Annotated in this window: 122 protein-coding genes, 2 pseudogenes and 1 riboswitch (1 of these 125 running past the window's edge); of the genes and pseudogenes, 91 read left to right on the top strand and 33 right to left on the bottom strand. The window is 37.0% G+C overall.

Annotated features, from left to right (window positions below; all coding sequences use genetic code 11):
- Nucleotides 1-930: 930 nt before the first annotated feature.
- Complete coding sequence (locus tag P2Q73_RS16245; protein ID WP_053592195.1) at nucleotides 931-1,650, top strand: glycerophosphodiester phosphodiesterase; 720 nt, start codon at nucleotides 931-933, stop codon at nucleotides 1,648-1,650.
- Nucleotides 1,651-1,707: 57 nt separating this feature from the next.
- Here P2Q73_RS16245 and P2Q73_RS16250 read toward each other — a convergent pair whose 3' ends face one another.
- Both P2Q73_RS16250 and P2Q73_RS16255 read right to left on the bottom strand, forming a co-directional pair.
- Nucleotides 1,708-2,319 (bottom strand): alpha/beta fold hydrolase, encoded by a 612-nt coding sequence (locus P2Q73_RS16250; protein WP_345798858.1) that lies wholly within the window; start codon nucleotides 2,317-2,319, stop codon nucleotides 1,708-1,710.
- Nucleotides 2,265-2,534 carry an alpha/beta fold hydrolase gene (locus P2Q73_RS16255; protein WP_275789111.1) on the bottom strand — a complete coding sequence of 90 codons (270 nt, stop codon included), beginning with the start codon at nucleotides 2,532-2,534 and terminating at the stop codon, nucleotides 2,265-2,267. The genes P2Q73_RS16250 and P2Q73_RS16255 overlap by 55 nt, the downstream gene beginning before the upstream one ends.
- Before the next feature lie 176 nt (nucleotides 2,535-2,710).
- Here P2Q73_RS16255 and P2Q73_RS16260 point away from each other — a divergent pair, with 176 nt between their 5' ends.
- Nucleotides 2,711-3,307, top strand: a complete 597-nt coding sequence (locus P2Q73_RS16260; protein WP_056828203.1) for a TetR/AcrR family transcriptional regulator — start codon at nucleotides 2,711-2,713, stop codon at nucleotides 3,305-3,307.
- Nucleotides 3,308-3,367: 60 nt separating this feature from the next.
- On the opposite strand, the gene P2Q73_RS16265 is transcribed toward P2Q73_RS16260, so the two are convergent.
- The 4 genes from P2Q73_RS16265 to P2Q73_RS16280 are packed head-to-tail and all read right to left on the bottom strand — an operon-like array spanning nucleotide 3,368 to nucleotide 7,146.
- A complete protein-coding gene (locus tag P2Q73_RS16265; protein WP_056828201.1) occupies nucleotides 3,368-4,375 on the bottom strand; it encodes a FecCD family ABC transporter permease in 1,008 nt (335 codons plus the stop codon).
- Nucleotides 4,372-5,370: a FecCD family ABC transporter permease gene (locus tag P2Q73_RS16270; RefSeq protein ID WP_056828199.1), complete on the bottom strand. Its 999-nt coding sequence runs from the start codon at nucleotides 5,368-5,370 to the stop codon at nucleotides 4,372-4,374. The genes P2Q73_RS16265 and P2Q73_RS16270 overlap by 4 nt, the downstream gene beginning before the upstream one ends.
- 59 nt (nucleotides 5,371-5,429) lie before the next feature.
- Nucleotides 5,430-6,350 (bottom strand): iron-hydroxamate ABC transporter substrate-binding protein, encoded by a 921-nt coding sequence (locus P2Q73_RS16275; RefSeq protein WP_056828197.1) that lies wholly within the window; start codon nucleotides 6,348-6,350, stop codon nucleotides 5,430-5,432.
- Nucleotides 6,351-6,354: 4 nt separating this feature from the next.
- Entirely contained in the window at nucleotides 6,355-7,146 is a 792-nt protein-coding gene (locus P2Q73_RS16280; RefSeq protein ID WP_053590625.1) for an ABC transporter ATP-binding protein, read from the bottom strand.
- A 122-nt stretch (nucleotides 7,147-7,268) separates the two neighbouring features.
- Between P2Q73_RS16280 and P2Q73_RS16285 the strand changes: the two genes are divergently transcribed.
- Nucleotides 7,269-8,309, top strand: a complete 1,041-nt coding sequence (locus P2Q73_RS16285; protein WP_056828194.1) for an NAD(P)/FAD-dependent oxidoreductase — start codon at nucleotides 7,269-7,271, stop codon at nucleotides 8,307-8,309.
- Nucleotides 8,310-8,410: 101 nt separating this feature from the next.
- Here the strand turns inward: P2Q73_RS16285 and P2Q73_RS16290 are convergent, their stop codons facing one another.
- Complete coding sequence (locus tag P2Q73_RS16290; protein ID WP_056828192.1) at nucleotides 8,411-9,433, bottom strand: DUF2804 domain-containing protein; 1,023 nt, start codon at nucleotides 9,431-9,433, stop codon at nucleotides 8,411-8,413.
- Between the two features lie 145 nt (nucleotides 9,434-9,578).
- Between P2Q73_RS16290 and P2Q73_RS16295 the strand changes: the two genes are divergently transcribed.
- Nucleotides 9,579-10,067, top strand: a complete 489-nt coding sequence (locus P2Q73_RS16295) for an amidase domain-containing protein (protein WP_053590622.1) — start codon at nucleotides 9,579-9,581, stop codon at nucleotides 10,065-10,067.
- Nucleotides 10,068-10,115: 48 nt separating this feature from the next.
- Here the strand turns inward: P2Q73_RS16295 and P2Q73_RS16300 are convergent, their stop codons facing one another.
- Both P2Q73_RS16300 and P2Q73_RS16305 read right to left on the bottom strand, forming a co-directional pair.
- Complete coding sequence (locus tag P2Q73_RS16300) at nucleotides 10,116-10,967, bottom strand: DegV family protein (protein ID WP_053590621.1); 852 nt, start codon at nucleotides 10,965-10,967, stop codon at nucleotides 10,116-10,118.
- Nucleotides 10,968-11,071: 104 nt separating this feature from the next.
- Nucleotides 11,072-11,644: a glycerol-3-phosphate acyltransferase gene (locus P2Q73_RS16305; RefSeq protein ID WP_275789118.1), complete on the bottom strand. Its 573-nt coding sequence runs from the start codon at nucleotides 11,642-11,644 to the stop codon at nucleotides 11,072-11,074.
- Nucleotides 11,645-11,693: 49 nt separating this feature from the next.
- On the opposite strand from P2Q73_RS16305, the gene P2Q73_RS16310 reads away from it, so the two are divergent.
- On the top strand, nucleotides 11,694-13,511 hold the full coding sequence (locus P2Q73_RS16310; RefSeq protein ID WP_056828188.1) for a sensor domain-containing diguanylate cyclase: 1,818 nt from the start codon (nucleotides 11,694-11,696) through the stop codon (nucleotides 13,509-13,511).
- Between the two features lie 84 nt (nucleotides 13,512-13,595).
- Nucleotides 13,596-14,174 (top strand): nitroreductase family protein, encoded by a 579-nt coding sequence (locus P2Q73_RS16315; RefSeq protein ID WP_056828186.1) that lies wholly within the window; start codon nucleotides 13,596-13,598, stop codon nucleotides 14,172-14,174.
- 444 nt (nucleotides 14,175-14,618) lie between these two features.
- Here P2Q73_RS16315 and P2Q73_RS16320 read toward each other — a convergent pair whose 3' ends face one another.
- Nucleotides 14,619-16,016, bottom strand: coding sequence for a dipeptidase (locus tag P2Q73_RS16320; protein WP_275789121.1), 1,398 nt, complete (start codon nucleotides 16,014-16,016; stop codon nucleotides 14,619-14,621).
- 137 nt (nucleotides 16,017-16,153) lie between these two features.
- Here P2Q73_RS16320 and P2Q73_RS16325 point away from each other — a divergent pair, with 137 nt between their 5' ends.
- The 4 genes from P2Q73_RS16325 (at nucleotide 16,154) to P2Q73_RS16340 (ending at nucleotide 19,400) form a co-directional block, all read left to right on the top strand.
- Entirely contained in the window at nucleotides 16,154-17,422 is a 1,269-nt protein-coding gene (locus tag P2Q73_RS16325) for a hemolysin family protein (RefSeq protein ID WP_275789486.1), read from the top strand.
- Between the two features lie 121 nt (nucleotides 17,423-17,543).
- Nucleotides 17,544-18,092, top strand: a complete 549-nt coding sequence (locus P2Q73_RS16330) for an RNA polymerase sigma factor (protein WP_275789123.1) — start codon at nucleotides 17,544-17,546, stop codon at nucleotides 18,090-18,092.
- A 406-nt stretch (nucleotides 18,093-18,498) separates the two neighbouring features.
- A complete protein-coding gene (locus P2Q73_RS16335; protein WP_275789125.1) occupies nucleotides 18,499-19,140 on the top strand; it encodes a hypothetical protein in 642 nt (213 codons plus the stop codon).
- 23 nt (nucleotides 19,141-19,163) lie between these two features.
- Nucleotides 19,164-19,400: a hypothetical protein gene (locus tag P2Q73_RS16340; protein WP_275789127.1), complete on the top strand. Its 237-nt coding sequence runs from the start codon at nucleotides 19,164-19,166 to the stop codon at nucleotides 19,398-19,400.
- A 126-nt stretch (nucleotides 19,401-19,526) separates the two neighbouring features.
- Here P2Q73_RS16340 and P2Q73_RS16345 read toward each other — a convergent pair whose 3' ends face one another.
- The 3 genes from P2Q73_RS16345 to P2Q73_RS16355 all read right to left on the bottom strand — a co-directional run bounded on the left by P2Q73_RS16345 (nucleotide 19,527) and on the right by P2Q73_RS16355 (nucleotide 22,660).
- Nucleotides 19,527-21,095, bottom strand: coding sequence for an ABC-F family ATP-binding cassette domain-containing protein (locus P2Q73_RS16345; protein WP_275789129.1), 1,569 nt, complete (start codon nucleotides 21,093-21,095; stop codon nucleotides 19,527-19,529).
- Between the two features lie 330 nt (nucleotides 21,096-21,425).
- Complete coding sequence (locus tag P2Q73_RS16350) at nucleotides 21,426-21,608, bottom strand: SE1832 family protein (protein ID WP_053590611.1); 183 nt, start codon at nucleotides 21,606-21,608, stop codon at nucleotides 21,426-21,428.
- A 47-nt stretch (nucleotides 21,609-21,655) separates the two neighbouring features.
- Nucleotides 21,656-22,660, bottom strand: a complete 1,005-nt coding sequence (locus P2Q73_RS16355) for a hypothetical protein (RefSeq protein WP_275789131.1) — start codon at nucleotides 22,658-22,660, stop codon at nucleotides 21,656-21,658.
- Between the two features lie 56 nt (nucleotides 22,661-22,716).
- On the opposite strand from P2Q73_RS16355, the gene P2Q73_RS16360 reads away from it, so the two are divergent.
- The 4 genes from P2Q73_RS16360 to P2Q73_RS16375 all read left to right on the top strand — a co-directional run bounded on the left by P2Q73_RS16360 (nucleotide 22,717) and on the right by P2Q73_RS16375 (nucleotide 26,205).
- Entirely contained in the window at nucleotides 22,717-23,538 is an 822-nt protein-coding gene (locus tag P2Q73_RS16360) for an NAD(P)H-binding protein (protein ID WP_275789133.1), read from the top strand.
- Nucleotides 23,539-23,702: 164 nt separating this feature from the next.
- A complete protein-coding gene (locus tag P2Q73_RS16365) occupies nucleotides 23,703-24,266 on the top strand; it encodes an NADPH-dependent FMN reductase (protein ID WP_053590609.1) in 564 nt (187 codons plus the stop codon).
- 105 nt (nucleotides 24,267-24,371) lie between these two features.
- Nucleotides 24,372-24,908, top strand: a complete 537-nt coding sequence (locus P2Q73_RS16370) for a sigma-70 family RNA polymerase sigma factor (RefSeq protein WP_275789136.1) — start codon at nucleotides 24,372-24,374, stop codon at nucleotides 24,906-24,908.
- A complete protein-coding gene (locus tag P2Q73_RS16375; protein WP_275789138.1) occupies nucleotides 24,901-26,205 on the top strand; it encodes a DUF4179 domain-containing protein in 1,305 nt (434 codons plus the stop codon). Before P2Q73_RS16370 ends, P2Q73_RS16375 begins: the two co-directional genes overlap by 8 nt.
- Before the next feature lie 187 nt (nucleotides 26,206-26,392).
- Here P2Q73_RS16375 and P2Q73_RS16380 read toward each other — a convergent pair whose 3' ends face one another.
- Nucleotides 26,393-28,582, bottom strand: a complete 2,190-nt coding sequence (locus tag P2Q73_RS16380; RefSeq protein ID WP_275789140.1) for a DNA topoisomerase III — start codon at nucleotides 28,580-28,582, stop codon at nucleotides 26,393-26,395.
- An 87-nt stretch (nucleotides 28,583-28,669) separates the two neighbouring features.
- Nucleotides 28,670-29,608 carry a VOC family protein gene (locus tag P2Q73_RS16385; RefSeq protein WP_082460734.1) on the bottom strand — a complete coding sequence of 313 codons (939 nt, stop codon included), beginning with the start codon at nucleotides 29,606-29,608 and terminating at the stop codon, nucleotides 28,670-28,672.
- 157 nt (nucleotides 29,609-29,765) lie between these two features.
- Between P2Q73_RS16385 and P2Q73_RS16390 the strand changes: the two are divergent.
- Nucleotides 29,766-30,002, top strand: a pseudogene (locus tag P2Q73_RS16390) (ERCC4 domain-containing protein); the annotation flags it as partial.
- Between the two features lie 231 nt (nucleotides 30,003-30,233).
- On the opposite strand, the gene P2Q73_RS16395 reads toward P2Q73_RS16390, so the two are convergent.
- Nucleotides 30,234-31,031, bottom strand: a complete 798-nt coding sequence (locus P2Q73_RS16395) for a hypothetical protein (RefSeq protein ID WP_275789142.1) — start codon at nucleotides 31,029-31,031, stop codon at nucleotides 30,234-30,236.
- Nucleotides 31,032-31,222: 191 nt separating this feature from the next.
- On the opposite strand from P2Q73_RS16395, the gene P2Q73_RS16400 reads away from it, so the two are divergent.
- The 11 genes from P2Q73_RS16400 (at nucleotide 31,223) to P2Q73_RS16450 (ending at nucleotide 38,308) form a co-directional block, all read left to right on the top strand.
- Nucleotides 31,223-31,618 carry a hypothetical protein gene (locus tag P2Q73_RS16400; RefSeq protein ID WP_275789144.1) on the top strand — a complete coding sequence of 132 codons (396 nt, stop codon included), beginning with the start codon at nucleotides 31,223-31,225 and terminating at the stop codon, nucleotides 31,616-31,618.
- 191 nt (nucleotides 31,619-31,809) lie between these two features.
- Nucleotides 31,810-32,574, top strand: coding sequence for a methylamine utilization protein MauJ (locus P2Q73_RS16405; protein WP_275789146.1), 765 nt, complete (start codon nucleotides 31,810-31,812; stop codon nucleotides 32,572-32,574).
- A gap of 317 nt (nucleotides 32,575-32,891) precedes the next feature.
- Nucleotides 32,892-33,167, top strand: a complete 276-nt coding sequence (locus P2Q73_RS16410) for a hypothetical protein (protein ID WP_275789148.1) — start codon at nucleotides 32,892-32,894, stop codon at nucleotides 33,165-33,167.
- Between the two features lie 124 nt (nucleotides 33,168-33,291).
- On the top strand, nucleotides 33,292-33,969 hold the full coding sequence (locus P2Q73_RS16415; RefSeq protein ID WP_275789150.1) for a hypothetical protein: 678 nt from the start codon (nucleotides 33,292-33,294) through the stop codon (nucleotides 33,967-33,969).
- Nucleotides 33,970-34,062: 93 nt separating this feature from the next.
- Nucleotides 34,063-34,263, top strand: a complete 201-nt coding sequence (locus P2Q73_RS16420) for a hypothetical protein (RefSeq protein WP_275789152.1) — start codon at nucleotides 34,063-34,065, stop codon at nucleotides 34,261-34,263.
- A 148-nt stretch (nucleotides 34,264-34,411) separates the two neighbouring features.
- Nucleotides 34,412-35,266: a TIR domain-containing protein gene (locus P2Q73_RS16425; RefSeq protein WP_275789154.1), complete on the top strand. Its 855-nt coding sequence runs from the start codon at nucleotides 34,412-34,414 to the stop codon at nucleotides 35,264-35,266.
- A 289-nt stretch (nucleotides 35,267-35,555) separates the two neighbouring features.
- Nucleotides 35,556-35,891 (top strand): HNH endonuclease, encoded by a 336-nt coding sequence (locus P2Q73_RS16430; protein ID WP_275789156.1) that lies wholly within the window; start codon nucleotides 35,556-35,558, stop codon nucleotides 35,889-35,891.
- Between the two features lie 64 nt (nucleotides 35,892-35,955).
- The gene (locus P2Q73_RS16435; RefSeq protein ID WP_275789158.1) at nucleotides 35,956-36,297 is read left to right on the top strand and encodes a P27 family phage terminase small subunit; all 342 of its coding nucleotides are present in this window, start codon (nucleotides 35,956-35,958) and stop codon (nucleotides 36,295-36,297) included.
- A 60-nt stretch (nucleotides 36,298-36,357) separates the two neighbouring features.
- The gene (locus P2Q73_RS16440) at nucleotides 36,358-36,693 is read left to right on the top strand and encodes a phage holin family protein (RefSeq protein WP_275789488.1); all 336 of its coding nucleotides are present in this window, start codon (nucleotides 36,358-36,360) and stop codon (nucleotides 36,691-36,693) included.
- Nucleotides 36,694-36,709: 16 nt separating this feature from the next.
- Nucleotides 36,710-37,456, top strand: coding sequence for an N-acetylmuramoyl-L-alanine amidase family protein (locus tag P2Q73_RS16445; RefSeq protein ID WP_275789490.1), 747 nt, complete (start codon nucleotides 36,710-36,712; stop codon nucleotides 37,454-37,456).
- A gap of 93 nt (nucleotides 37,457-37,549) precedes the next feature.
- On the top strand, nucleotides 37,550-38,308 hold the full coding sequence (locus tag P2Q73_RS16450) for a hypothetical protein (protein WP_275789160.1): 759 nt from the start codon (nucleotides 37,550-37,552) through the stop codon (nucleotides 38,306-38,308).
- On the opposite strand, the gene P2Q73_RS16455 is transcribed toward P2Q73_RS16450, so the two are convergent.
- Nucleotides 38,263-38,856, bottom strand: coding sequence for an ATP-dependent DNA ligase (locus tag P2Q73_RS16455; RefSeq protein WP_275789492.1), 594 nt, complete (start codon nucleotides 38,854-38,856; stop codon nucleotides 38,263-38,265). The two genes, P2Q73_RS16450 and P2Q73_RS16455, sit on opposite strands and share 46 nt — an antisense overlap.
- Nucleotides 38,857-38,862: 6 nt before the next feature.
- Entirely contained in the window at nucleotides 38,863-39,078 is a 216-nt protein-coding gene (locus P2Q73_RS16460; RefSeq protein ID WP_275789162.1) for a hypothetical protein, read from the bottom strand.
- Between the two features lie 124 nt (nucleotides 39,079-39,202).
- On the opposite strand from P2Q73_RS16460, the gene P2Q73_RS16465 reads away from it, so the two are divergent.
- The 17 genes from P2Q73_RS16465 to P2Q73_RS16545 all read left to right on the top strand — a co-directional run bounded on the left by P2Q73_RS16465 (nucleotide 39,203) and on the right by P2Q73_RS16545 (nucleotide 53,389).
- Nucleotides 39,203-39,436 (top strand): hypothetical protein, encoded by a 234-nt coding sequence (locus tag P2Q73_RS16465; RefSeq protein ID WP_275789164.1) that lies wholly within the window; start codon nucleotides 39,203-39,205, stop codon nucleotides 39,434-39,436.
- Nucleotides 39,437-39,705: 269 nt separating this feature from the next.
- The gene (locus tag P2Q73_RS16470) at nucleotides 39,706-40,119 is read left to right on the top strand and encodes a BlaI/MecI/CopY family transcriptional regulator (RefSeq protein WP_275789166.1); all 414 of its coding nucleotides are present in this window, start codon (nucleotides 39,706-39,708) and stop codon (nucleotides 40,117-40,119) included.
- Nucleotides 40,120-40,122: 3 nt separating this feature from the next.
- Nucleotides 40,123-40,971, top strand: a complete 849-nt coding sequence (locus tag P2Q73_RS16475) for a M56 family metallopeptidase (RefSeq protein WP_275789168.1) — start codon at nucleotides 40,123-40,125, stop codon at nucleotides 40,969-40,971.
- 54 nt (nucleotides 40,972-41,025) lie between these two features.
- Nucleotides 41,026-41,670, top strand: coding sequence for a DsbA family protein (locus tag P2Q73_RS16480; protein ID WP_275789170.1), 645 nt, complete (start codon nucleotides 41,026-41,028; stop codon nucleotides 41,668-41,670).
- Nucleotides 41,660-42,064 carry a disulfide oxidoreductase gene (locus P2Q73_RS16485; RefSeq protein WP_275789172.1) on the top strand — a complete coding sequence of 135 codons (405 nt, stop codon included), beginning with the start codon at nucleotides 41,660-41,662 and terminating at the stop codon, nucleotides 42,062-42,064. Before P2Q73_RS16480 ends, P2Q73_RS16485 begins: the two co-directional genes overlap by 11 nt.
- Before the next feature lie 187 nt (nucleotides 42,065-42,251).
- Nucleotides 42,252-42,788, top strand: a complete 537-nt coding sequence (gene resA, locus P2Q73_RS16490) for a thiol-disulfide oxidoreductase ResA (protein ID WP_056828164.1) — start codon at nucleotides 42,252-42,254, stop codon at nucleotides 42,786-42,788.
- 290 nt (nucleotides 42,789-43,078) lie between these two features.
- Complete coding sequence (locus P2Q73_RS16495; protein WP_053590601.1) at nucleotides 43,079-43,405, top strand: metal-sensing transcriptional repressor; 327 nt, start codon at nucleotides 43,079-43,081, stop codon at nucleotides 43,403-43,405.
- A gap of 14 nt (nucleotides 43,406-43,419) precedes the next feature.
- Nucleotides 43,420-43,629: a copper chaperone CopZ gene (gene copZ / locus P2Q73_RS16500; protein ID WP_056828163.1), complete on the top strand. Its 210-nt coding sequence runs from the start codon at nucleotides 43,420-43,422 to the stop codon at nucleotides 43,627-43,629.
- 81 nt (nucleotides 43,630-43,710) lie between these two features.
- A complete protein-coding gene (locus tag P2Q73_RS16505; RefSeq protein WP_275789176.1) occupies nucleotides 43,711-46,128 on the top strand; it encodes a heavy metal translocating P-type ATPase in 2,418 nt (805 codons plus the stop codon).
- A gap of 110 nt (nucleotides 46,129-46,238) precedes the next feature.
- Entirely contained in the window at nucleotides 46,239-46,808 is a 570-nt protein-coding gene (locus P2Q73_RS16510) for a YdhK family protein (protein WP_275789178.1), read from the top strand.
- A 61-nt stretch (nucleotides 46,809-46,869) separates the two neighbouring features.
- Nucleotides 46,870-47,196, top strand: coding sequence for a four-helix bundle copper-binding protein (locus P2Q73_RS16515; protein WP_053590597.1), 327 nt, complete (start codon nucleotides 46,870-46,872; stop codon nucleotides 47,194-47,196).
- 176 nt (nucleotides 47,197-47,372) lie between these two features.
- Nucleotides 47,373-48,062: a hypothetical protein gene (locus tag P2Q73_RS16520; RefSeq protein ID WP_275789181.1), complete on the top strand. Its 690-nt coding sequence runs from the start codon at nucleotides 47,373-47,375 to the stop codon at nucleotides 48,060-48,062.
- 12 nt (nucleotides 48,063-48,074) lie between these two features.
- Nucleotides 48,075-48,566, top strand: coding sequence for a Cys-tRNA(Pro) deacylase (gene ybaK, locus P2Q73_RS16525; protein WP_275789183.1), 492 nt, complete (start codon nucleotides 48,075-48,077; stop codon nucleotides 48,564-48,566).
- Between the two features lie 66 nt (nucleotides 48,567-48,632).
- Nucleotides 48,633-49,283, top strand: a complete 651-nt coding sequence (locus P2Q73_RS16530; protein ID WP_275789185.1) for a YczE/YyaS/YitT family protein — start codon at nucleotides 48,633-48,635, stop codon at nucleotides 49,281-49,283.
- A gap of 78 nt (nucleotides 49,284-49,361) precedes the next feature.
- Nucleotides 49,362-50,429 carry a hypothetical protein gene (locus tag P2Q73_RS16535; protein WP_056828156.1) on the top strand — a complete coding sequence of 356 codons (1,068 nt, stop codon included), beginning with the start codon at nucleotides 49,362-49,364 and terminating at the stop codon, nucleotides 50,427-50,429.
- 126 nt (nucleotides 50,430-50,555) lie between these two features.
- On the top strand, nucleotides 50,556-51,752 hold the full coding sequence (locus P2Q73_RS16540; RefSeq protein WP_481747166.1) for a glycine C-acetyltransferase: 1,197 nt from the start codon (nucleotides 50,556-50,558) through the stop codon (nucleotides 51,750-51,752).
- Nucleotides 51,753-52,429: 677 nt separating this feature from the next.
- Nucleotides 52,430-53,389, top strand: a complete 960-nt coding sequence (locus tag P2Q73_RS16545; protein WP_275789190.1) for an L-threonine 3-dehydrogenase — start codon at nucleotides 52,430-52,432, stop codon at nucleotides 53,387-53,389.
- Nucleotides 53,390-53,518: 129 nt separating this feature from the next.
- On the opposite strand, the gene P2Q73_RS16550 is transcribed toward P2Q73_RS16545, so the two are convergent.
- The 5 genes from P2Q73_RS16550 to P2Q73_RS16570 form a co-directional block, all read right to left on the bottom strand.
- The gene (locus P2Q73_RS16550; protein ID WP_056828152.1) at nucleotides 53,519-54,859 is read right to left on the bottom strand and encodes a YjiH family protein; all 1,341 of its coding nucleotides are present in this window, start codon (nucleotides 54,857-54,859) and stop codon (nucleotides 53,519-53,521) included.
- Between the two features lie 107 nt (nucleotides 54,860-54,966).
- Nucleotides 54,967-55,653: a bacillithiol biosynthesis deacetylase BshB2 gene (gene bshB2, locus P2Q73_RS16555; protein ID WP_053590589.1), complete on the bottom strand. Its 687-nt coding sequence runs from the start codon at nucleotides 55,651-55,653 to the stop codon at nucleotides 54,967-54,969.
- A 12-nt stretch (nucleotides 55,654-55,665) separates the two neighbouring features.
- On the bottom strand, nucleotides 55,666-56,016 hold the full coding sequence (locus tag P2Q73_RS16560; RefSeq protein ID WP_053590588.1) for a YojF family protein: 351 nt from the start codon (nucleotides 56,014-56,016) through the stop codon (nucleotides 55,666-55,668).
- Between the two features lie 137 nt (nucleotides 56,017-56,153).
- Entirely contained in the window at nucleotides 56,154-56,987 is an 834-nt protein-coding gene (thiD, locus tag P2Q73_RS16565) for a bifunctional hydroxymethylpyrimidine kinase/phosphomethylpyrimidine kinase (RefSeq protein ID WP_056828150.1), read from the bottom strand.
- Between the two features lie 70 nt (nucleotides 56,988-57,057).
- Nucleotides 57,058-57,318, bottom strand: coding sequence for a hypothetical protein (locus P2Q73_RS16570; RefSeq protein WP_056828147.1), 261 nt, complete (start codon nucleotides 57,316-57,318; stop codon nucleotides 57,058-57,060).
- Nucleotides 57,319-57,423: 105 nt separating this feature from the next.
- On the opposite strand from P2Q73_RS16570, the gene P2Q73_RS16575 reads away from it, so the two are divergent.
- From P2Q73_RS16575 to P2Q73_RS16595, 4 genes are all read left to right on the top strand, one after another.
- Complete coding sequence (locus P2Q73_RS16575; protein WP_275789195.1) at nucleotides 57,424-58,176, top strand: DUF4230 domain-containing protein; 753 nt, start codon at nucleotides 57,424-57,426, stop codon at nucleotides 58,174-58,176.
- 6 nt (nucleotides 58,177-58,182) lie between these two features.
- On the top strand, nucleotides 58,183-58,836 hold the full coding sequence (locus P2Q73_RS16580; RefSeq protein ID WP_275789197.1) for a uracil-DNA glycosylase: 654 nt from the start codon (nucleotides 58,183-58,185) through the stop codon (nucleotides 58,834-58,836).
- A 213-nt stretch (nucleotides 58,837-59,049) separates the two neighbouring features.
- Nucleotides 59,050-59,295 carry a YwdI family protein gene (locus tag P2Q73_RS16590; RefSeq protein ID WP_275789199.1) on the top strand — a complete coding sequence of 82 codons (246 nt, stop codon included), beginning with the start codon at nucleotides 59,050-59,052 and terminating at the stop codon, nucleotides 59,293-59,295.
- A 19-nt stretch (nucleotides 59,296-59,314) separates the two neighbouring features.
- Nucleotides 59,315-59,695, top strand: a complete 381-nt coding sequence (locus P2Q73_RS16595; protein WP_275789201.1) for a DUF423 domain-containing protein — start codon at nucleotides 59,315-59,317, stop codon at nucleotides 59,693-59,695.
- Between the two features lie 175 nt (nucleotides 59,696-59,870).
- On the opposite strand, the gene P2Q73_RS16600 is transcribed toward P2Q73_RS16595, so the two are convergent.
- The 4 genes and pseudogenes from P2Q73_RS16600 to hemQ all read right to left on the bottom strand — a co-directional run bounded on the left by P2Q73_RS16600 (nucleotide 59,871) and on the right by hemQ (nucleotide 61,982).
- Nucleotides 59,871-60,029, bottom strand: a complete 159-nt coding sequence (locus P2Q73_RS16600) for a hypothetical protein (RefSeq protein WP_275789203.1) — start codon at nucleotides 60,027-60,029, stop codon at nucleotides 59,871-59,873.
- Nucleotides 60,030-60,359: 330 nt separating this feature from the next.
- A complete protein-coding gene (gene gerQ / locus P2Q73_RS16605) occupies nucleotides 60,360-60,701 on the bottom strand; it encodes a spore coat protein GerQ (protein WP_053590580.1) in 342 nt (113 codons plus the stop codon).
- 17 nt (nucleotides 60,702-60,718) lie between these two features.
- A pseudogene (locus tag P2Q73_RS16610) lies at nucleotides 60,719-61,128 on the bottom strand (cell wall hydrolase).
- A 104-nt stretch (nucleotides 61,129-61,232) separates the two neighbouring features.
- The gene (gene hemQ, locus P2Q73_RS16615; RefSeq protein WP_053590579.1) at nucleotides 61,233-61,982 is read right to left on the bottom strand and encodes a hydrogen peroxide-dependent heme synthase; all 750 of its coding nucleotides are present in this window, start codon (nucleotides 61,980-61,982) and stop codon (nucleotides 61,233-61,235) included.
- 151 nt (nucleotides 61,983-62,133) lie between these two features.
- On the opposite strand from hemQ, the gene pta reads away from it, so the two are divergent.
- Complete coding sequence (pta, locus tag P2Q73_RS16620; RefSeq protein WP_056828131.1) at nucleotides 62,134-63,078, top strand: phosphate acetyltransferase; 945 nt, start codon at nucleotides 62,134-62,136, stop codon at nucleotides 63,076-63,078.
- Nucleotides 63,079-63,090: 12 nt separating this feature from the next.
- Complete coding sequence (gene lipL / locus P2Q73_RS16625; protein WP_275789206.1) at nucleotides 63,091-63,930, top strand: octanoyl-[GcvH]:protein N-octanoyltransferase; 840 nt, start codon at nucleotides 63,091-63,093, stop codon at nucleotides 63,928-63,930.
- A gap of 154 nt (nucleotides 63,931-64,084) precedes the next feature.
- On the opposite strand, the gene P2Q73_RS16630 is transcribed toward lipL, so the two are convergent.
- Complete coding sequence (locus tag P2Q73_RS16630; RefSeq protein WP_053590576.1) at nucleotides 64,085-64,708, bottom strand: RsfA family transcriptional regulator; 624 nt, start codon at nucleotides 64,706-64,708, stop codon at nucleotides 64,085-64,087.
- A 158-nt stretch (nucleotides 64,709-64,866) separates the two neighbouring features.
- On the opposite strand from P2Q73_RS16630, the gene P2Q73_RS16635 reads away from it, so the two are divergent.
- From P2Q73_RS16635 to P2Q73_RS16645, 3 genes are all read left to right on the top strand, one after another.
- On the top strand, nucleotides 64,867-65,094 hold the full coding sequence (locus P2Q73_RS16635; RefSeq protein ID WP_053590575.1) for a YuzB family protein: 228 nt from the start codon (nucleotides 64,867-64,869) through the stop codon (nucleotides 65,092-65,094).
- 116 nt (nucleotides 65,095-65,210) lie between these two features.
- On the top strand, nucleotides 65,211-66,506 hold the full coding sequence (locus P2Q73_RS16640) for an HD domain-containing protein (RefSeq protein ID WP_056828127.1): 1,296 nt from the start codon (nucleotides 65,211-65,213) through the stop codon (nucleotides 66,504-66,506).
- 13 nt (nucleotides 66,507-66,519) lie between these two features.
- The gene (locus P2Q73_RS16645) at nucleotides 66,520-67,035 is read left to right on the top strand and encodes a YwgA family protein (protein ID WP_275789210.1); all 516 of its coding nucleotides are present in this window, start codon (nucleotides 66,520-66,522) and stop codon (nucleotides 67,033-67,035) included.
- Between the two features lie 691 nt (nucleotides 67,036-67,726).
- Here the strand turns inward: P2Q73_RS16645 and P2Q73_RS16650 are convergent.
- Complete coding sequence (locus tag P2Q73_RS16650) at nucleotides 67,727-67,912, bottom strand: 2-hydroxymuconate tautomerase (RefSeq protein ID WP_053590572.1); 186 nt, start codon at nucleotides 67,910-67,912, stop codon at nucleotides 67,727-67,729.
- Nucleotides 67,913-67,978: 66 nt separating this feature from the next.
- Between P2Q73_RS16650 and P2Q73_RS16655 the strand changes: the two genes are divergently transcribed.
- A complete protein-coding gene (locus P2Q73_RS16655) occupies nucleotides 67,979-68,494 on the top strand; it encodes a YwhD family protein (protein ID WP_275789212.1) in 516 nt (171 codons plus the stop codon).
- A 266-nt stretch (nucleotides 68,495-68,760) separates the two neighbouring features.
- On the opposite strand, the gene P2Q73_RS16660 is transcribed toward P2Q73_RS16655, so the two are convergent.
- Nucleotides 68,761-70,827, bottom strand: a complete 2,067-nt coding sequence (locus P2Q73_RS16660) for a transglycosylase domain-containing protein (protein ID WP_056828120.1) — start codon at nucleotides 70,825-70,827, stop codon at nucleotides 68,761-68,763.
- A 179-nt stretch (nucleotides 70,828-71,006) separates the two neighbouring features.
- Between P2Q73_RS16660 and speE the strand changes: the two genes are divergently transcribed.
- Nucleotides 71,007-71,840 carry a spermidine synthase gene (gene speE / locus P2Q73_RS16665; RefSeq protein WP_056828117.1) on the top strand — a complete coding sequence of 278 codons (834 nt, stop codon included), beginning with the start codon at nucleotides 71,007-71,009 and terminating at the stop codon, nucleotides 71,838-71,840.
- A 4-nt stretch (nucleotides 71,841-71,844) separates the two neighbouring features.
- The gene (gene speB, locus P2Q73_RS16670; protein WP_056828115.1) at nucleotides 71,845-72,717 is read left to right on the top strand and encodes an agmatinase; all 873 of its coding nucleotides are present in this window, start codon (nucleotides 71,845-71,847) and stop codon (nucleotides 72,715-72,717) included.
- Nucleotides 72,718-72,764: 47 nt separating this feature from the next.
- Here the strand turns inward: speB and P2Q73_RS16675 are convergent, their stop codons facing one another.
- Nucleotides 72,765-73,850 carry a GGDEF domain-containing protein gene (locus P2Q73_RS16675; protein ID WP_275789217.1) on the bottom strand — a complete coding sequence of 362 codons (1,086 nt, stop codon included), beginning with the start codon at nucleotides 73,848-73,850 and terminating at the stop codon, nucleotides 72,765-72,767.
- Nucleotides 73,851-74,038: 188 nt separating this feature from the next.
- Here P2Q73_RS16675 and P2Q73_RS16680 point away from each other — a divergent pair, with 188 nt between their 5' ends.
- Both P2Q73_RS16680 and argS read left to right on the top strand, forming a co-directional pair.
- Entirely contained in the window at nucleotides 74,039-74,458 is a 420-nt protein-coding gene (locus tag P2Q73_RS16680; RefSeq protein ID WP_275789219.1) for a YwiB family protein, read from the top strand.
- Nucleotides 74,459-76,126, top strand: coding sequence for an arginine--tRNA ligase (argS, locus tag P2Q73_RS16685; RefSeq protein ID WP_275789221.1), 1,668 nt, complete (start codon nucleotides 74,459-74,461; stop codon nucleotides 76,124-76,126). It begins immediately after the preceding gene.
- A 42-nt stretch (nucleotides 76,127-76,168) separates the two neighbouring features.
- Here argS and yyaC read toward each other — a convergent pair whose 3' ends face one another.
- Nucleotides 76,169-76,780, bottom strand: coding sequence for a spore protease YyaC (gene yyaC / locus P2Q73_RS16690; RefSeq protein ID WP_275789223.1), 612 nt, complete (start codon nucleotides 76,778-76,780; stop codon nucleotides 76,169-76,171).
- Nucleotides 76,781-77,988: 1,208 nt separating this feature from the next.
- Nucleotides 77,989-78,128: riboswitch (cobalamin riboswitch) on the top strand.
- A gap of 128 nt (nucleotides 78,129-78,256) precedes the next feature.
- On the opposite strand from yyaC, the gene P2Q73_RS16695 reads away from it, so the two are divergent.
- From P2Q73_RS16695 to P2Q73_RS16800, 22 genes are all read left to right on the top strand, one after another.
- Nucleotides 78,257-79,225: an ABC transporter substrate-binding protein gene (locus tag P2Q73_RS16695; protein WP_275789225.1), complete on the top strand. Its 969-nt coding sequence runs from the start codon at nucleotides 78,257-78,259 to the stop codon at nucleotides 79,223-79,225.
- Between the two features lie 4 nt (nucleotides 79,226-79,229).
- A complete protein-coding gene (locus P2Q73_RS16700; RefSeq protein WP_172794321.1) occupies nucleotides 79,230-80,213 on the top strand; it encodes a FecCD family ABC transporter permease in 984 nt (327 codons plus the stop codon).
- A 1-nt stretch (nucleotide 80,214) separates the two neighbouring features.
- The gene (locus tag P2Q73_RS16705; protein WP_275789227.1) at nucleotides 80,215-81,684 is read left to right on the top strand and encodes an adenosylcobinamide amidohydrolase; all 1,470 of its coding nucleotides are present in this window, start codon (nucleotides 80,215-80,217) and stop codon (nucleotides 81,682-81,684) included.
- A gap of 1 nt (nucleotide 81,685) precedes the next feature.
- Complete coding sequence (cbiB, locus tag P2Q73_RS16710) at nucleotides 81,686-82,645, top strand: adenosylcobinamide-phosphate synthase CbiB (RefSeq protein WP_056828103.1); 960 nt, start codon at nucleotides 81,686-81,688, stop codon at nucleotides 82,643-82,645.
- Nucleotides 82,632-83,708, top strand: coding sequence for a pyridoxal phosphate-dependent aminotransferase (locus P2Q73_RS16715; RefSeq protein WP_275789230.1), 1,077 nt, complete (start codon nucleotides 82,632-82,634; stop codon nucleotides 83,706-83,708). The genes cbiB and P2Q73_RS16715 overlap by 14 nt, the downstream gene beginning before the upstream one ends.
- Nucleotides 83,681-84,211 (top strand): bifunctional adenosylcobinamide kinase/adenosylcobinamide-phosphate guanylyltransferase, encoded by a 531-nt coding sequence (locus P2Q73_RS16720; protein ID WP_275789232.1) that lies wholly within the window; start codon nucleotides 83,681-83,683, stop codon nucleotides 84,209-84,211. Before P2Q73_RS16715 ends, P2Q73_RS16720 begins: the two co-directional genes overlap by 28 nt.
- 9 nt (nucleotides 84,212-84,220) lie before the next feature.
- Complete coding sequence (locus tag P2Q73_RS16725) at nucleotides 84,221-85,042, top strand: cobyric acid synthase (RefSeq protein ID WP_275789234.1); 822 nt, start codon at nucleotides 84,221-84,223, stop codon at nucleotides 85,040-85,042.
- Nucleotides 85,003-85,791, top strand: coding sequence for an adenosylcobinamide-GDP ribazoletransferase (gene cobS, locus P2Q73_RS16730; protein ID WP_275789236.1), 789 nt, complete (start codon nucleotides 85,003-85,005; stop codon nucleotides 85,789-85,791). Before P2Q73_RS16725 ends, cobS begins: the two co-directional genes overlap by 40 nt.
- Nucleotides 85,761-86,360, top strand: coding sequence for a histidine phosphatase family protein (locus P2Q73_RS16735; protein ID WP_275789238.1), 600 nt, complete (start codon nucleotides 85,761-85,763; stop codon nucleotides 86,358-86,360). Before cobS ends, P2Q73_RS16735 begins: the two co-directional genes overlap by 31 nt.
- Complete coding sequence (locus P2Q73_RS16740) at nucleotides 86,312-86,692, top strand: bifunctional adenosylcobinamide kinase/adenosylcobinamide-phosphate guanylyltransferase (RefSeq protein WP_275789240.1); 381 nt, start codon at nucleotides 86,312-86,314, stop codon at nucleotides 86,690-86,692. Before P2Q73_RS16735 ends, P2Q73_RS16740 begins: the two co-directional genes overlap by 49 nt.
- Nucleotides 86,693-86,697: 5 nt before the next feature.
- Nucleotides 86,698-87,288, top strand: coding sequence for a cob(I)yrinic acid a,c-diamide adenosyltransferase (locus tag P2Q73_RS16745; protein ID WP_056829098.1), 591 nt, complete (start codon nucleotides 86,698-86,700; stop codon nucleotides 87,286-87,288).
- 5 nt (nucleotides 87,289-87,293) lie between these two features.
- Nucleotides 87,294-87,776, top strand: a complete 483-nt coding sequence (locus P2Q73_RS16750; protein WP_275789243.1) for an ECF transporter S component — start codon at nucleotides 87,294-87,296, stop codon at nucleotides 87,774-87,776.
- Entirely contained in the window at nucleotides 87,769-88,431 is a 663-nt protein-coding gene (locus P2Q73_RS16755; protein WP_275789245.1) for a hypothetical protein, read from the top strand. Before P2Q73_RS16750 ends, P2Q73_RS16755 begins: the two co-directional genes overlap by 8 nt.
- A 679-nt stretch (nucleotides 88,432-89,110) precedes the next feature.
- Nucleotides 89,111-91,264: a (Fe-S)-binding protein gene (locus P2Q73_RS16760; RefSeq protein WP_275789247.1), complete on the top strand. Its 2,154-nt coding sequence runs from the start codon at nucleotides 89,111-89,113 to the stop codon at nucleotides 91,262-91,264.
- A gap of 262 nt (nucleotides 91,265-91,526) precedes the next feature.
- Nucleotides 91,527-92,735, top strand: a complete 1,209-nt coding sequence (locus tag P2Q73_RS16765; protein ID WP_275789249.1) for an acetyl-CoA C-acetyltransferase — start codon at nucleotides 91,527-91,529, stop codon at nucleotides 92,733-92,735.
- Nucleotides 92,732-93,583, top strand: a complete 852-nt coding sequence (locus P2Q73_RS16770; RefSeq protein WP_275789251.1) for a 3-hydroxybutyryl-CoA dehydrogenase — start codon at nucleotides 92,732-92,734, stop codon at nucleotides 93,581-93,583. The genes P2Q73_RS16765 and P2Q73_RS16770 overlap by 4 nt, the downstream gene beginning before the upstream one ends.
- A gap of 12 nt (nucleotides 93,584-93,595) precedes the next feature.
- The gene (locus P2Q73_RS16775) at nucleotides 93,596-94,732 is read left to right on the top strand and encodes an acyl-CoA dehydrogenase (RefSeq protein WP_275789253.1); all 1,137 of its coding nucleotides are present in this window, start codon (nucleotides 93,596-93,598) and stop codon (nucleotides 94,730-94,732) included.
- A gap of 120 nt (nucleotides 94,733-94,852) precedes the next feature.
- Nucleotides 94,853-95,992 carry an acyl-CoA dehydrogenase gene (locus P2Q73_RS16780; protein ID WP_275789255.1) on the top strand — a complete coding sequence of 380 codons (1,140 nt, stop codon included), beginning with the start codon at nucleotides 94,853-94,855 and terminating at the stop codon, nucleotides 95,990-95,992.
- 9 nt (nucleotides 95,993-96,001) lie between these two features.
- Nucleotides 96,002-96,622: a TetR/AcrR family transcriptional regulator gene (locus P2Q73_RS16785; protein ID WP_053590546.1), complete on the top strand. Its 621-nt coding sequence runs from the start codon at nucleotides 96,002-96,004 to the stop codon at nucleotides 96,620-96,622.
- A 60-nt stretch (nucleotides 96,623-96,682) separates the two neighbouring features.
- Nucleotides 96,683-99,940, top strand: coding sequence for a fused isobutyryl-CoA mutase/GTPase IcmF (icmF, locus tag P2Q73_RS16790; protein ID WP_275789258.1), 3,258 nt, complete (start codon nucleotides 96,683-96,685; stop codon nucleotides 99,938-99,940).
- Between the two features lie 319 nt (nucleotides 99,941-100,259).
- Nucleotides 100,260-100,817 (top strand): DNA-directed RNA polymerase subunit delta, encoded by a 558-nt coding sequence (rpoE, locus tag P2Q73_RS16795; protein ID WP_172794299.1) that lies wholly within the window; start codon nucleotides 100,260-100,262, stop codon nucleotides 100,815-100,817.
- Between the two features lie 296 nt (nucleotides 100,818-101,113).
- On the top strand, nucleotides 101,114-102,709 hold the full coding sequence (locus P2Q73_RS16800; protein WP_275789260.1) for a CTP synthase: 1,596 nt from the start codon (nucleotides 101,114-101,116) through the stop codon (nucleotides 102,707-102,709).
- A gap of 612 nt (nucleotides 102,710-103,321) precedes the next feature.
- Here the strand turns inward: P2Q73_RS16800 and P2Q73_RS16805 are convergent.
- Complete coding sequence (locus tag P2Q73_RS16805; protein WP_056828072.1) at nucleotides 103,322-103,840, bottom strand: DUF2529 family protein; 519 nt, start codon at nucleotides 103,838-103,840, stop codon at nucleotides 103,322-103,324.
- Between the two features lie 141 nt (nucleotides 103,841-103,981).
- Between P2Q73_RS16805 and P2Q73_RS16810 the strand changes: the two genes are divergently transcribed.
- The 12 genes from P2Q73_RS16810 to P2Q73_RS16865 all read left to right on the top strand — a co-directional run.
- Nucleotides 103,982-104,341 (top strand): response regulator, encoded by a 360-nt coding sequence (locus P2Q73_RS16810; protein ID WP_053590542.1) that lies wholly within the window; start codon nucleotides 103,982-103,984, stop codon nucleotides 104,339-104,341.
- Between the two features lie 182 nt (nucleotides 104,342-104,523).
- Nucleotides 104,524-105,381, top strand: coding sequence for a class II fructose-bisphosphate aldolase (locus P2Q73_RS16815; protein ID WP_053590541.1), 858 nt, complete (start codon nucleotides 104,524-104,526; stop codon nucleotides 105,379-105,381).
- Nucleotides 105,382-105,474: 93 nt separating this feature from the next.
- Complete coding sequence (gene fsa, locus P2Q73_RS16820; protein WP_275789261.1) at nucleotides 105,475-106,122, top strand: fructose-6-phosphate aldolase; 648 nt, start codon at nucleotides 105,475-105,477, stop codon at nucleotides 106,120-106,122.
- A gap of 19 nt (nucleotides 106,123-106,141) precedes the next feature.
- Complete coding sequence (locus P2Q73_RS16825; RefSeq protein ID WP_275789262.1) at nucleotides 106,142-107,419, top strand: UDP-N-acetylglucosamine 1-carboxyvinyltransferase; 1,278 nt, start codon at nucleotides 106,142-106,144, stop codon at nucleotides 107,417-107,419.
- Between the two features lie 179 nt (nucleotides 107,420-107,598).
- Nucleotides 107,599-108,561 (top strand): class II fructose-bisphosphatase, encoded by a 963-nt coding sequence (gene glpX, locus P2Q73_RS16830; protein WP_056828065.1) that lies wholly within the window; start codon nucleotides 107,599-107,601, stop codon nucleotides 108,559-108,561.
- Between the two features lie 513 nt (nucleotides 108,562-109,074).
- A complete protein-coding gene (gene rho, locus P2Q73_RS16835) occupies nucleotides 109,075-110,358 on the top strand; it encodes a transcription termination factor Rho (protein WP_056828064.1) in 1,284 nt (427 codons plus the stop codon).
- A gap of 159 nt (nucleotides 110,359-110,517) precedes the next feature.
- Nucleotides 110,518-110,733, top strand: coding sequence for a 50S ribosomal protein L31 (rpmE, locus tag P2Q73_RS16840; RefSeq protein ID WP_053590536.1), 216 nt, complete (start codon nucleotides 110,518-110,520; stop codon nucleotides 110,731-110,733).
- 134 nt (nucleotides 110,734-110,867) lie between these two features.
- On the top strand, nucleotides 110,868-111,440 hold the full coding sequence (locus tag P2Q73_RS16845; protein ID WP_053590535.1) for a thymidine kinase: 573 nt from the start codon (nucleotides 110,868-110,870) through the stop codon (nucleotides 111,438-111,440).
- Between the two features lie 378 nt (nucleotides 111,441-111,818).
- On the top strand, nucleotides 111,819-112,898 hold the full coding sequence (gene prfA, locus P2Q73_RS16850) for a peptide chain release factor 1 (RefSeq protein ID WP_056828062.1): 1,080 nt from the start codon (nucleotides 111,819-111,821) through the stop codon (nucleotides 112,896-112,898).
- Nucleotides 112,891-113,748, top strand: a complete 858-nt coding sequence (prmC, locus tag P2Q73_RS16855) for a peptide chain release factor N(5)-glutamine methyltransferase (RefSeq protein WP_345798856.1) — start codon at nucleotides 112,891-112,893, stop codon at nucleotides 113,746-113,748. The genes prfA and prmC overlap by 8 nt, the downstream gene beginning before the upstream one ends.
- A gap of 45 nt (nucleotides 113,749-113,793) precedes the next feature.
- The gene (locus P2Q73_RS16860; RefSeq protein WP_275789265.1) at nucleotides 113,794-114,336 is read left to right on the top strand and encodes a stage II sporulation protein R; all 543 of its coding nucleotides are present in this window, start codon (nucleotides 113,794-113,796) and stop codon (nucleotides 114,334-114,336) included.
- Nucleotides 114,337-114,404: 68 nt separating this feature from the next.
- Nucleotides 114,405-115,343: the 5' portion of an L-threonylcarbamoyladenylate synthase gene (locus P2Q73_RS16865; RefSeq protein ID WP_275789267.1), read on the top strand. The gene runs 87 nt beyond the window's last position; the window shows 939 of its 1,026 coding nt (coding positions 1-939); its start codon is at nucleotides 114,405-114,407; the stop codon falls past the right edge of the window.

Below are 115,343 nucleotides of genomic sequence, written 5' to 3' on the forward strand. Positions count from 1 at the left end.
GACGACATTTTTTAGTAAAGTCAAATTCTATAGATTTTTTCAGTGTCATGCTACGATCCTGCAGAGATAACACTAAACAAAGTATCGATAAGGTTTGAGGTATAAATCAGTCACACTAATAAATATCCTAAAAAAGGGAATTATCTATCATGTTGAATATAGAAAAATAGTAAGCACTCACCTAATAGAGGAGAACGATATCGACCGAAATGGCATCTTTGGGAGGTTACAATATGAATAGGCGCTTCTATTCTCTCATTTTCCAAAAAGCTATTAACCAGTCTCCAAATTTGCAGGAGGGCGACGGACAGACAATAGCAAAGATTACCGAAAAAAAAGAAGGGGTGGTCGTGACGACAGTCACGACCACCCTTTCAAAATATTTCTACGGTAATAATGTAGCCAAAGTCTGTCCATAGCACTCCGGAAACGATTGAAAACAGGTGGCTATTAAAGTGCGTTACAAGCGCATTGCTTAAAAATAGAAGTTGAATTGGAGGAAAGCACAGCAACCAAATCCCCTTACGAAAGCTACCAAATATATTGGAAAGTCACTAGATTAACAAACTCTAAACATAACATTCACATCTCTTTCATAAACTATCTATATGATGAATGATGAAGACATCGTTCAATCGAAAAGGAGAGATACATATTGGGTTTAAACGAACGCAATGTAACATTGAGAATTTCGAATAAACGATTAAAATCTTTACCTTTCACTCACTTGAGACAAATGGTTCAAACAAGTCTACAATGGACTATTCTTAAAAAAGCACGACCACCTAAGCTAAAATATATTCCTATCCCACCGAGGGATTAATTTATATGGCGTCATTTCCTTTTGGAGATGGCGTTTTTTATTATTAGGTTCTAACTGTGTATAATAGGAAGTATATAAAAGGAAGAATATTGATGGGAGGTCTTCACTTGAAAGTGTATGCACACAGGGGGTCGGCAGGGACACATCCAGAAAATACGATTGCTTCGTTCAAAGCAGCTGCAGCTCTTCCGGTACATGGGGTAGAATTTGATGTTCATATGACAAAGGATGGGGAGCTAGTTGTCATTCATGATGAGACAATTGACCGTACATCTAACGGAAAAGGCTTCGTCAAGGACATGACACTAGCAGAGCTGAAAAAGTATGATTTTGGTAAGAGTTTTTCTTCTAAATTTAAGGGAGAACAAATTCCGACACTTAGAGAAGTATTATATGTATTTAAAGATACACATCATCATATAAATATTGAATTGAAATCAGATGTTTTCCCATATGAGGGGATGGAACGAAAGGTTCTGGAAATGTTGAAGGATTATCGATTAGAGGATCGTGTTGTAATATCGTCTTTCAATCATGAAATGGTCAGAATTTTTAAGAAGTTGGCTCCTCAAATAGAAACGGCCATTTTATTTATGGAAGTAATGATCGCTCCACATGATTATGCGCGTATAGTTGGAGCTGATGCGCTTCATGCCTTTTTCCCGACTGCGCTAAGACCGATGGGAATAGAAGCGGTTGCTAGCGGAAGAAAGCTTCGTGTTTTCACAGTGAATGAAGAAGCATATGCAGATATGCTTAGAGCTGTCAAAGTGGACGCGATTTTTACAGATTACCCAGAAAAAATGTATAATTATTTGAATAAATAAAGTTAGAATGGACTGCGGCATAAAGCAGTCCATTATTTATGTTTATGGGAATTTCAGTTATACGCTTTTTAAATGTTTTGTGAGAATAGCTATAAATTCGATTGGGGCTTCCAAAGGGGTGAAATGACCTGCCCCTGGAATGATGTAATAATTAGCATGGTGTAACTCTTCATCTTTTAACTTCCGACCATATTCCGGGAGTATATAAGTATCGTGCTCGCCGAAAATGATAGAAACCGGCATTGAAAGAAATTCTGCTAAACGTCCACGATAAATTTCTAGTTTATCCATATCACCCGAACGGTATAATTCTAGAGCGATTTTAATTTTTATTGGATCTGAAAATAGGTTATAAAAATCCTCCACAATTGCTTGAGAAAGATTTGGAATTGATTTTTTTATAAAACCCTCAAATACTGATTTATTTTTTAGATATTCAATAAATTGCTCTCCACCACCAAGAGAACGCATAATTAATGCGTCTTTATGCCAAACAAAATCAGGACTATAAGTAGCATCTGCAATGATTAAACTATGAACACGTTCAGGATTGCTACATGCCCATCTTGTTCCTATAAGGCTTCCCCAGTCATGGGTGACAAAATGAAATTGTTCTAGAGAAAGCTCTCTTCTGAAAAGTCGCTTATAAAATCCATATATCTCTCCCAGGTAGAAGGTTCATTAAAAGCTTCGCTTTGACCAAAGCCAGGTAAATCTGGGGCAATCGCTCTGTAACCAGCCTTCTGTACAGACGTGACTATTTCTCCCCAAAGCAATGAAGATTCCGGGAAACCATGTAAAAAAAGTACAGCAGGGGCATTTATCAAACCATCATCCAAAAAGTACACTTCTCTGCCTCGAATTGTTAAGCATTTCTTTTGCATAAACAAATCCTCTCTCTATTTTAGTACCGACCGGTCTGTTTTAATTTAACATATCGCAAACTAGACTGCAAGACAATTTTTAATTACACGAAAATTTACACATTTATTGATTGTTATTCTAAACGTAGTATAATGTTTTGAGACCAAACGGTACTTTTTTATGGGAGGTATGATGAATGCGAAAGGGACAAATTACAAAAGAACATATAATCCGCGAGTCGGCCGGTTTATTTAATACAAAAGGATATACAGGCGCTTCTCTTTCAGAGATTATAGAGCGTTGTGGTATAAGAAAAGGTGGCATTTATAATCACTTTGAAAACAAGGATGAAATAGCTCTGGCGGCTTTTGATTATTCATTTTCGCAAATTCTGTCTTTCCTTTCCAAAGCACTAGAGAATGCAAGTAATTCTAAAGAAAGTTTGTTAGCAATTTGCAACGTCTATATCGATCTCGTTGAAAACGACTCTTTGGAAGGAGGATGTCCGATATTAAATACAGCCATTGAAAGCGACGATGGACACCCTTTTCTTAAAGAGAAGGCTCAGCAAGCGATGAAAACTTTTATCGGAAAATTAACTATGATTATTCAAAAAGGGATAGAGAATAAAGAATTTAGAGAAGATATAAATACCGAAGAGGCATCTACTTATATTATTGCAGTGATAGAAGGTGGTGTAATGCTAAGCAAGCTATTTGATGATAGCAAATACATTAGACACTGCTCAAGTAATATTATTCAATTTATTGATCATCAAATGTTAAACAAATAAAACAGCACGAGAAAGTAAAAACACGAGCGGCTACAGCCGTTCGTGTTTTTTTCTTCCAAATTATTTCTTCCATAACAAATACATAAAATATGGAGCACCTATGAGGGCGACCATGATTCCTGCTGGAATTCCATTTGGTTCAATAATATTTCGACCAATTGTATCTGCAAAGAGTAAAAGCCAACCGCCTATTAAAAGCGCTATTGGTACGAATAATTGATGTCTAGGACCAACTAATGACTTAGCTATGTGTGGCGCCATTAAACCTATAAAAGCAATACCTCCAGTAACAGAAACAGCAGAGGCTGCCAAAGCGACAGCTGCCAATAACAGAACAATACGTTCCTTTTCTATGGAGACGCCAACACCGACCGCTACAGGCTCACTTAACCCTAAAAGGTTTAACTTATTGGCTTTATAAAGAGTGAAGGGGATTAAAATAATTAACCATGGTAAGAGGGCAAAAATAAATGGCCAATCAGCCCCCCAAATGTTACCGGCTATCCATTTGGAGATAAAATCTACCTTTTGGCTCTCGGCAGAGGAGATAAGCACAATCATTAAACCAGATAATGCCATGGAAAAACCTACTCCGGTAAGAACTAATCTTACTGGTTGCAAACCTTCTTTGCGATTATAAGATAAAAGGTAAATAAAACCTGCACTAAGTAATGCTCCAATAAACCCAACAGCAGGTAGTAAATAAACAAAAGAACCTGGTTCTATGGGAAAGAATAAGAAAAATAAAGAAATTGCTACTCCTGCCCCTGAGTTTATGCCAATAATACCTGGGTCTGCTAAATCATTTCGTGTAATTCCTTGTAAAATTGCTCCAGAAAGTGCTAATGCCATCCCGGCAAGAATTGTTATAATAATTCTTGGTAATCGTATAGAAAATAATACAAATTCTTCTTTGAATGTCCCATTCCCTAAGATAGTCTGTACAAGCCGATCAAATGATAAAGAAGAGTACCCGAGTCCAGCACTAATAAAAGCTGTAAATAAAAGTAGAGTAAGTAAACTAAACAGAATTATACGTTGTTTTTTTAACAGTTCGGATTGAATCATCGGAATATGCCTCCTCCTTTACGGACTATTATTAAGAAGAAAGGTAATCCCATTATTGCAATAATTGCAGCAACAGGTGTTTCATAAGGGATATTTATTGTTCGTCCTAACGTGTCCGCTATCAACATGAGAATGCCTCCTGCAACAATGGACATAGGAATTATATAACGGTAATCGGTGCCAACAACAGCACGTACAATATGAGGGACCATTAATCCCACAAACGCCATATTACCGACAATTGCAACTGAAGCACCGGCTAGTAAAATAACGGCGATGAATAAGATAATCTTTATTTGAACAGTTTTTTGTCCGAGTCCAACTGCAACCTCTTCATTGAGACTTAAAATAGTAAGTTGTCTAGAGAGTAGTAGGGCAATTAATATTCCTACGCCAATAAAAGGACTTATGATTGCAAGTTGCTTCCAAGAGGTACCGATTAAACCTCCTGCTGTCCACATCGAAACATCCTTTGAAATTTTAAAGTAAATTCCAACACCATCTGCGATAGCATATAGAAAGGCGGAAACTGCCGCACCTGCAAGAACGATTCGAAATGGAGAAAAACCGCCTTTTTTTACAGCACCGAGACTAAAAACCATTAATGCACCAATAGCAGCGCCTATGAAACATGCAATTGTTATCCCTAAATAGTTGGTAACAGGTAACAGAGCAATTGTAATAGCCAGTGCTGCGTTGGCTCCAGAAGTTAATCCTAATAAACTAGGATCAGCAAGAGGGTTACGGGTGATACCTTGCATAATGGCTCCAGAAACAGCAAGAGCAGCACCTACAATTATTGCCGCAACTTCCCGAGGTAAACGAATTTCTCGAAGAATATTAATTTCATCGCTCTTCATATTTGTAAAAATAGCACTCCACACATCTTGCATTGTTGTTTCTGCTGCACCAAACACCACAGAAATGATAAACATAGTCAGAAGCATGGCCAACCCTATGAAAAACTTTATACCAAACTGAACAGAAGTTTTCATACTACTTATCCTTTCTCATGAAAGAGGGAGGAATCCATTACGAGGATCCTCCGTCATTATTACTTACTGCTTATGAAGTGGTCTTTAAAGAATTCAAGTTGGAAATCTAATGAGATTGGATCATTAAAATAAAATTCCTTTGCATTTGCTTCAAAAACCCGATTATTTTTCACAGCAGGGATATTTTTGTATACATCTGTTTCTTGGAAAGAGTTGTCTTGATCTGCTGTTTTACTAAAAATGACATAGTCTCCACTGAATTCTGGTAATACTTCTAAAGATAAAGCATAGTATCCAGATTCTAATGCCATTTCCTTTACTTTCTCCGGCATTTTTAAGCCCATCTCCTGATAAAGTACTTCCGTTCCACGACCCCAGTTATCACCAAATACATATAGTTGTTTATCGAAATTCTCAATAACTGAAACGGTTGCATCTTCACCAATTACTCCTTTTATTTCCTCCCCAGTTGATTTAGCGCGTTCTTTAAAATCATTGATCCAATCCTGTGCTTCTTTTTCTTTGTTTAATAGTTTTCCAATTTCTAAATGCTGTGTTAAGTAATCTACTTTTCCATAAGTGAATGTTACAGTTGGTGCAATTTCTTTTAATTTATCTAAATTTTTAGCGGTTGAAAGACCGATGATTAAGTCCGGATTTAGTTCTATAATTTTCTCAAGATTTTCCTCTGATACTTCCTCCACATCTGCTAAATAGCTTTCGTATCTAGGGTTTTCTTTAGACCAAGAATCTACTCCTACTAAATTAACTCCAAGCGCCGCAACATTCCCGGCGAATGAAGATACAACAACAACTCTTTTCGGATCAGCGGGAACTTCTATTGGACCTTCTTCAGATTGATAAGTAATAGTAGTAGGCTCTTCTTTTTCTTCACTTGCTTTTGTTTCTGTTGGTTCGCTATTACATGCCCCTAATACGAAGGCGGTCAAAAATAAAATAGATAATAATAATTTTTTCATGTTCTTATTCTCCTCTGAGTAAATTGTATGTAATGCACATAGGTTTGCTAGTTCGTGGATCAATACCAATTTCAGCATCAATTTGGAACACATTTTGTAATACTTTTTCTGTAATCACTTCATTGCAGCTTCCTGCTTTAACAATTTGCCCTGCTTTTAAAGCGATTATGTAGTCCGCAAATCGAGCAGCTTGATTGAGATCGTGTAATACCATGACAATAGTTCGTTTTTCTTCTTTGTTCAGCTTTTGTAAAAGCTCAAGGACCTCTAACTGGTGGGCCATGTCCAAATAGGTGGTAGGTTCATCTAAGAAAATAATTTCTGTTTCTTGAGCTAGCGCCATTGCTATCCAAACTCGTTGGCGTTGACCTCCAGATAAAGCATCAACGGGGTAGTGCTTAAATTCACTTGTACCTGTAACTCTTAGTGCCCAATCGATTACCTCGAAATCCTTTTTGGAAAGACGTCCAAATCCTGTCTGATAGGGAAATCGACCATACGAAACGAGCTCACCAACAGTTAGTCCAGCAGCGCTTTCAGGTGTTTGAGGTAAAATGGCCAACTTCTTTGCTAGATTCTTCGTGTTTTCTTTTGAAACGCTTTTTCCATCTAAGACGATTGCGCCAGACTGGTGCGAAATAATACGAGTAATAGCTTTTAGAAGAGTAGATTTACCGCATCCATTCGGCCCAATAATAGTTGTAATTTTTTGGTCGGGTATTTCAACAGATAATTCTTTCACAATTAATCGATCGCCATAACCAATAGACAAATCATCTGTATATAGACGAACCATATGTTAACCTCCAAACTAAAGATTGCTTTTATAATTGATAACGATTATCATTATCATATATGCAACTATATGTAACTTTATGAACGATGTCAACAATAATTTTTAGTGAGGGACGGGATCGAATGGATAATATTTTTGATGTAACGATTATTGGTGGAGGTCCAGCAGGACTTTATTCTGCTTTCTACAGTGGGTTGCGAGAGATGAAAACAAAGATTATCGAATATCAGCCTCATTTAGGAGGGAAGATACATGTTTATCCAGAGAAGATGATTTGGGATGTTGGAGGACAAACGCCAATTTCGGGTGAAAAGCTAATTGGTCAATTGGTGCAGCAAGGACTAACGTTTAATCCAGAGGTCGTATTAAATGAAAAGGTAGAATCGATTTCTCGTGAAGAAAATGGATTATTTGTTTTGCATACTACATCTGGGCAGCAGCATTTCTCTAAAACCATTATTATTGCAGTTGGAAGTGGAATACTCAATCCTATTAAACTAGAGATTGAAGGGGCAGAAAGATATGAAGTGAGCAATTTAAATTACACGGTGAAATCTCGACAAAGATTTAAAAATAAAACGGTTGTCATTTCAGGAGGAGGAAATGCAGCGATAGATTGGGCAAATGAACTAGAGCCAATTGCTAAAAAAGTTTATGTTACTTATCGAAAAGATGCGTTGAATGGTCATGAGGCACAAATAAGTCAACTTCTCGAAAGCTCCGTAACGTGTTATTTTAATACAACTATATCAAAGCTAATAGCTAACGATAATCATGACGTAATTGAGCGCGTTGCTTTAACAAATCATGAAACTGGAGAGGTTACGTATTTAACAATTGATGAAGTGGTCATCAATCATGGGTATGAACAAGATGCAGATTTATTGAAGAATAGTAACGTAGATATTAACATTGCAGAGAATTTTTATGTTGCTGGAAATAGTTTAAGTGAGTCTTCTGTTGAAGGTGTTTTTGCGGCTGGAGACATTCTTCATCATCCTGGTAAACTACATTTAATTGCAGGAACTTTCCATGATGCTGCTAATGCAGTCAATTGTGCAAAACAATATATTCAACCAGATGCAAGTAAAATTGCAATGGTTTCCTCTCATAACGAAGTATTTAAGGAGAGAAATAAAGAATTGATTAAACAACTGATTTAAGGAAAAGGGTTATTCCAACTAACCATCCATTGTCAACACAGCCAAAAAAACACTGCTTCCTGAGTAGACAATGCCTCAGGAAACAGCGTTTCATATAATTATTACCATTTGGCCTTGTGCTCTTCAATACAACCGAGCAATTCCCGAATATTCAGAGTTGGGCCGTTTTCTAGTTGGATTTTCCCATTATAATAACCTGTCATTTGATGGACTTCGGAGGAAATTAGCTTTGCATCAGTTTTAGCAATACGGTGGGAGAATGGGGTGAAGGTTAAATTCACTTCATTGGAAAATTTAGTTTTAATCGTCCAAGGTTGCATGAAATCATGTGGGTTATAAGAAAACAATAAATCTTCATGTATTTTTGTCATCTTCCCATCTACAAAAATAGCGTTTTCCGTCATCCCTGTACCATCGGTCCATTTACCGCCAAAGTTTAACCCGATTCTTTTTAGACCTACACGTTGGGATGCAAATCCCCAGTTCCAAGTGGCCTCTCGTGGCCAAACTCCTCTTCCATAGTCAAGCACCGAGAAATTATCCTCTCCTTGAAAAGAATAACGAGCCTCACCAATTTTCACAAAACCATTTGTAGGTAATAGATGATGCTTTGCCGTAAATTGAAATTGTGTACGACTCCATGGAATTACAACATTTAATGATTCATCTTCTACAGGATGTGAAATATGTAAGTCAGCATGCAAGAGATCTCCATCAAAGTTAGGGATAGTCACAGTCATATGTGTCTCATTCTGTATATATAAAAGCTGGATGGACATTTCTTTTGAATGTAATTGAACAGTTTCTAGAATTTGTGTTGGCATTTTGACTTTATTTCCTAAAGGAATGGTTACCGTTTTCTCCACAAATCGTTGCGTTTCGTAATTTAAAAAGTAAACAAAGCAAACTGCTGCGTAATCTAAATGACTAATTGTTGCAGAAAAGAGAATTTCATCCCCGAATACGCACCAATAATTCCACTTCTTTTTCCGCATATAGTGTCCCTTTAGATTGCTTTCAATAATTGGTTTTTTAGCATATCCAATTGCCTTAGGATTCAAGTTCCCCTTATCATCGCAAAGCAGGGTAGGTACTGTAATTTCTTTCTCTGCATGTTGTGGCATCAGCCATCTTCCTTTCTAAAACCGAGCTTCAGTCCACTTTTTCTACTCAGTTTCTATTTGTTTGCTTAAAAAAAGGATTCATTGAATCAATACTAGCATATATTTTCATTGAAATCATATAAACAAAGTATAGGGAGGTTGAAAATTGGTTAAGTATGATCGTGATGCAGCTGTGGCATATGCACAAAAGTGGTGGAATAGTTATAATCCGAAATTTCCAAAATTTGATGTGGATTGTACAAATTACATTTCACAATGTCTATTTGCGGGAGGTGCCCCGATGAGAGGACAGCCAAATAGAGAGAGAGGCTGGTGGTTGAGTAGTAATTCATGGAGTTTGAGTTGGAGTACCCCACATTCGTTACGTTGGTACTTAGCAGGATCAACAAAGGGATTACAGGCAACACAAGTAAATTCACCTTCAAAACTTGTTCCTGGTGATTTAATTTTTTATGATTTTCAAGGGGACGGCAGATACGATCATTCTACTATAGTTACGAGTATTCAAAATGGAATGCCATATGTTAACGCTCATACGAATAACAGTCGAAATAGGTATTGGAATTATGCAGATTCCTATGCGCATACTTCAAAAACTAGTTATATTTTCTTCCACGTTAAAGACAATTTTTAATCATAACAAAGGAGGGTGACCAGGATGGATTGGTGACCCTCTGTTTTGTTAGGAAGCGTACCAAAGTACAGCAAGTGTTTCTTCTCCAGCATGCACAGCAAGTGAAGTACTTATTTCTCCAATAGTGATCTGTAAGTTAGGTACTTGCATCTGAATGGCATCTTTTAAGCTCTCTGCCTGCTCCAAAGCATTAGCATGCATAATATAAACTATTTCTGCTCCTTCTGTTTGTACGGATTCCACTACTTTATTTATCAAATACTGTATTGCTTTTTTATGAGAACGAACCTTATCTAATTCTTGAAGCTCGCCTTTATTGTTAATTTGTATAACAGGTTTTATTTTCAAAAGATTACCAAGATAAAACTGGACACTACTTAGTCTTCCACTTTTGTAAAGGCGAGTTAAATTACCTATTAGAATATAATTTCGAAACTTAGTAGCATATGTTCTTAATTGGATGGCTATTTCTTCAAAGGATAATCCTTGTTCTTGTAAAAGTAGTCCTTTATCAACAAGACCAGTAATCCCAGCAGATAATGAAAGGGAATCAACACATTCCACATTTACTTTCGCTATTTGAGCACCACTCATCGAGGCTGAAATTGTTCCACTTAATTTGTTGGTAACGTGGATTGCTATGATAGACTCATAGTCCTTGTCTAATTTAGAATATAGCTCAGCAAACTGGCCAGCGGACGGTTGAGATGTCTTGATGGACTCCGTTTCTATACGAAGTCGGTCGTATAATTGTGCTGAAGTTAAGTCAACACCATCTATAAATTCCTGTTGACCGAAATGGATATTAAGCGGGATCACATAAACGTCTGGATGGTTTTTTAATGTTTCACTTACATATGCACTACTATCTACAACCCATGCTATTTTTTTCTTCGTCATATTAAACATCCTATTCAATAAATTATTTAAATGATAATAATTATAGCATACAGATTAATAGTATACTTAGAACTTCTTGGGAAATTGTTATAATATTAATAACATTAAATAGTCTTTTTCCACCATCTTTCATTCCATGACTCAATCATGTCAAATCGATGGCGTATCAAGATAATAAAAATAGCTATAGAAAGTGGCCAAGCATCTTGAAAAGCTGGGTACAACAAACAAATGCAAGCATATGCGAAAAAGGCAACGATCATGCTCAAGGTTGCACTTCGAAGAATTAATATTAATAAAAGAAAAAGTAACGCAAATATTCCAAATAATAGTGTATTATAAGTAAGAGCGACACCAATGAATGTAGCTATCCCCTTACCACCTTTAAATTTTAGCCAAAATGGAAAAAGATGACCTAATATAACAAATAATCCTCCGATTGCAATGTATTCATAGGAAAATTGAAAATAAAAGCCAATACAGATAACGAGAACACCTTTTAAGGCATCACCTAAAAAAGTAACTAAAAAAGCTGATTTTCCAAGAACTGCACCAGCATTTCTTGCACCTAGGTTACCACTTCGATGTGTTCGTAAATCAGTTTTTTTCCATTTTCCTACCCACCAAGCGGTTAGGAAGGTGCCGACTATATAACAAATAATCCAATACAGATACATTACATCACCTCAATTAGGTTTGATTGTGAAAGTAGAAAGGCTGCAAAGTATGAAAAAATGCTTTTTACTACTACTGATTCCTTTTTTATTTATACTATCATCTTGTTCAAATGAGACAGTTCCTCCTGTTACTGCACAAAACGGGAAGTTAAACTTGACGATTGAAGATTTTGCAAGTTCTGGCCCAGTTCAATTAAATGGGGAATGGAAGTTTTTTTGGCAAGAATTGCTTTCTGAAAATGAAATTAAAAAGAGATTAATAGAAAGAGATTATGCCAACCTCTTGGTACCATCCGATTGGGCGAATACATTGGGTACATCTCTGGGTTACGGTACATACTATTTAAAGGTTACTATACCTGAAGAAAAAGTAGGGAACACGCTTGCACTTACAACTACAAATCAAAACACCTCTTACACATTATTGGTAAACGGAGTAAGGGTAGCATCGAATGGGTTTGTAGGAACTAGTGCCAAAACGAGTGAACCCGAATATTCCAACCAACTAGTTTATTTTACACCAAGAAATAGGGAATTAAATATTGTTTTACATGTCGCTAATTTTGACCATCCAGTAGGAGGAGCAACGAAGCCTATATTTTTAGGGACATCTGAACAAATTTCTAAAACCAATAGTACGACACTTGCGTATACAATGTTTTCTATTGGTGCCATTTTAGTAATGGGAATATATGAACTTATTATCTTCTTCTTTAGAAGAAAAGAAATTGTCTTTTTTTACTTTGGTTTAATTAGTATCCTTATTTCCATCTATACAATGGTGAAATCACCTTTTTATTTAAATAAAATTTTTCCTTCCATGGAATGGATATGGGTATATCGAATTGAAATTATTTGTATATATCTTTTATTCTTATTCTATTTACTTTTTATAAAAGCGATGTATCCGAAGGAAATGAAAAAAATACCAACTCTTATTGGAATTATCATAGCATTCTGTTCAATAATTTTTACCTTAATTGAGCAACCATTGGTGTTCAGACCATTATTAGACTTTATCTTTAAAATCATAATACTTTATGTACTTTATGGTTTATATGTTCTTATTGTAGCGTACAAAAGAAAACGTCCGACTGCTCGTGTCAATTTAATAGCTAATCTTGTTTACTTTGTAACTGTACTCAATGATGTGTTACTTACGCTTAATTGGATTGTTTCTATACCATTATCTACAAGTGGATTCTTTTTATATGTTTTAATTCAGTCATTTAACTTAAGTAAAGACTATGCAAGAAAATTTGAAGAAGCAGAAAGATTATCTAGTGATTTACAAGTTCTGAATTCCTCTTTAGATGAGAAAATAAAAGCGAGAACAGAGGAATTGAAGCAAAAAAACGATGAATTGAAACGATTGACATTAATTGATGGGTTAACAGGAATCTATAATCGTAGATATTTTGATGAATATATGAGTAAATATTTTGAGGAATCATTTAAGAATAATAGTCCGTTATCCATTTTAATGATCGATGTTGATAACTTTAAAGTGTATAACGATAATTATGGGCATGTAGCAGGAGATGAATTATTAATTAAAAGCTCTCAGCTAATAAAAGAGATGTGTCCCGAAGATACGTTTGTTGCAAGATATGGTGGCGAAGAATTTGCTGTTGTTTTAACAAACTCATCTATACAAAATGCTTTAAATTTTGCAGAGGATATCCGCTTATTGATCGAGGAACAGAAATTTAGTCTTGGTAAGGACAATAATTATGTAACTGTAAGTATTGGAGCATCATCTACCGAGCAGCATGCTTTTAAAAAGAAGGACGAACTGATTGATCGTGCAGATAAAGCACTTTACCAATCAAAGAAAAATGGGAAAAATCGAGTAACACTGCTTTAAGAAAGACAAGGCTTTTATTGTAATGCCATAATTGGTATGATAATAATAATCATTCATGTTTATTAAAAGGGAGTTTTTCAAAAAATGATGAATCAATCATTAAGTATTCGCGACGCCATTATACAGCGACGTTCTATCAAGTTATATAATGGACAGCCAGTAGAGCGAGAAGTATTATTATCTATTTTAGAAGATGCTCTATGGGCACCAAATCATCAGCTAAGACAACCATGGAGATTTGTTGTTGCTTGCGGAAAAGAACTAGTAGATTTATATGATGTATTAAAAGAATTTGGATTACCAAAGTGGAAAGAGCTTTCAGACGAAGATTTAGAGAAACAAATGAAAAAATATACATTAGCTGGCGGTTATGTATTTGTTATCGTTCCTGAAGATGCACGCCAAAAGGAAAGACTGGAAGACTATGCGGCAGCTAGTATGCTTGTACAAAATGTGCAATTACTAGCTTGGGACCGAGGCATCGGATCGTGCTGGAAAACACCTGGATTTCTAGACAACCCTAAATTCCGCGAAGCACTTGGAATAAAAGATGGTGAACGAATCATTAGCATGCTACAGGTTGGTTACTTTGATGAAATGCCTAAGCCAAGACCACGAAAGAGTATAGAAGAGTTCGTTACAGTATTTGAAAAACAAGCGTAATATTTAGATGGCTATCTCACTTCGAGATAGCTTTTTTATTTACTGAAGTGAAATTCAGTGGAACTGAGGAAATGGCGAGAGGGCAGCGATTTCATTAAAGTGAGCAACTTATTCATTCGGTAATAGTATTTGGAATTATTTTACTTATAATGGCGCGAAATGTCTAACCGAGACCAATTCAGAGGGAAGCGAGACAAATCGCAGTGTAACCGAGACCAAATTGCTTTCAACCGAGACCAATTCTACGATATACGAGACCATTTCTCATAGAAATATTAATTAAGAAACAAAAGTAGAGTTGATTTCTTTATCATTTGTTATATATCTTATTAACTCCACAAATTTCTCTGCATCATCTGGTGTTATTTCTCGTATATTCAAATAAACCATTCTTTGTGAAAAAAACACATGGATTTTATAAACCCATGTGTTTTAGAAGAATTATTATTTTTTTAAGTTTTCTTTAGAAAGCTCTGCTAGTTCGTAATAGTAGTCGCCGATTACACGTAAGCCTTGGTCGAAGTTTTCTAGATGGAAATGCTCGTTTGGTGCATGGAAATTTTCAGTAGATAGACCAAAGCCCATTAATACTACTGGTAATCCTAGAATTTCATCGAATGCTGCAACTATCGGAATTGATCCTCCACCACGAGTGTATGCAGTAGGTACTTTATATACCTTTTCATAGCTGCGACCAGCTGCTTGAATTGCAGGGTGATCGAATGGGGTGATAAATGGTTTTCCTTTGTCAAATTCAGTTAGTGTTACTGTGACACCAGCTGGTTTATTTTTCTCAATATGAGCTTTTAGTTTATTGACGATTTCGTCTGGATCTTGGTCTGGTACTAAACGACAAGTGATTTTTGCTCCTGCCTCACTTGGTAAGACTGTTTTTATGCCTTCTCCAGAGAATCCCCCGAATACACCATTGATTTCTAAAGTAGGGCGGACCCACACGCGTTCTAAATGAGAGTATCCTTTTTCACCAAAAAGTTCATCTACACCTACTTCTTTTTTCAGTTCTTCTTCATCAAAACCAAGTGCTTTGTATGCTTCTCTTTCTTCATCTAGAAGAGGGCGGACATTTTCGTAGAATCCTTCCACTTCAATTGTACCTTCTGCATCTCGGAATGAATCTAAAATAGAAACTAGTGCATGAATAGAGTTTTGAACTCCCCCACCATAAAGTCCAGAGTGAAGATCACCTTTTGCACCTTTTACATCAATTTGTACGCCACAAAGCCCGCGTAAGCCGTAGCAAACTGCCGGTTGACCAGGACCTTGCATACCAGTATCTGAAATGACAATCACATCAGCAGCAAGTTTTTCTTTATTATTTTCAATGTACTCTTCTAAATTAGGGCTACCGACTTCTTCTTCACCTTCTATTAAAAATTTTACATTAACAGGTAGTGATCCTTCTGTTTGAATAAGTGCTTCTACTGCCTTTACGTGCATAAATACTTGTCCTTTGTCATCACTAGCGCCACGAGCGTACAATTTATTGTCTCTCACTTGTGGTTCAAATGGTTCTGATTCCCAAAGGTTTAAGGGATCAACAGGCTGCACATCATAATGACCATAAACTAGGATAGTTGGTTTACCTGCAGCGTGTAACCAATCTGCATATACAACAGGATGACCACTTGTTTTATCAATAACGACATTTTCTAATCCAGCGTTAGTAAAGGAATCTGCTAACCACTGTGCACCTTTTTGCATATCCTCTTTGTGCTCTGATAAAGAAGATATGCTTGGTATGCGCAAGAATTGCTTTAGTTCTTCTAAATGTGCTTCTCTTTTTTCTGTAAAGTAACTATCTAAAACTGAAAATTGGCTCACTAAAACCCCTCTTTTCATAAAATTTCGTGAATAGAAATAGTATAGCATAAGATTTGTGACAACTAAAATCACAGTATGCTATAGTTATAAAGAAATACTGTTCGAGTTAATCATTTTAGGAGGAAACACACTTGTACATAGAATTTGTACTATTAGGTTTTGCACTGCTTGTTTCATTTTTTTTATCAGGAAGTGAAACAGCTTTAACGACAGTTAATAGGACGAAGGTTCGGTTACGAGCTGAACAAGGGGAGAGGGCAGCAGAGAAACTACTTGTTCTTTTATCGAAACCGGACCGAATGATCATAACAATTTTAGTTGGAAACACGATTGCAAATATAGCGGCAACTGTTTTGTTAATCCTGATAGCAGAGAATTACCAATGGAATATTGCTTGGTCAGTTGTCACTTTAACGGTTTTGATAATACTGTTTGCTGAAGTTTTACCAAAAACAATTGCTGGTACTTTTTCAGAATCAATTGTTTACATAATTGCTCCTTTTATACGCCTTCTAGTTCAACTGCTAAGACCAATAACGTTTTTAATAGCGGGACTAATCAATATGATTATTCGTATTGGTTCTAATGGGGCTGTCAGGGAAACAACCATTTCAAAAGAAGAATTATTAAATATGGTAGATATAGCTTCTACAAATGGGACATTCGAAGAAGAAGAATCAGAGCGTTTAAAAGGTATACTCGATTTTCCGAATAAAGATGTATCGGACGTTTTATCAACCCACCGAACGGAAGTGGTTGCAATTCCTTTACAAGCCACATATGAAGAAGTACGAGATACGATATTAGAACACTTTTATACACGATATCCTGTATACGATGAGGATATGGATACAATAGTGGGAATGTTTTATTCGAAAAAGCTGATTGAATGGTCGATGGTTCCATCTACAAGTTTAGATGAAATAATTGATAAAGAGCCATTATTTGTAGTGCAGACATTGAGTGTCGAAAGAGTCTTTAAACTGATGTTGACACACAAAAAGCATATGGCGATTGTATTGGATGAATATGGTGGAACACTTGGAATTGTGACACATGAAGACTTATTAGAGGAAATGATTGGGCAGGAAATTGAAGACGAAACCGATCATGATGAAGAAATATTAGTGCACGAAATGACTGAGAATCAATTAATTTGCGCAGGGCGTTTGGAAATAGAAGAGGTTAATCAAATGTTTAATATTAACATCATTAATGAAAATGATACAATCGGTGGTTTTATCCTAGATCAGCTAGGGCATGTTCCGGAAGAAAATGAACAGTTTACATATGAAAATCTTCTTTTCGAGGTAAACGAAATGGATCGGAGCCGTATTGCTAAATTAACGATTATTAAAAAAGAAGTTATAACTGAAGCGATAGAAGCAGAAACGCAAGAGAGTTAATTACTCCTTGCGTTTTTTATTCTTACACGTTTGTAATAGAGTTGAAAGAGAATCCGATGGAGTGAAAGGTTGATATTTGGCATTATAAAGGTATCAACAAAAGCTGAGCGGAGGAATAACCATGCAAGTCAAATTAGAAAATGTTTATGAAGAATATAACCGTTACATATACTACTTATGTTTAAAATTAACTAAAAATCAAATAGATGCGGAAGATCTAATGCAAGAAGTTTGGATGAAGGTCGTACGTTACGAATCTTATATGAAAGAGGTTGACCATTTAAAAGCGTGGTTAACAACTATTTGTATGAATACGTTCCGTGATCGTTATCGTAAACAAGTGCGACGTAGCAAATATGTTGCAAACCAACCCGAGCAATTGGATGTTTCTATTCTAGATTTAATCGCTTCCGATGTTTTATCAGTAGAGGAGCAACTGGAGAAAGAGGACGTAGGTGAAATCATTCGTTCTAAAGTTGCCGAATTAGATGGTATCTATCAAAAAACTGTCTTATACTTTTATGTTCACCAGTATTCATTGATTGAAATTGCTGAAGTGATGAAGGTTTCTATTGGTACGGTAAAATCACGACTATTTAGAGCGAAACAACGCTTGAAAGAATTAATTATGAATGATGATATAGCAAAAGAATCATTAGTTTTAGCATAATAAAGAGGAGAGTCTCCAGTGATGGGGGCTTTTTTTGCTTTACTTAATATATTGGACGCTCTCAGTACGAATTGGTTCCCAATGTCCATTTATTTTAATACAAATAGCGTTCAATTCTTAGGACCGAGGAATGGACAGGCTCACAAAACAATGCTCCGACAACTCAGCTTCACCAGAAGTATAGAAGGGTGGGTAAAGATCCTTTTGCTAATAGCGAGGGACCAATTGAAGTGTCGGACGATGATTTTCCGCTCTAGTATTAAAAGTGAATAAAAAAACAAAGGTGTAATGTGGAGAAGGGTATTTAGGAACATTAATAAACTATTAAATAGATAGAGGTAAAATAATAAAAAAGATATAATATCAAAGATACTATAATCGAAAAAAATCTTTGTAGGAGTGTTTTATGATGTATTCATCAAACGCAACAGAAAAACTCAAAATGATAATAGTGAAGTCTTGGGAAATATTTATAAGTCAATTTACTAACGGTAGGTTAATTGTCTCTAAAGAAGCGCCTTTTCAGCATAATTTTGGCAACATATTGCGGCAAGTTGGAGATTTACATTGTTTCTCTCGTACAGAGCAATTTTATGTAGATTTAGAAGTAAGAGAAATAAATATTAATGGAAGAAATAAGTATATTGATATTACATGTAACCTACTTGAAAATGGGGTAATTATCTCAAAATCAGCAATTGAACTGAAATTTAAAAAGAAGTCACAAGGTGCAGACGATGAGGCTAGGATTGATGCATACTCTGACATACAATCACTTGAAGGGTGTTTAAACGCGGGTTATGATCTAGCTTATTTTTTTATGATAACTGATAACGGTTCTTACACAAAAGAATCAAAAAAATTAGACAGTACAGCATATAGCTTTTCAATGTGTAACAATTATATAACTAAATCTAATTTTGAACTAATACCCAAGTTAAAAAGTCGAGCAAGTGTAAAAATAAATTTTAATAATCAACATAAATTTGTTTGGAAACAAGTAAATGAATATTATTTTTTAATGTTACCTATAGAAGTCAAATATTAGAAAAGATAGGTGTGATATTTTTATTGGAGTTAATAACCAACTATGATGCTGTGTTGAAAGATAGAAATAATAGGAACTCAATTGTTTCAGTTAGATATTTAGATTATTGGTTTGGTAGAGGTAAAATGCCTATCAATGGTACTGGTGCAGATGATTTTGGGGTAATAGCTTCGGTTGGAAATATCCAGGTATATCATGATCAGAAACACAAGAGAAAATATATAAGCTCGAGAGATTGCAGTACCAAATTGCTCGAATGAAGTATATGAAGAATTCATTTGCTCATATTCGTGTAGTATATGTACAAATTTATTAAAGAACAAAAATTACAGAGCCTATGTAATAAAAAGCCCTGAGCTAACTAAACTCAGGGCATTTGAACGTACTTATTCTTCTATTACTTCTTTTCCAGTGGAGAACCATTCTTCTACGTTCCATACTTTTGTTACTAAGCCTTCGTAGAATTCAGGTTCATGACTCACAAGTACGATAGTTCCTTTAAATTCTTTCATTGCACGTTTTAGTTCTTCTTTTGCATGGATATCTAAATGGTTTGTTGGTTCGTCAAAAATTAACCAGTTACTTTCTTCCATCATCAGTTTACATAAACGTACTTTTGCTTGCTCGCCACCACTTAAACTAGAAAGTGGACGGGAAATATGTTCACTTTTTAAACCAGTTCGAGCTAAAGCAGCACGTACCTGGCTTTGTTCCATGCTTGGGTAAACTTCCCAAATGGCTTCGATTGGTGTAATATTACCTGCTTTTACTTCTTGTTCAAAGTAAGAAGGAAATAAGAAATCCCCACGAGTTACTTTTCCACCCAGTGAAGGAATTTTGCCTAACATCGTTTTAAGTAAAGTTGATTTACCAATACCATTCATTCCAACAAGTGCAATTTTTTCTCCGCGTTCAATAGTGAACGTTAAAGGAGGGAGTAAAGGCTTATCATAACCGATTTCTAAATGTTCCGCTTCTACCACGTAACGACCAGAGCTACGAGACTCTTTGAAACTAAATTCAGGCTTTGCTGCTGTTTCTGGACGGTCTATACGCTCTATGCGATCAAGTTGTTTCTGGCGAGATTTTGCGCGTCCCGTTGTAGAATAGCGCGCTTTATTTTTTGCAATAAACTCTTCTTGTTTTTTTATGAAGTCTTGTTGCTTTTCATAAGCATCAATATGCTGTCTTTTGTTTAACTCTGCAAGCTCTAAGAACTTTTCATAGGATGCTGTATAACGAGTCAACTTTGAAAACTCTAAGTGGAAGATGACATCAACAATACCATTCATAAATTCTGTATCATGCGAGATCAATAAAAACGCATATGGATAGTTTTTCAGATAGTTAGATAACCAAGAAACGTGTTCTTCGTCTAAATAGTTGGTAGGCTCATCTAATAGCAATACTTTTGGCTTCTCTAATAAAAGCTTAGCTAGAAGCACCTTTGTACGCTGCCCACCAGATAGTGCTTCAACTGGACGGTTTAATCCGATAGCATCTAACCCAAGACCACGAGCGACCTCTTCCACTTTCATGTCTAATGAATAAAAATCACCAGCATCTAAAGCATCTTGGATTTCCGCCATTTGTTCTAGTAATTCTTCCAATTCCTCTGGAGTGGCATCCGCCATTTTTGCGATAATTTCATTTAACTCTTCCTCTTTTTTATAAAGAGGCAAAAAGGCATCTCGAAGTGTGTCGAACATTGAGCGTCCTTGTTGTAAACGGGTATGCTGATCCAAATAACCGTAATGAGTGCCAGGCAACCATTCTACACGGCCCTCATCATAAATGATTTCGCCTGTCAGTATATTCATCAAAGTGGATTTACCAACCCCGTTTGCACCAACTAGTCCAACATGTTCTCCTTCCACTAAACGAAAAGAAACCTCTTTGAAAAGCGTGCGATCTCCGAATGTATGTCCCAAATTTTCTACGTTTAATAAGCTCATTTATTGTTTCCTCCATAAAGAAAGCTCGCTAGACTGATGTCAAACGCTCTCATTCTTCGTTACTCCTGCGAAAAGCTCGTCGCAGAAAGAACATTTGCTCCTGCGCAAAGCTCGTTGCAGAAAGACATTTGCTGGCACACCATTGTAAGCTCATAAAAACTAAATTGAGCTTCCGTCTCGAGCCGGCGTGCAGTCCCATAGGATTGGGTCATGCAACCGTTGCGACAAGGATGTCGCGAACTTAAGTTGCCTCGACTGACAAGCGTTTTCAAGTCAGTCTGGGAACCTAGCTTCGAAATTTATCTGCCAGAAATCTGAATAATTAACGTTTTACAATTCCGCGAGCTGTTTGTTTAGTTCTGCAAGGTCTTCTTCCATTTTGGCTAGTCTACGTTCGGCGTTTTCTATTTGAGTGGGATGGCCGTTTGATTCCAGTTTTTCCATGTCTCCTTGTAAACGGATGTAATCCATTTTTAACTCAGCTATCTGCGCTTGTAGTTGTTGTTTTGTCATGAAAAATCACCTTCAGCTTTTTGCCTAATTGTAGCATAAAAAGTTGTTTAACGCGCTATTTCTTCTTGTTCTATTTTTTTCGTTATAGTTTCATTGATAAGATTTACAACATCTTCTAAATTAGAACTAAATTGAATATGTTGCTGCTTCTGTATATATGCTTTTCTTCTATTGTCATGCAAAATGATTTCCATCACAGCATTTTGAAGGTAGGATTGCTTGATTTTGCGTCCTAATCCCAAATTGGCAAAGCCATTTACTTCTTGTGGGAATGCATAATTCATCTCTTCCTCATGTGCACACAAAATAATGCAAGGAATTTTAAGTTGTGCTACAAGGAAGGGGGTGTAAGCACCAGAAGTAATGACGATATCACTAGTATATATATAAGATTCTGGTTCTTTGGTGGAAATAACTTTGATGGATTTTCGAGTAAGCGCAAACCGCTTCAGCTCTGTTATGTCATGCTTATAATTTTCATCAACAATTACACTAATTTGTAAAGGGATGTGCAGCTGGACAAGATGCCTTAACGTGCGATACGTCAAATTCTCCGGATCTTCATGAGGGAAGGCAACCACAATATGTGGCGGATCTTGTAACATGTTATTATTTTTAAAGACAATTTTATGTGCTGGAATATATCCAGTAGGTCCATATACATAATTTTCTTTGGAAATGTCCTTTGGATTCTCATATAATGCCTGAAAAACAATGTCAGCTAATGCTCCGCCATCCCCATGATCATCGAAATGGATAAGTGGACAGTTAAATGTTTTTAAATGGCGAATCAAATCTTTTTCAGAGTTCCCACTATCATGAATAATACAATTAGGACTAAAAAGTTTCATTTCTTCTAATAGATTAGCATTATTTCTAAATAAAACAGCTTTAATATTTAGCGTTTCTAAATATGCAATTAGGCTTGTATTCGAACTAGGTACAAAAAATTTACAATCTGTAGTATTTAAAGCAGGGAGCAGTGTTTTTGCTCGATCAGCAGGATATAATCCGCGGTGAGGAAGTGTATTTAAAAGATAAGCTAATTTCAATTTTCATCATCCTTTCCTTACTATACTTTTTATTGTATGGAAAGGGACAGGTGTGTATGACTGCAAGAATAACGAAAGGCTCAGATCTCTACTTATTACTGGATGGGTGGCATAGTGAAATGGAAAAAAGAACTGCTATCGTTGTTGGTGCAACGGGATTTACTGGAAGCTTTTTAGTAAAACAGTTATGTGAAAGTGAAGAATATGTTGCAGTTTCAATTATTGCTAGAAGAGACATTACATATAAGCATCCAAAACTGGATGTAACAATTAAGGATTTTGATATGTTGGAAGAAAAGGATTTAGAAATTGCAGATGATCTATTCTGTTGTTTAGGAACAACGATGAAAAAAGCGAAAACGAAGGAGAACTTTGAAAAAGTGGATTTTATGTATCCTCTTCAAATTGCTTCGTTGGCAAAAAAAAGGGGGATACAGCATGTGCTTGTCATTTCTGCAGCGGGTTCTAGCAAAAAATCTCCGTTTTTTTATAGCCGTATAAAAGGGAAAATGGAGCAAGAACTTATGGACTTAAATCTTCCGCAGCTGTCCATTTTCCGTCCGACCTTACTTACAGGGGATCGAGGAGAATTTCGATTTGGGGAAAGGCTTGCGGAAGGAGTATTCCAACTACTCAATCCACTATTGATTGGCCCCTTTAAGCGCTTTCGTTCTATTGAAGGTAAACAATTAGCTTTTGCAATATACCATTATGCAGTCCATGGAAATAAAAATAAAGTGAATATATATAAAGCTTTACCTATTTTAGAAGCAAAACCAATTATAGAAGAGGATGAGCAGCCGATTCCGCGAGAAGAATTGTTTAATTGGGAAAATCGAAAAGATATATTTTTAGAAAAGGAAAAAATAGAAGATTAAAGCAAATTACAGCTCATTGGGTTCATGCATATACTGTATTAATTAGAAAGTCGAGGAAAGAGGGGTTCAGTCAAAAGGATGAACTTTGTCAAAATGAAAGTTTATTTCGAAATTAGACCTCCTTTTTTGATACAATGAGAAGCGGATAAAGGAGGTTCTGTAAAATGAAAATTCTACTTGTAGACGGAACAATTATTGGTACGAAAACAGGAGTTATTTTAGAACAAGTGAAAGACTATATAGAAAATCTCAACAAGAATTATACGTTAGAAATTGTAAGTCTAGCGAATTATGAACATCAATTTGTAGATGGTAGACCATTTGAAAACTATAACGATGACATGAAGCTGCTTGTTAGTAAGTTTGAACAAGCTGACGGATATATTATTGCAACACCTATTTTTCAAGGATCTATCCCTGGAGTATTGAAAAATACATTTGACTTTTTACATCCAAAAACAATGCGCTACAAACCAGTATCTATTGTAGCGAATGGCGGGACATACCAACATCACCTAGTAATCGAAAATCAGCTTAAGCCAATTTTGGACTACTTCCGATGCCTTGTCACCCCAAATTATGTGTACACACACTCTAGCCATTTTGACAAAAATAACGTCATTGTTGAAGAAGACGTACATGAACGTCTCCGAGAACTCGCTCGTGTATTTGTACAATACGTAGAAATGAGTAAAACACTTTGTAAAGAACCAATCGATACGCATTGATGAATTAGAGAGAAGGATGTCTCCAAAGCTTTTGGGGCATCCGTTTTTTTTATTTTAAAACAAATGAACTTTTTTGGTGTTCAAATGTCTAATGTATAAGAGGGGATGAAATGGGGTGTGGGTGTGGAGGATTTAGACATAGCGAGTAAAGCTATTCAAGGGGAAGAACAAGCATTTATACAGTTAATACAGATGCATAAAAAGGTACTATATCATACAGCATTTGCCTTTCTAAAAAATGAACATGACGCAGTGGAAGCATTGCAAGAAGTTACATTTAGAGCCTATCAAAAAATACATACAGTAAAAGAGCCGCAATATATGAAAACATGGCTTATTCGAATCATGATGAACTATTGCCAGGATCATTTAAAAAAGAACAAACGATATATTTCCAATGAATTTCTACAAGAAATGGGCTACTACACAGACAATACTAATCTAGAAATGGAGGAAGCCATTGCCTCCTTGTCTAGTGCAGAGCAGCAGTTAATATTCCTTAAATACTTCCAAGATACAAAAATTAAAGAAATAGCTGAGATAAAAAATATTCCAGAAGGAACCGTAAAATCGAGACTTCATAAAGCGCTAAAGTCATTGCGAAATTTCCTGACAGAGAAAGGGGATATAGATCATGTATGAAAAAGAAGAAGAAATGCTCAAACAATCAAAACAGCGATTGGAGCAAATTGAGATACCTGAAGAGCGGGTAAACGATGCCATACAAGAAGGCATTAAAAAGGCAAAAAACAAAAAAAGAAATCGTCGAAAAACACTCTCAATGCTTTCTGTAGTAGCAATTCTAATGTTGACATTAGTGACATCTATCCGAGTATCTCCTGCAGTTGCTAATGCAGTTTCATCTATTCCTGGAATGGAGAGATTTGTTCATTTAATTCAGTTTGATAAAGGGTTAGAAGCAATTATGGAAAATGACTATTACGAGCCAATCGGCGTTAGCCAAATAAAAGACAATATGACGTTTACGATTGATGGAGTAATTATAGATGAAACGGGAGCAGAGATTTTCTATACGTTAGAAGCCCCTCATTCTATTGAAAATATTAACTATACAAAAATTGATTTGTTAAATGACGATAGAAGTCTAATTGGTTCTATTGGGTACGATTCACCAAATCAGGAGCATGCAAACCGAAAGGAAGATAAATTCAGCTTTGTTTTTACAGAGACAGAGAAATTTACTTCTAATGAGTTTGAGATTACGTTTCAAGTAGAAATGGATAGTAAAGATACAACCTTCCAAGTTCCGTTCACTGTTAAAAATGAATGGAAGAATGGAAAAGTATATTCATTAAATGAAGAAGTAGAGATGGATGGTCAGAAAATACTCGTGAAAGAAATAAAGGTTTATCCTCTACGTGTAGCAATTTCTATAGAGTTTGACGAACAAAATGATATGGAAATCTTACAGTTTGAGGATATGCGAATCGAAGATGAGAACGGTGAAGTTTGGAGTTCCATTCAAAATGGAACAAGTGGTTTTGGGGGAGTAGGAAACAAAGAAAGAACCTACTTTTTACAAAGCAATTATTTTAAAGAGCCAAAAGAGCTTTATTTTAAATTCGATAAAGTGCAGGCGCTCCCTAAGGACGATAGTTATTTATTAATCGACTTTGGAAAGAAGGAAGTTTTGAAACAGCCATCCGAAGGTAAAATTGAAGTTACGGGGATTCATAGTAATTCATTTGAGGTAAAATATGCTCCTATACGGGAAAACCATATGTATTCTCTTTTTACAGATGGTGAGAACGCACTCGGAGAAGTAGTCGATATACCAACGCAAGGTACCTCGGGCGATGGAGAATATCATTTTTCAGAAATAACTTTAGAAGCAAAGGATATCATAAATCCAGTAAGATTGGATTTTACTGCATATCCTAATTACTTAGATGGTTCTGTATCAATTAAGATAAAGTAATAAAATTGGCATTAAATGTATGAACGAGACTAATTTCAATAAAACCGAGACTAATTCATGCAATATCGCAACCAATTTTTAAATAACGAGACCAAAATAACATTAACCGAGACCAATTCAATCATAAGCGAGACCAAATACAAACCTAAAGAAAAGAGAGTGACTTAAAAGTCACTCTCTTTTTAACCTACAGTTTCAAATTCTTTAAAGCTTCTGCTAACGCATTGTTTACAGGCTCTTCTTCTTTGTTTTGCTTTTTCAGATACTTTTGTACATCTCGTTTATCCGCTTTTCCTCCGGAGGTTTTTTTACGACGTTCGTTGAAAGCAGAGAGCTTTTCGCGATAGCCACATTTACATGTGAAAATTTGCCCTTCGCCTTCACCGCGAAGTTCAAGCTTTTTCTTACATTGTGGGCAGCGAGCATTTGTCACTCTTGCTACATTTTGACGGTGACCACATTCACGATCCTGACATACGAGCATTTTACCTTTTTTACCATTCACTTCAAGCATAGGTTTACCGCAATCAGGACATGTCTTCGTGGAGATATTGTCATGCTTAAATTTCTTCTCACTCTTTTTGATGTCACTGACAATTGTTTTTGTATAGTTTTTCATTTCACTGATGAAGACATTTTTGTTTAATTTTCCTTTTGCGATTGCTTCTAACTTTTGCTCCCACTCCGCAGTAAGGGCTGGGGTTTTCAAGTCCTCTGGAACTAAATCAAGCAATTGTTTCCCTTTTGATGTGATATATATATCTTTTCCTTTTTTCTCCATAAGGAAAGAATTAAACAGCTTCTCAATAATATCTGCTCTTGTCGCAACAGTTCCAAGACCACCCGTCTTATCGAGTGTTTTTGCCAACTCTTTATCTTGGGTACCCATATATTTTGCTGGATTCTCCATAGCTGTAAGTAAGGTTCCTTCATTAAATCTAGCTGGAGGTCTTGTTTGACCAGAAGTTTCTGTCACAAATTTAATGGATAATTTATCGCCTTTTTCCATGCGAGGAAGTATTTGTTCCTTCATATCATCTGCGTTGTCATCTTCTTCAAAACGATTTTCATATACTTCTTTCCAGCCTGATGAGAGAATTGTTTTCCCTTTTGCTACAAATGCTTCATCTCCAATAGCAGCTTTCACTGTGATTTGTTCATATTCGAAAGGAGGGAACAAAACTGCTAAAAAGCGTTTTACAACTAAATCATAAATTTTTCGTTCTTTGTCCGTAAAGTTTGCTTGATTTACAATTTCTTCTGTTGGGATGATTGCATGATGATCGGATACTTTACTATCATCTACAAAAGCCTTATTTGCTTTAATTGGTTTTTGTAAAACTTTGTTTGCTAGTTGTCTGTATTGTCCAATGCCACAGGACTTTAAGCGTTCTGGTAAAGTTTCTACGATATCGCTTGAAATGTATCTGGAATCCGTTCGTGGGTATGTTAGTACCTTGTGTTGCTCATACAATTTTTGCATAATACCAAGCGTTTCTTTAGCAGAATAGCCAAATATTTTATTGGCATCGCGTTGTAATTCGGTTAAATCATAGAGTTGCGGTGCAAAGCTTTTTTTGTGTTTTTTATCCACTTCCACAACTGTACCTTGCTTCTTATCTATTTTTGCTATTATTTGTTCTACTTTTTCTTTCGTAAATGTTCGCGTATCGTTTGTTTTACTATCGACCCAAGTGAGTTTTAATTGTTGATCTGTATGAGCCTCAATTCCATAATAGGTTTTGGGTTTGAAGTTTTTTATTTCTTCTTCTCTTTGCGCTATTATTGCAACGGTTGGGGTTTGTACGCGTCCACAAGATAACTGTGCATTAAATTTACTAGTAAGTGCTCTTGTTGCATTTAATCCAATGTACCAATCTGCTTCTGAGCGGGCAACTGCAGCGTGATAAAGGTTTTCATAAGCCTTACCTGGTTTTAAATTTTGAAAGCCTTCTTTAATTGCTTTGTCTGTTACGGATGAAATCCAAAGACGTTTAACGGGCTTATTTACTTTAGCTTTGTCGATTATCCATCTTGCTACTAATTCACCTTCACGACCGGCATCTGTTGAGATAATGATATCACTTACATCTGTACGGACTAATTGACTTTTCACGGCATTGTATTGCTTACCCGTTTGCTTAATCACGACAAGCTTTAAGTCGTTAGGGAGCATAGGTAAATCTTCCAAGCTCCATGTTTTATATTTACTGTCGTATGCTTCAGGATCAGCAAGTGTTACGAGATGTCCTAATGCCCAAGTCACAATGTATTTGTCGCCTTCTAGGAAGCCGTTTCCTTTTTTATGGCAATTCAATACTCGTGCTATGTCACGAGCAACTGAAGGTTTTTCTGCGATTACTACACTTTTCTTCATTTTAATACATCCTTTCGGGGGTAACCATTGAATTTAAATATAGCACAGAACGAGTTATTTTGTAGAAAGGGATAACGTTCTTATGATTTATTTAGCTATAATTTCAAGGGTATTTCCTGATGGATCTTTTACAAGTATGTAACTATCTTTTTCTTCAAAGGGAAAATCCAACCGTCTCAGTTGTGTTTTAGCTTTATTTAATTCCTCTTGTGTAAAAATAATCGTAAACCTCTTTAATCCTCTAGAATTGGCTGGAGGTGCAGGGAGACCAGTGCCGGACCATATGTTTAATGCAATATGATGATGGTAATGGTCTTTTGATAAAAACAGACTTCCATTTCCTTTTGACGTAATATCAAAACCAAGGCCGTCTACATAAAATTGTTCCGTTATTTCAAGTTCAGAAGCTTGCAAATGCATATGGCCAATACGTGTATTCTCTGGAAGGCCGTTCCAAGAAGGAGTTGCTTGTTTGAGCAAATTCTCGAAATCGATCGGATAAGAACCACCTGCATAACCACCGTCTTTGTCTCGCTCCCAATTAGCTGGAGGAAGATCTGCGTAAATTTCAATACCGTTTCCATCCGGATCTGCTAGATAAAGAGCATCACTATACTGATGATTTGATGCACCTTGCATAGGATATTCGGTTTCCGATAAATGAAGGAGCATAGTTCCTAAACTTGAATGGTCTGGCAATAGAATAGCAAAATGATAGAGTCCGGTTGTTCCTAAAGGTTTTTCCACTGAGTTTTCAACCTCTTCTAATACTAGCAAAGGGGTTTTACCATCAGCAGTTAAAGTAACTTTATTTTGTTCTACTTTTAAAATATCAAAGCCGATTACTTGTTGATAAAAAGTAGATAATTTATCAACATCAGATACAATCAAGTTCACTTCTTTTACTCTAGAAGGTGAATTAGTATTATATATTTCATAGGTTTCTTCATTTTCTTTAAACAGAAAGAATAGTGATAGGAGCACCAATAAGCCGATGGTTAAGCTAATAAATAGTTTGTTTTTCATTACGTAAATCTCCTTTTTTAATTAAACTACAATTTGTAGTGTAACAGGACTTACTAGTGAATACAGTTATTTAATGTTACAAAATTGTTAATTGTATCAATTTCGATTAACGATTGTTGACTGGAATAGTCCATCACACTACAATGAGTAAAATTTTCGTTCGAAAGAAATTCCGTTTACTTTGATTGTGGAGGACCTAAACGGCTATGAAAAAATGCTAAAGGGTGATTACCGTTCGAAATACAATCCATTAGCATTACTCGGAAGGCTCAATACATTTAAAGCAAAGTACAATTTTGAAATTGTTTATCTCGATAAAAAATTCACTGGCAACTGGATCTATCATCATTTTTATTACCAGGCAAAACACTATTTGAAATCGGGTGCATTCTAAAGTAAAGTTCAAGCAGCACTTAAAAAATGCAAAAATTTAATTAAGTGCTGTGAATTGAAGTAAAGTTAGTTGAAATTTATGAGGTTGATACCCATAAGGTTAAGAAGAAAAATTAAGACAATTAAGGATATAACTATACCAACTATTTTTCTCATAATATTACTCCTTTACAAGACCTATTATCTTGATTACTGGTGATATTCAGATAACAAACAAAAGTACTAATTGTTTTTAGTCGGTAATAAACCAATTTTCAAAACTAGTTCTTAAAGGTTCAATTAGGTTCCAAATAAATTCGAAATTTAAAATGCAAATTAGTAATAGAATATAAACGAAAAATCCAACTAGTTCTTTATTATTTTGCGTCTTATGAGTATTTTTCTTAGATCGAATCCATTCAAATAACAAAAAAATTAATCCAAATGAAACGCCTATTCGTAGGAATAAACTTATTAACATTATGCTAGAACCTTGTATTAAATCCTTGATAATATTAAAACTATATGTAAGCCAGTCAAAAAAATCATTAAATGTATCTGCCCTAAATTCAGGTATTTGGTTAATGATATTTAATATTGATTTCGGAGTGAAGAATAAAATAATAATCACAATAAAAACTAATAATTTTTGAAATGCCCATTGAACCTTAGTTTTAGTATTTTGAAAAGGGATTTTTTTATCTCTGTATATGTCAAATGCCAGTAATAATAAACTAATCATGGGTATTAATTTATAAGTTTGAGAATAAAAGGCTAGTGAAATAACTGAGATAATGATACTTAAAATCAATGTTATGACTATACCTTCATCGCCTGAATCATTCGATTTAGGATAGTATTTTGTAATATTTGTTTCAGTCATAGTTTTATTTATTTTTGTAGATTTGTCTATGTAGATATTATTTCCTTTTGAATTGTTTTGTTCAACTTTTGTATCTAAATTTGGCTTAATAAACTCTTTAATAACTTGAAAAATCGTGAAAATTCCAGCTATTATTCCAACAATGGCAGCTATTGTATTAATATCCATATGAACACACCCATTCTATTTAATAATTACCTAGAAATATATCGGCTCAAAAATCGATGTATTAAGTAGAGGTCCAGGAAAAAATCAAGAGTAATTACGGGTCTTGAAAATATATAAGGTAAGCACTTCTTTTGGTAACATGTGGTACCAAAAAGTAACTCATTTTAATTATAAGGAGGTTGAGACATGATATGTACGAATGGTTGAGAGACTATAAAAAACTAGAGGAAGAAATAGCCTATCTTGATTTCAATCTAATCCGTACTAAAAAGGAGTTAGGACGGTGGACAGGTGGAGACTTAGCAAAATATAAACTAACACCAGAAAGCCATGGGGCGAATGTTGAAGAAAAATTAGAAGCTATTGAATTTGAATTAGCTCATAAATTAAATGATCTTCATGAATTAAAAAAACTCATAAGCACATTTGATGGGTTAGAATACAAAATACTTTATCGAAAGCACGTAGAAGGAAAGACGTTAGAGTGTATAGCGAATGAATTAAATTACAGTACAAACTATATAAAGATTAAGCACGCTAACATAATGAGAATGATGCAGTATGCAAAGAAAGTTTCATCTAGGTAAGGTGTTAAAAAAGTACCTTACCAAGTAGTGGCTGAATCTATAGAAAAAACCATTTATAGTAGGAGTATAAAGAACCGTGATAAAGTTCTTTTCCCTTCGTTGGAGCATCCATTTAAACTTGGGTGCTCTTTGTATTTAAATTAATGTAATATAAAGATTAATAGAATACTCAATTTGAAGGGGGTAATATTTTGGAGAGAAAAATATGGGAAATTGACTTTGAGGTTATTGGTCCTTTGTCAATTGAAAGTACTATACGTTTTAAACAAGAAAAAGGATTCGATCATCATCAATTTTATAGTGATATAGAACTAACAAAAAGTTCTTTCGGCTTCAACGCTACTATTACTGCTTATGCTGATACTATAGAAATTGCCGAGACTGTAGCTAATGTTTATTTTGGTAGAATGAGAGATGTTTTATCTTTAAATAATGATATACCTATTCAACTAAGTAAAAATGAAGGTCCATTTAAAATGTCGAGGAATTTCAGAAGTAGAAGGAAATTAAATAAATTCGATATTATTAGTGCTTTTATAATGGCTAGAGAATTTGAAATTAATCATCCAAAATTATTAAGAGCTATTGGATGGTACTCTAAGGGTAAGTTATCAAATAATACATTCGATCAATTTTTTTCTTTTTGGAACGTGATAGAAATAATAGGCAAGAAATATCATACTCCTACAGAACGAACAAAAGAAGGAGTTAAAAATATGATTTATCAATGTTTTATAGATAATTTTGGAAAAATAGAAGATTGGGATTTGCCGGAAAGATGGATAGATACCATGCATGATAAAAGGAGTCAGATTGTTCACGGTGGAGAAGACACGACTCTTGAGGCTATTAATGAAACCTCGATGATGATTCCTTTATTAGAAAAGACTTCAAAAGAAATAATCAATAAAATAATTGATAGAGAATTTAAAAGAAGTGATTTTATTACATTTTGATATATGTTGCATTATTTTTACATCAAGCATCCAAATGGGTGTGGCTTTTAAAAAACGATATCAAATGAAAGGGATATTGTCAGTTGATGAATGTTTTCTATTTCGCCTATAACTATGATGAAAGTCCCAAAGTACTTCTAGATTGTATCGTTTTATCAATGGTGAATTCGAATGTTATGATGAAGTCGAAAACATATGGAAACCTGATCCTGAACTGTGCAAAATATTCATTGGAGAAGACTGGGAATATGATGAGATTTCAGAGGAGCAAGCACAAGAAATAATTAAATCTTTGCATGATTCCAGGAGGATACAAAGTGGAAACGTTTAGGTCAGAAAAAAATGATAGGTTTTATTTTAAGAACTATCAAGATATAGATGAAGAACTAATAATTCAAGAAGCTAAAACAAAGCTTGAAAAATTCCCACATATAAAATTCTATGGCTATCAAGAAATTATTTATTTAGACATATGGGAAGGCACATTTCACGATATGGAATTTAGATTATGTAATGATATAAATTACGGTTCATTTTTGATTTGCAATGATGAACATGTGTTAAAAGAAATAGAAGATATATTAAATAATTAAAGCGCCTAACCTAAGATAAATGGTTGAGTGCTTTTTATTATGCACTATTATTAAATCAAATTTTTATTACATACAATCATTTCCATTCACATTATGATTAATTGGAAGGAAGGGAGTTGAAGATATGGGTTGGACAAGTTTTATTAACTCAATGGAACCAGGAGATTGGGGAACTATATTAGCCGCGGCGATCGCTTTCGTAGCTTCGATATTTACTATTGCGAGTTCAACAAAAAGCGCAAGAAAATCAAATGAATTAAATGAAAAATTAGGTAAACTTCAAGCGAATACACAAGATAAACAGAGAATTGTTGAAACCATAGGTGCTCAAAGAGTTGTTTGGATAAATAACATTAGGCAACATTTCGTCGACTATAATTCAAATGCACAAAAACTTCATTTTAACTATATAAGATTGCTTTTAAATAATGAGGAAACAAAAATTCTTCGTGATAAAGCAATAGAAATATCTGAAGAAATGGTTAAAACAATACATAATACTGAATTGTTTTTAAATGGTGATGAAATTTACTCGAATGCAATAATAAGTATTATGAAAAAACTTAGAAATGATATCATAAATTTAAATTCAGTAATGAGCGTTAATCAATTCAATGATTATTTAAAACGTTTATTGTTTGCTCAAAACGTAATTCTAAAAGCAGAGTGGAAAAGAGTAAAGGAAGAGACATCTATTGGAGATTTTTTATCTGAAGAAAGAGTGAAAGAAATTTTCGTTGAAGTAGCTACTAAATTAGATGAAGATATGCATAATATTATTATTGAGAATTACAGCAATTAAGGCGTTTATTATTGGTCTTTTCTTTTGTCGAAAGATGTTAGTGACAATCATTTCCATTCACATTATGATTAGTGTGGGGGGAGGTGAGTGAAAATGGGGAAATACCACATTGAGTATAAATCAGTTGATGGAAAGGTTTTAGCTACAGAGACAAAAGAGTATGAAAGTGATGATAAAGCAAATGAAAATAGCAAAATTAAGCTAACACAAGCGACTATTACTATTGATTTGGAAAGAAGTTGTGAAGTATTGAATACTTCACATATTGCAAAAATTGTTGTTGTAAAAATGTAATTATACATAAAGGTCACATCCAATCGGGTGTGGCTATTTATTTTATAAAGTGACAAATGTTTCCTGTTAATCTATTATTTTAATTGAAGATGAGATTTAAGAGATTGTTAGTTTTTCAACTAAGTTAGATTAGGAGTGAAGTAGAGTTATGAAGATATTTTTAAGTTGGTCAGGAACCGAAAGTAAACAATTGGCCTCTATTTTTAAAGAGTGGTTACCGAATGTACTTCAGTATGTTGAACCCTATATGTCTGCTGAAGATATCAGTTTGGGAGAAAGATGGAATAATAATATTACAGATAGTTTACATGAGTCTATTTTTGGGCTGATTTTTGTGACACCTTCTAATATTAATGCACCTTGGATTAATTTCGAAGCAGGGGCTTTGTCTAAAACGTTGGATTCAAAAGTTGTTCCAATTCTATACAATGCTGATGTTATGATATTAAATGAAGGACCTCTAAAACAATTTCAATCTGCAAAAAACTTGAAAAAGGATAGCATATATTCCTTATTACAAAGCATAAATAACGCTAATGTTCAGTTGAAACTAGACGAACAAAGATTAGAAAAGTCATTTGATATGTGGTGGAAAGAATTAGAAGAGTGTATCAATGGTATAGTTAAAGATAAACCAAAAGAAGGGGCTTCAGTTGCAAAAGAGCCTAGTGAGAAAGAAATATTAAGTGTCATATATTCAAAACTAACTGAGCAAGAAAAACTACTAAAAATGGATAGACATTCTAGAAATCATGTTAGTGAACTAACTATTGAACTTGATGTCCTTCATGACCTTGAAGGAGGGCATCAAGCTCTTGAGTTATGTATTCAGGAATTAACAGATGGTGCTCATGATGAAGAACTTATGAATTTTGTAGCAATGGAGGCTAAAAATTTAAAGAAGGCTATAACTCATATTAAAAGAAGAGTTACTTTTACTGAATTAACTGATTTAAATGTACGGGATACTTTAAAAATGAAACCTGAATTCATAAGTAGGTAAGAATAATATTAGTTTTATTAATATTCACGGAGAAAAATTTAAAAAAATTAAGTCGTACTCATTCGAGTGCGGCTTTTTATTATACATAAAAGGTGGTGGTCATTCTTGTTTTACTCTAAGTCAAATTCGAGAAAGGATTGGTGATCTACACATCTCGTGTGGTCATACGTTAGTTGACTAATAAAACTTATTGGAGTGATTGAATGCTAAAACATACAGTAGAGCTTATCAATAGGTTATTTCAAATCAGAACGAAAAGAAGTAAACCACCAGATGTTGAGGTGATAGCATGATTGAATACAAATCAGAAGAACAAAAGAAGAAGTTCTATAAATCCAAAGAATGGTCAGGTGTCAATGGCTTACGCAATCAAGCATTAAAGCGTGACAATTACGAATGCCGGCTATGTAAAGCTGAAGGTAAAGTACATGTTGATTCAATCAAGGTTGAAGGTGAGCGTAAGTCTATCCAACTAAACGTTCATCACATTAAAGAAATCGAAACAAATCCAGAGCTTGCATTAGACTTGGACAACCTTATGACTATCTGTTTAGACCATCACAACAAAGAACACAATCGATTCAAACCAAGTACAAATAAATGGATTCACGATGAGAGATGGTGAATATACCCCCCGTCAAAATATTTTGGACAATTTTAAAATGTCCTGGGACCGGGGAGGGGGTAACATGAGCGAAATGTTAGATCAGTTGAAAGAACAATTAATGGCACGAATCGATACAGATGACTTGCTAGAGGTCGATAAAATCAATCGATATATTAAATTAAGGGAATTAGATTTAGCTTGTAATAAATCGATTGAACAAGATGGAGCAACTATAACCATTGAAAATAGATCACAACGATTTATAAAGGCCCATCCAGCAATGAATGAAAAAGCGAAATTAAATGCACAAATGATTGCACTAGAGAAAAGTATAAAATTCTCTAATGGAGATCTTGTCCCTTCCCCTTCATCTGCATCTGTGGAAGGTAAACAAGGTGACTATGAACCTAGTGATTTAGTTTGAACAGTCAAAAGTATGTAGATGAATATATTCACCTGTACGAAACAGGGAAAATAAAAAGCTATTAACAATAAAAATTTATGGAGTCGCAAAAGTTTGTTTGGATACGCTCGTAAATTATTGGTTTTAATAGTAATTATAACGGCAAACATAATTGACCAGGTGCTAAATTTAGGAGGTACTTTAACCTTTGCAACAGTATTGTTTTATATAGCAAACGAGGGATTAAGTATATTTGAAAACATGGCTGAATTAGGTGTGTTGGTACCAACCAACCTCGCTGAAAAACTAAAGGTTATTGAGGAAAAAAAACACGAAAGTGAAGGTATTGGTACGGAAATACGTGAAGAACTGGTTGGTGCTAAAGTAGACGAGCAATTAGCAATTAAAGGAAGGTGACTAATTCCATGGTTAAATCGCATTAGATGCAGGTCATGGTTATAACACACCTGGTAAGCGTACCCCTGATGATGAAAAAGAATGGTCGTTTAATGATGTAGTCGTTCGTTATGTAATAGCAGGACTGAAATTTTATGTAGGTGTGGAAATATTACGTCTTGATGATCCAACAGGAAAAACAGATACACCTTTAGGAACTCGAACGAATCAAGCGAATAATTGGAAAGCTGATGTGCTTATATCCTTCCACAAAAATGCATCCAAAGGTGAGTGGGGAAATCATACTGGAACGGAAACATATATCTATCCGAAGACGAGTAAAAGTAGAACACTTGCTGAAGCTATTCATCCCCAGATTGTGAAGAAACTTAAACTAAAAAATAGAGGTATTAGGGAATCGGATTTTCATATGTTACGAGAGTCTAATATGCCAGCTATTTTAATTGAAAGTGGTTATATGGATAGTCGCATAGATATTGTAGCTTTACGTGATGAAAGTAGACTAAGAGCTATTGCAGATGGAACAGTTTTTGGTTTAGTTAATTACTTTGGATTAATTAAGAAAGAGGTGGCAGGAGTGTCAAATACTATTCAATTAACGTCTGGTCAACAGAAAGCAAAAGATACTTTAGTGAAACATGGATTGATGGCAGCTAATTACGAAATAAAAGATTCTGTGGATGTTCGGTTTATTACAATGCTAGCACCTTTGTTAAATAAATTAGAAGAAAAGGCTCACTTTAACAATTGCCCTGCTCATTAGAGTGGGGCTTTTTTTATTTTCAGATAATACTATAGACTTTCTTTGTTCCAAATTATACTATAAAAGAAAGTCAAAAAGAGGGGGTCTTAGAGATTGTTGTCTAAATTATTTAAAGCTATAGTTGTGTTAATTTTAGCAGTTGGAATTGTATCTTTTAGCAGTAATAGTGCAAGTGCCGCTAAAGTGATGTGGGGAAAAACAGAACTAAAATTAGGCCAAATAGGCAAAGTTACTATTTTATCTAATACAAACCTAGTTAAAATGGAAAGCAATGGTTCATTAACTACGGTTCGATCTATGAAAAAGGGAGAGGAATACCGAGTTTATAGTTATAAGACGAATCATGGTGGTTTATACGGTGTCGGTGGTGGAAGTTACATTCAGAAGTCTACGAATGTAAAGTACGAAACACCGTCAAAAAGTAAATTAGCATCATTAAAGGGATCTTCACTTATACCGACTTACGAAGAATGGTTAAATAGTAAGGAAGCAACAAATTATGAACCAAGTTCCCCTAGTAATACTGACTATAAAGTTAAAAATGAGTTGATTTTGATTGCACAAGACGGACAGTATCTCGGTAAATTAATAACAGATAAGTACGATGATGAATCTATATTTAATCAGTACGGCGATTATGGAAGTAAATATTCAGATACTAGTATATGGAATAAGTATAGCGAATATGGAAGTAAATATGGAACCTATAGTGCTTTTAATAAACGTTCTCCTTCACCACCCGTCATATTTGATGGAAAAGAAGCTATTGGATATTTAACTGTTGATTTTGATAAAAAAGGAGCAATTCATCCAGATTTATTACACGCATTATTGGAAGAGTTGGGTTTATAATGCCTGTAATCCCTTGAGCGTCTCATTTGAGATGCTTTTTTATTTGCCTTAAAAAATGTTGTAAAAATCAAGTGGTCGCTTTTTTCAATTGCATAAATTAAAGGAATCCTTAACTTTCCGCTACTAGTCCATCCACGAGCTTTTACTTTACATGCATATGGTGGAGTTCTCCTAAACAATTCATTCTTAATCTCCGTAGTAAAACCAAGTCTTACACTTCCTAAATATTCTCCATCCACACTTTTTAGTTGTACAGTCAATGGTTTAAATGTGATCTTCGAAACAACACAATCATGATAACTCCAATTTATTATTTTCCTCCAATTATCTGTTCTCTTACCTGCCGTATAAGTACTACCTAAACGTTTGGTTACAATTCCCTCCATGTTATTATCTTTAATCAAATCAAATAGCGACTTACCTTCTGTGTGTATGTAAGGAACCAAATGAATGTATGGAGAATCAATCTTTGCCAACACTTCAGTTAGAAGTCCTTTTCTTTCTTCAAGAGGATATTTTGTAATGGATTCATTTTTATAAGTGAGAATATCAAATTAAACCGCTTCGCCTACTTTGCGTAGTATTTCTAGGAACAATGGAGACATCTGTATAATGGCATATCCATACCCTGCGTTAAATATTGTTTGCCACGCTTTTTCGGTATATCCTAGAATGAAAAAGAATGCGCCACCAAGCATAATGACCGATGCAATAGGAAAGGAGATAGCGACCATTATCGAAATTAACTGATCCAATATGTTTGCTAACATTTCCAATGAAGCGCCCAAGCAATATAATTGCCGATGTTTTAAATATTGATGATATACGCGATTTAATTGATTTTAAAAATGAAAGTAAATGAATCTGTAGAAAATCGGAACAGGGGGGATGAATTTGTTCGAGTACTACATTTGTAATGGAGCTAATGAGGTTATCTATGAAAAACAATGTCTTGCGATTGAAAAGAACATTCCAGGGGTAATAAAAGAAGATTTGTTAGTCGATGTTGATAACAGTAAAATACAAAGCTATAGAGTAGGGAATTCTTTAATATCCGTCCATTATTATTACTACATGAATGGAGTATATGTGAAATCTGAAATCGACTTGGAAAAGATTATTAAATAAGCATAAAAAATGCCCAACCACAACTAAATCTGTGGAAGGGCTTTGATATTATTAATTTACAACTTTTTTCTTTTCATTAACGCCTGTCGACTTATTTATATTTAGTCCCCCAAAAGTTCCCCCAAATAAGCGATTATATTAGGTGGTAAACGAAAAACAATTTTATATTGTAATTCATAAAATTGTTGATATTACAATGTTTGTGAGTATAAAACACTTTCATTCGATAAGCATTTGCACTACAATGAGTAATGTGAGGTGATAAAATCGTGTTGATTCGAAAGTTTAACAAAAATGAAAGTGGGTTGAACCGTTTTTTCGGACCGCTTGAGGCAAAAATAATGGATATCTTATGGAACGATGTTGAAATGACAATAAAAGATGTTCAACAAGTTCTGGACCGTGAAAAGGGGACCAATTTTAACACGGTTATGACTGTTATGAATCGACTGGTCGAAAAGGGGATTCTTCAAAAGAGGACTGAAGGAAGATCTTCATTATATAAACCAGTTCTATCGAGAGATCAGTTTTTACATACGCAGTCAAAGGAAATGACGAACGAATTAATGGATGAATTTGGAACTGTTGTCGTTAGTCATATGCTAGATGCACTAGAAGACGTTGATGACGATTTAGTCGCTAAACTCGAGAAAAAAATTAAAGAATTAAAAAAGGATAAGTAATTTATGTCAAAACGTCAATCATCAATTATGTTCATCGTATCACTTGTCATTTCCGGAATAATCTTTCTTCAAATGGCTCTATATATTATCTCGATGTTAGCAGGATGGAACGTTAAGTTTAATATAGTTGCAGTTTGTCATAGTACCTTAAAAGCAATTGGATTATCCTCACTTGAATATGTCCTTGATGCACTTGTTGTTTATACCGTTCTCCTTGTCCTTTGGAAAATGGGGTCACAAATAATACATGCATCCAGAATGAAAAGAAGGTTTCAGCAATACAGAGAGAAAAAGCTGACAACCAAAATGAATAAGATGTATGGTAGTGGAGAAGAGGATATTTTAGTCATCTCTTACCCAAGTCCAATCGCAATAACTATGGGGTTTATACGACCTAAAATTGTCGTTTCAACAGGTTTGATTAATCTATTAAACGAGGAAGAACTAAAGGCTGTAATAGCTCACGAAAATTTTCATCAAGAAAATCGTGATCCATTTAAGATTTTTTTACTCTCACTATGTTCCTCGACAATTCGCTATATTCCAATTCTTAAGTGGTTTAATCAAAAATATAGAATCATTCAGGAAGTATTGGCAGATGAATTCGCAATCGAGAAACAAGAGACATCTGTGTACTTAGGGAGTGCATTGTTAAAAATATTGAAAGTTGGAAAGCAAGAAAAAATGCCTTTTACCTATGCATCCTTTGCGGATACATCTGTAAATTATCGAATTCAATATATTTTAAATCCCTTAAAGAATGTTGAGTGGAAGGTACCTGTAAGGGAAGCGTTCCTGTCGTTAGCTATTTTTATCTTAATCTGTATATTTTTTATTTACGCTTTAGCGTAAATTTTTTACCATATTACACTACAGTATGTAGTTTGAATCAGGAGTGTTTTTTATATGTCTAAGAAAATATTTTGGGTGATCGGTATAGTTGCGGTATGTCTTATAGCGATTGTTGTGTTAACGGATGCTAAAGAAAAGGCAGTCGATATTAATTACGAAGGACAGCCGTTTATAGGGGAAGAATCTGCCCCAGTTGAAATAGTTGAATTCGGTGATTACAAATGTCCACATTGCGGGGAATTCAATAACAGTCTCATTCCTATAATAAATCAAGAATTAGTTGAAACAGGAAAAGCGAAATTTTACTTTATGAATTATTCATTTATTGCAGCTGATTCAACGACATCTGCACAATTTGCGGAAACGGTTTACAAAGAGCTTGGAAATGAAAAGTTTTGGGAATTCCATCATCTATTATTTGCAAATCAAACAACAGAAACTGGGCAAACGAATTTAATGACAGAAGACTTCTTAAAGGCAGTATTAGCAGAAGTTGCAAATCCTGAGGAAACAGAGAAAGTTATGCTTGCATTTAAAGAAGGCAAAGGCAAAGAAGCATGGGATAAAGATATGAGTATCGCTAATAGCCTAGGTGTCACAGCAACTCCAACAATCTTTGTCGGCGGAAAAGAATTTACTGGAGGAACAATGGACGATTTAGCCAAGATGGTGGATGAGGCGGCTTCTGATGGTAAATAGATCTCTACTGTTTGCATGGGTTGTCTCCATTATAGCGTTGGTTGGAAGTTTGTTCTTCAGCGAGCGAATGGGCTTTATACCATGTACACTTTGTTGGTATCAAAGAATTTTGATGTATCCTCTTGTTATATTTTTAGGTATTGCTTTTTATAGAAATGACAGAACAATATATACGTATATTTTACCTTTCTCTGTTATAGGGATGTTGGTTTCTAGTTATCATTATGCACTTCAAAAGATACCTTCCATGCATGAATTTAGTGCGTGTACGAGCGGAGTTCCATGCTCAGGTCAATACATTAACTGGTTCGGATTTGTGACGATTCCTTTTTTGGGACTCATAGCTTTTACTTTTATTACAATTATGATGCTAATGCTTTGGAAACGTAAATAACTATACTTATTTGGAAATAAAATCTTGGTGAATCTCAGAAAATCTCGGGAGTATCTCAGAGAATCTCGGGTGTATCTCAGAAAATCCGGGGGTATCTCAGAAAATCTCGGGAGTATCTCAGAAAATCCCGGAGTATCTCAGAAAACTCCAGGGATATCTCAGAAAACCAGAAAGGATAGGGATAACTATGGATAAAAAGAAAAAAAGGTTTTACATGCGTCTAGTTATATTAGGATTAATGATTGGAGCTATCGGCTTAACCATTTATTCAAATTTAACTAAAGAAAAAAATGCTATATTGCAGGTAGGGGATTATGCTCCTGACTTTGCGCTTGTTGATATGAATGGAGAAGAGCATCAATTATCGGAATATAAAGGGCAAGGTGTCTTTCTAAATTTTTGGGGAACTTGGTGTAAACCATGTGAAAGAGAATTCCCTCTCATGGACAAACAATATCAAGAATACAAAGACCAAGGTCTTCAAATATTAGCAGTAAACATTGGTGAATCAGATTTTCAGGTTCAAAAGTTCGTAGATCGTAAAGGCTTAACTTTCCCTGTATTAATTGATGATAATAAAAGTGTAATGGAAACTTATAATATCAATCCTTTACCTACAACCTTTCTAGTAAACCCAGAGGGGAAAATAGAAAAAATAATTACAGGCGAAATGAGTGAAGAAACCATTAAGCGTTATATGGAGCAAATCATGCCCAGCATATAATTAATTAATCATAGTTATAAATAATGGCGTTCATTTTAGTTAAAACTTTAACTATATGAACGTCATTTTTGTAGTTAATACATCTATTAAGACAAAAAGCACTGTTTAATTTGTAGACACGTAAAGATGGGAAAGAATACAGTATTAATCGATAGCCAAGCGCACATCCGTGTTCAATTCTCTGAGTTGCTGATACACATTTTGTGAAGATTTTTCAAAAAATAAATCTTTTTTGTTGCATACCCCTCATAGGTATCATATAATAAGTGCAAGGATAGGAGGTTGCTTAGTTGGACAATGTATTAGAAGAAAGTACAAATGCATCTGACATTTCTTGTAGAAAAAGTCATCACCCTGAACATGTAAAAAAAGACTTAACGAATCGTTTAAATCGTATTGAAGGGCAGATAAGAGGAATTAAAGGTATGGTCGAAAAGGATGTCTATTGCGACGATATCATTACTCAACTTTCTGCAACTCAGTCGGCTCTAAACAGTGTTGCGAAGGTACTTTTACAGGGTCATTTAAAGGGCTGTGTGGTTGATAGGCTAGCTGAGGGTGACGACGAAGTTCTAGATGAATTGTTAGTAACAATACAAAAACTAATGAAAAAATAAAGGAGGAAATTTAAATGGTAAATCAAGTTACATTACAAGTACAAGGAATGTCATGTGGTCATTGCGTTAACTCAGTAGAAGGTAGTGTTGGGAAGTTAGATGGCGTTGAACAAGTAAAGGTTCATTTAGAATCAGGAAAAGTAGATGTATCATTTAACGATGAAAAAGTAACTGTAGAAAAAATTAAAGAAACAATCGACGATCAAGGATACGATGTTCAATAAATTATGAGTGCTTCTTGGAGCACTCTCTTTCTTACATTAAAATATACCCCCTAACCGTATATAAAGAAGAGGTGAAAAAGGATGAGAAGTGAGTTAAAAGAAACAAGTCTTCAAATTACAGGGATGACATGTGCTGCCTGTGCAACAAGAATTGAAAAAGGCTTAAAGAAAATGGATGGAGTGGAAGAGGCAAATGTAAACTTGGCACTTGAAAAGTCATTGATTAAATTTAATCCTGAAAAACTCAATGACAAAGATTTCGAAAAGAAAATTCAAGATCTTGGGTATGGTGTTGCCAAAGAGAAAAAGGAGTTTGCTATTACAGGAATGACGTGTGCTGCCTGTGCAACGAGAATTGAAAAGGGACTGAGTAAGCTGGAAGGTGTATCTAGTGCTAATGTCAATTTAGCTCTCGAAAATGCAACGGTTGAATATAATCCATCTCAAGTTTCCGTTATGGATATTATTTCTCGAGTCGAAAAGCTTGGCTATGAGGCACACAATAAAGAAAATGAAAAGGAAGCAATAGATTATAGAGAGCAGGCGATACAGAAACAAAAAAGAAAATTTATCCTTTCTGCTATTTTATCTTTACCTTTGTTGTGGACGATGGTTGGACATTTTTCATTTACGTCGTTCATTTATATGCCCGACATTCTAATGAATCCGTGGGTACAAATGGCGCTTGCGACACCTGTGCAATTCATCATTGGTAAACAATTTTATGTCAGCGCGTATAAAGCATTGCGAAATAAAAGTGCGAATATGGATGTACTTGTCGTAATGGGAACATCCGCTGCCTATTTTTATAGTGTGTATCAAGCGATTATTATGGCAGGTGAGCATCATAGTGCTCAGCTTTACTTTGAAACAAGTGCTGTATTAATTACCTTGATTTTGTTAGGAAAATTGTTTGAAGCTAGAGCTAAAGGACGATCTTCTGAGGCTATTAAAAAGCTGATGGGATTACAGGCAAAAACAGCGTTAGTCATTAGAAATGAAACGGAAGTAGAAATACCACTAGAAGAAGTGGTCACAGGGGAAATTATTTTAGTAAAGCCTGGTGAAAAGATTCCAGTCGATGGTGAGGTAATAGAAGGAAACACAGCTGTTGACGAGTCAATGCTTACAGGAGAAAGCATTCCTGTAGATAAAACAATTGGGGATACATTGTTTGGTTCTACTATAAATAAAAATGGTTTTCTTAAAATGAAAGCAACCAAAATAGGTAGAGACACTGCTCTTGCTCAAATTATTAAAGTGGTAGAGGATGCGCAGGGCTCTAAAGCTCCTATTCAGAGACTTGCTGATAAAATTTCAGGTGTGTTTGTGCCTATCGTAATCGGTATTGCCATTATTACCTTTTTAGTGTGGATTGTATGGGTCGTTCCAGGTGAATTTACACCTGCATTAGAAGCGCTAATTGCAGTTTTAGTCATTGCATGTCCTTGTGCTTTAGGACTTGCGACACCAACTTCGATTATGGCTGGTTCTGGTCGTGCTGCAGAGTTTGGAATCCTGTTTAAAGGTGGAGAACATTTAGAAACTACTCATCATATTGATACGGTCATTGTTGATAAAACGGGAACTGTAACAAACGGTAAGCCTGAGTTAACCGATGTAATCGTAGCAGATGGAGTAAATGAGGAAGAATTTTTAGCTTTAATTGGTGCAGCGGAGAAACAGTCGGAACATCCTCTTGCTGAAGCGATTGTTCAAGGGATTCAAGCGCGTAATATACAGCTTGAAAGCGTTCAACACTTTGAGGCTATCCCTGGTTATGGCGTTAAAACAACTATAAATGGAAAAGAGATTATTGTAGGAACCAGAAAGCTAATGAATCAATATAATGTGGACATTTCCGGTATTCAAATTGTTATGGAGGAATTAGAAGCTAACGGAAAAACAGCGATGTTAGCAAGTATAGAAGGGACATATGCAGGACTTATTGCAGTCGCTGATACGATTAAAGACTCTTCTAAAAAAGCCATTAAACGGTTAAAAGAAATGAATATTGACGTTATTATGATGACAGGTGATAACGAAAGAACAGCTACTGCAATTGGTAGAGAGGTTGGAATTGACCATGTTATTGCAGAAGTACTTCCTGAGGGAAAAGCGGATGAAGTAAAAAAACTGCAGGAGAGTGGCAAGAAAGTTGCTATGGTTGGTGACGGTATTAATGATGCGCCAGCGTTAGCAGTTGCGGATATCGGTATGGCTATTGGAACAGGGACAGATGTGGCGATGGAAGCGGCAGATATTACATTGATACGTGGAGACTTAAACAGTATAGCGGATGCGATCATTATGAGTCATAAAACAATGAAGAATATTAAACAAAATTTATTTTGGGCATTCGCTTATAATACTTTAGGTATTCCAATTGCGGCAGTAGGGTTATTGGCACCTTGGGTAGCCGGTGCAGCCATGGCTTTCAGTTCTGTATCGGTTGTTCTCAATGCTCTACGCTTACAACGAGTCAAGCTAGAGAAATAAATTTAACGAGCAATTACTATTGTGAAGAACTCGTATCCATAAAAGGAATAGTTTTCTTGTTTTATTAAAATTAATAAAGGGAAAAAATAGCTATAAGGAGGAATACGAAGATGAAGATAAAGTTATTGTTAGGAATAGTTTCGCTTTTTACTGGGTTTACATTAGCGGCATGTGGTAGTAATCAAGAGGAGCCAAATGCAACCGAAGGCCAGGATACGGATCATTCAGAAATGAATCACTCTGATATGAGCCACTCTAGCTCAGGTGTGATTCCTGCTGGTTTAAAAGAGGCAGATAATCCGACCTACCCGGTTGAAAGTAAAGCAATTTTGAAAACGGATCACATGAATGGCATGAAAGATGCAGAAGCGACGATTGTAGGAGCTTATAATACGACTGCTTATGTAATTTCTTATACTCCAACTACTGGAGGTGAAAAAGTAGAGAACCATAAATGGATCATTCAAGAAGAAATTAAAAATGCTGGTCGCAAAACATTAGAACCAGGAACCGAAGTCACAATAGAGGCCAGTCATATGGAAGGGATGGATGGAGCAAAAGGAACAATAGAGTCATCTGAAAATACTACTGTATATATGGTAGATTACACTCCAACGACTGGTGGAGAAGAAGTAAAAAATCATAAATGGGTAACAGAAAGTGAGCTAACATCAAAATAACTCTTCATATTCGGTTTGAACTCATTTCTTATAGGAAATTATACTATTAGGAGGTGAGTACATGAATTCTAAATATGATGAATGTCTAGAAGCTTGTATAGAATGTCTCAAGGCTTGCAATACATGTTTTGATGCTTGTTTAAGAGAAGATGACATTAAAATGATGGCGGGATGTATACAATTAGACCGTGCGTGTGCGGATGCCTGTGCATTTGCGATACAAGCAATGACTACAAATAGCCCTTTTGTAAAAGAAATTTGTCGACTTTGTGCGGATATATGTGAAAGCTGTGCTCGTGAATGTGCGAAACACGACCATGAGCATTGTAAAAAATGTGCGGAAGCTTGCCTAAAATGTGCAGAAGCGTGTCGCATGAGAAGTCTTTAAGTCAATATTTCTTGAAAAGATGTTAAAAAAGTCGAAGAGAGGCTTTTTAACATCTTTTTTTGATTCTTTCGTCCTAGAAATATGCTTGAACAACTTTATGACTATAGTAAGATTGATTATTCAGATAAAGTGGTAGAATGATAAATAGGAGAATTTTAAGAAAGGGGTGACCCTATATGAATATAGTTAAATCTACTGGTAATGGTATGTCTCATCAGATTGCTAGCTTGGAAGAAAGGAAAAGAGCTATACAACGTAAAGATGCAGGAGATGCATATCGAAGACAAGCTGAGTATTTTAAACCGAAAGTACCTACATTGTCAGAATTAGAGGATTTATTACTAGGAAATAAAGAGAGAGAACTTGATTCACCAGAAGTAAGTGCGGCAGTCCGTGAATTTCAACAAATAGAGAGTGCTACTAGTAAACAACAAAATATTCTGGACATTAAAGGACCAAGCCTTTCTGTGCAAACGATTGGTGGACCAACACCTGAAAGAACAATTGAGCTTTTAGAAAAAGTACGGAGCTCAGCACTAGAACCAGCCAATCCAACTCCACAGGATGTAAGAATTGCTGCTAGCGCGACTGCAAAAATTCAGCAAGTACAATCACAGATTATATTAAATCAAGAAGCAAACCGTCAAATAGAGTTGGAAGTAAAAAGACAAATCGAAGATGAAGCAGCTGTTTTCAATCGCTCTGTTCAAGCGGATTTTCAATCTCCAAAAGTGTTAGAAGAGGATTTGGAGAACTTACAGAAAAAACGATTAATAGAACAGGCAATTGCCAAATACTCCTATCAAGTACAATTGAAACGCAATGGTTTTACAGATACGCAGCCTAGTTTCTTTCGAATAGCTTAGGAGTAACAAATTATGGTGAAGAAACACAAAACAAATGCTGTTCGAATGTTGGAACAGCAAAAAATATCGTTTGATTTAATTGAATATGAGTTAACAGGAGATCAAGTAGACGGGGTAACTGTAGCTAAAAAAATTGGCTACCCCGTTTTTGTTGTGTTCAAAACATTAATTGTCACCGCAGGACCACAAAAATATTTTGTTTGTATTATACCAGTAGATAAAGAACTAAATTTAAAGGAAGTAGCAAAAGTAGTAGGGGAGAAAAAAGTAGAATTGCTACCACTAAAGGATTTGCTACAGACTACAGGATATATAAGAGGTGGATGCTCCCCCTTCGGAATGAAAAAACTATTTCCTACTCTTGTTGACATAAGTGCTAATAACATGGAGTTTATCATTGTAAGTGGTGGGAAAATAGGACTCCAAGTAAAACTTATGTTAGCCGATTTGCTTAAAATGACAAAAGGAAAGGTAGCGACAATCAGTAAAAATGAAAATGAATAGCTTTTCATCTCTAGAAAGATATAATTAAAATTATAGTTTTTTAAAGATGAAATGAGTTGATTATTGATGAAAAAGGAATTAATTTGGCGCTGGGCATTTTTTATAGCAGGCGTCACCCTCATGTCATTAGGAATTTCGATGACAATTAAAGGACAACAATTTGGGATAAGTCCATGGGATGTTTTGCATGTTGGACTATTTAGACACTTAGGGTTATCGATTGGAACGTGGGCTATACTTACAGGGATATTTATCGTGATCGTAACTATGATTGGTACGAAGAGATTTCCCCAATTAGGAACCTGGCTAAATATACTTTTCATTGGTTCCTTCATTGATATGTTTAATTGGTTGTTGCCAGATATCACGAGCTTTATAGGTCAACTAATAATTTTTATATTTGGCGTGATTGTTATGGCCATTGGTGTTGGTGTCTATGTATCTCCTAATGTGGGGGCTGGACCACGAGATTCTCTCATGCTGTTAATCATAGCAAAAACGGGATGGAGTATAAAAAAAGTACGTACAGGTTTAGAAGTGATTGTAGGTTTTGTCGGGTGGATTCTTGGAGGGCCAGTAGGAGTAGGAACTGTTATTATTGCATTATTGCTCGGGCAGTTGGTTCACTATGCTTTGCCCCTCTCTCAAAAGTTATTATTTCAAATATGTGGCTATACATTACCATTCGCAAAAGTAAGCGCTGAAAATCAGGAATGATTTTTGGTGCTTTTTTTCATAATTCTACTTTTGTGAGCATACATTATCCATTGAATGAAAGATAGAGAGGATGATGATATGAACGGTACTATTACACACTATATAGGGAAATCGTATACGGGCCAAGGAGTTAAGAGTTTTTATAAAGAAATCATACACGAAGCTAAAAAAGTTTACTTTTTAAAGGGACCGACCTCTTATCGACTGACAGAAATATTGAAGGAAATTGGCTATGTAGCATTACGAAGAGGGAATAATATGGAGTGGTTTTATGATCCCCTTCAAGAAGATGTATTGGATGGAGTGTATATTACGGATACTAAAACCCTTTATATACAAACAGATACTTTAGATCCATCTTATTATGGCGCAGGACATGAGTGGGTGCCTTATTATAATGCTTACGATGAAAGAAAACTTCATGATATCGGTCCACTTGTTCGTGATAAGCAAATTGCGAATGAGGTATGGTTAACAAAAGGGCTCCAAGCATTAAGTCGTGCAAAGGTAATTCATGATGAGTGGGAGCAACTCACCCATCCTGCTATTCAATGGGATGGCATAAACAATTTGCTGACACAATTAAAAAAGACAGCGATTGGTAATGTAGCACTTCAAAAGAAACCTACAGTAACGCATCGTTTAATGGGATCACTTACTCCAGTAGGTGCTAAGGATACGTTACAATCCATTTCTAAAAACTTAAAGTCTCGTTTGTTTATAAAGGGATTACCTGGTAGTGGAAAGTCTTCTTTCATCAAAAGCTTTGGAGAAGAAGCTAAGAAACATGGATTAGATACTCGTCTTATTTGGTGCGGATTGGATTCAAATAGCGTAGACGGAATTGTCGTTCCAGAGTTACAAATGTGTTTGGTAGACGCAACCAGTCCACACGTTTACGAGCCTGAAAGAGAAGGGGATGAAATAGTTGACTTCTTTCCTCATATAGACCAATCCTTAGTGAATGAAGAAAAGATTGCAGAAGTGAAACATAGATATTCAGAAGAGATGCAACTTGCACAAGACTATATATCGACGTATGCAGGAGATTTAAAGGTTATTAAGAAACTATACGATAGTGCAATTGATGAAGATAAATGGACAGAATTGCAAAATAAAATGATAGAGACTGTTGGTACTTATTAGTATGTTTCAATCTAACATAAGATATTTGAGCTATCAAACACAAAACCGTTGATGTTAGTCAGCGGTTTTTTTTATTTTTGCTTTAATCATGGTAAGATAGAAAAGACTATTTCGCTTGAAAGGAAGATGACCTTGTCAAACGTATTAAACAATTTTTTAAAAGAAAACTTAGATGCATTGAAAAACCAAGGGCTATATAACGAAATCGACCCAGTAGAAGGCCCAAACGGATCGAAGATAACTGTAAATGGTTCTGAACTGATAAACCTATCTTCTAATAATTACTTGGGTCTAGCAACGAACCCAGAACTAAAACGCATTGCAAAAGACGCGGTGGACAAGTACGGGGTAGGAGCAGGAGCAGTTCGTACAATTAATGGAACTTTGGATCTTCATATTAAGCTAGAGAAAAAGCTAGCAGAGTTTAAAGGAACGGAAGCAGCAATTTCCTATCAATCAGGGTTTAACTGTAATATGGCCGCAATTTCAGCTGTTATGGACAAAAATGATGCGATCCTTTCAGATCAATTAAACCATGCATCAATTATTGACGGTTGCCGACTTTCGAAAGCGAAAATAATCGCTTTCAACCACTCGGATATGGATGATTTACGTGCAAAAGCAAAAGAGGCAACTGAATCTGGCTTATACAATAAAGTAATGGTCATCACAGATGGCGTATTTTCTATGGACGGGGATATTGCAAAACTTCCTGAAATCGTAGAAATTGCAAAAGAATTCGACCTCATTACGTATGTTGACGACGCACACGGGTCAGGTGTTACAGGAAAAGGGAAAGGAACTGTAAAGCATTTCGGTTTAGAGAAAAAAATCGATTTCCAAATCGGAACGCTATCTAAAGCAATCGGAGTAGTAGGTGGATATGTTGCAGGTAAAAAGGATTTAATCGACTGGTTAAAAGTTCGTTCCCGTCCGTTTTTATTTTCCACTGCCCTACCACCTGGTGACGTAGCAGCAATTACAGCTGCTGTTCAAATGATTATAGACTCTACAGAGTTACACGATAAGCTTTGGGAAAATGGAGACTACTTGAAAGCCGGATTATCTAAACTTGGCTTCAATATTGGTGCTTCTGAGACACCGATCACACCATGTATCATTGGAGATGAAAAACTGACGCAACAATTCTCCAAACGATTATTTGAAGAAGGTGTATACGCAAAATCTATCGTCTTCCCAACCGTACCAAAAGGCACAGGCCGAGTTCGGAACATGCCAACTGCAGCACACACAAAAGAAATGCTCGACGAAGCATTAGGTATATATGAAAAAGTAGGGAAAGAGCTTGGGGTAATTTCATAAAAAAATTAAGGAAAGCAGCCATTTATATGGCTGCTTCAGACTATAGATAAACTCTAAGGATTATGAGTTTATCTATAGTCTTTTTCATTTAAAATAAATAATTTGATAAATAGAATTGCGATTTCCGCTCCCGGCGGACGCTTTCCGCGGGCGGGGCCGAGCCGCTTCCTTCGCAATGCTCAGTCCAGGGTCTCGACTGTCCCGCTTTTCCCGCTGGAGTCGCCGCCTCCGCTCCAATCAATATATTGGATGATTACATAATGATATAAGTCAAGGATCTACATAAAAACACATCATTAGAGCTGATGGGTTAGGAAGACAATAAGTCTAATCAATGACCGTGAACAGTTAGAGATGCTGACGCAGCGTCATATTTGGGAATATTTACACCGGTAAAATACATAAATAATGTCAAAAGAGATATCTAGAGGAAAGCCTTTCGATACCTTTTGTCGACAATTCGGAAGCAGCCATTGATATGGCTGCTTTTTTCTATTAAAGTTTCAAATTTATGCCTTTTGCATAAGCTACATACAAAACTAAATAAATTCACTTGTTGTATATCACCAACGAACAGCGTATAATAAAATTTATTAAAATATTGCTATATCAACGTTCTTAAGAAGAAGTTTGTACTTCCCATAAATACAATTGTTTTTGAAAGGAAGAAAAGTTATATGAAAAAGATAATGGTTACTGGTGCTTTAGGACAGATTGGTTCGGAGCTAGTCGTAAAACTTCGAAATGAGTATGGTGCTGATAATGTATTGGCGACCGATGTAAGAAACATTTCATCTGCAGTGTCCGAAAGTGGACCGTTTAAAATTCTCGATGTAACAGATGGAGAAAAAATGCATGAGTTGGCAAAAGATTTTCAAGCAGATACGATGATTCATATGGCAGCACTTTTATCGGCTACTGCAGAAGCTAAGCCGTTGCTTGCATGGAACTTAAACATGGGTGGATTGGTGAATGCACTGGAAGCTTCACGTGATTTAAATATGCAGTTTTTTACACCAAGTTCTATCGGTGCATTTGGACCTTCAACACCTAAAAAGAATACACCTCAGGATACTCTGCAACGTCCAACTACTATGTATGGAGTGAATAAGGTATCAGGAGAACTTCTTTGTGACTATTACTTTCATAAATTTGGTTTAGATACTCGAAGCGTCCGTTTTCCAGGTTTGATTTCAAACGAAACTTTACCAGGTGGGGGTACAACCGATTATGCGGTAGATATTTATTATAAGGCATTAAAGGAAGGGAAATACACTTCCTATATTGCTGCAGGGACATTCATGGATATGATGTATATGCCTGATGCGCTTCAATCTATCGTGGATTTAATGGAGGCAGATGGGTCTAAGTTAATTCATCGTAACGCTTTTAATGTTACGGCAATGAGTTTCGAGCCCGAGCAAATTGCAGCATCTATTAAAAAGGTTATTCCGACATTTACAATCAACTACGAGGTAGATCCAGTACGTCAAGCGATTGCAAATAGCTGGCCAGATTCGATTGATGCATCAGCAGCAGAAGCGGAGTGGGGATTCACTTATAAATATGATTTAGATGCGATGACGAAAGATATGCTTGAAAAATTGACAATGAAAAAAGCAGCGGGTTCCTTGTAAAAGGACTCGCTGCTTTTTTTGACGTACGCCACAAGATTACAGATAAAAGAAGGGTTGGTCGCGATGATAGTCACGAACCAACCCTTCAAAGTTGAAACGATTGAAACCAATATTGAAAGTGTACGATTTTTAAAATAGTAAATGTGCAACTAATGCAATGATAGGGAATGAAATAAGTGTACGCAGCAAGAAAATAACGATTAAATCTTTAAAGTTAACAGGAATTTTCGAGCCGAGTAACAAGCCACCTACTTCAGACATGTATATTAACTGCGTAACAGACATGGTTGCGATAAAGAAACGAGTCATCTCAGAGTCAATAGATGCACCTAAAATAGAAGGCAAGAACATGTCAGCAAATCCAACGACCATCGTTTGTGCTGCTGCTGCAGCTTCAGGAATTCCGAATAGCATTAACAAAGGCTCAAATGGTTTGCCAAGTATAGTAAAGACAGAAGTATATTCCGCAAGCATTAATGCAATCGTACCGAATGCTAAAACAACCGGTGCCACGCCAATATACATATCAATTACATTTTTAAAGCCATCTGAAAAGAATTTATAAATAGATCTATTACGATTCGCAGTGTTCAATGCATTTTCTAAGCCATGCGTAATTGCATTATAATTTTCTGGGTGCTTTTCCGCCTCTAAATCTAACGGTCGACCGTCAATATGGTTTTCTTCCTTGCCAGCAAGTGGATAGATTCTTGGCATAATAAAAGCTAGAACAACCCCACACAATAAAACAGTCAAGTAATAAGGGATAAAGTAATTGGATAGTCCTACTTCTTCGAGAACGACGATACAAAATGTAATGGATACTACTGAAAATGTAGAACCGATAATTGCCGCCTCTTTTTTCGTGTAGTAACCTTCCTCATACTGTCTGCTTGTTAGTAAAACCCCAATTGTTCCATCGCCTACCCATGAAGTTAAGGCATCAACTGCAGAACGACCAGGAAGTTTGAACAATGGACGCATGATTTTCACCATCATCGTACCAAAAAACTCTAGTAATCCGAAATTCAATAAGAGCGGTAGTAATAATCCCGCAAACAAGAAAATAGTAAATAGGAAGGACACCAAACCATCAGGGCTTAATAACATTCCACCTGTATTTTCATTACGAACGACTTCCGGTCCCACTTCAAAAACAATCATATAGGCAAAAATAGCTCCAATGACACGAGTCACGGTCCAAAATGGGGTTACTTTAAAGAGATTATTAATAAATGTATTCTTTTTAGGAACGAATAAAAACATCACTGAACCTATTGCTGCTATCGACATTGTTACGAGAGAAACCCAGTGAATAACTGGTTCTAATACTCCTGCAAGAAGACTAGCAAAATAAGCAATGGGAATTTGTGTTGCTCCTTCAATTGGCAAAGGAATCATAAATAATATTACACCTACTATAGAAGGTAGTAGGAATAGAAACCAAGTAGACAGTGAAAACTTTTTCAAAGTGTTAGACCAACTTTCTGTAAATGAATAAATATGCGTTTGGTGTAATCATTCATACATATTAATTCATTTAATATGGGAAGTCTATAGGATTGCGTTATGTTCCATTATTCGAAATCTTTACTAAAATTGTACGTATAGAAACGTTCATAATGAAGCCAATTTTCTGCTTCTGGTTCACCATCTGCTAACCGTTTCTCCATTTCCTCGAGCATCCAAGCTGTTTGAGAAATATGTGCTCTCATGGAACCCATTTTTTCTTCTTTTGATTCTTTAATATTATGAATTACGTCGGGCTCTCCAAGAACTTCTCTTGAATTGTTTGAAAACGCAAGTGCATACACTGTAGGACGTTTTTCTTCTGGCATACGACGGACAGCTCGTATCATCGCACGACCAGTAGCGTCATGATCAGGATGTACTGCATAGTTTGGATAGAATGTAATAACTAGAGAGGGGTTTGTGTCTTTTATTAAATTCTCCATCATTTCTACCATTTTTTCATCATCTTCAAATTCTACTGTTTTGTCTCGAAGACCCATCATTCGAAGGTCTGTCACACCCATAGACTTTGCAGAAGCAAGAAGTTCTTGTTTTCGAATTTGAGGTAGTGTTTCGCGTGTTGCAAACGGAGGGTTGCCTAAGTTTCTTCCCATTTCTCCTAACGTTAAGCAAGCATATGTTACGGGAATTCCCTGTTTTATATATGTAGCAATCGTACCAGAAACACCGAAAGCTTCGTCATCTGGATGAGGGAATACGACCAAAACGTGTCGTTCCATTGGTAAAGTCATTTCAATTCCTCCTTAATAAGTGAATGGTGTTCTGCTAATTTGAAGTGCAACTGCAAGTTTTCCGCTTTGATCATGACCTGCCATTAATAATCGACCATGCTCATCTAACTCATAATGTGTGATTCCTTGGGCATAAACCCAACCGTGCGGAAGTTTAAGGCCAACTCGATGTGGTGCCTCACCGGCTACTTTTCCAAGTTCATAACGTATAACCACATTGCGAATAAAAGCACCTGCATTAAAAACATTCTCATTGAAATGAGTTGCATAAGCCCCATTCGTTGTTTCTAAATGTATATAAACATCTTCGTTTGCAAAATTATTTAAAAGCTCTTGTAACTGCTCTACATGGACAAGTTCCATTTTTAAATAGCCTCCTAGCATACTGTCTTTTATTAGTATAATGAAAAAATGTTTTTGATGCGAATGATTGAGCTATTAATGATCAAAACAAAAAACTCGCAAAGCCAAAGAGACTTTGCGAGAAATTAGAAATAATATTAAACGATAGTAGTGGTAACTTCGGGTGCACCGAATTTACCTTTCGCTCCGTGAAGAACAGGTCCAACGTATTGGTTTAGTTTCCAACCATGTGTAATTGCTGCAGAAACAAATTCTTTTGCTTCGAATACTGCATCCGACACTGTCAGTCCATTTGCTAAGTTTGCTGTAATTGCAGCAGCGAATGTGCAACCAGCACCATGATTGTAAGTTGTTTCTGTTTTTTCTGTTTCTAATAATGTGTGAGTTTGTCCATCATAGAATAAGTCTACTGCTTTTTCATGTGCTAATTGTTTACCGCCCTTAACTACAACATTTTTTGCACCAAGTGCATGTATTTTTTCGGCAGCAGCTTTCATGTCTTCCACAGTTTTTAATGCGCCAAGTCCAGAAAGTTGTCCAGCTTCGAACAGATTAGGTGTCACAACTAAAGCACGTGGAAGTAAAAACTCGATCATTGCATCCACAGTACCAGGATTCAACACTTCATCCTCACCTTTACAAACCATCACCGGATCTATAACAACACTGCTTACGCCAGATTCTTCAATAATATTACCAGCTGTCTCGATAATTTCTTCTGTACTTAACATTCCTGTTTTTATAGCATCAACATCTGTTGATAATGCTGTTTTTGCTTGACGCTTAATTTCCTCTACGGGAATAGAGTATACTCCGTGGCTCCATCCATTGTCAGGATCCATCGTAGCAATAACAGTTAATACGTTCATTCCGTAGGTTCCATGCTCTTGGAACGTTTTTAAATCTGCTTGTATTCCAGCGCCGCCTGAAGTATCAGAGCCTGCAATCGTTAATGTTTTTTTGATAGACATGGTGTAATTTCTCCTTTTTCTTTGCAATATACAATATTTTTAATTATAACAGATTAGATCATTATTTTGTTTAAGGTAGTTTTGGAGCAGTCCATAATTTAATTAAAACAAATACTAAAATAATTGCAATGATAAAACAAATACTAGATCCTATGAGTATTCCGTTTATAAATAAAGAAAATGCTAAAAAGATAAGAAATGCTATTAATAGAATCATTCCCAAAGTAAAGCAACCCATTCCAATATTTTTAGCTTTTTCTGGAACTTCATTCGACGTACTAGCAGCTTTTTCTATATTTTTTAGTTTTTCACGAAAATGTAAATCGGCCATTTGCATGTCTCCTTTTTTTTATCCTATCATGTATTGGATAGTTGTTAATATAGAAACTTTTCGGTACTGTTAAACGTAATAGATTAAGAGGAAAGGGGGGATGACATGCGAAACGACGATAAAAAAATTCGTGAAATGGAAAAACTATTAGAAGAGTTAAAAGCACAGAAAGAATCAGCAGCTACCATTGTAGAAAATCCGACTAGAAAAGGATTCGGATTTTGGAAGGTACCGCGTGTTTTATCCAATCTGCGTTTTAAAACTTTTATGGTTTTAGCGATTGCCGTTCTTTTATTATTTGCTGCCTTACCATTTGCTGCTTTTTGGGCAATAAAAGGAAGTACATTCACGGAAAGCAAAGGATCGTTTCTGGAGCAGGTACAAGCCTTGAATGAATTATCGACTGCTCAAGCATTTACAAAAGTAATTATTGAACGACAAGATAATGCGGTATTTGGAAAAGAAATCGGTATTGATTTGCCAGGAACAAAAAGACAATTACTCGTAGTTGTCCCTGGTTCGGTAAAAGCAGGAGTGGACTTCTCTCAAGTAACAAATGCTGATATAAAAGTGGATGAGAAAAATAAAACTGCAGAACTAACATTACCTAAAGCTCAATTTTTAGGAGGACCAGAAATTTTATTTGATCAAGTAGAAGTATTTTCTTATGAAGGATTATTCCGTGAAAAAGCGGATATAAAAGAAGCATATGAGCTTGCTGAAACTGCCAAGGAAATGATGATTGAAGAGGCAACAGGACAAGGTTTATTGCAACTTGCAGAAGAAAATGCTGCAACATCTGTAAAAGAAATGTTCGGATTGGTAGATTTTGATGTCCAGGTTGAATTTAAGGAGTGATGTGTCATGACAACTTGGAAAGAAATTTTTGACGAAGAACGTAGTAAGTCATACTTCTTAAAACTAAACGACTTTCTAGACAAGGAGTACACAGAACATACTATTTATCCAGCACGGGCGGATATCGGAAGTGCTCTTCGTGCCACGCCTTTTAACGAAGTGAAGGTAGTAATTCTTGGTCAAGATCCGTATCACGGGCCGGGACAAGCCCATGGTATGAGTTTTTCTGTAAAGCCTGGAGTTGCGATTCCACCAAGCTTACGCAATATGTTCAAAGAACTTTTGGAAGATATCGGTTGTCCTCTTCCTACAAGTGGTTATTTAGAAAGCTGGGCAAAACAAGGAGTTTTATTGCTCAACACGGTTTTAACGGTTCGTGCAGGAGAGGCTAATTCACATAAAGGACAGGGTTGGGAAGTACTCACAGATACCATTATAACTAAACTATCAAATAGAGAAGAGCCCATCATTTTTGTCTTGTGGGGTAAACCGGCACAACTAAAAAAGAAACTGATAGATACAAGAAAGCATGTTATTCTAGAAGCCCCACACCCGAGCCCACTCAGTGCACATAGAGGTTTTTTTGGAAGCAAGCCCTATTCTAAAATAAATGCACAGCTAGAAGCATGGGGAGAGAAGCCAATCGATTTTTGCCTCTAGTTATGCTAGTATATGGAATGGAAAGTGGGGGAGTGAATTGGCCGTAAACTGTTTTAAATGCCGACACTTTTTTACTACATGGGATGCAGGTCATCCACGTGGCTGTAGGGCTTATGGGTTTAAAACGAAAGAACTTCCCTCTGTATTGGTGAAGCGTACATCTGGGATGGAGTGCTTGAAATTTGAACCGAAGCAAGGGGAGGGTCATAAGAAATGATTTCTAGTGAACAAATATTAATACAAATAGAAAAACAAGTGCATAAAGCAAAAATGGAAACGAATGAACAATCGACAAGAGAGGCATTAGTTGCGATTCGTGCATTATGTGATGTCGTGTTAGATTCCTCGACAACTTTACCTCCTGTTTTAAGCACGGTTCCAACATCTCCAAAAGTATCTACGCAATCGAGTGTATTAAAAGAAGACGATGCAAATGGAGAATCATTATTTGATTTTTAATAGAAAGTAGGAGGTCAATATGAAATTATTTATCATTGCAGGGGCTATCAATGGATTTCTTTCGGTTGCACTAGGAGCATTTGGTGCACATGCTTTAAAAGCAACTTTATCAGAAAAATATTTAGCTACTTGGGAAACTGCTGTACAGTATCAAATGTTTCATGCACTTGCACTAGTGGCAATTGGCATATTGATGAGTGAAAAATTAATTGGTCATGTGTCATCCTTGAATACTGCAGGTTATCTTATTTTAGTAGGAATCATTTTATTCTCCGGAAGCCTATACGTATTGAGCTTATCAGGTATTAGTGTTCTTGGTGCCATCACACCAATCGGTGGCGTAGCGTTTTTAGTCGGATGGATCATGTTAATCGTTGCTGCAGTAAAATATGCAAGTTAATTAATTGGAAGGCCAAAAATAACCATCCCCGTTATGTTTTGAATAGACAGGTAATTTTAAACGCTAAGTTGAATACTATCTTAACATTCATTTTAACACCGCCTATAGCGGTGTTTTTTTACAACAAAAAATAGCCCATTTAAATGAGCTGACCCGTTTAATATTCCATTTTTATTTATATATTTTGATTCTCTTTAAGTCGTTTATTTTCTTCTTCCAATTCAAGGATTCTTCTTCTATTCGATCTTTTTGTAGCCCGAACAATGGCAATAATTATCACTACAAAAATCAATAACCAAAAAATCAATGGCAAAATTGCTAAGAAAGTTTCCATGTAATTCCCTCCCTGTTAGTAATCATAATCTAAAAATTCATCATATGCAGTAAAATTTCAGAATTTATTCTCGAGACTTATTGGCTTGTAATTATTTTCTAGAAACTATTAGAAAATGGCGGAACGAGACAAGTTCACCGATAAACGAGACTAATTTGTCCAGGAGCGAGACCAATTCTAGCATAATCAAGACCAATATCCACATAACCGAGACCATTTCACATAGTTATCCTTAAAGTGAGATGTTCTATAATTGTATAAGAGATACCAATTCGTTAGTCAAAGTCCAAATTAAAAAGCTTATCCTTGAAAACGGATAAGCTTTTCATTTTATAAATTGTAGTTGATTTCCTCATCAAATGTTACATAATCTAAGTAAATCATAAGCATTAAGTATCTTTTTCCGCTAGGATCACTAAGAATGACATGATCTCGACCAGCAGCTTCGATATAGCCTTTAATCACTTTGGCGTTCCATTCCTTATTATTTTCGAAAGTGAAATAAAAGGTACCAAGCTTTCCTTTGTTCATTCTTAAAATGTTTTCAATGTAGGATTCTTCCTGACGAGCGGCTGCGGGTGTGGTTGGTTGAATGTTTGGTGGGGTCATTTGTTGCTGTTGTTGTGGTTGTGGTTGTGGATAGCCTCCAGGGTACCAATAATATTGAACCATTCATACATCCTTTCTTTTTAGATATTTGGACAATCTGTAGTTGTAGGAGAGTAGAAGCAATGTGCTTTATAACGTCCGGCGTTCCATTGGTTATACCATTGGGGAGGACAATCGCCTGGGGTTCAAAAATTCATAATGAGCGTTCTGCAGGATAAAAGCGTTCGCCTTGAACAACCCGTTTAGCTATCAGAATCCCGTGCTCGTTGATAAAAATAGGATTTTTGTGTTGCTTCAAATCCACCAGGACTTTGAAAAACCATTTCTTCCAGGTTACGGATATCTTTGAAATCTAGGCAGTAGACAAGAACTCGGTTCACTCCGACATTCCCTACCATAAGCATTCCAGATCGCCTTCACCCTCTGCCTCAGCACGCATTAGCCTTGCTAGTAAATCCAGTTGTTTATCATTGTATTGGATTACTGCCAACGCATCACCTCCTACACTACACTATGCAAGGAGATCTATCATCATACCGAAATGCATGGATGCTAAATAAAAAAAGCTGCATAAGCTGCAGCTTTTTGTAACGATTAAATATTGAAAAACTCTAAGCGTTTTTCTCCTGCAAGAATGGTACCGATGAAGAATGAACCGAATTCTGCATAACGAGCACTTACTTCGTCAAAACGCATTTCATATACTAATTTTTTAAATTGAAGTACATCATCTGAGAATAAAGTAACGCCCCATTCGAAATCATCGAATCCGACAGAACCAGATATAATTTGTTTTACTTTTCCTGCATAACCGCGGCCGATTTTCCCGTGACTAGCCATTAATGCACGGCGATCATCCATAGAAAGCATATACCAGTTATCATTGCCATCGCGACGCTTGTCCATCGGATAGAAGCAAATGTATTGTGAACGTTGAAGCTCTGGGTATAAACGAGCACGTACATGTGGATTTTGATATGGATCCTCGTTAGATTCGCCAGCAAGATAATTAGACAATTCAACTACAGAAACATAAGAGTAAGCAGGGATTGTAAAATCCGCAATTGTTAATTTATTAAACTTTGCTTCTAGTTCTTGAAGTTCATCCACTGTTGGACGTAATGTCATTAACATGAAATCGGCTTTTTGGCCTACAATTGTGTAAAATGCATGTGCGCCTGTTTTTGCGTCATCTGCTTGTTGTAATTCGTCTAGGAATGCGACAAATTCATCCGTAGCTTGTTTACGAAGTTCTGGATCAACTTGCTTCCATGATGCCCAGTCCATTTGTCGGAAATCATGTAATACGTACCAACCATCTAGTGTAATTGCTGCTTCATTCATTGAGTAAGACACTCCTTTTAATTAAAATTTCGCATTTTTAGTGTATCATACAACCGCCAAACTTTCCCGTTTAGCATGCACTTACGCATGACAATGTGTGACAAAGTCGTGTATGCTTGAATTAACGAAAAAGATAGTAGGAGGGCTAAATATGGCAGATTTATTTCAAGAGTTAAAAGATAAATTAAGAAATGCCAATATATCCATTGTGCTGCCTGAAGGAACGGATGAACGTATTATTGAAGCTGCATTAAAACTTCAAGAAGAAGGAATAATAAAGCCGGTTGTAATTGGCACTTCTCAAAGTCTTCCTAAAAATCTCACTGTTATTGATCCTGAAACGTATGAAGAAATAGATGAGCTGGTGCTGGCATTAGTAGAACGACGTAAAGGAAAAGTTACCCAAGATGAGGCCAGAGAGCTATTAAAAGACGTTAATTATTTTGGAACTATGCTTGTGTATACAAAGAGAGCGAACGGATTAGTAAGTGGAGCAGCACATACAACAGCTGAAACGGTGAGACCTGCACTTCAAATTATTAAGACAAAGCCAGGTATCTCTAAAACAAGCGGGGCTTTTATTATGGTGAAAGACGACCTTCGTTATGTATTTGCAGATTGTGCAATTACAATAGCCCCAACGAGTGAAGATTTGGCAGAAATTGCAGTAGAAAGTGCGAAAACTGCTGCAGCTTTCGGAATAAAACCAAAAGTTGCAATGCTATCTTTTTCTACCAAAGGCTCTGCACAATCAGAAGAGACCGAGAAAGTAGTGAAAGCAACAGAAATGGCAAAGAAATTAGCCCCAAATGTTGCGATAGAAGGTGAATTGCAATTTGATGCTAGTATCGTCCCAGCAATCGCTGCAAAAAAAGCACCTGAAGCGGTTGTGCAAGGGGATGCAAATGTATTTGTTTTTCCATCACTGGAAGCTGGGAATATAGGATATAAAATTGCGGAACGTTTAGGTGGATTTGAAGCAATTGGACCTATTCTACAAGGATTGAATGCACCAGTAAACGATTTGTCACGCGGATGTTCTGCAGAGGATGTATATAAGCTGGCTTACATTACAGCAGCACAAGTGTTGAATTAAGGAGTTAACTAAATGTCTCAAATAGAAGATTTATTACAGCAAGAAACATGGCGATTTTGGGATCAATCGCTTAGTGGAAAAAGTCGTTCTGCCTTAGAGTCCTTTGCTTCGGATGATTTGCTATGCCATTTAGTTGGGCAAGGGCATTCCCCCGCAACGGTTCGAACATGGGTACACGACAATACAGTTGTGCTTGGAATTCAAGATCATCGTCTCCCGTTTGTAGAGGATGCACAGAATTTCTTACGTACACGAGGGTATTCTCCGATAGTTCGTAATTCTGGTGGACTTGCGGTTGTTTTGGATGAAGGAGTTCTTAATATTTCAATTGTCTTATCTGAAATCGATCAGTCTATTGATATTCCCACTGGATATGAAGTAATGCTTGAATTTGTTCGTCTATTATTCCCAGAAGCAGAAGGGAAAATTGAAGCTTATGAAATTGTAGGATCGTATTGTCCAGGTTCATATGATTTAAGTATTGGTGGAAAGAAGTTTGCTGGAATTTCTCAGAGAAGACTGCGTCAAGGAATCGCCGTTCAAGTTTATTTATGTGTGGAAGGTAGTGGAAGCGAGCGAGCAGATTTAATCCGTCAATTTTATGAAATTGGTGTACAAGGGGAAGAAACTAAATTTAGTTATCCAGTAATCAAACCAGAAGTCATGGCATCTTTAAATGAATTACTGGATGCCTCTTTTACAGTGGAAGATATCGTCATTCGCACCCAACAAATCTTACAACATCTATCTACTAACGTTGTCTCTCAATCTGCCACACAAGAAGAAATGGAACTCTACATGTTTTATTTGCAGCGGGTAGTAGATCGAAACAAAAAGATGCTTGATAAGTAGTTTTACTTTCAGTCTGAACGAAAAAGCTTGTCAATCAAGTTGGAAGCGAAGATAACATAAGTTCATGAGCTTACAACGAAGTCAAAACGCGATTTATTGCAAGCAAGGAAAAGTGAAAGTGTTTCTCAACAGTAAGAAAAAAACCACCAACTTTTTAAATGGTTGGTGGTTCTTTAGATATTAGGTTACCGTTTTTCTCCATCTGAAATACTGGAGTAGTTGGTGCGTCTTCATCATTCAATGTAACCAATCGTCTAGCACGGTTCATAATTTGAACGAATTGCTCGTAATCTTGTTTAATTGCAGCATTTTCTTTTTCCAGCTTCGCAATTTCACTTTCTAGTTTTCTAATTTTCTCAGTAGAAACGTTTGCTAAATGGCGATATCTTGAAATGTCTGAATCACTATGTTGTAATCGAACAAGATACGCGATGATTATATCAATTGATAATGCAGAAACTGGTATAGAAGCTGGACGCTCACCGCTTTCAACTGGCTTTGCTAGATAAATACCATTTCCTCTACGTCTATAGTCTTTTCCTAATAGACGAAGTTTTTCTTTGCGTTCTTTTTTTGCTTCTTTCAATTCTTTTTCATATTGATGACGTACTACTGCATTCCAGCGAAATCCACATGCAGCAGCTGTACGATTCAATTCATCCCCAGCTTCTTCAAATGCATTTAATTGTGTGCTGCCTTCTCGTACATGTCGTAGCACCATCTCTGCAAGCATTTCGTCGTTTTCTTCCATCCATGCGTCTTGTCTTATTTTTACCATGTTTGTCCTCCTACCATGTTCATAGTTTCGTTGTTCTATTAACATAATGGACAACTTAGTGCTCTTTTATTCACGTAAAATACACTTGATAGCAATATAAACTTTAAGATACAATGACCTGTAGACTATTACTATATATAGAAAGGGTTGTGGACAATATGGCAAACCATTTTCGAGTTTGCGATGAGTGTCAGGCCGTTAATTTAAAAACGTTAATTCCAAAGCTCAAAGCGATAGATCCAGAGGCAGAAATTGAAATTAAAGAATGTCAATCCTACTGTGGACCAGGTCGAAAAAAGACGTTCGCCTTTATTAATAACCGTCCAGTTGCTGCCTTGACCGAAGATGAATTAATGGAAAAAGTACGAGCCAAACTTGAAGCATAAATAGAACTTATACCGCTTTCAAAGAGCGGTTTTTTTCTTTATAATAGATGAAATACATACAGCTCAGCACCTAGGTAGAGATAGGTGCTTACGCTTTAAATCACGGAGGTGGCTAAATGAGCTATGCATCGCAAAAGCTAGCAGAAGAAAAAGTGTTTAAAGACCCAGTTCACCGGTATATTCACGTCCGTGATCAAGTAATATGGGACGTAATTGGAGCGAAGGAATTTCAGAGACTTCGTCGAATTAGACAGCTTGGAACTACCTATCTAGTTTTTCATGGCGCAGAACATAGTCGTTTTAATCACTCTCTCGGAGTTTATGAGATTGTTCGCCGTATAGTGGATGATAGTTTTAAAAATCGACTGGAATGGGATGAATCTGAAAGACTTGTAGTATTATGTGCGGCTCTTCTTCACGATTTGGGACATGGCCCTTTTTCCCACGCGTTTGAAAATGTGTTTGATCTTGATCACGAAGAGTTTACGAGGGCAATATTGCTTGGTGATACGGAAGTAAATGAAATTTTACAGAGAGTAAGCGAGGATTTCCCGCAAAAAGTAGCAGATGTCATCGCAAAAACCTATTCAAACAAACAAGTAGTCAGCTTGATATCCAGTCAAATCGATGCAGATCGTATGGATTATTTACAGCGTGATGCTTATTATACAGGCGTTAGCTATGGTCACTTTGATATGGAACGTATTTTACGTGTCATGAGACCTAGAGAAGACCAAGTAGTTATAAAATCAAGCGGAATGCATGCGGTAGAAGATTACATAATGAGTAGATATCAAATGTATTGGCAAGTGTATTTTCATCCAGTATCTCGCAGTGCAGAAGTAATTTTGACGAAAATTTTACATCGGGCAAAGGCTTTAAGTGAAAGTGGTTATGATTTCGAGCAACAACCTACTCATTTTAAATCTTTTTTTGATGGCACTTTTTCATTAAAAGAATATCTCGCTTTAGATGAGGGTGTTTTACTAACTTACTTTCAACTATGGATAACGGAAAAAGACTCGATTTTAGCGGATTTATGTGATCGTTTTGTCAATCGTAAGCTGTTTCAATACATTGAATTTGATTTGGCTAAGGATTATATGAAGATGAGAGAGTTGGAGTTATTATTTAAAAAAGCGGGTATAGACCCAGAGTATTATTTAGTTTTTGATTCGTCATCAGACTTACCATATGATTTTTATCGTCCTGGCGAAGAAGGAGAAAGAATTCCGATTCATCTGCTCATGCCAAATGGTGAAATTCGAGAGCTCTCCCGAGAATCAGAAATAGTCGAAGCGATATCAGGAAAACGTCGAACAGACCATAAATTATATTTTCCAGAAGATTTTTTAACAGAAGACGGCAAGAAAAAAGCTTTGAAGAAGCAAATATTAGATTTGTTAACATAAAGGTGGGGTCAAATTGCTAGAAGAACATGCAAAAATTGTACAATTTATCGGAGCAGCTGACGGAATTACTGGAAGAAAAAAACTTCAAAAGATGGTATATATAGCGAAAAAACTACAGTTTTCATTCAAAGAAAAATATGAATTTCATGTATATGGACCCTATTCAGTGGAGCTAACAACTCGTGTAGAAGAGCTATGCAATATGGGATTTTTGAATGAAGAAAGACAAGATAAAGGGTCATACGTACAGTATAAATACCAAATGACTGACGAGGGAGAGCACTTTGCTCAAATGGCCCAGTTAGAGGATGCAAGTCCAGCATTAGTTTCTTGTATTACGCAGATGAAAGACAAAAGCTCTAGATTTTTAGAGTTAGTTTCCACTTTGCTGTACTTCGATCATCTGCCAAAAGATGAGCAAATAGAAAAGCTTCACGTTGTTAAAGGAAAACTTAATTTTTCGGAAGAAGAAATTGAAGAGGCATTTTCTTTTGTAATGAATTTAATGAATGAACGAGCTGTCCAATAAGGGCAGCTTTTTTTATTAATTTTCATGATAATATTGAATCGGTCGAAAAAGGTATCACGAGGGCGAAGTTTAAATAACTTTTGTACTATTTTCCGTTGTTTGGATCGGATGGCGGGACTGAAAAAGTCTATAGAATTTGGCTTTACTAAATAATGTCGTCCGATAAATAAGAAAATCGTTGAACCGGCTCCCTTTCCGCGGGCGTTGCCTTAGCCTCCTCGCTGCGCTGCGGGGTCTTCGGCTAACGCTTTTCCCGCAGGAGTGTCGCCTATTTCAACGATTTTCTATAAATACTAATTGAAAAAATGTAAGTGATAAAAACATACTCAATTAATGGCATGATGATTTCCTAATTGAAAAGCGGATAATAGTTAATTGTAGTGGATGGCGGCGACTCCAGCCGGAATAGCAAATGTTTTCTGCACCGAAAGCGAAGCGTCAGGTGCATGAGCTGAAGACCCTGGACTGAGCGTAGCGAAATTAATTTTTGCGACGAGCTTTGCGCAGGAGCGAGGGAAGCGGCTGAAGCCATGCCGGCGGAACGCGTCCGCCTGGAACGTTATGAAATCTCATGGAGGACTATTTCAGTGTCCTCGAGCGGAGAGAAGGAATCGGCTCGGCCCCGCCCGCCAGGAGCGGAGATCGATTTGAATAAAAAAAGAACCCCTTATAAAAAGGGTTCGAATCTGATTTATTGATCACTAAAGCGTTTGCCAGCTACTGCATAATGATTTTTTGGCATTTCTTCGATGAAGACTACTACATTTTCTACAGGTGCATTGGAAGTTTCTGCAACAGCGGCTGTTACTTTTTCAACTAATGCCTTTTTTTGCTCTTCTGTACGACCTTCAAGCATTTTTACTGTTACGTATGGCATTTCATTTCCTCCTTTAGTGAGATTTTCTGTATACTATTATCATAACAGAACGGAGGGAACTTTCGAATGGGTAATGAAGAAAAACCAAAACAAAAAATGGGCTTTACCATTATTAAAAATGATCCGACGGACGGACATAAAGGATTTGGGGTAGGTTCTCTATCATTAGAGAACGTGTCGCCAGTCATTATTGATATAGAAGAAGGCGTTGCAAGAGTAGAAATTGGAGCGATGCATGCAAGAAGTGATACAGAGCGAGGTATCAAGTTTACGACTAATCGTGAGGATTCTAAGGGGGGAAAAGGGTACTGGCTTGTATGGGTGACGATAGATCACAAACAAGAAGGACCTTATTACGCTGGAGTGGCAGCATGTGAAATGGTTATTAACCGAGAAAAACGTCGTGGCTATAAAATGTTAGCGGATCACGTAAATCGAATGGATAAATCAATGAAACGCCATATACTTGTAGACTTTATGGACGATCGTTCCAAAGCTATTTTGCGTGACTTTCTACAATCTCACAATAAAGAAATGTGGGATCGAAGCGAAGAAAAGCTCCACAAAGATTTGAACGCTTAAATTATTGCTTGGAAATTGTGACATTTCAGTTTTATGCTTAATATGGTTGAATTAATGCAAAAAAGAAAGTACAATTTACTTAAAGCTTACTTCAAAGTAATGCTAGGACACCTTAGTGAAAGTCAACATGTAAGAACTAGTGGAATTGTGACAACCCAATCCCGATTACTACAGTTTTCTGCAAGATACTTAACTAAGAAAAAGCTTTCTATTACCTAATTTAGGTATTAGAAAGCTTTTTATTTTGCTTTATTTAGTTATGGTATCTATTCCCCAAAAAAGGAGAAAGGAAATAGGGACCACGGATCGTCATCTTCATTTTCTTCAAATGTATGTTGCTTCAATTTAGGATCTGTACATAACTTTTTTGGGACATCTTTTTCTTTCAAATAGACGAGTCGTTGCTTGCTGCAAGCAGAAGTTGCAATTCCACCCGTCTCTATATCGACAATAACTCCTCGAACACCAGGTGGAGATATAAATGGCTCCACTGGCAATCCTTGATGGGCTTTCTCCATAAATTCAATCCAAACTTGCTTCGTAACTTGCTTAGCTTCTGCATCACTTACTTGTTTTCCTTGGTCATAGCCGTTCCATACACCTGCAGTTAATTGAGGAGAAAATCCGACTAGATATTGATCAGTATTGGTCGTCCCTGATTTTGCAGCATATGGTCGAGATTGCTTCGCACGAATGCTAATGCCTGTTGCCGGAGAATAATCATTAAAAATAGGGTCAAACATTCCTGTCATTAAATGGGATAAAAGGAATGCATCTTGTTCTAGCAAAACTTTTTTCTCTTTCAATTTTTCTTCTTCCACATCGTAAATAACTTTGCCTTCGTTATCTGTAATTTTAGTTATAAAAGTTGGTTTTCTTTGAATTCCTTTTGCAGAAATAGTGTTATAAGCTTTTGTCATTTCTAGCAAAGAAACTTCCGATGTTCCAAGAGCAGTTGCGGGTGTATCAGCAACTTTCATATTGATGTCAAATCGTTCAACTAATTGTTGGAATCGTTTATACCCAACTTCTTCTAGTGTTTTTACGGCATAAATATTATCAGAAATTGCAAGGGCCTGTGCCATAGAGATAGGATGATCTGCAAATTGACCATTCACATTTTTAGGTTCATATTCTTGACGCCCACTATCATAAGTGAAAATTGTACGCTCGCTCTTCAAATAGGTGAGTGGAGAAAAGCCGTTTTCGAGTGCAGTTGCATATAATAATGGCTTAATAATCGAACCAGGCTGCCTTTTTGCTTGGGTCACACGGTTAAATGGACTTTCTGCGTAGTTGCGTCCACCTACCATTGCAGTAACATAACCTGTTTTCGGCTCCATACTAACAAAACCAATTTGAAGTTCGCCATCTGGCATCCACTTTTCAATACTTTCCTCTGCTGCTTGTTGATGGTGCTTATTTAAAGTTGTTTGAATTGTCCAGCCACCTTCTTCTATACGATGACCTTTGCTTTTAACAATTTGGCTTGCTTCTTTCCAAACTTCTTCTAAAAAATATGGGGCTGTTTTCTTTGTTAAAATAGAATCTTCTGCTTTTAAGACGTAATTTTCCTCTAATGCCAGTTTTCTTTGATCTGCTGATATGAATTTCTGGTTTTCCATTAGCTTCAAGATAAGCTGTTGTCGAGTGACTGCTTTTTCTTCATTTACTAACGGAGAATAATGGGTTGGCCCCTTTGGTACAGCCATTAATAAAGCGGATTCTGCAAGTGTCAGTGATTTTGCGCTTTTACCAAAATAGTATCTACTTGCTGCTTCTACACCGTACATTCCATGTCCAAAGTAGACGGTATTCAAGTAGCCTTCAAGTAAGTCATCTTTTTCGTAAAAAATTTCTAATCGGTACGCATATAATGCTTCATTAATTTTACGATTCCATGTTTTTTCGTGTGTTAAGAATAAGTTACGTGCATATTGTTGGGTTATTGTGCTGGCCCCTTCTACTTTCTTGCCCGCTTTTACGTCCTTTAATAAAGCGGAAGCAATTCGAGAATAATCAAATCCATTATGTTCATAGAACTCTTGATCTTCTACTGCAATAGCAGCTTGTGCAACGAAAGGCGACATTTCTTCTAAGGAAATCCAATAACGACGTTGTTCGTTAAATCGGTCACCAATCACGTTACCTTGATTATCTAAAAAGACCGAAGAAATTGGTACTTGAATAATTGGAGCCCCAACGATTTGTGCATAAATACGAAGGGTAATAAATGCACTGAAAAACGCGCAAATAGCAGCAACACTTAGTAGAATAATCCTTTTCATGCGTTTTGAACGACTGGCTTTTTTTCGGTATTGTGCACGACGCATAAAAATCTACTCCGTTCTCTTTCGATGTTTTCATTAGTATGAGAACAATAGATTCAAATTAAACAGAGAAAGAAAAAACTATTGCACTTTCTTCAAAAACCTCTATACTTTCCTTTGTATTTATTTTTTTGATAAACTACAAATAACAAAAAAATCATATTGGTAAGGGAGATAGATAAATGGCTGGATTTTGGTTTACAGAAAAACAAACCGAGAATTTTGGCATCACAATGAAGGTAAAACGTACACTTCATACAGAGCAAACGGATTTTCAACTGTTAGAGATGGCAGAAACAGAAGAGTGGGGGAATATGCTCTTTTTAGACGGAATGGTAATGACGTCACAAAAAGATGAGTTTGTGTACCATGAAATGGTTGCGCACGTTCCTTTATTTACACATCCTAATCCAGAAAACGTATTAGTTGTTGGAGGCGGAGACGGTGGAGTAATTCGTGAAATTATGAAGCATCCGAAAGTGAAAAAAGCAACGCTTGTTGATATAGATGGAAAAGTAATCGAGTATTCTAAAAAATATTTACCTGAAATCGCATGTGAGTTAGAAAACCCACGTGTGGACGTTCAAGTAGGAGACGGATTCATGCACATTGCAGAATCTGAAAACGAATACGACGTAATTATGGTAGATTCTACAGAGCCAGTGGGACCTGCTGTGAATCTATTTACAAAAGGCTTCTATGCTGGGATTTCCAAAGCACTTAAAGAAGATGGGATATTCGTTGCACAATCGGACAACCCTTGGTTCAAGGCTGACTTAATCAGACAAGTGCAAAAAGACGTGAAAGAAATTTTCCCAATTACCAATATGTACTTGGCAAACATCCCAACATATCCAAGTGGCCTATGGTGCTTTACAATTGGTTCGAAAAAATACGATCCATTACAAGTGCCGGACGAGCAATTCTTTGATATTGAAACAAAATATTACACAAAAGAGCTTCACAAAGCAGCTTTCGTTTTACCGAAATTTGTGAAGGATTTAGCAGGAGAGTAAGCCGATGAGATTTGATGAAGCTTATTCAGGAAATGTATTTATCAAAAGTAATCAAAACTACGAAGAAGCCCAAGCGGTAATTTATGGCATGCCGATGGACTGGACAGTAAGTTACCGTCCAGGTTCTCGTTTTGGTCCACAGCGAATTCGTGAGGTATCAATTGGTTTAGAGGAATATAGTCCATATTTAGATCGTGAGCTAGAAGATGTAAACTATTTTGACGCGGGCGATATTCCACTTCCTTTCGGAAATGCTTCCAAAAGTCTGGATCTAATCGCTGGTTTTATCCGTCAGCTGCTACAAGATGGTAAAATTCCTGTAGGGATGGGCGGAGAGCACTTAGTATCATGGCCTGTTATGAAAACAGTAGCGGACCAATACGATAACCTTGCGATTATTCATATGGATGCTCACACAGATTTACGCGAGCAATATGAAGGAGAACCTCTTTCTCATTCCACACCAATTCGTAAAATTGCAGAACACATTGGTCCAAAGAATGTATATTCTTTCGGAATTCGTTCTGGAATGAAAGAAGAATTCGACTGGGCAAAAGAAAATGGTATGCATATCGCTAAATTTGAAGTATTGGAGCCTTTGAAAAAAGTGCTTCCTACGTTAGAAGGACGACCTGTCTATGTAACGATTGATATAGATGTACTTGACCCTGCTCATGCACCTGGAACAGGAACAGTAGACTGCGGTGGTATCACAAGTCGCGAGCTACTTGCTTCAATCCATGCAATCGCAAACTCAGGTGTCAATGTAGTCGGTTTCGATTTAGTAGAAGTAGCTCCAATTTACGACTCATCGGAGCAAACAGCTAACACTGCATCGAAGTTACTAAGAGAAATGATTCTAGGTTGGGTTAAATAATAAACGTGATGTCCTTAAATGGACATCACGTTTTTCTGATTTTAACTTTATGTTTGTAGGATATGAATCACTTTGTTTCTTCCAGATGACTTTGCGATATAAAGAGCATCATCAGCCAACTTATACAACTCATTCACTTTGTCACCATTTTCGGGGTAGGAGCTTATTCCACCTGAGACGGTGATATGTAAATTATCTCCCGTTGAAACATGAAAAGGACTCTTCTCAATAGCTTGTCTAATTATTTCAGCGGCTTCTAAACTACTTTCTACTGTTGCATTTGGAAGAAGGACAGAAAACTCCTCGCCACCATTTCTAGAAACGATTCCTCCCCAAAAATTCGATGCACCCTTTAATCGAAGCCCTAATTCCTTTAACACTTCGTCTCCAATCGGGTGACCGTATGTATCATTTACTTTTTTGAAATGATCAATGTCTAGTAATATTAGTGAAAATCTATCATTCGTATTCAATAGATTTTGAGCATATTCTTGAAATTTCCGATTATTATTTAATTCTGTCAGATAATCAGTTACGGACATTTCTTCTATTTGGCGAATTTTATTAAAAAGATTATTTAATTGCTTTAAAATAATAAAAACAATCGAAAATGACACAATAGAATATATGACGAAACCGAAGACTGCCAAATAACTAGTAAATGACCAGTTATTTAATAAACAAATTACCAAAGAAGCTTGAATAACTGAATATGCAAAATAATAGGGAACATACCGAATACGAAGTTCAATTGGTTTATTCCTAATAAATAAACTTATAATAATTCCTATAACAATCGTATTTCCGCCAGCAATTAAAGAGTCTATTGAAAAGTCATACAGAAACATCCGAAAAATACCAATAATCGTTGCACTAATAAAGGTAGCGATAGGCCCGCCTAGGACCGCTGATAAGGAAATGACAGCCATTCTACCATCAACAATTACATGTTCTGATACAGCTATGGCTGTTAACATTAAGATACACCCAGTTAAACCACTTAAAATCCCAAGTATAAACGGATGATATTTAGTGGAAGGAATGAAAAGATTTAACTTATTTTGAAATGGAATATATGTAAGAATAGCAAATGTAAATAATATACAAAAATTTATGATGATATCTAAAAGCATTTATTCACCCTCAAATGACAGATTGCGTCTATTATAACCTCTTCAGGAGGAATAAGGTATTCCTTTTTGGATTAGTTGTCACATAAGTAAATTTTAAGATATAATGTGAAGGTTATATATATCCATGAGTTATTAAAAATGTACATAAAAGAGATATTTTACGTAAAAATGTTCAAAGGATGAAATCAATGGCACAACCATTAAAAAAATCAGTACATGTTCGTTTAAAATCCACCATTTGTCATCCAAATGTCGAGAAGGAAACATTCGATATTGAAACGACTGGAGAACTAACGCTAAAAGGAAATCAGCCTTATTTAGTTTACGAGGAAGTCCAGGATGAGAAAATTGTCAGAACAACTGTCAAGCTTGGCGGTAAATCTGCTCTTATATTGCGAAGTGGTGGAGTCAAAATGCGATTACCGTTTGAAAGCGGTGAGCTTCAAAATGGGAGCTACGATACGGTTTATGGCACATTAATGATAACTACAAATACAACGCATCTACATTTTGAAGATGGCTATTTTCATGTCGAATATGAACTGCTGATCAATGATGAGGTTGCTGGTACATATACATTGGAACTAATTTATACGGAGGCGGATTAAATGAACGCAGTAGAAAAGGTACAACAGTCCATTAAAACGGCATTGCAAGAAGCAATTATAAAAGCGGAATTAGTAGAGGTAGAGCAAATTCCTTCTATTCATCTAGAAACACCAAAAGATAAAGCCAATGGCGATTATGCAACTAATATTGCGATGCAATTAACAAAGCTTGCAAAAAGAAATCCTCGTCAAGTTGCAGAAGCAATTGTTGAAAATCTGGATATGTCAGGCACGATGATGGAGAAAATCGACATCGCTGGACCAGGATTTATGAACATCACAGTTCGTAAAGAGTATTTACAAGAAGTTGTAAAAGCGGTCCTTGCGGAAAAAGAGAATTACGGACGTACTACTTCAGGTGCTGGAGAAAAGATTCAAGTAGAATTTGTATCAGCGAATCCAACAGGTGACTTACATTTAGGTCATGCTCGTGGTGCATCTGTAGGGGATTCATTATGTAATGTACTTGATTTTGCAGGGTACGATGTTGCACGCGAATATTATATTAATGACGCTGGTAATCAAATTCATAACTTGGCAGTGTCCATTGAAGTGCGTTATTTTGAAGCATTAGGACTAGAAAGAGAAATGCCAGAAGACGGCTATCGTGGACAAGATATTATCGATATTGCAGCAGAACTTGTGAAAGAGCATGGCGATAAATTTGTCTCTATGTCAAATGAAGAGCGCTATAAAGCGTTCCGTGCTCATGGATTAAAAGTAGAGCTTGCTAAATTACAAAAAGATTTAGCTGATTTCCGAGTTGGATTTGATAACTGGTACTCAGAAACTTCTTTATATGAAACAGGAAAAATTGACGTTGCCTTAGATAAATTAAAAGCAAACGGACATATTTTTGAGGAAGAAGGAGCTACATGGTTCCGCTCTACTACTTTTGGAGATGACAAAGACCGTGTATTAATTAAAAGTGATGGCTCTTTCACTTATTTATTACCGGATATTGCATACCATGAGGACAAATTAGTTCGTGGGTTCGACCAACTGATCAATATTTGGGGAGCAGACCACCATGGTTATATCCCACGTATGAAAGCGGCAATCGAGGCACTAGGATACGAACGTGAAAAACTGGAAGTATCAGTTATTCAAATGGTTCAGCTGTATAAAGACGGCGAAAAAATGAAAATGAGTAAGCGTACAGGGAAGGCAGTTACAATGCGCGAGCTTGTAGAAGAAGTTGGACTGGATGCGGTTCGTTATTTCTTCGGTATGCGTTCTGGTGATTCTCATATGGATTTCGATCTTGATTTAGCTGTTTCCCAGTCGAATGAAAACCCAGTATATTATGCACAATATGCGCATGCACGTATTTGCTCTATTTTACGCTCAGCTGAAACACAAGAGATGAAAGCGTCGACCGATTCACTTGAGTTATTACAAAGTGAAAAAGAATTAGACTTATTGAAAAAAATAGGTGACTTCCCACAAGTAGTAGCGGACGCTGCAAAACTTCGTGCACCTCACCGAGTGGCAACATATATTCAAGAGCTAGCTGCAACATTCCATAGCTTCTACAATGCCGATAAAGTATTGGACGCAGAAAACATGGCATTATCAGAAGCTCGACTTGCTTTAGTGACATCTGCTCGTCAAACAATCTCAAACGCTCTACGTTTAATTGGCGTAGCTGCTCCTGAAAAAATGTAATAAAGAACACTAACAATTGGATAAAACAAAAATGACGATGAATCAAAAAGGATTCATCGTCATTTTTATATTGTTCTTATTTTGGACTGACTTCAATAATATTGCAGACGTAATTTTTGCAAGGCTCATAACAGTGCTTAATCTCGTATTATTTAAAGAGTTTGTAGGAAAGCTCGGATCTAAATAGTTTACAATCGCTTTTAATTGATAGTTTCCCACTTCGGGCAGCGGATTATTAATAGCATTTCCGGGAATGAGGGGACCATCTTTTAATATAATTGATCCGATTTGGTGATTATCTCCTAAACAGGCATCCACACTAAAAATAATTGGTTCATTGAACTGGCTATTAATTTCTTTTAATACAGCTTCTAAATTTAGTGCGTGAACGGGCTCTTCGATTGTTCCGAATACATGATACGGAAAGTTTTTTTCTTTTAGCATCGTTCCGACAAAGGGACCGAAAGAATCACCAGTCGATCGATCTGACCCAATACATAAAAAGACAATATCAATGGTGCCAGTCTCACATAATGTACTAAGCAGATAAGACATCTCATTCATATCTTCTTCTGTCGAAGAATTTAATGAATAACTGTAATACAACTTCTTAGTTTGTATATGCACTCTTCTTTTTTTCTTAAAAGGAAACAACCCGTTGCGCCCCCTTGAAAATAATAAATTTTTTATTATAGTATCATGAAAACGTTTTCACTGAAAGTTTTGTATAACAACTCGAATTTAATTTTGGAACCGTTAATTTCCGTTCCAGGCGGACGCTTTCCGCCGGCATGGCTTCAGCCGCTTCCCTTGCTCCTGCGCAAAGCTCGTCGCAAAAAACAATGCTCCTGCGCAAAGCTCGTCGCAAAAAACAATGCTCCTGCGCAAAGCTCGTCGGAAAAAACAATGCTCCTGCGCAAAGCTCGTCGCAAAAAACAATGCTCCTGCGCTAGCTCGTCGCAAAAATTAATTTCGCTACGCTCAGTCCAGGGTCTTCAGCTCATGCACCTGACGCTTCGCTTTCGGTGCAGAAAACATTTGCTATTCCGGCTGGAGTCGCCGCCTTCCACTCCAATCAACTATTATCCGCTTTTCAATTAGAAAACCATTATACCGTTAATAGTGCAAGTTTTTATCACTTAAATTTTTTCAATTAGTATTTATAGAAAATCGTTGAAAAAGGCGACACTCCTGTGGGAATAGCGTTAGCAGAAGACCCCGCAGTTGAGGGGAAGGCAATCTAAGTTCGCCGGATCCTGCGGCAACGATTGCATGACCAACATCGTGTTGGCCTAGGAGGCTAAGGCAACGCCCGCGGAAAGGGAGCCGTTTCAACGATTTTCTTATTTATCGGACAACATTATTTAGTAAAGTAAATTCTATAGGCTTTTTCAGTGCCCTCGCTACGCTCCTCCAAACCAATAAAATGGACAAAAAAACAAAATAAAAATCGATATCAATTAACCTACTGCCTTTTTTCTTCAGTGGGGCATTCGGTAGCTTGCAATTGAATAAGATAGCATCTATTCACTAATTATCCAAAAAGGTATTAACCAGTTTTCAAAAGTTAAAGGAGAGCGACGAACAGTCTGCAGCAACAAGATTACCGAAAAAAGAAGGGTTGGTCTTGACGACAGTCACGGCCAACCCTTCAAAATAATCCTGCGGTAACTTTGAAGCCAAAGTCTGTCCAAAGCAATCCGAAAACAATTGTAACCAGTTTTTGCTTTTTAAAGGGCTCGCTTGCGCTTTTCTAATATATTTTAAATGAATCGGTTGAATACAACTAATATCAGTCGAATACTATGAAAACTTCTGTCGACAATAAAATGTTTTAAGGTATAATGAAATCGATGCATCAAGAATATTTTGAACATAAAGGTGCTTGCTAGTTTACTAGTAAGTTAAAAGGGAAGCTGGTGCAAGTCCAGCGCGGTCCCGCCACTGTAAGTGATTGTACATGATCACAAGTCAGAAAACCTGCCTTTATGCGTTTACACTTTACTACCTACGAGGATAGGTTATGTGTAAGTCCGCTTGGCATGTTTTAACCTAGCAGATTTATACCTATTCTATCTCTCGTTCATGGAACGAGAGATTTTTATTTGCACAAAAATGGAGGAATTACAGATGAAGAAGTTATGGCAATTATGGATGACATCCGCACTTGCAGTATTATTGTTAGTTGGATGTTCTCAAGAAGAAGCAAAACCTGTTGAAGACAAGGACACTACTCAAGAGGAAGCGACAATAGAAGAAACAGAATTCCCGATTACGATGACAGATGCGGTTGGCAATGAGATAACGTTGGAAGAGGCACCAAAAACAATCGTTTCAATGTTGCCAAGTAATACAGAGATTTTATTTGCGCTTGGACTTAATGAAGAAATTATTGGAGTGAATGACTACGATAACTACCCTGAGGAAGCGCTTGAAAAAGAGAAAATCGGCGGTATGGAATTCAACGTAGAAAAAATTGTATCCATGAATCCAGAAATCGTGTTTGCACATGAGTCAATGTTGGGAGCTGGCGATGCAGGTTTACAACAAATCCGTGATGCTGGTGTAAAAGTGTTTGTCGTAAAAAATGCGGCTGATTTTAATGAAACATATACAACTATCGAACAAATTGGTCGTGCTACAGGAAAATTACCAGAGGCACAAAAAATTGTGGAAGATATGAAAGCAAAAGTAGAAGAAGTAAAAGCAAAAGTGGCGAATGTAGAAACGAAGAAAACTGTGTTCGTTGAAACTTCTGATGTTCCGGAAATTTATACACCTGGTAAAGGGACATTTATGCAAGAAATTTTAGATATGGTAAATGCGGAGAATATTGCGGCTGATCAAGAGGGCTGGTTTATGATAGCTCCAGAGGAAATTGTAAACCGTAATCCAGATGTGATTATCGTAATGTATAGCTACGTAGAAGGAATTGTAGATAGTGTGAAGGCTCGCGATGGTTTTGATACGATTAATGCTGTTAAAAATGATGCAGTAGTACAGGTTGATGAAAACTTAACTAGTCGAACAGGCCCACGTCTTGCAGAAGGATTAGAAGAAGTAGCGAAAGCAATCTATCCAGAGGCTTTTAGTGAGTAAATCCATGATCGGCTACACCTTGTCTATTATTGCTCTTTTAGTGGCGATATGGCTAGGTGTATCGGTCGGATCCGTAAAGGTACCGATCAGCACATTATGGGATAGGGGAGCAGATGAAATTGCGACCAATATCGTTTGGAAAATTCGCTTGCCGCGGGTTGTTCTTGCAGGGTTAGTTGGTGCATCACTAGCCATTGCAGGAGCCGCGTTTCAAGGTTTATTAAAAAACCCGCTTGCCGACCCTTATACGTTAGGAGTGTCGTCCGGTGCCTCAGTAGGTGCCGTGGCTACGCTCTTTTTCGGTATTTCGGTACCATTTCTAGGAATTTATACGTTACCCATTTTCAGTATGATAGGTGCATTAGTTACGATGCTTCTTGTCATTACATTTGCCAAATTAGTCGATCGTGCGATGAAAATGGAGACGATTATTTTAACTGGAATCATTTTTAGTTCTTTTTTAGGCTCGGTTATATCATTAATGATTGCGTTAACAGGAGAAGAGCTTAGGCAAATCATCGGCTGGCTGCTCGGTAGTGTATCGATGCGAGGCTGGAGCTATGTACAGATGGCATTACCTTTTATCGTCATTGGTTCGATTTTATTAGCTTTAAACAGAAGAGAATTAAATGCACTATTATTTGGTGAAGAACGTGCAAAGCATCTTGGAGTTAATGTAAAAAGAAGAAAGATGATGATCTTGATCGGCGGGTCTATGTTGACGGGAACGGCAGTAGCAGTATCTGGAACAATTGGTTTTGTTGGGCTTGTTGTTCCACATATGACGAGGCTTTTATTTGGATCGGATCATCGACATGTATTACCTCTTAGCTTCATCAATGGAGCATCCTTACTCATTATCTGCGACTTAGTTTCTCGTACAATAATTTCACCAACCGAGCTACCAATTGGAGTAATCACTGCATTTATTGGTGCACCAGTGTTCGCATTTATTTTCTTTAGACAGCGAAAAAAAGGAGGCGTTTAACATGTTGAAGGTAGGAAACTTGTCAGGTGGTTACGACCATAAATTAATCGTTAAAGACGTCTCCTTTGAAGTTGGAAAGGGTGAAATGCTTGGAATACTTGGTCCCAATGGAAGTGGGAAATCTACTTTGCTGAAGGTGATGAGTGGGATTTTACCAATGAGTTCTGGGGACGTATTAATAGAGGGGAAATCACTGCTATCGTACTCATCTAAAGAGCTAGCTAAAAAAATGGCAGTTTTACCACAATTACATAGTCAAGCATTTTCACATACGGTTAGGGATACAGTATCTCTTGGCCGATATCCGCACCAAAGCGGATGGTTTTCCTCTTGGTCACATGAAGATGAAGTAGCTGTTAAGGAAGCAATGAAACTAACAGCAATGGAAGTGTACGAGCATCAATTACTAGACCTATTGTCCGGTGGGGAGCAGCAGCGAGTATTTGTTGCTCAAGCACTTGCACAACAAGCACCAATACTATTGCTCGATGAACCGACAAACCATTTAGACATTGCACACCAAAAACAATTACTCGATACTATTAAAACGCAAACAATTGAAAAAGGAATTACTGTCATAAGTGTATTTCATGATATAAACCTTGCATCCCTATATTGTGATAGGCTGTTATTAATGGAGCAAGGGGAAATTAAAGCAATCGGAGAGCCTCATGAAGTAGTTAAGAAAAATCAGATTGAAACAGTGTACCAAGCACGAGTTAGTACAAATCCACATCCAGAACTCCCAAAGCCACAAATCACTATTCTTCCTGATGTGAATGAAAAGATAGTAAATGACCAAGTAACAACCGAAAACTTTCAGGTTACAGATGAGCTCGTCGTATTTCAAGCAGAGAAGCAGCTAAGAACATGGTCATCTGCTGTCATTAATGCGGGAAGTGGCTGGTATCGATCATTTGTAAATAGAAGAGTAGATGCACAGTATAATATTGATAATGCTCAGATGGAAATGCAGGAGTTCCTTGCAAATCATGGTTTTTCTGAAACAGAGACAGTTGGAATGATGACAGCTGTTCAAACGAAAGATGCTGTTATTAAGGAGTATGAAGGAGACTTTGGTTCTGTCTTCATCATGGTGACGGCAGGTGTTGGAAATGCAGTAGATGTATCAAAAGCGTATGAAGTTGAAAATTTTCCGGTAGTAGGAACTATTAATACTTGGATTATAATAAACGGAACTCTTGCTGAAGAAGCATTTCTACAAGCAGTGATAACTGCAACAGAAGCAAAAACGAAAGCGCTAACCGCTGAATCTGTAATGGATCCACGTACAGGCACAATCGCAACTGGAACATCTACAGATAGCATTTTAGTGGCTGCGACGCAGCAAGGGAGCTATATTCCATATGCTGGGCCAATCACAGAAATAGGAAAGAAAATTGGACTCGGTGTGTTTGAATGTACCGTAGAAGCTATCCAAACTTATAAAAAAGTAAAAGGCTGGGTGTAGGATGGGTCCGCATATTATTGCCATAGCAATTGGTCTAATACTAGACAAAATAATAGGTGACCCGCCAAATTGGCCTCACCCCGTTCGATGGATTGGTAATCTCATTTCAAAGCTTACTGCTTTGCTAAATAGAGGGAATGGACGGAAAGCAAAAGGGTTTTTACTTGTTTTCATCGTAGTAGGAATTACTTTCTTCTTTACAGTAGTTGTTTTAATTGCTGCTTATTCTGTTCACGTAATTGTAGGGATTGCTTTGGAAAGTATATTAATTGCTTCTGGGCTAGCGCAAAAAAGCTTGAAGGATGCTGCGATGGAAGTTTATAAACCATTGGTGGATAAAGATTTACCAGCAGCAAGACAAAAACTTTCGTGGATTGTTGGTCGAGATACTGAAAAATTAGATGAAAAAGAGATCACGCGAGGTGTCGTGGAAACTGTTTCTGAAAATATAAGCGATGGGATCACCGCTCCTCTCTTTTATGCATTTTTATTTGCAGGTGCCCCTGGACTCTGGGCCTATAAGGCAATTAATACATTAGATTCAATGGTCGGGTACAAAAATGAAAAGTACGAGGAGTTCGGTTATGCATCTGCAAAACTTGATGATATTGCAAACTACATTCCAAGTCGCATGACTGGCTATATCATCATGCTTTGGGGTAAGAAAGAAAGCACACTTCCTTTTAAAGAGCGGATGAAAGGATGGTGGCTGGATGCGAAAAAACATCCAAGCCCAAATAGTGGCTATTTGGAAGCTGCGACTGCCTATCAACTTGGAATTCAACTAGGTGGAATAAATACATATAAAGGAATCATTTCTAACCGGGCATTAATGGGTATTGGAGAGATTCCGCTTAACCCTAGTCATATATTAAGTACCATCTCCCATTTAAATACAGCAGTATTTCTATTTTGGCTTTGGTTGATGGTGATTGGAGGAGTTTTACTTGTCATTACCTAATCATGGTGCAAATGCTCATCATCTCTATGAAAGTCTTGGGATTAACATACCTGAAGCAATAATAGATTATAGTGAAAACGTGAACCCTCTAGGACCACCACCTTTTGTTAAAGAGAATTGGGCATCATATGCAAGTTTAATCACTAAATACCCTGATCCACACGGAGAGCCATTTTTATCAGCTGCAGCTACATATCATAAAGTTCCGATCGACCAGGTGATAGTAGGGAATGGGGCTGCTGAAATATTCTCAAGTCTTGCAAAACGGTATGTAAATAAGCGTGCCGTTTTGATCCATCCTACGTTTTCAGAATATGCTGCGACGTTAGCACCCTATCATGTGTACATAAAAGAAATTATTGCAATACAAGCTTTACCTTTAGAGGAAGTATTGGATGAAGTAGAATTTGCAGAAGTTATTTATATTTGCAGACCAAATAATCCTACTGGGTATTTAATTCCTTTAAAAGAAATCATACAAATAGCAGAGTATGCGAAAAGATATAAATGTGAAGTCATTCTAGATGAAGCCTTTCTTGATTTTATCGATGAAAGAGAATCATTTATACCGCATTTAAAAGATTTTTCGAACGTTATCGTTGTTCGTTCGATGACTAAAATGTATGCAATTCCAGGGTTGCGACTTGGCTATGCAATAGCTAGTAAACAAATTATTAAGGAAACTCGTGCAACCATGCCACATTGGAATAGTAATGCCATAGCGACATCGATAGGTGCAGCTTGCCTGAAGGAAGAGGATTATCGACTACAGGCTATTGCATTTGCGAAAGAAATGCGAAAGAAATTTACTATATTTCTTGAAAAATGGCATTGTGTAGTACTTCCATCAAGAACGAATTTTATTTGCTTTCAACTTTCTAATCCTGAACGTTCTATGGAATTTTTTACGTATTTATTAACAAAGGGCTATGTACTTCGGCATACCGAGAACTTTAAAGGTCTGGATGGTAAATGGTTTCGTGTAGGAATGAAGGAAGAAATACACATGGAGCGATTACAGAAGGAGATGAATAAATGGTTCGAGGGAAACTGGTCTTCATAACGGGTGGTGTACGTAGCGGAAAAAGTAGCTTTGCCGAGAAATATTTGATGAATGAGCACGCTAAACGCAACGTGTATGTAGCTTCAGGAGTTGCGATTGATGTAGAAATGAAGAAACGAATTGAACGGCATCAGCAAGATCGCGAAAATTATCCGGTCGAGTGGGTGACCATTGAGCAGCCTCGACACTTCGAGAAAATCCTTTCCCATATCCAAGATGGAGACGGAGTCCTATGGGATTGTGTTACCACCTGGCTTGCCAATGAGCTGTATGAAGGAGACATGGAGTTGATAGAAGAACGTCTCCATGATGCAATTGATCAAGTTGTAGAAAAAGCAAAAGTTATGGTCATTGTTTCAAATGAAGTGTTGGATGAACCGTTATCCAACCATGAAGATGTTATCCTCTATCAAAAGTGGATCGGACAAATTCATCAATGGCTTGTGGCGAAAGCAGATTATGCTTTTGAAATGGAATATGGTTTAAGTCATCAGTGGAAGTGAGGGGTATAAGTGAAAGGACTAATGGTGCAAGGAACCGCTTCAAGTGTAGGGAAAAGCTTAGTATGTACAGCTATTTGCCGATTACTTGCGAACGAAGGAAAACAAGTGGCACCTTTTAAATCACAAAATATGTCCAGTTTAAGCATACAAACGAAAGATGCCCTTGAAATAAGCGTTTCGCAAGCATTACAAGCAAGAGCAGCTAAAACTTCTTATTTGCCTGAGATGAACCCAATATTATTAAAACCAAATGGAAATATGGAAACAGACATTATCGTTTTAGGCGAAAAAGTAAATAAAATGAATGGAATGCTTTATCGTGAACAGTTTTTTGAAGAAGGACGAAAACTTATTAAAACAAGTTTAAAGAAGCTTTCAGATTCCTATGAGTACCTGATTTTGGAGGGTGCTGGAAGTCCTGTCGAAATGAATTTAAGAGATCGAGAATTAGTGAATATGCGCGTTGCTGACTTGGCAGACGTACCTGTACTATTAGTCGCTAATATTGAATATGGTGGAGTGTTTGCTTCCATCGTTGGTACCCTTGCATTGCTACCAGAATCGCAAAGAGCAAGAGTGAAAGGGATTATTATTAATAAGTTTCAAGGAGACATTACACTATTTCAAGATGGAATTGATTTTCTTGAAAATTATACTGGAGTAATGGTTTTAGGTACTGTTCCTTACTTTCCAAATGAATTGGAGGAAGAGGACGGGGTTGAAAAGAGTACGAACGCTGCTTCCGATGAACAAATAGAGGAATGGGCAGCACATTTTCGGAAGCATGTGAAATGGGAAAAAATAGTGGATATATTAGAGGTGGGCAAGTGAATAGTCTTTTATTGGCACTTCAGTTTTTCACAATCATTCCAGTTCATAAAAATTTACCGATAGAAGAGCGGCAAATCTCTGGAATGTATAGCATATTCCCGTGGATTGGTGCGAGTATAGGAGCAATTGCTTGTGTATTACTATCTTTCCAGTGGAGTCCATTAATGACAGGGTTCAGTATTGTTTTTGTTGGAATTCTATTGTCTGGGGGTCTCCATTTGGATGGTTTTATAGATACGTCGGATGCATTTTTTTCCTATAGAGATCGATTGAAAAGGTTTGAGATTCTCGATGATCCAAGGGTTGGAGCATTTGGAGTGATGGCAGTTGTCTTATTAATCGTCGGCAAAGTGATTATTGTTTCAGAAGTATTGGCAGCGGAATCTTTTCATTGGATTTTTGTATTGCTTCTCCCATTTTTCTCAAGAGCAACACTTGCAATGCTTTTTGGGTTAACGCGAAGCGCAAAAGAGAGTGGGCTTGCATATTTTTTTAAGCAGAAGATGAATGTGAAAGTTGTTATTCTAGCGACTGTATGTAATACGTTTATTGGTCTTTTTCTAATTGGATGGATGTCGTCAAGTTGGTTTATTCCCGTTACATTTGCAGCGGTGTTGCTCGTTTTTATTTGCTTGTATCGAAATTGGTCACTTAAAAATTTTGGTGGTGTGACCGGCGATATTCTTGGGGCGAGTGTTGAAATTACGGAGGTGCTATTATGGCTGACGCTTTTACTATTACTCTCATAAGACATTTGCCAACGCAAGGAAACCTAGAGAAAAAGTATATCGGCTGGACGGATGAACCCATTTTAGCCGGAATGAAAACGAAAAAATTATCTCCAGAAATAGAACAAGTTATTGGCAGTGATCTGACACGCTGCAAACAAACAGCAGAATTGTTATTTAAAGAAATTCCTTATAGGACGAATGAAAATCTCCGAGAATGCTCCTTTGGTGATTGGGAAGAAAAAACATATAATGAATTAAAAGAAGATAGATTATATCAAGCATGGCTGGATAACCCTCGGCAAGCAGCACCTCCAAATGGAGAGTCACTTGAAAAGATGGAAGCGCGTGTGCTTCAAGGTTTATATGATGTTATTAGTGAATATGAGAATCCAGTAATTATTACACATGGTGGTCCCATTCGTTTTTTATTAACAAAGTTTGGGAGTGTGGAAAAGAGCTTCTGGGAGTGGAAAGTGCTGCATGGTTGCAGCTATAAAATGCATTGGAATGAAAAGAAAGATGTACTGGAGGGAATGCGGTGCACGTCATTTTCGGTGGAGCATTTAATGGAAAAAGAGCATATGTAGAGCAACTAGTAGAAGATAAAGAAGCACAGTGGTTGGATGCTACAGAGGAATTTCCGATTGTATCTTCAAAAGCTGAAGTTGTAATTGTTTTTGGAGTAGAAAATGTATTAGAAGACAAATTGAATAAGTTATTTGAGCATCTGGAGCAATGGGATCAAAATTTCGAGGTAATTGTTATTGCGACTGAAATTGGGCGAGGCATCGTCCCGATGGAAGCGAGCATGCGTAAACTGCGAGATGACGTCGGAAGATTTTATCAGCAGCTTTTTACAAAGGCAGAACGTGTCACAAGAATTTGGTATGGCATTTCACAAACGATAAAAGGGAGATGATGGAGTTGAAAATTTATACAAAAACAGGTGACAAAGGGCAAACAGGATTAATCGGAGGAAGAACAGATAAAGATGATATTCGAGTGGAAACATATGGGACAATTGATGAAGTAAATTCCTTTATCGGAAAAGCAGTGACAGAGTTGGATTCTACTATTTTTGCGGATATTTTAGAAGACTTAGAAACGATTCAACACGAATTATTCGATTGCGGTGGTGACTTGGCTAACGTATCAAACCGTCGAGTGTATAAAATGACGGATGCACCTATAGAGGCAATGGAAAAACGTATTGATGTACTAGTAGAGGAAGGCCCGGTATTAGAGCGCTTCATTTTACCAGGAGGAACTCCTGCTGCAGCAACGCTTCATATTGCGCGTACTATTACGAGACGAGCTGAGCGCCAAATGGTGACGCTAATGAAAACGGAAGAGGATGTTCCTGCAGTTGTACAACGCTATTTGAATCGTTTATCCGATTATTTATTTGCAGCAGCTAGGGTTGCAAATGCTAGAGAAAATGTGTCTGATGTTGAATATGTGCGTAGTGCAAAAGTATTTAAAAATGTAGGAAGCGTGAAAAAAGAGGAGGCGTAAGAGCGATGAAACTTCGTTTACTTACACTTGCAGCAATGTTTGCAGCCCTATCTACAATAGGTGCATTCGTGAAAATTCCAGTTGGGATTGGAAGTGCTGCACTCGATACGGTTCCGGCATTAGTGTCAGCGGCTTTTCTGCCTCCCGTTTATGCAGGAGCAGCGTCACTGGTTGGACATTTATCTTCGTCGCTGTACGTAGGATTTCCTCTAGGACCGTTGCATATAATCATTGCAGTAGAAATGTTTCTTATTTTATTCGTATTTACGAAGCTACATCAAACTGGCCACTATTTGATGAAATGGGTATTTTTCATCGTTGCCAATAGTTTGCTAGCAACACTTCCATTTTACTGGATCATTTCTCCTGCATTTTTTGCTGGAGCGTTACCTGGAATTACGATTGCAACTATATTAAATGCAGGAATCGCAATGATTGTCTCTCCAGTAGTTGAGCGAGTAATGGAGAGAGTGAGAACGCATGCGTAACGCGGTTTTATTGCCAAATGGGATAGTTTTGACAACTGATAATTCTGCGGGAATCGGAGAAAAAGTGGACGATATCGTTCGTGTGGAAGACGAAATCGTTGCATATTTTGCTACAAGGGTTGCTTTGTTGGAGCAGTGGTCTGCAGATGCACATCCAATCTCCGTTATCGTACACAACTTTACTGGCAATAAAAGCTGGGATAAATATGTTGCAGGAATAGAAAAAGCGTTTCAAGAAATAGAGTGGCCATGCCCAACAATTACTGGAAGTACAGAATCCAATATGGAGACAATGCAATCTGCGATGGCTGTTACGATGATTGGCGAAAAGAGATGGGCCAGTGAATCGGAAATTACATGGTTTGTGTACGGGAAACCATGTGTCGGGCAAGAGGTAGTGGAACATGCAGATAAGATTGCTGATTTAAAAAAGATATGGAATGCGATGGAAAGAGGATTTGTCAAACGAGTTTGGCCGGTCGGTTCTAATGGAATTGCCGGCGAATGCATGCGACTTGGTTTGCGCGGTGAAATAACAGGGTGGGACATAATAAAATCGGCTGGCCCGGCTACTTCTGTATTACTAGGAGTTCCAAGCGAACAAATAAAAGATGCGAAAAATCATTTTGAAAAATATTTTGAAGAGATTCGATGAAAAAAAGGGCTATCTCATACGGAGATAGCTTTTTGTTTGGAGAAATGGTTGCTTTCATCCGAATAGAGTTAGAAATATTGTCTCACATCAACATAACTCTTTATTACGAGAAATGGTCTCGCTTGTAAAGGAATTGGTTGCGGATTGTTGTAAATTGGTCTCGTTGAGTAATCAATTGGTTGCTGTTAGGGAGCAATTGGTCTCGAAGTGCCGTATAGATACTTTTAATGTAAAATAATTCCAGAAGGAATATAAGGCCAGTAGTAATTAACTCTTATCACATCAACATAACTCTTTATTACGAGAAATGGTCTGGCTTGTGAAAGAATTGGTTGCGGATTGGTGTAAATTGGTCTCGTTGATCAATCAAATGGTTGCTATTAGGGAGCAATTGGTCTCGAAGTGTCTTATAATACCTATTAATTGTAAATAATCCCAGGCAAGTTTACATATTCTGAAACATATATTGTACAAGTAGTGACTTGTACAATTTTATTTGTTCACCTAGAATTTCCGAACTACTAAAATAAATTTTCTACTAATTTCGCGCAATTTAGAATAAATAAGTGTTGACTGAATGCTCATTCAGTTTTAATATTAAATTAATTCTTTATAAATCTATTAACCTAATGGTATTCTATCCATGATATCATTTTACATCTTAGAGGGGGAGAATAAGATGAGTCCATTATTAATCGCAAACTGGTTACTGTTCATCGCAGTCACTTTGTATGCAATTGGTTTATTCGTATATCTACTTAGAACGAGGTATGCATATATCAAACTGGGGAAAAAAGTCGAATTTGAAGACAATGTGAAGGAAAGACTTCGCAAAATTTGGGTGTATGTGTTTGGGCAAAAGAAGCTTTTAAAGGATAAGAAAAGTGGAACGATTCACGTTATGTTCTTTTATGGTTTCTTACTTGTTCAGTTTGGAGCAATTGATTTTATTTGGAAAGGGTTAGCGCCAGATTCACATTTACCATTAGGTCCATTGTATCCAGCGTTTACGTTCTTCCAAGAAATTGTGACATTTGTTATTTTAATAGCTGTCTTGTGGGCATTTTACAGACGCTATATTGAAAAATTAGTACGTTTAAAACGCGGTTGGAAAAATGGACTAGTTCTGATTTTCATCGGCGGGTTAATGGTTTCTGTTTTAGTAGGTAATGGTATGGGAATGATTTGGCATGGTCATGAGGCTGTATGGTCAGAGCCAATTGCATCTTCTATTGCACTCCTTTTTGGATTTGTTCCACCGACAGCTGCAGCAGTAGTTTTCTATGCAATGTGGTGGGTACATCTTTTATTCCTACTAACATTCTTAGTATATGTACCGCAATCAAAGCATTTCCACTTGATTACTGGTCCGGCAAACGTATACTTCCACCGCTTAGACAATGTTGGAAAGCTACGTCCAATCAATTTTGAAGAGGAAGAGGACGAAGAAGCAAATGAAGATGAAATGCCTTCATTCGGAGTAGGTCGCATTCAAGATTTTACGCAAGCACAGATGATTGATTTCTACGCATGTGTAGAATGTGGTCGTTGTACAAATATGTGTCCTGCAACGGGAACAGGTAAAATGCTTTCTCCAATGGACTTGATCGTGAAGCTTCGTGATCACTTAACATTAACTGGTGCAGTAGAAACGAAGAAAAAGCCTTGGGTACCTACACTTGCGTTCCAAGGAACAAAAGGTAATCAACTTGCGATGGCTGCTGGGGCAGAAGGAGCAGTAATCGAAGACATTTATAGCCCATCCCTAATTGGAGATGTTATTACAGAAGAGGAAATTTGGGCATGTACAACTTGCCGTAACTGTGAAGATCAATGTCCTGTAATGAATGAGCATGTCGATAAGATTATCGATCTTCGCCGTTATTTAGTAATGACAGAAGGAAAAATGGACGCAGATGCACAACGCGCGATGACAAATATCGAGCGTCAAGGTAATCCATGGGGATTAAATCGTAAAGAAAAAGAAAACTGGAGAGATGCACGTCCAGATATTCATATTCCAACAGTGAAAGAAGTTTCAAAAGCTGGAGAAGAATTTGAGTACTTATTCTGGGTTGGCTCAATGGGATCCTTCGATAACCGTTCACAAAAAATCGCTTTATCGTTTGCACACTTGATGAACGAGGCTGGAGTGAAATTTGCGATTCTTGGTAATAAAGAAAAGAACTCTGGAGACACACCACGTCGCCTAGGGAACGAGTTTTTATTCCAAGAGCTAGCATCGAACAATATTTCAGAATTTGAAAAAGCTGGGGTAACTAAAATAGTAACAATTGACCCACATGCATATAATATCTTTAAAAATGAATATAGTGATTTTGGATGGAATGGAGAAGTTCTTCACCACACAGAAATGCTATACGATTTAGTTCAAGCTGGTCGCTTGAAACCACAATACACAGTAGAAGAAACAATTACATTCCATGATTCTTGTTATTTAGGGCGATACAATGATGTCTATGACGCACCTCGTGAAGTGTTAAAAGCAATTCCAGGAGTGAAATTAGTTGAAATGGATCGTAACCGTGAAAAAGGAATGTGCTGTGGAGCAGGTGGCGGATTGATGTGGATGGAAGAGCATGTTGGAAACAGAGTCAACGTTGCTCGAACAGAACAGGCTTTAGAAGTAAATCCAACGATTATTTCTTCTGGATGTCCTTATTGCTTAACGATGCTCTCAGATGGCACGAAAGCGAAGGAAGTCGAAGAAACAGTTGGAACATACGATATCGCTGAGCTTCTAGAAAAATCTATTTTCGGTGAAATTATGCCATCAGCGGAAGATGAAGAAGTGGCACCAACTGTTCAATAATATTCCCGCTCAATTTAGCAAGTGAGCGTACTTGCACTTCATTGGTAACTCTTGAACTTAAGTCTATTCGCTTCTGTCTCGAGCGGATTGAACAAGACATATTTATATTGCAAATATTTTTATAGTTTCGTAAACTAGAATTAATAGTAAGGGAGTATTTTTACTCCCTTTTTTCTAACATTTCATGTCGAGCGAGCGTTCAGTCAATTAAATTTTTTTATTTTATTTGAAAGCGATTTCATTAAAGTGAGGGGTGGCTATTTTGGTAAAGACAGTTATTTTGGATGGGGCACGTACAGCATTTGGAAAGTTTGGGGGAGCACTGAGTAGTTTAACGGCTTCTGATTTAGGTGGAGTAGCTATTAAAGAGGCACTAACTCGTGCTGGTATAGACGCAGATCAAGTGGATGAAGTCATAATGGGGTCTGTATTACAAGCAGGTCAAGGTCAAATACCTTCGCGACAAGCGGCAACAAAAGCAGGTATTCCTTGGTCTGTTAAAACAGAAACGATTAATAAAGTTTGTGCTTCTGGAATGCGTAGTGTCACGCTTGCGGATCAATTAATTCGTGTAGGTGATGAAGAAATCATCGTGGCAGGTGGAATGGAATCCATGTCTAATGCTCCTTATTATTTACCAAAAGGGAGATTTGGCCTTCGTATGGGGGATGGCCAAATAGTAGATGGAATGGTTTATGACGGACTTTCTTGTTCATTCCATCCAAAAAATGTACACATGGGAACGTACGGAAACTCTACAGCAGAATCTTTTGAATTATCACGTGAGAAGCAAGATGAATGGTCATTTAGAAGTCATGACCGTGCTTTAAAAGCAATCGATAATGGCATTTTAGCAGAGGAAATTGTTTCAGTAGAAATACCTCAACGAAAGGGAGAACCAATCGTTGTTGAGAAGGACGAAGCACCTCGACGTGATACATCTTTAGAGTCACTAGCTAAGCTAAAGCCAGCATTTGGTAGCGAGGGAACGATTACAGCAGGAAATGCACCTGGAGTAAATGACGGGGCATGTGCAATCGTTTTGACAAATGAACAAAAAGCAAAAGTGCTTGGAAAAGAGCCACTTGCATACGTTTTAGGTCATGCAGAGGTAGCGATTGAACCAGAAAACTTCCCACAAACACCTGGTATCGTGATTAATAAATTGTTAGATAAAACAGGGAAAAATCTTGCAGAAATCGATCTATTTGAAATAAATGAAGCTTTTGCTGCTGTAGCATTAGTAAGCAGTGAAATAGCTGGTCTAGATGAAGAAAAAGTAAACGTGAACGGTGGAGCTGTGGCACTTGGACATCCGATTGGAGCATCCGGAGCCCGTATTATTCTTACACTTGCATATGAATTAAAACGCCGTGGTGGTGGGATTGGGATTGCAGCTATTTGTTCCGGTGGTGGTCAAGGCGACGCTATTATGATTGAAGTTCCAAAAACAGGGGGTAAAGACGCATGACAATCCAAAAAGTAATGGTAATTGGAGCAGGGCAAATGGGATCAGGGATTGCTCAAGTTTGTGCACAAGCAGGTTTTAAAGTAAAGCTTAATGACCGTGAGGAACAATTTTACAATCGTGGAATCCAAACGATTACCAAAAACTTGTCACGTAATGTAGAAAAAGGACGAATGACAGAAGAGGAAAAACAAGCGGTACTAAGTAACATTACAAAATCCCTTTCCATTGAGGATGCAAACGATGTGGATATCGTTATCGAAGCAGCTGTTGAAAACATGGAAATCAAGCAATCTATTTTTAAACAACTAGATGAAATCACACCAAAACATGCGATTCTAGCATCAAATACATCCTCTCTACCAATTACAGAAATTGCAGCAGTAACGAATCGCCCTGAGCAAGTAATAGGGATGCATTTTATGAATCCAGTTCCAGTGATGAAACTAGTGGAAATTATTCGTGGTTTAGCAACTTCTGATGAAGTGTATGCAGTGATTGAAGATATGACAAAAAAACTTGGAAAAGTACCTGTTGAAGTAAATGATTTTCCAGGTTTCGTTTCCAATCGAATTCTAATGCCGATGATCAATGAAGCAATTTACACACTATATGAGGGTGTCGCTTCAAAAGAAGCAATCGATGATGTGATGAAAATGGGAATGAACCATCCAATGGGACCACTACAACTTGCAGATTTTATTGGCTTAGATACATGCTTATACATTATGGAAATCTTGCACGAAGGCTTTGGAGATAGTAAGTATCGTCCATGTCCACTACTTAGAAAATACGTCAAAGCAGGTTGGTTAGGGAAGAAGTCAGGCCGTGGCTTCTACATATACGAGTAAGGAGCGTGAATCATGGAATTAACATTCACAGAAGAACAACTTATGATGCGCAATATGGTTCGAGACTTTGCAAAAACGGAAATCGAGCCTTTTATTGAACGAATGGAGCAAGGAGAGTTCCCCCGTGACATTATAAAAAAAATGGGTGAGCTTGGCTTGATGGGAATCACGGTTCCTGAAAAATACGGCGGTTCTGAAATGGATTTTACGAGCTATGTTATAGCGATCAACGAGCTTTCAAAGGTAAGTGCTGTTATAGGTGTGATTCTCTCCGTTCATACATCCGTAGGAACAAGTCCGATACTCTATTTTGGAAATGAAGAGCAAAAGAATAAATACGTACCAAAGCTTGCTTCTGGAGAATCCCTTGGAGCATTTTGTTTAACAGAACCTTCAGCTGGATCGGATGCTGGTGCATTAAAAACAAAAGCAGTGTTGAAGGGCGACCACTATGTTTTGAATGGTTCTAAGGTTTTTATCACAAATGGTGGAGAAGCAGATATTAACATCGTGTTTGCTTCAACAGATACATCCAAAGGGTCAAAAGGCATTACTGCATTCATCGTAGAAAAGGATACACCAGGGTTTATTGTTGGGAAAGATGAAGAGAAAATGGGCTTGCATGGCTCAAGAACAGTCCAACTCACATTTGAAGATATGAAAATACCAGTAGAAAATAGACTGGGTGAAGAGGGCGAAGGTTTTAAAATCGCTATGGCTAATTTAAATACTGGACGTATCGGAATTGCTACGCAAGCATTAGGCATTGCGGAAGCGGCACTGGAGGCGGCGGTAGGATATGCGAAAGAGCGCGTGCAATTTGGTAAACCAATCGCAGCAAATCAAGGTGTTGGCTTTAAGCTTGCGGATATGGCGACAGCAGTAGAGGCAGCAAGGCTTCTTGTTTACCGTTCAGCAAGTCTTCGTGAACAAGGTCTTCCTTGCGGAAAAGAAGCATCAATGGCTAAATTATTCGCATCCAAAACAGCGGTTGACGTTGCAATAGAGGCAGTTCAAGTATTCGGCGGATATGGCTATACAGAAGACTACCCGGTAGAACGTTATTTCCGTGACGCAAAAATTACGGAAATCTACGAGGGAACTAGTGAAATTCAACGAATTGTAATAGGTAAGCATGTGATTAATTAATTTTTTCCTAAAAGTGGAGAGGGGCAATCAAACCCTTCGTATTAGTAACAACTAATTCCACTTCGAGAGCGACTAAATAGAAGCTGAATATAAAAATATACCTAAAAAGGCGGGAAAACAATGAATTTTCAACTATCCGAAGAGCATGAAATGATTCGTAAAATGGTTCGAGACTTTGCAGAAAACGAAGTAGCACCAACTGCTGCAGAGCGCGACGAGGAAGAACGCTTTGATCGTGAAATTTTCGATAAGATGGCTGAGCTTGGCTTAACGGGTATTCCTTGGCCAGAAGAATACGGCGGAATTGGTTCTGATTACCTTGCTTACTGCATCGCCGTAGAAGAGTTATCCAGAGTTTGTGCATCAACAGGAGTAACTCTTTCTGCACACACCTCTCTTGCAGGTTGGCCGATTTTTAAATATGGCAATGAAGAACAAAAACAAAAATATCTTCGTCCAATGGCAGAAGGTACAAAAATTGGTGGATACGGTTTAACAGAGGCAGGTTCAGGATCTGACGCTGGTGGGATGAAAACAACAGCTAAATTAGATGGCGATCATTATGTGCTAAATGGATCTAAAATTTTCATTACGAATGGTGGTATCGCAGACATCTATGTCGTTTTCGCAGTTACTGATCCAACGTCCAAACATAAAGGCACAAGCGCATTTATTGTAGAAGCTGATTTCGAAGGATTCTCTGTTGGGAAAAAAGAAAAGAAACTAGGAATTCGTTCTTCTCCTACAACAGAAATTATTTTTGATAATTGCCGAGTACCAAAAGAAAATCTTCTTGGTGAAGAAGGTGAGGGTTTCATTATCGCGATGAAAACATTGGATGGTGGACGTAATGGTATTGCTGCGCAAGCAGTGGGAATTTCGCAAGGAGCACTTGATGCTGCAGTAGGTTATGCAAAGGAACGTGTTCAATTCGGAAAGCCAATTGTTGCAAATCAAGGTGTATCATTCAAGCTTGCTGATATGGCAACTGCAACAGAGGCATCACGTTTGCTTACGTATCAAGCAGCTTGGTTAGAATCCAACGGGCTTCCTTATGGGAAAGAATCTGCTATGGCGAAATTGATGGCTGGAGATACCGCCATGAAAGTAACAACAGAGGCAGTGCAAGTATTTGGTGGATATGGATATACAAAAGATTACCCGGTTGAACGTTTTATGCGAGATGCAAAAATTACACAAATATACGAGGGCACACAAGAAATTCAACGTCTTGTTATTTCTCGTATGCTAACAAAGTAATCGATGCCTATGGAAAAAAAGCATGAAGTAAAGACTTCGGTGAAAGATGAAAACCTCATTGAAAAAAGACGTCACCAAATGATTCGTGCAGCTGTTACTTTATTCAAAGAGAAAGGCTTTCATCGAGCGACAACGAGAGAAATTGCAAAGGAAGCCGGGTTTAGTATAGGCACCCTGTATGAATACATTCGCACAAAGGAAGATGTCCTCTATTTAGTATGCGATAGTATATACAATGAAGTACATGACAAGCTCTCGCAAATAACGTTGGAGAATGGTACGATAGACGACCTCAAAAATGCTATCCGTCATTATTATGGGGTAATTAATGACATGCAAGATGAGTTCGTTGTCATGTATCAAGAATCCAAATCATTGCCAAAAAACGCACTAGATTACGTATTAAAGAAAGAATTAGAAATGGTTGATATTTTCCATAAAATTCTTAATGGTTGTATACAAACTGGGGAACTGAAATTGACAGATGCCCAAGCAAAACTTTACGCGCATACCCTTGTAGTCCAAGGTCAAATGTGGGCATTTAGAAGATGGGCATTGCGTAAGGAATTTACAATTGAACAATTTACGGAACTACAAATAGAATTTGTACTAAATGGGATGGGGAAATAAGAAAAGCGCAAGCGCCTAGAGTCTAGACATTAAGACTAATTCAAACAAAGGGGGAACTACATGTCTACTGTAGAAGTATATCGTCCAAAAAATCATGTCCGTTTTGTATCAGCATCGAGTCTATTTGATGGACATGATGCGTCGATTAATATTATGCGACGTATTTTACAAGCTAGCGGAGCGGAAGTAATCCACTTAGGTCATAACCGTTCGGTAGAAGAAGTGGTGAATGCTGCGATTCAAGAGGATGTTCAAGGGATAGCCATATCTTCCTATCAAGGAGGACATGTTGAGTATTTTAAATATATGAAGGATTTACTCGTAGAACGTGGTGCGCCTCATATTCGTATATTTGGCGGTGGCGGCGGAGTAATCATTCCGAAAGAAATAAAAGAACTGCAAGAATACGGTATATCGGGTATTTTCTCTCCAGAGGATGGCCGTAAACTTGGCCTTCAAGGTATGATCAATCAAATGCTTATGGAATGTGATGTTCCGACGAAAGCTTCAGGAGCAAAAGACGAGATTTCCGAAGTATCTACGGAGAAACCGGAAGTGCTAGCTCATTTGATTACATTAGCGGAGGAAGCACATCAAACAAGTGATGCTGAAGCAAAAGAAATGCTAGAACAAGCGAAAGCTTTATCAAAAGGTACACCAGTGTTAGGTATCACGGGTACTGGTGGGGCAGGGAAAAGTTCATTAACAGACGAATTAATTCGCCGATTCCTACACGAATTACCGGATAAAAAGATTGCCGTTCTATCCATTGACCCGACGAAACAAAAGACTGGTGGGGCACTGCTAGGTGACCGTATCCGAATGAATGCTATTTTCAATAAACGTGTATTTATGCGTAGTTTGGCAACACGTGGATCTCGTACAGAATTATCTGGTGCGATTGCAGATGTGCTTGATGTTGTTAAAGTAGCGGGCTTTGATTTAATAATTGTAGAAACAAGTGGTATCGGGCAAGGGGATGCAGAAATCACTAATGTATCAGACGTTTCTATGTATGTAATGACAAGTGAATTTGGTGCACCATCTCAATTAGAAAAGATTGATATGATTGATTACGCAGATTTGATTGTTATCAATAAATTCGAACGAAAAGGTTCAGAAGACGCACTTCGTCAAGTACAAAAACAATATCAACGCAGCCGTGAATTATGGCACGATGATTTGGACACAATGCCTGTTTACGGGACGATTGCTAGCCAATTTAATGATAAAGGCACCAATTCTTTATTTGCAGCTTTAGTTGCTGTGATGAATGAAAAAACTGGCACCAACTGGGAGACAACCTACGAGCAATTTGTGAAAACTCAAAAGCAAAATGTAATAATTCCAAATGATCGTCGCTATTATTTACGTGAAATCACAGATACTGTTCGTGGATATCATAAAAAATCCGAGGAACAAGTAGCTTTTGCTAGAAGATTATTCCAATTAGAAGGTGCAATAGAAGCAGTAAAAGAAAAAGCGGCAGATGATGCATTAGTTCACTCACTAGAATCATTAGCTAACGGTGTTCGTGACGAACTTACTGCTGAATCAAAACGTATACTGGAGAACTGGGCAGCTCTAAAAGAAGCATATGCTGGTGATGAATTCATAACTAAAATCCGTGATAAGGAAATACGCACGATTCTTCGTACAGAAAGCTTATCAGGGCTGAAAATACCAAAAGTTGTACTTCCGAAATTCGTTGATTTTGGTGAAATTTTAAGATGGGTTTACAAAGAAAATGTACCCGGCTCATTCCCATATACAGCTGGAGTTTTCCCATTCAAAAGAGAAGGGGAAGATCCAAAGAGACAATTTGCAGGAGAGGGAACACCAGAACGTACGAACCGTCGCTTTCATTATTTATCTAAAGATGACGATGCAAAACGTCTTTCTACTGCATTTGACTCGGTAACATTGTATGGTGAAGACCCAGATCATCGACCTGATATTTATGGGAAAGTCGGCGAATCTGGCGTAAGCATTTGTACGTTAGAGGATATGAAAAAGCTATATGACGGGTTTGATTTATGTGCACCATCAACCTCCGTATCAATGACAATTAATGGCCCAGCACCAATCATTTTGGCAATGTTTATGAATACAGCAATTGATCAGCAAGTTCGCCTTCGCGAGGAGGAACTTGGACGCACTCTAACTGTGGAAGAATTTACAGAAGTAAAAGCTGCGACACTCCAAGTAGTTCGAGGTACCGTTCAGGCAGATATATTAAAAGAAGACCAAGGTCAAAACACATGTATTTTCTCTACTGAATTTGCTTTACGTATGATGGGGGATATTCAACAATACTTTATTGACCATAAGGTTCGTAACTACTATTCCGTTTCTATTTCTGGATACCATATTGCAGAAGCTGGAGCGAATCCAATTTCTCAGCTGGCATTCACATTATCAAATGGCTTTACTTATGTGGAGTACTATTTGAGTCGTGGTATGAATATAGATGATTTTGCACCAAACTTATCTTTCTTCTTCTCAAATGGGTTGGATCCAGAGTACACAGTTATCGGACGTGTTGCCCGTCGTATTTGGGCAGTTGTGATGCGTGATAAATACGGTGCAAATGACCGTAGTCAAAAGTTAAAATATCACGTCCAAACATCTGGTAGAAGTCTACATGCGCAAGAAATTGACTTTAATGATATTCGAACAACTTTACAGGCGTTGATGGCACTTCAGGATAACTGTAACTCACTTCATACTAATGCTTATGATGAAGCAATTACAACACCGACGGAGGAATCCGTTCGTCGAGCAATGGCGATTCAAATGATTATTACAAAAGAACATGGATTATCAAAAAATGAAAATCCATTACAAGGTGCATTTATTGTAGAAGAACTAACAGACCTAGTAGAAGAAGCAGTTCTTTCAGAATTTGATCGTATAAATGACCGCGGTGGGGTTCTTGGAGCAATGGAAACGCAATACCAACGTGGAAAAATTCAAGAAGAATCTATGTACTATGAAATGAAAAAACACACGGGCGAACTTCCGATCATCGGTGTGAACACATACTTAAATCCGAATCCTGCTTCTGAAGAGGATATCGATAATATGGAACTAGCACGTGCAACAAAGGAAGAAAAAGAAACTCAAATAATGAACCTTCGAAGCTTCCAAAAGAAAAATGAGTTAGAAGCTACTGAAGCTCTTAATCGTCTAAAGCAAGTAGCAATGACAGGTGGCAACATCTTCGAGGAGCTTATGACAACTGTCCAAAAAGCAAGTCTTGGGCAAATTACGAACGCTCTTTACGAGGTGGGCGGCCAGTATCGAAGAAACATGTAAAAAAAATAAGTGTTCCGATCAGATATCGGAACACTTTTTTCCTTTTATTTTGTATAATGGAACTATTAAGTAGTGAGGGAGATATGGAATGAAAACCCCAATACACATAATGATTATGATAATATTCCTATTACTAACCATTCTCCTTTATAATAAACAACTGGGAGCTATTCCATTACTATTACTTTCGTTTTATTTATTCGCCTTAGCTTTTAATAAATTATTCCTTTTCAAAAAGAATAAATGAATGTAGCATATAACATACTTGTTTGTATATAATGGGAAGTATGCAAACGGACATAGAAAGGACGTGCACGATTTGAATTTTCGTGAAATGACAACAGCACAATTACAAGAAGAATCGTTAATAGATTTAGGATTTGCGATTTTAGAAGATAAGAAAAACTCTTTAACTTTATCTGAACTTTTTAGTGAAATCCAAAAACTTAATGGTTTAACAGATGAAGAAATGGCAGCTCGCAAACCTCAATTTTATACAGATATGAATATTGATGGACGCTTTTTAGCTACTGCAGAAAATCAATGGGGACTAAGAGAATGGTATCCTGTAGAACAAATTGAAGAAGAGACTGCTCCTACTGTTAAAGTCCGTAAAAAGAAAGCTAAAGTTTCAGACGATGACGATTTAGATCTAGAATTAGAAGAAGATGAAATTATCTTCGAAGAAGAATTCGATGAATTTATCGAAGACGATGATGAGGATGAAGACGAAGATGACGATGATCCAGTAATTGATTTCGTAGGAGAAATCGATGAAGTGATCGAAGAGGATATAATCGACGAAGAAGATGATGAATTTGATATCATCGATGACGAAGAGTTGGAAGATGAAGAATTAGAAGACGAAGAAGAATAATTCTTGACTTCTATACGCAAACGCTATAAGATTTTATTGGGCTCTTTTTAAAGAGACATTACTCATGTGCATATGCGCTCCCCTGCCAAAAGCAGGTGGGGCGCTTTTTGTTATTTTATAACCTTATTCACCTAGTCCTACTGAATAAGGTTATAGCCTAAGGCGAATGCTACAGATTATGTAAAGAAAAAATCATTGGGCTCGGTGCAATGTTATATGTTATCATCTTTACTTGAGTGTAAAATCTGAGCTTAAAAGACCAAGGCGAAATAGATACTATATTAGGAGGAACAAGCATGACTAAATTTATTTTTGTTACTGGTGGGGTTGTATCTTCACTAGGTAAAGGAATTACGGCTGCATCTTTAGGTCGTTTATTAAAAAACAGAGGATTAAACGTAACAATTCAAAAATTTGATCCTTACATCAACTTAGATCCAGGGACTATGAGCCCGTATCAGCATGGAGAAGTTTTTGTAACTGACGATGGGGCAGAGACAGATTTAGATTTGGGTCATTACGAGCGTTTTATTGACATTAATTTAAATAAATACTCAAATATCACTACTGGGAAAGTATATTCTTCTGTACTAAGAAAAGAACGCCGTGGCGATTACAATGGTGGAACAGTACAAGTAATCCCACATATTACAAACGAAATTAAAAATCGTTTATTCTTAGCTGCAAAAGAAACACATGCGGATATTGTTATCACTGAAATTGGTGGAACAGTAGGAGATATCGAATCACTACCTTTCTTAGAAACAATCCGTCAAATGAAACGTGATGTTGGCAGTAACAACGTAATGTACATTCACTGTACACTAGTTCCATTTATAAAAGCTGCCGGTGAAATGAAAACAAAACCAACGCAACATAGTGTGAAAGAGTTACGTAGTCTAGGTATTCAACCAAATGTCATTGTTGTTCGCTCAGAGATGCCAGTTCCTCAAGATATGAAAGATAAAATTGCTCTTTTCTGTGACATTAAACCAGAAGAAGTAATCGAATGTATTGATGCGGATTCATTATATGAAATTCCATTAAATCTTCAAGCGCAACATTTAGATCAAATTGTTGTGGATCATTTCCAACTTACTACGAAAGAAGCAGATATGACAGATTGGATAGCACTTGTTGATCAAGTGAAATCTTTATCTAAAAAAGTTCGCATAGGGTTAGTTGGTAAATATGTAGAGCTTCAAGATGCATACATTTCAGTAGTAGAAGCAATGAAACATGCTGGCTACAAATTTGATGCAGATGTAGAAGTGAAATGGGTGAATGCGGAAGAAGTGAACGATGCAAATGTTGCAGAAATTCTTTCAGATGTAGATGGCATCCTTGTTCCTGGTGGATTTGGAGACCGCGGCGTAGAAGGAAAAATTGCAGCTACACGATTTGCTCGTGAAAACAATGTACCATTCTTAGGTATTTGCTTAGGAATGCAATTAGCAACAGTTGAATTTGCTCGTAACATATTAGAACTTGAAGGAGCTCACTCAACTGAACTAGATCCAAAAACTCCACATTCTATTATTGATTTATTGCCAGAGCAAAAAGACGTAGAGGATTTAGGTGGAACACTTCGTCTAGGATTATATCCATGTAAATTAACTCCTGGTTCTAAAGCACATGATGCATACGGAGAAGAACTTGTATACGAACGTCACCGTCACCGTTATGAATTCAATAACGAATACCGTGAACAATTTGAAGCAGCAGGATTTATGTTCTCTGGTACAAGCCCAGATGGTCGTCTAATCGAAATCATCGAGCTACCAGATCATCCATTTTTCGTAGCTTCTCAGTTCCATCCGGAATTTGTGTCACGTCCACAACGTCCACAACCATTATTCCGTGAGTTCATCAAAGCATCCGTAGGAGAATAAAAAAGAAAAAGCAGTTCGACTTGTCGAACTGCTTTTCTATTTGGAATAAAACGGCTAAGAGCGACCAATATCGGTGTGAGAGACCCACTGAGCGAGACCAATTCTCGACTAAAAGCAACCAATTCCATCGCAAGCGCAACCATTTCTCACAATAAAGAGTTTACTTCACTTGAGAAATGGATTTATTATGCGGGAACGCGGTAATTAGGAATTATATGGCAAAGAGCGACCAATCTAAGTGTGAGAGCAACCAATTACCCAATGAGCGAGACCAATTCTCGTCTGAAAGCAACCAATTTCATCATAAGAGCGACCATTTCACAATATAGAGTTTACTTCTCTTGAGAAATGGGCCTGGTCACTAGGTATTAAATGGAAATGAGCGATCAATCTAAGTGTGAGAGCAACCAATTACACAATGACCGAGACCAATTCTCGACTGAAAGCAACCAATTCCATCATAAGCGCGACCAATTCTCAAAATAAATTTATTAACAGTGAAACTTAACAATAAAAACAGCGACTAATCATTAGGGTGTACCCTTTGAATCCAATTTAATATAAAATGCCCACGGAAATTTCTTATTTCCATGGGCATATCGATGCTAATTTTTAATCTTCGCTTAAAAGGATCTCGTCTAGCTTCATTTTGACAGCTTCGTATACGAACATTGCACTTAGCGCATAAGGTAATACAATTCTACTGCCATCCTCAGCAGGGAGTAAGCCTTTCGTAATTTTCAAAGAAATATATGTATAAGCAAGATTCGCTAGCTTGTTTTCATCATTATGATTTTCAGCAGCAAGTACACTGAACGGAATAAATTCTACACTTAATTTCTCTGCAAGTGCTAGAGCATCTTCGTTTTCACTAGATCTAGTGATGATCCAAACGCGATCTGCACTTGTAAGTTCGGTATCGGAAGTCCAAACTCTCAAACTTGGGAATTTTTCTACGGCATTTTCTGCATTTATCGTAATACTTTCCATTTCACCGAATGCTGCAAAGTATATAAAGCCTTCTCTTGCAGCCGCTTGTGCAAGAAGTCTAGCAGTTTCTTCAATATTTTCTTCCTCCGAATTTACTATTCTTTGGAGGAGACCTGTCAGTTGTGTCGTTAACATTTTCATTCTTTTTTCACCTCAATTTTTATTATAGTGTAGGAAAAGATAAACGTAAAATGGGTATTTTTTAGAATCTTTAGAAGGAAAATGTATATTAATAGCGAATAGTATAGAAGGGGAAAATTTAATAAAAGGGGTTTGTACATCATGAAACACATATTAATCGTAGATGATCAACTAGGAATACGAATGCTCTTAAAAGAAGTTTTTTCACAGGAAGGCTACGAAGTGAGCTTAGCGGCTAACGGCCCAGAAGCTTTGGATATTGCTAGTGAGGAAAGTTTAGATGGTGTATTATTAGACATGAAAATTCCAGGTATGGATGGAATAAAAATCTTAACTTTACTTAAAGAAAAGTATCCAAATTTACCTGTCATGATGATGACAGCATATGGAGAGTTAAACCTAATTCAAGAAGCAAAGGATTTAGGTGCTTCTCTTTACTTTACTAAGCCTTTTGATATATTCGAAGTGCGTGATGCAGTAAATAATATATTAAAGAAGTAGTACATAGGCAGGCAGTGGAAAACATGGCCTTTTTTTGTTATGATGAAAAGTGGAAGACGCAGTTTAGCTTTTACAACAATATATTTCTGTAACTTGAATAACAGGCGTCTGCAACAGATAAATTAGAGAGAGAAAAATGATGTACAAATGAGAGTGTATGAAAATAGAGGAGGTCCATTGGAATGGCTTTAGTATCGATGAAAGAAATGCTTGAAAAAGGAAAAAAAGAAGGTTATGCGGTAGGGCAATTCAATATTAATAACCTTGAATTTACTCAAGCTATTTTACAAGCGGCAGAGGAAGAAAAATCACCAGTTATTTTAGGTGTATCCGAAGGTGCGGCAAAATATATGGGCGGCTTTACAACAGTTGTACATATGGTAAAAGGTCTAATGGAAGACTATAAAACGTCAGTTCCAGTGGCAATTCACTTAGATCACGGCTCAAGTTTTGATAAATGTAAAGCAGCAATCGATGCTGGATTCACTTCTGTTATGATTGATGCTTCTCATCATCCATTTGAAGAAAACGTCGAAATTACTTCTAAAGTAGTGGATTATGCACACGCACACAATGTTTCTGTAGAAGCAGAGCTTGGTACAGTAGGTGGGCAGGAAGACGACGTAATAGCAGATGGCGTTATTTATGCTGATCCTGCGGAATGTGCGGAATTAGTGAAACGTACTGCAATTGATTGCTTAGCGCCAGCACTTGGTTCAGTTCATGGGCCTTATAAAGGTGAACCTAATTTAGGTTTTGAAGAAATGGAAGAGATTTCTAAATTAGCAGATCTTCCGTTAGTATTACATGGTGGAACAGGTATTCCTACACATGATATTAAACGCTCAATCTCATTAGGGACAGCTAAAATCAATGTGAACACGGAAAACCAAATTTCTGCTACTAAAGCGATTCGTGCATATTTGGATGAAAATCCAAATCAGTATGACCCACGTAAATACCTAACACCAGCACGTGATGCTATTAAAACAACTGTTATTGGTAAAATGCGCGAATTTGGAAGCTCTAATAAAGCATAAATCAGTAAGATATAATAGAATGTGGGGAGAAGTCTTCTAGTGAACATACAGAAGCTTCTCCTATTTTTCCATCATAAGGAGGAACTTATTAAGATGAAATTTTTTATAGATACAGCTAATTTTGAGGAAATTACAGAAGCACACGCATGGGGTATTTTATCCGGAGTTACGACGAATCCTTCGCTAGTGGCGAAAGAAAATATTTCATTTCACGATCGCCTTCGCGAAATTACAGCATTAGTAAATGGTTCTGTAAGTGCAGAAGTAATCGCATTGGATGCAGAGGGTATGATTAAAGAAGGTAGAGAACTTGCAGCAATTGCACCGAATATTACGGTGAAATTACCGATGACACCTGAAGGGCTAAAAGCATGCGCAGTTTTTAGTTCAGAAGGAATCAAAACAAATGTGACGCTTATCTTTAGTGCAAACCAAGCGCTATTGGCAGCTCGAGCAGGTGCAACATATGTATCTCCATTTTTAGGTCGTTTAGATGACATTGGGCATGATGGAATGGAACTGATTGCGAAAATAGCTCAAATCTTTGCTATTCACAACATTGATACAGAAATTATTGCAGCTTCTATCAGACATCCTCAGCATATTACGGATGCAGCTTTAAATGGTGCTCATATTTCTACAACTCCATTTAAAGTATTAAAACAACTATTCCATCATCCTTTAACAGATAAAGGAATTGAAGGATTTCTAGCGGATTGGAACAATCGTAAGAGCGAGTAACAAGACGAAGGAGAAACGTATGGAAGTTTATAAAATAAAAGGAGCTAATCGTTTACATGGTACGATTAAGGTAAGCGGGGCAAAAAATAGTGCAGTAGCGCTAATTCCTGCTTCCTTGTTAGCGAACTCTCCAGTAACTATTGAAGGCCTGCCAGAGATTTTAGATGTATGGACATTGAAAGATATTCTAGAAGAATTAGGTGCAAAAATCACATTTGAAGACGGAACGATGACAATTGATCCTACAAATGTAGTGGATATGCCCTTGCCAAATGGCAATATTAAAAAGCTGCGAGCATCTTATTATTTAATGGGTGCACTTCTTGGAAAATTTAATAAAGCGGCTATTGGATTACCTGGAGGATGCCACTTGGGACCTCGCCCAATAGATCAGCACATTAAAGGCTTTGAGGCATTGGGTGCTAACGTATCGAATGAGCATGGCGCTATTTATTTACGTGCAGAGAAATTGGTTGGCACGAAAATTTATTTAGACGTCGTAAGTGTCGGGGCAACTATTAATATAATGCTTGCTGCAGTACTTGCAAAAGGTAGAACAATTATTGAAAATGCTGCAAAAGAACCAGAAATCATTGATGTTGCCACATTGCTATCAAATATGGGAGCGAATATAAAAGGTGCTGGGACGAATGTCATTCGTATCGACGGTGTTGAAGAATTACACGGGACAAAGCACACAATCATTCCAGACCGAATTGAAGCTGGAACATTTATGATTATGGCTGCTGTAGCAGGTGACGGTATCACGATTGACAATGTGATTCCATTTCATGTAGAAGCATTAACAGCAAAACTACGAGAAATGGGAGTAAAAGTGGAGGAGCATGAAGAGAAGATTTTCATTCCGAAAGCTCAAAATTTACAAGCAGTCGATGTGAAAACTCTTGTGTATCCTGGGTTTCCTACGGATTTACAACAACCTTTTTCGGTGTTGTTAACGCAAGCTAACGGAACTTCCGTTATTACCGATACTATTTACTCAGCTCGATTCAAGCAAATTGATGAACTACGCCGTATGAACGCTAATGGGCGAGTGGATGGTAGAACTGCTATTATTACGGGGCCAGCCAAGCTTGAAGCCGCCACTGTTCGAGCGAGTGATTTGCGGGCTGGAGCAGCTCTCATACTTGCTGGATTGATCGCTGAGGGTGAAACGGAGATTCAAGATATTTTCCATATAGAACGTGGCTATAGTTCCATTATTGAAAAGCTTCGAGGACTAGGAGCAGATATTAGAAGAGTGGAAATTAAAGAAATAGAAGTAAACTCAGAATAAAGTACTTCCACCCAGACTATAGGCGCCTATCAGCACAAGGCAAAATGCCCATTTTGCATGTTAGCAAACTCGTTGCTGATAACCGGCGCCTTACTTTTCTTATTTGACAAATATGCTACAATGGTACAGGAAGAAACACAGACCGGAATATAAACCGTAAAACGGGAGGCATATATTAAATGGAACGTAGTTTATCAATGGAATTAGTTCGTGTAACAGAGGCAGCAGCAATCGCATCTGCACGCTGGATGGGACGCGGATTAAAAAATGAAGCAGATGACGCAGCAACTACTGCAATGCGCACAGTTTTTGACACAATTCCAATGGAAGGTGTCGTAGTAATTGGGGAAGGTGAAATGGACGAAGCGCCGATGTTATATATCGGAGAAAAGCTTGGACATGGAACTGGTGGTCCCCAAGTTGACGTGGCAGTGGATCCGTTAGAAGGTACAAATATTGTAGCTTCAGGTGGATGGAATGCACTTGCAGTTCTTGCAATTGCTGATCGTGGAAATCTACTTCATGCTCCAGACATGTATATGGACAAACTGGCAGTAGGTCCAGAGTCCGTTGGTCAAGTTGATATTAACGCACCTGTTATTGATAATTTACGAGCAGTTGCACGTGCAAAAAATAAAGACATCCAAGACGTAGTGGCAACAATTTTAGGTCGCGACCGTCATCAAAAAATTATTGATGAAATTAGAGCTGCTGGTGCACGTATTAAGCTAATTAATGATGGTGATGTAGCTGGAGCTATAAACACGGCTTTTGATAATACTGGCGTTGACATTTTATTTGGAATGGGTGGTGCTCCTGAGGGAGTTATCTCTGCAGTTGGATTAAAATGTTTAGGCGGAGAAATACAAGGAAAACTAGTGCCGCAAAATGATGAAGAGCTTGCTCGTTGTATTAAAATGGGACTAGACGTAAACAAAATTTTACGTATGGAAGACTTAGTAAAAGGTGACGATGCGATTTTTGCAGCAACTGGTGTAACAGACGGTGAACTTCTTCGTGGAGTACAATTCAAAGGTGCATTTGGTTCAACGCACTCAATCGTTATGAGAGCTAAATCTGGTACAATTCGTTTTGTTGAAGGAAGACACAGCTTAAAGAAAAAACCGAATTTAGTTCTATAAGAATAACTTTTATCGCTTAATTCAATTCTAAAATGAAAAGTGGTTTAGACTCCGAGGAAGCTTTCAAAGATATTGCCTGTCAACATAACTTTGTTTTGCTTCCTTCATGAGAGTCTTACATAAAGCGTGATAAAATAAAACTTCTCACATGAATACCCTCCATAACAGATTAGGTCATCTTGGAGACAAATGCATAAATTAGAAGGTCGGACCTCAAAAAGTCTTGAAAACGCTTGTCAGTCGAGGTATTCTAAGTTCACGACATCTAAAACTGCATTTGTTAACATTCTAATCAGCCAATTCTGATTGGGTATCCTCTTAACAAACTTCAATCCTATTAACCTTAATCAACAGTTACAAATAGATAAGTGTAGACAATCCATTTAGGTGAAGCCATTAAAAAATGTAGTAAATCTAAAGGAGAGCAATAGTTGTCGCAAATTCAACTTGTTGTATTTGATTCCCAAAAATAAATAGGAACATAAAAATAAAATAAAGAGTGGTGCAACGCCAATGACACAAACAACAATTAATGAGTTAGAAAGTATGACTCTAAAAGAGCTTTATACACTTGCAAGAAAGTTCAAAATTGCAGCGTATAGCAAGCTTACAAAGAAAGAACTTATTTTTGCTATCTTAAAATCTCGAGCAGAACAAGAAGGCTTCTTCTTCATGGAAGGTGTTTTAGAGATTATTCAACAAGAGGGCTTTGGATTCTTACGTCCTATTAACTACTCTCCGAGTTCAGAGGATATTTATATTTCGGCATCTCAAATTAGAAGATTTGACCTTCGAAATGGTGATAAAGTAACAGGAAAAGTTCGTCCTCCAAAAGAAAGTGAACGTTATTACGGCCTACTTCATGTGGAACTAGTAAATGGTGAAGATCCAGAAATAGCGAAGGAACGAGTTCATTTTCCTGCTCTAACACCTTTATATCCGGACCGCCATATTAAATTAGAAACCGTTCCTGAAAAACTATCGACTCGCATAATGGATTTGGTAGCACCTGTTGGATACGGACAACGTGGTTTAATTGTTGCACCTCCAAAAGCAGGGAAAACGTTATTAATAAAAGAAATCGCAAATGCTATTACGACGAATCATCCAAATGCGGAACTGATTGTTTTATTAATAGATGAGCGTCCAGAAGAAGTTACAGATATAGAACGTTCAGTAAAGGCGGATGTTGTGAGCTCCACGTTTGATGAAGTTCCAGAAAATCATGTAAAAGTAGCGGAACTTGTTTTAGAAAGAGCAATGCGCTTAGTAGAGCATAAACGTGATGTAATCATTTTAATGGATTCAATCACGCGTCTTGCCCGTGCATACAATTTAGTAATTCCTCCAAGTGGACGTACACTTTCCGGAGGGATTGACCCTGCTGCATTCCATCGTCCAAAAAGATTTTTTGGAGCTGCTCGTAATATTGAAGAAGGCGGTAGTTTAACGATTCTTGCTACTGCACTAGTTGATACTGGTTCTCGTATGGATGAAGTAATTTATGAAGAGTTCAAAGGTACAGGTAACTTAGAACTTCATTTAGATAGAAGTCTTGCAGAACGTCGTATTTTCCCGGCAATCGATATTCGTCGCTCGGGTACGCGAAAAGAAGAACTTCTCATTCCAAAAGATCAATTGGACAAGCTTTGGGCTATTCGCAAAACTTTTTCCGATTCATCCGATTTTGCGGAGCGTTTCTTAAAGAAACTTCGACAAACAAAAACGAACGAAGCATTCTTTGAGCAACTGGCAGTAGAAATGAAAGCGCATCGCAGTGGGAAAGTTTCTCTATAATCGAAGAACTTGCATTTTAATAACAGACATGCTATTATGTTCAATGTAAGTTTACAATTTTCTGCTACATATACGGTTGGCAATCAATCGGATCGTGTAAGGTATCAGTTTTATAACCAACTCTGTTCCAGATGGTTCAGGGCGAGAGGAGAGATAGAGATGAAAGCAGGAATTCATCCCGATTACAAAGAAGCAACAGTATCATGTTCATGTGGTAACACATTCACAACTGGTTCTGTAAAATCAAACATCAGTGTCGAGTTCTGTAACGAATGTCACCCATTCTATACTGGACGTCAAAAATTCGCAGCTGCGGATGGCCGTGTTGATCGCTTCAACAAAAAATACGGTATCAAAGAAGAAGCTAAAAACTAATTACCAAGTACCTGTAAAGCACAATTGTGTTTTGCAGGTATTTTTGTTTTTTTGAATATTATCTATGTAGATGCCAGCCTCTTTATGTTATAAATGAATAGAGGAAAATTAGAAGATTCACAAGGAGAATTCAAATGGCACAATTATTTTTTAAGCACGGTGCAATGAATAGCGGAAAATCTATTGAGATTTTGAAGGTTGCACATAATTATGAAGAACAAAATAAACCTGTTCTTATTTTTACACCTGGAATCGATACAAGAGATGAAGTAGGATATGTTTCTAGTAGAATAGGTTTAAAGAGAAAAGCAACAGCTACATATGATGATACGAATTTATATGAATTGGTAAAAGAACATTCACCAAAACCTTATTGTGTGTTAATTGACGAAGTACAATTCTTGAAAAAAGAGCATGTTTTACAATTGACTAAAGTAGTGGACGAGCTAGACATCCCGGTGATGGGTTTCGGTTTAAAAAATGACTTTCAAAATGAGTTATTTGAAGGTAGCCGTTATATGCTCATCTATGCCGATAAAATCGAGGAAATGAAGACGATCTGCTGGTTCTGTCATAAAAAAGCAATTATGAATTTACGTGTGGATGAGGCAGGAAAGCCTGTATATACTGGGGAGCAAATTCAAATTGGTGGCAATGACACTTATTACCCTGTATGTCGAAAATGCCACGCCAATCCACCTCTATAAATAATGGACTTCAAAGAGTTATCTCACGTGAGATAACTCTTATTTTGAGAAATGGTCTCGGCTTCTTTGGATTTAGTCTCGTTTCAGAGGGAAATGGTCTTGCATAGCCGTGAATTGGTCTCGGTTGCAACGTAATTAGTCTCGAAGTGCCGTTTTGTAACATTGAAAGGAAAATAATTACACGCAAAATATATCAGAGACTGATATATGGTTGCTGATGTATGGGAATTGGTTGCTTTCATTTTAATATGGTTGCTCCCATAGACAAATTAGTCTCCCTTCGCTAAAATAAACACTCTTCATTAGAAAAAGTAGCGAGGAAGAGACTTTTTCTTTATAATAGGAATGATATAGACTTAAATGAACGAGGTGAGCTCGATGTTTGATCGATTACAATCGGTAGAAGATCGTTATAATAATTTAAATGAATTGCTTAGTGACCCAGATGTGGTCAATGATACAAAAAAACTAAGAGAATATTCAAAAGAGCAATCAGATTTGCAGCCGACAGTAGATGCGTACCGTGAATACAAGGATGCAAAAAGTCAATATAACGACGCAAAGCTGATGTTAGATGAAAAGCTCGATGCAGATATGCGTGATATGGTAAAAGAAGAAGTAAATGATTTGGAGAACCAAATTGCAGAGCTTGAAGAACGTCTTAGAGTTCTATTGATTCCAAAAGATCCGAATGATGATAAAAACGTTATTATGGAGATTCGTGGAGCTGCTGGGGGAGACGAAGCTGCTTTATTTGCAGGGAATTTATTCAGAATGTACAGTAGATATGCAGAAACACAAGGCTGGAAAATTGATATTATGGAATCCTCTCCTACTGGACTTGGTGGATTCAAAGAGATTATTTTCATGATTAATGGAACGAATGCTTATTCCAAAATGAAATATGAGAACGGTGCCCATCGTGTACAACGCGTACCAGAAACAGAGTCTGGTGGACGTATTCATACATCCACTGCAACTGTTGCTGTTCTTCCGGAAGCGGAGGAAGTGGATGTTGATATCCATGAAAAGGACGTTCGTGTGGATACATTTGCATCTTCTGGAGCGGGTGGACAATCCGTTAATACGACCATGTCAGCTGTTCGTATGACGCATTTACCAACAGGTATTACAGTTTCCATGCAAGATGAAAAATCGCAAATTAAAAACAGAGAAAAGGCTATGAAAATTCTACGCGCTCGCGTTGCTGATAAATTCCGTCAAGAAGCACAAGCCGAATATGATGCAGTTCGTAAATCTGCCGTAGGTACTGGTGACCGTTCAGAGCGAATTCGAACATATAATTATCCACAAAATCGTGTGACGGATCATCGCATCGGTTTAACAATTCAAAAGCTTGACCAGATTTTAGAAGGAAAGCTGAATGAAGTAGTGGATGCATTAATATTGGAGGATCAAGCCGAAAAATTAGAAAGAATGAATGATACCAATGTGTAAAACAACTTATGAGGCCCTAACCCGGGCTTCTTCTTTTTTAGAAGAGAATAATCGAGAAAAAGAAGTGGCTCGTTATTTGTTGCAGCATGTATTAAAGAAAAATTATTCTGAATTGATGATGGCTATGTATGAAGAAATATCCCAAGAAGCGTTCCAAACTTTTTGGGCATATGTGGAGGAGCATGCAACTGGTCGTCCTTTTCAATACATTATTGGACAGGAAACGTTTTATGGGAGAGATTTTATAGTAAACGAAAACGTCTTAATCCCTCGACCTGAAACAGAAGAATTAATAGAAGATGTAAAAAAACGTGCATTAAAATTGTTCGATACCAATAAAGTCTTACAGATCGCTGATATCGGAACTGGAAGTGGTGCTATTGCGATTTCCATAAAAAAAGAAATGCCGAATACTATAGTAACTGCAACCGATATTTCAACCGAAGCACTCCGAGTTGCGATGAAAAATGCTCAGCGTTTAGACGCCGAAGTTCGATTCAAACAAGGTGATCTACTCGCGCCTATTGCAAATCAAAAATGGGATATCATCTTATCTAATCCACCCTACATTGGACAACAGGAAGCAGAGTCCCTTTCCGATACCGTAATAGAATACGAGCCACATCTAGCATTGTTTGCAGAAGAAGATGGATTGCAATTATATAGAAAAATGGCAGAACAGCTTCCTGCCATGATGAATATCCCAAGTTTAATAGGCTTTGAGATTGGCTACGAGCAGGGCACAGCCGTTCAAAAGATGCTTCAAAAAGCATTTCCTAATGCGGCAGTAGAAGTGGTTAAGGACATTAATAAAAAAAATCGTTTTGTTTTTTGTACAATCAATGAATAAGTTATGAATCTATTGGTAACAATGTTCCTAAGGGAGGAATGTTATATGTTACCAGATTACGAGATAAAAAGAACACCAAGGATTGGCAAACAAATAGACGCGGTTATTTTATTTGTATGGATGTTGCTACTTATTCAATTTTGTTTATTTATTCTATTTCAACCTATGGAGCAAACAGATGGAACACGATTTCGTCTTATTGCCAATAGCAATTCGGTAGAAGATCAACAATTTAAAAATGAAGTAAGAGATAGTATTGAGCCTATTTTACGAAGTTACGCAAGTAATCCCGAGAAAACTTATGCACAATTAGAAGAAGTTGTGGATAATTTATCAGAAAAATATGAAGATAAAATTATTTTATCCACAGGACAAGCATTGTTTCCTCCGAAAGTGTGGAATGATGGGATAGTAGCACAAACATACGTAGACTCGATTGTTATTAAAATAGGCAGTGGTCGCGGGGATAATTGGTGGTGTGCACTGTTTCCAAAAGTTTGTTATAAGGATGAAATGAAAGAAGAAAAGAAAAAAGAGAAACCTAAATTTTTTGTATGGGAATGGTTAAAAAAGAAGTTTTCCACATAATAATCCACATATAATTAATAGTTATACACAAAATGTGGACAACTTATAGAGAAAGGAGTAATTACGACATGAAAACACAAATTGTGAGTGTGGATAACTTATCCACAAAAGAACTTGGTTATACACAAGCTGTGGATTTATTAAATGATGGAGAAACGGTCGCATTTCCAACAGAGACAGTGTATGGTTTAGGTGCTGATGCTACCAAAGAAACTGCTGTCCGAAAAATATTCGAGGCGAAGGGAAGACCGCAGGATAACCCATTAATTGTTCACATTGGTGATAAAAAAGATCTCCATTCATTTACGATGAATATACCAAAGCTTGCCATGGAATGTATGGATGCATTTTGGCCAGGAGCCCTAACGTTGATTTTGCCATTAAAACCAAATACTCTTGCTGAAAACGTTACAGCCGGATTAGATACAGTTGGTGTAAGAATGCCTGAGCATCCAATAGCCCTAGAATTACTTAGACGTTTAAAAAAACCGGTTGCTGCTCCGAGTGCAAATAGAAGCGGAAAACCTAGTCCGACTCAGGCAGTCCACGTGCTACATGACTTAAAAGGAAAGATACCTTTAATAGTAGACGGAGGTACAACAGGGATTGGCTTAGAATCTACGGTTTTGGATGTTACAACTGAAAGACCAACAATTCTTCGTCCAGGTGGAGTTACGAAAGAAATGCTTGAAAAAGTGATTGGTCCAGTAAATGAAGCAAAACTGACAGATAAAGCAGAAGCTCCTAGAGCGCCAGGAATGAAGTACGCACATTACGCACCGGATGCTCCAGTCTATTTAATAGAAGCTTCGATAATTGAAGTTCAAAAAGCAGTGGAAAGCATACATAGTGATCATAAAAAAGTAGCGCTAATTGCAAGTGACCTATACAGTGAAAGTAATGCGGATTACTTTTTTACATTAGGCAAGGAAAATCAACTGGAAGATGCTGCACACCTATTGTACGAAGCTCTTAGAAAATGTGATGAATCAGATGCTGATTTAGTC

It is taken from the genome of Bacillus sp. Cr_A10, from assembly GCF_029222665.1.
Lineage (GTDB): Bacteria > Bacillota > Bacilli > Bacillales_A > Planococcaceae > Psychrobacillus.

Bases quoted from the DNA above. Each gene is read 5' to 3' on its own strand.
- P2Q73_RS16255 (WP_275789111.1), bottom strand. From the start codon at position 2,534: ATGCAAAAGAAATGCTTAACAATTCGAGGCAGAGAAGTGTACTTTTTG.
- P2Q73_RS16260 (WP_056828203.1), top strand. From the start codon at position 2,711: ATGCGAAAGGGACAAATTACAAAAGAACATATAATCCGCGAGTCGGCC.
- P2Q73_RS16265 (WP_056828201.1), bottom strand. From the start codon at position 4,375: ATGATTCAATCCGAACTGTTAAAAAAACAACGTATAATTCTGTTTAGT.
- P2Q73_RS16270 (WP_056828199.1), bottom strand. From the start codon at position 5,370: ATGAAAACTTCTGTTCAGTTTGGTATAAAGTTTTTCATAGGGTTGGCC.
- P2Q73_RS16275 (WP_056828197.1), bottom strand. From the start codon at position 6,350: ATGAAAAAATTATTATTATCTATTTTATTTTTGACCGCCTTCGTATTA.
- P2Q73_RS16280 (WP_053590625.1), bottom strand. From the start codon at position 7,146: ATGGTTCGTCTATATACAGATGATTTGTCTATTGGTTATGGCGATCGA.
- P2Q73_RS16285 (WP_056828194.1), top strand. From the start codon at position 7,269: ATGGATAATATTTTTGATGTAACGATTATTGGTGGAGGTCCAGCAGGA.
- P2Q73_RS16290 (WP_056828192.1), bottom strand. From the start codon at position 9,433: ATGCCACAACATGCAGAGAAAGAAATTACAGTACCTACCCTGCTTTGC.
- P2Q73_RS16300 (WP_053590621.1), bottom strand. From the start codon at position 10,967: ATGACGAAGAAAAAAATAGCATGGGTTGTAGATAGTAGTGCATATGTA.
- P2Q73_RS16305 (WP_275789118.1), bottom strand. From the start codon at position 11,644: ATGTATCTGTATTGGATTATTTGTTATATAGTCGGCACCTTCCTAACC.
- P2Q73_RS16310 (WP_056828188.1), top strand. From the start codon at position 11,694: ATGAAAAAATGCTTTTTACTACTACTGATTCCTTTTTTATTTATACTA.
- P2Q73_RS16315 (WP_056828186.1), top strand. From the start codon at position 13,596: ATGATGAATCAATCATTAAGTATTCGCGACGCCATTATACAGCGACGT.
- P2Q73_RS16330 (WP_275789123.1), top strand. From the start codon at position 17,544: ATGCAAGTCAAATTAGAAAATGTTTATGAAGAATATAACCGTTACATA.
- P2Q73_RS16335 (WP_275789125.1), top strand. From the start codon at position 18,499: ATGATGTATTCATCAAACGCAACAGAAAAACTCAAAATGATAATAGTG.
- P2Q73_RS16345 (WP_275789129.1), bottom strand. From the start codon at position 21,095: ATGAGCTTATTAAACGTAGAAAATTTGGGACATACATTCGGAGATCGC.
- P2Q73_RS16350 (WP_053590611.1), bottom strand. From the start codon at position 21,608: ATGACAAAACAACAACTACAAGCGCAGATAGCTGAGTTAAAAATGGAT.
- P2Q73_RS16360 (WP_275789133.1), top strand. From the start codon at position 22,717: ATGACTGCAAGAATAACGAAAGGCTCAGATCTCTACTTATTACTGGAT.
- P2Q73_RS16365 (WP_053590609.1), top strand. From the start codon at position 23,703: ATGAAAATTCTACTTGTAGACGGAACAATTATTGGTACGAAAACAGGA.
- P2Q73_RS16370 (WP_275789136.1), top strand. From the start codon at position 24,372: ATGAAATGGGGTGTGGGTGTGGAGGATTTAGACATAGCGAGTAAAGCT.
- P2Q73_RS16375 (WP_275789138.1), top strand. From the start codon at position 24,901: ATGTATGAAAAAGAAGAAGAAATGCTCAAACAATCAAAACAGCGATTG.
- P2Q73_RS16380 (WP_275789140.1), bottom strand. From the start codon at position 28,582: ATGAAGAAAAGTGTAGTAATCGCAGAAAAACCTTCAGTTGCTCGTGAC.
- P2Q73_RS16385 (WP_082460734.1), bottom strand. From the start codon at position 29,608: ATGAAAAACAAACTATTTATTAGCTTAACCATCGGCTTATTGGTGCTC.
- P2Q73_RS16395 (WP_275789142.1), bottom strand. From the start codon at position 31,031: ATGGATATTAATACAATAGCTGCCATTGTTGGAATAATAGCTGGAATT.
- P2Q73_RS16400 (WP_275789144.1), top strand. From the start codon at position 31,223: ATGTACGAATGGTTGAGAGACTATAAAAAACTAGAGGAAGAAATAGCC.
- P2Q73_RS16415 (WP_275789150.1), top strand. From the start codon at position 33,292: ATGGGTTGGACAAGTTTTATTAACTCAATGGAACCAGGAGATTGGGGA.
- P2Q73_RS16420 (WP_275789152.1), top strand. From the start codon at position 34,063: ATGGGGAAATACCACATTGAGTATAAATCAGTTGATGGAAAGGTTTTA.
- P2Q73_RS16425 (WP_275789154.1), top strand. From the start codon at position 34,412: ATGAAGATATTTTTAAGTTGGTCAGGAACCGAAAGTAAACAATTGGCC.
- P2Q73_RS16430 (WP_275789156.1), top strand. From the start codon at position 35,556: ATGATTGAATACAAATCAGAAGAACAAAAGAAGAAGTTCTATAAATCC.
- P2Q73_RS16435 (WP_275789158.1), top strand. From the start codon at position 35,956: ATGAGCGAAATGTTAGATCAGTTGAAAGAACAATTAATGGCACGAATC.
- P2Q73_RS16460 (WP_275789162.1), bottom strand. From the start codon at position 39,078: ATGTTAGCAAACATATTGGATCAGTTAATTTCGATAATGGTCGCTATC.
- P2Q73_RS16475 (WP_275789168.1), top strand. From the start codon at position 40,123: ATGTCAAAACGTCAATCATCAATTATGTTCATCGTATCACTTGTCATT.
- P2Q73_RS16480 (WP_275789170.1), top strand. From the start codon at position 41,026: ATGTCTAAGAAAATATTTTGGGTGATCGGTATAGTTGCGGTATGTCTT.
- P2Q73_RS16485 (WP_275789172.1), top strand. From the start codon at position 41,660: ATGGTAAATAGATCTCTACTGTTTGCATGGGTTGTCTCCATTATAGCG.
- resA (WP_056828164.1), top strand. From the start codon at position 42,252: ATGGATAAAAAGAAAAAAAGGTTTTACATGCGTCTAGTTATATTAGGA.
- copZ (WP_056828163.1), top strand. From the start codon at position 43,420: ATGGTAAATCAAGTTACATTACAAGTACAAGGAATGTCATGTGGTCAT.
- P2Q73_RS16505 (WP_275789176.1), top strand. From the start codon at position 43,711: ATGAGAAGTGAGTTAAAAGAAACAAGTCTTCAAATTACAGGGATGACA.
- P2Q73_RS16510 (WP_275789178.1), top strand. From the start codon at position 46,239: ATGAAGATAAAGTTATTGTTAGGAATAGTTTCGCTTTTTACTGGGTTT.
- P2Q73_RS16515 (WP_053590597.1), top strand. From the start codon at position 46,870: ATGAATTCTAAATATGATGAATGTCTAGAAGCTTGTATAGAATGTCTC.
- P2Q73_RS16520 (WP_275789181.1), top strand. From the start codon at position 47,373: ATGAATATAGTTAAATCTACTGGTAATGGTATGTCTCATCAGATTGCT.
- ybaK (WP_275789183.1), top strand. From the start codon at position 48,075: ATGGTGAAGAAACACAAAACAAATGCTGTTCGAATGTTGGAACAGCAA.
- P2Q73_RS16530 (WP_275789185.1), top strand. From the start codon at position 48,633: ATGAAAAAGGAATTAATTTGGCGCTGGGCATTTTTTATAGCAGGCGTC.
- P2Q73_RS16535 (WP_056828156.1), top strand. From the start codon at position 49,362: ATGAACGGTACTATTACACACTATATAGGGAAATCGTATACGGGCCAA.
- P2Q73_RS16540 (WP_481747166.1), top strand. From the start codon at position 50,556: ATGACCTTGTCAAACGTATTAAACAATTTTTTAAAAGAAAACTTAGAT.
- P2Q73_RS16545 (WP_275789190.1), top strand. From the start codon at position 52,430: ATGAAAAAGATAATGGTTACTGGTGCTTTAGGACAGATTGGTTCGGAG.
- bshB2 (WP_053590589.1), bottom strand. From the start codon at position 55,653: ATGACTTTACCAATGGAACGACACGTTTTGGTCGTATTCCCTCATCCA.
- P2Q73_RS16560 (WP_053590588.1), bottom strand. From the start codon at position 56,016: ATGGAACTTGTCCATGTAGAGCAGTTACAAGAGCTTTTAAATAATTTT.
- thiD (WP_056828150.1), bottom strand. From the start codon at position 56,987: ATGTCTATCAAAAAAACATTAACGATTGCAGGCTCTGATACTTCAGGC.
- P2Q73_RS16570 (WP_056828147.1), bottom strand. From the start codon at position 57,318: ATGGCCGATTTACATTTTCGTGAAAAACTAAAAAATATAGAAAAAGCT.
- P2Q73_RS16575 (WP_275789195.1), top strand. From the start codon at position 57,424: ATGCGAAACGACGATAAAAAAATTCGTGAAATGGAAAAACTATTAGAA.
- P2Q73_RS16580 (WP_275789197.1), top strand. From the start codon at position 58,183: ATGACAACTTGGAAAGAAATTTTTGACGAAGAACGTAGTAAGTCATAC.
- P2Q73_RS16590 (WP_275789199.1), top strand. From the start codon at position 59,050: ATGATTTCTAGTGAACAAATATTAATACAAATAGAAAAACAAGTGCAT.
- P2Q73_RS16595 (WP_275789201.1), top strand. From the start codon at position 59,315: ATGAAATTATTTATCATTGCAGGGGCTATCAATGGATTTCTTTCGGTT.
- P2Q73_RS16600 (WP_275789203.1), bottom strand. From the start codon at position 60,029: ATGGAAACTTTCTTAGCAATTTTGCCATTGATTTTTTGGTTATTGATT.
- gerQ (WP_053590580.1), bottom strand. From the start codon at position 60,701: ATGGTTCAATATTATTGGTACCCTGGAGGCTATCCACAACCACAACCA.
- hemQ (WP_053590579.1), bottom strand. From the start codon at position 61,982: ATGAATGAAGCAGCAATTACACTAGATGGTTGGTACGTATTACATGAT.
- pta (WP_056828131.1), top strand. From the start codon at position 62,134: ATGGCAGATTTATTTCAAGAGTTAAAAGATAAATTAAGAAATGCCAAT.
- lipL (WP_275789206.1), top strand. From the start codon at position 63,091: ATGTCTCAAATAGAAGATTTATTACAGCAAGAAACATGGCGATTTTGG.
- P2Q73_RS16630 (WP_053590576.1), bottom strand. From the start codon at position 64,708: ATGGTAAAAATAAGACAAGACGCATGGATGGAAGAAAACGACGAAATG.
- P2Q73_RS16635 (WP_053590575.1), top strand. From the start codon at position 64,867: ATGGCAAACCATTTTCGAGTTTGCGATGAGTGTCAGGCCGTTAATTTA.
- P2Q73_RS16640 (WP_056828127.1), top strand. From the start codon at position 65,211: ATGAGCTATGCATCGCAAAAGCTAGCAGAAGAAAAAGTGTTTAAAGAC.
- P2Q73_RS16650 (WP_053590572.1), bottom strand. From the start codon at position 67,912: ATGCCATACGTAACAGTAAAAATGCTTGAAGGTCGTACAGAAGAGCAA.
- P2Q73_RS16655 (WP_275789212.1), top strand. From the start codon at position 67,979: ATGGGTAATGAAGAAAAACCAAAACAAAAAATGGGCTTTACCATTATT.
- P2Q73_RS16660 (WP_056828120.1), bottom strand. From the start codon at position 70,827: ATGCGTCGTGCACAATACCGAAAAAAAGCCAGTCGTTCAAAACGCATG.
- speE (WP_056828117.1), top strand. From the start codon at position 71,007: ATGGCTGGATTTTGGTTTACAGAAAAACAAACCGAGAATTTTGGCATC.
- speB (WP_056828115.1), top strand. From the start codon at position 71,845: ATGAGATTTGATGAAGCTTATTCAGGAAATGTATTTATCAAAAGTAAT.
- P2Q73_RS16675 (WP_275789217.1), bottom strand. From the start codon at position 73,850: ATGCTTTTAGATATCATCATAAATTTTTGTATATTATTTACATTTGCT.
- P2Q73_RS16680 (WP_275789219.1), top strand. From the start codon at position 74,039: ATGGCACAACCATTAAAAAAATCAGTACATGTTCGTTTAAAATCCACC.
- argS (WP_275789221.1), top strand. From the start codon at position 74,459: ATGAACGCAGTAGAAAAGGTACAACAGTCCATTAAAACGGCATTGCAA.
- P2Q73_RS16695 (WP_275789225.1), top strand. From the start codon at position 78,257: ATGAAGAAGTTATGGCAATTATGGATGACATCCGCACTTGCAGTATTA.
- P2Q73_RS16700 (WP_172794321.1), top strand. From the start codon at position 79,230: ATGATCGGCTACACCTTGTCTATTATTGCTCTTTTAGTGGCGATATGG.
- P2Q73_RS16705 (WP_275789227.1), top strand. From the start codon at position 80,215: ATGTTGAAGGTAGGAAACTTGTCAGGTGGTTACGACCATAAATTAATC.
- cbiB (WP_056828103.1), top strand. From the start codon at position 81,686: ATGGGTCCGCATATTATTGCCATAGCAATTGGTCTAATACTAGACAAA.
- P2Q73_RS16720 (WP_275789232.1), top strand. From the start codon at position 83,681: ATGGTTCGAGGGAAACTGGTCTTCATAACGGGTGGTGTACGTAGCGGA.
- cobS (WP_275789236.1), top strand. From the start codon at position 85,003: ATGGGAAAAAATAGTGGATATATTAGAGGTGGGCAAGTGAATAGTCTT.
- P2Q73_RS16735 (WP_275789238.1), top strand. From the start codon at position 85,761: ATGGCTGACGCTTTTACTATTACTCTCATAAGACATTTGCCAACGCAA.
- P2Q73_RS16750 (WP_275789243.1), top strand. From the start codon at position 87,294: ATGAAACTTCGTTTACTTACACTTGCAGCAATGTTTGCAGCCCTATCT.
- P2Q73_RS16755 (WP_275789245.1), top strand. From the start codon at position 87,769: ATGCGTAACGCGGTTTTATTGCCAAATGGGATAGTTTTGACAACTGAT.
- P2Q73_RS16760 (WP_275789247.1), top strand. From the start codon at position 89,111: ATGAGTCCATTATTAATCGCAAACTGGTTACTGTTCATCGCAGTCACT.
- P2Q73_RS16770 (WP_275789251.1), top strand. From the start codon at position 92,732: ATGACAATCCAAAAAGTAATGGTAATTGGAGCAGGGCAAATGGGATCA.
- P2Q73_RS16775 (WP_275789253.1), top strand. From the start codon at position 93,596: ATGGAATTAACATTCACAGAAGAACAACTTATGATGCGCAATATGGTT.
- P2Q73_RS16780 (WP_275789255.1), top strand. From the start codon at position 94,853: ATGAATTTTCAACTATCCGAAGAGCATGAAATGATTCGTAAAATGGTT.
- P2Q73_RS16785 (WP_053590546.1), top strand. From the start codon at position 96,002: ATGGAAAAAAAGCATGAAGTAAAGACTTCGGTGAAAGATGAAAACCTC.
- icmF (WP_275789258.1), top strand. From the start codon at position 96,683: ATGTCTACTGTAGAAGTATATCGTCCAAAAAATCATGTCCGTTTTGTA.
- P2Q73_RS16800 (WP_275789260.1), top strand. From the start codon at position 101,114: ATGACTAAATTTATTTTTGTTACTGGTGGGGTTGTATCTTCACTAGGT.
- P2Q73_RS16805 (WP_056828072.1), bottom strand. From the start codon at position 103,840: ATGAAAATGTTAACGACACAACTGACAGGTCTCCTCCAAAGAATAGTA.
- P2Q73_RS16810 (WP_053590542.1), top strand. From the start codon at position 103,982: ATGAAACACATATTAATCGTAGATGATCAACTAGGAATACGAATGCTC.
- P2Q73_RS16815 (WP_053590541.1), top strand. From the start codon at position 104,524: ATGGCTTTAGTATCGATGAAAGAAATGCTTGAAAAAGGAAAAAAAGAA.
- fsa (WP_275789261.1), top strand. From the start codon at position 105,475: ATGAAATTTTTTATAGATACAGCTAATTTTGAGGAAATTACAGAAGCA.
- P2Q73_RS16825 (WP_275789262.1), top strand. From the start codon at position 106,142: ATGGAAGTTTATAAAATAAAAGGAGCTAATCGTTTACATGGTACGATT.
- glpX (WP_056828065.1), top strand. From the start codon at position 107,599: ATGGAACGTAGTTTATCAATGGAATTAGTTCGTGTAACAGAGGCAGCA.
- rho (WP_056828064.1), top strand. From the start codon at position 109,075: ATGACACAAACAACAATTAATGAGTTAGAAAGTATGACTCTAAAAGAG.
- rpmE (WP_053590536.1), top strand. From the start codon at position 110,518: ATGAAAGCAGGAATTCATCCCGATTACAAAGAAGCAACAGTATCATGT.
- P2Q73_RS16845 (WP_053590535.1), top strand. From the start codon at position 110,868: ATGGCACAATTATTTTTTAAGCACGGTGCAATGAATAGCGGAAAATCT.
- prfA (WP_056828062.1), top strand. From the start codon at position 111,819: ATGTTTGATCGATTACAATCGGTAGAAGATCGTTATAATAATTTAAAT.
- prmC (WP_345798856.1), top strand. From the start codon at position 112,891: ATGTGTAAAACAACTTATGAGGCCCTAACCCGGGCTTCTTCTTTTTTA.
- P2Q73_RS16860 (WP_275789265.1), top strand. From the start codon at position 113,794: ATGTTACCAGATTACGAGATAAAAAGAACACCAAGGATTGGCAAACAA.